The following is a 100522-nucleotide window of genomic DNA, read 5'->3' on the forward strand; positions in this document are numbered from 1 at the left end:
TGATTGCCCCGGCGTCTGGGTGAATTGCGCGTTCTCGCCGAATCGCCCTACCGAAGTCGTGCCGAGCCACTGGATGCCGCGGCCCGCATTCCCGGGCACCGAACGCAGGAGCAGCAATGTATAACGCATCGACGACCAGCTTCTTAGCCTACGTGTCCGTGCGCGACGACGGAACTGTCGCCAACCAGCAGGCGAGGATCGTCGCCCTGCTCCGCACGATCCCGGCCACCGCGTTATCGCGGCTCGACATCGCCAACCTGACCGGAATCCGCCTGTCGTCGGTGTGTGCGCGCGTCGCCGAGCTGCGCGACGAGGGCCTCGTCTTCGAGCCCGGCACGCGACCGTGTCCGCACACCGGCAAGACCGTGAAGGTCGTGCAGGCGACGCCCGACCTGCTCACTCCCGCCGTCCACTGACAAGGAACCCGAATGCATACGGAAACGAAGGTTGTGCATGAAAGCCCGCTCGGACGGCTCACGCGGCGCAGTGCCGATCGCGACGATGCCGAAGCCGCGCGCGTGCCGATGTTCCGCGATATGGACGCCGCCCTGCTCTTTGCCTACACCTGGCGCGCTCGTCCCGGCGTGAAGATCGGGCAAGTCGGCGAGTACACGGGCCCCGACGGCTCCCCGCTGCTGCTGAGCATCCACGAGAAGAAAGCGCAGGCGCAGTTCATCCTCGACGTCGTCGAGTCGCATCTGTCACTCGACCAGCGCGCCGTGCTCGATGCGACATACGGCGGCGAGCGCGGCGAGCGGCCGGCGGCGATCGATCGTCTGCTGCCGCAGTTCGAGCACGTCAACCGGAATCGCTCGCTCGTGCGCTTTCTGCTCATGCGCGATTTCATCTATGGCGAAGGCTACTGCCCGAGCCAGCAGCAGATCGCGAAGGAAAGTGGGGTCAACCAGTCGACCGCCTCGCGCGCCGCCGCCCGGATCACGCCTGAAATCGCGAAGTTGCGGGAGTCGACGCACGCGAAATTGCGGCCGGCGTTCGAGCGCCGCGGCTGGATCGGGAGGCAGGTCGAAAAATAAGTGCAATTTCGCACTTGCATTTCGGATACCTTGTTGGTATCTTTTCAATCAACGAGGTATCCGATCTCGCAACACGAAGGGGAACGACGATGACGACCATCACGATCAACGGCTACGAACAGGACTGCAACTGCGAGCACTGTGGTCGCCCGCTGAAGCTGGGCGTGGTGACGGACGCGAAGGGAACGATCGGCGCGGATTGCTTCGTGAAGCTCATCGCACGCAATACGAAGCGCTATTCGGGCAACGGAAAGCCTGGCGCTGAGCGTGTTCGCGAATACGCCCTGATCGTCGCGCGCGGAACCGCGGATCGCCATGGCCTCTATGGCGCGTGGAACACGTTCGAACTGAAGGCATGAGAGGCCGCCATGAAGAAAGTCATCGATCTTCGCACAGCTCGCAAGGCGGCCGAACAGCGCAAGTACCGCGACACCGTGCTTGAGATCTACGACCGCATGGATCGCGCCGACGACCGGACGAAGCGCGAGCAGGCATCGGAAGTTCGCCGCAAGGCGCGCAACCAGTTCTAACAACCCATCCCGCTACAGGAGAACGACGATGCAAGTCCATGAAATGTTCGGACGCAACGGCTTCCGCATCGAATTGCACAAGTCAGGCGGTTACTCGATGTCGAGATTCGGCGGCGATATTCGCGGCTGGAACGGCGAACACTGCTGCCTGGTTGGTTTCAAGATTTCGGAGCATGAGCGCGCCCGGTTGATTGCCGACGCGCAACGCAGCGGAACGCTGATTTGCTCCACTTGGATTCCCGCCTGAACAACCGCGCCCGCTATAGGAGAGCGACGATGGAAACCGTCAAAGCAGAAGACCTTAAAGGGGGCGATTCGATCGTAGTTGCCGGATCGAACTATCGCGTCCAGAGCGTCGCCCACGGCGCAGTCGAAATCTTGGTGCGCACGACGCAGCGCGTCTGGGGGGAGGCATTCGACACTGTGACGCTCAGCTTTAAGCGGGGCGAGTACGTGTCCACTGACCAATTGTCGATGCCGCAAGAAAAAGACATCCGAAACACCGTGGAGCTGGTGAAGCAAGCACGCGAACTTGCCGATCGATTCGACGCCATGTCCGACACCTACGCCGCTTCAGACGACCGATTCGACGCGATGAAACTCTTGCGCTCGCTCGCCGAGATCGCTGAAAAGGCCGCCTGAACAACCGCGCCCGCCCAATAGGAGATGACGATGCAGATCGCAGGTTTCGGACAAAGCGCCAAGCGCACCGCCGACCAGCTTTACGTGTTGTGGATTCACCTCGGTGAAGACGAGTGCCGCGAGCAAATCGAGGCGCACATGGAATCTGACGGCTTCAGCCAAGACGCGATCGCCATCGAGATCGAGCGTCTCGAAGACGCCGGGAAGTTCTGAACAACCGCGCCCGCCCTGCGGGCAATCACACCACACCATCAGCGAGAAGAGACCGAAATGAATCGCAGACCGAATCCGCAGAAGGCTGTTGATGACTGGAATGCCCGTGTGCAAGTCGGCGCCACTATCCAGTATTCCGAGGTACGCGGCGATGCACCGAAGACCTTCACCACCCGCACCGCAGCTGAAGTCCTGAGCGGCCACACGGCAGTCGTTTGGCTGAACGGCAAGAGCGGTTGCGTGGCAATCAGCCATTGCACGCCGATCTGATCGGCACCGGCAATCACACCGCACCGACACCATGAACACGCGAGACGAAATCGCACGCATGCGCGCCGAAGCGAAGCACTACCGCCAGCTTGCCGCCATCAACCGCCGCGACGTGCGCGCCGCCAAGGCCATCGGCGACAGCGTCGGCGCCCTGAAGGCGAGCATCCGCGTCACCGAGCATGTCCGCAGCGCTCAGCAGCGTGACGCTCGAGCGAAGGAGCTGCGCGCAAGTCTTGCTGCGTGATTTTTCACGCCTGCCACGGATACCATGACGGCTACTCAGATACCGTCCAATGCCTGAAAACAACCGAAGGAAGGAAGCCATGACAACGGAAATCACCCTGCCCGATCGGGCCAAAAAAGCGCTGCGCACGGCCGATCACGAGCCGGCGCTGGTCGCGCTGGTCAAGAAGACAGCCGACATAACCGAGATCAAGAACGCGGACGGCCGCACGCAGTGCCACACCGCCTACATGACGCTCAAGACACGCCGCACCAGCATCCGGACCGCCGGAAAGGAAGCGCGCGACGACGCTACCAAGTTCGCAAACGCTGTCATCGCCGAAGAGAATCGGCTGGTCGCGCTGATCGAGCCCGAGGAACAGCGCCTGCAGAAGCTGCGCGACGCATGGGACGCGAAGGTCGAAGCCGAGCGCCGCGAGAAAGCGCAAGCCGAGCAGCGGCGCAAGGACGGCATCCGCACCAAGATCGACGAGATGCGCGTCGTTCCGCTTGGTCTGTTCGACGCGGCCGCGAGCAAGATCGCAACCGCGCTCGAGGATCTGGAAGCGTTCGAGGTGACGGCCGACGTGTTCGCCGAGTTCGCCGACGCTGCGCACGCCGCGCGCACCGAGGTCATCACCAGGCTGAAGACGATGCACGAGGCTGCAGTACTTCGTGAAGCTGAAGCCGCGCGGCTGGCGGCCGAGCGCGAGGAACTGGCAAAGCAACGCGCCGAGCAGGAGGAACGCGAGCGCCAGGCGGCCACCGCGCGCGCCGAGCAGGAACGCGTCGACCGCGAGCGCCGGGAAGCGGATGCAGCGCGGGCACGCGCCGAGCGCGAAGCCGAGCAGCGCAAGATCGACGAACAGAAGGCCGAGATCGCGCGCCAACAGGCCTCCATCGACGCAGAACGCCAGCGCATCGCCGACGAAGCGGCCGCCCGCCAGCGCGCCGAGGAAGAGGCGGCAGCCGCGCGGCGTCGTGCAGAGGAAGAAGCCGCGGCAGCCGAACGCCGCGCGCAAGCCGAGCGCGCGGCCGCCGAGCAGCGCGAACGGGATGCCGCGGCAGAGCGCGAGCGTGCAGCACAAGCGGCCCGTGAGCGCGCCGAGGCCGAGCGTCAGCGTGCTGAACAAGCGGCGCGCGAGGCCGCCGATACGGCCGTGCGCAACGCCGCGCCGGCGATGCTGGAACTGCTCAACGGGATCGTCTCGCTCTGCGAGCTGTCGGGCGAGCCCGTCGACGGTTTTGCATTCCGCGAGCGCGTTATCCGCGCACGCGGGCTCATCGCGACGCTGCGTCAACCTGAAGCGCAACGGGAGGCGGCATGAACGAAATCAAGAGAGGCGGTCCGGCATTCCCGATCGCGGATCCGTTTGCACTCAACCCGCGCGACCAGGCAGAAATGGAGCGCCTCGCATCCGGCATGACGCTGTGCGACTACTTCGCGACACACATCGACGTCCATCTCGAAGAATATTCGGTCGGATATGCCGAGACGATAGTCGGTCGCAAGATGCCAGATTACGCTACCGACCCGACTGAAAACGCGGCGTTTTGGGCCGAATTTCGCGCGACGATGCGCTATATCGAAGCCAGCGCCATGCTTCGCGCGCGAGATGACGCATGAACACGAAGATCGAACGCGTCGAGCATGCGAACCAGTTAATCCAGGTGATCGGCGCGCACGGACGCCGGTTCTTCTACAACACGCAACACGACCGCTACGCGCGCATTGAAGTCGACGCGCGCGGCAAAATCTGGTTCGTCGACGACTACACGCAGAAGCGCGTCTACACGCACAACAAGGGACGCTGGCGCGTCTTCTCGCACGGCGGCACGCTGCGCAGTTTGGTCGGGCGCATGCGCGACTACATTACGACCGGTTGGCAATTGCCACGCGGCGTGATCGCGCCGAGCTATATCGGGAATCGCAGCGACAACATTTGGGGCTACTCGCCCGAGGCTGCCGAAGCTGTGCGCGCCGCCGCGTTCGAACTTCCGATCGTAGCGACGGCGCCGTGGCCAAGCGATATGCCGCGCGACTACTACGTCATCAGCGTGCACCACACGCATCGCTGGCACAAGTTCATCACTTTGTGGCGCCCCGACGACAGCGGGTATTGCTTCAGGACACCGCGCGCCGGCAGGTACGAGAGCGAGAAGGTGCGCGCGAACCTTGGCTACTACAACAACGGCTGCGCAAACATCGCCGTACCTGTCGACGTCATCGACTCGCTGACAGTGATGACGACGCCCGCGGACCAACTCGACGGCACCGATGGCCCCGCGCTGCTCAACACGCGCGCCATCTGGAAGAAGCTGATCGCGAACGTTATCGCGCGCCCTGAGTACCAGATCGAACCCGAGTTTCCCGGAGCGCGGCGCAAGAAGGAGGCAGCATGAGCACACCGCTGAAGGCGTACATCGTCCACGACAACTATGAAGGTCACGGATGCGTCAGGTTCGCGACTAACTCGGCGACCGCACGCCGCGAAGGCGCTAACGAACTCGGGATCGAATGGGAAAGCGTCGAGTCGTGCCGACGTGCGCCCCATCTCGATGAGTTCTGCCCGGGCCCCGTGCCGCCGGGCGTTCTGATCGAGTCCGGATGGTGGTTCGAGTGCCACGCTTGCGGAGCGCACGTATCGAACGACTATCAGTACGACGACGATGGCAACGAAATCGAACCAGGCGGCTATGTCGTCCGCAAGCAGCAGGTGTTCTGCTGCCAGGAATGCCTCGCGCGCGACGATGCGCGCAAGCGCATGAACGTCGCCGCGCAGAATGCGCTGATCGAACTCGTCGAGGCGAAGTTCCCCGGATGCATCGTGAAGTCGGTGCACGTCTACGGCGACAAACTTGAGGCGTCCGAGCCGGGGCACGGCATCAAGTGTTCGGCACGGTTCACCTATCCCGGCGCCAAATACGACGCCACCTATCACTTTGGCGATGGCAATACCGCTTGGGTTCCGCGCATCGACGAAGAGACCTTCATCGCATTTTTTGGACGTCAGGAGGCACGATGAACGAAGCACTGAAGCCCTGTCCGTTCTGCGGAGGTAAAGCGATCTTGCTCGGCGGCGGCCGGCACATCAACTGCGGCAACGAGCATTGCTATATGACGTCGGTTTGGGCGAAGGCAGAGACGCGCGAGTTGGCCGCCGAATGCTGGAACACGCGCGCCGACGTGACGGCGCCGTGGATCAACGTCGCCGATCGGCAGCCGGCCGCGCCCGGCTGGTATCTCGTGATGCTCGCGCCCGACAACGAATGGGAGCTGATGAGCGACACGCCTCTGCAGGTCGAGTTCGACGCGTTCACGAGAATGCCGCAGGCGTTCACGTATAGCGACGGCTGGCACGACGGGCCGCAGGACATCAGCGACGCTGTAACGCACTGGATGCCGCTTCCGGCCGCGCCGAAGGTGGAAGCATGAAAGCGATCATCTCCGGCGCAGCATGCGCCGCCTTAGCCGTCGCAGCGCCGGATCTTCCGACCCCCGACGTCCGCATCGCATGCACCCTACTCGCCGCGGTCGCGTTCGCGGCGTTCATCTGCAACGTCGGCCGCCGGCCGGCCCGCAAACAACGGGAGCAAGCATGAAGCGAATCACGAAAGAGATGGTCGAGCGCGGCGGCTGGCGCTACTGCTGCGAGTGCCGCAAGACGGGCCCGCGCGTGAAAGCGCACTGGAGTCACGGCGGCCGCGACTACTGCGACGCGCACAAGCCGGATCCGGCGGCATCGCTGAACGATGACCGCCTTAGCGAAGCCGACTATCAGACCTGGATGCAGCTGTAGCCGAGCACACAAAAAACTTGGAATCGGCCCTTGCATATCCGATACCTTGTTGGTATCCTTTATTCATTGCAGCACCAACCACAACGAACGGAAGGAATCAACCATGAACGCAGCTCACGCAGCAAAGCACCTCACGTTATTACGCCCGGCAACCGTGTTCCATCCGCGGCAACGTCCCGCCGCGGAAAAAAATTTGCACATTACGGATACCATGATGGTTACTCATCGTGAAGTGAAGCAGATCCCCGCCCCGGTGATGCTACGCGAACTGGTTCAGGCCGGGCAAGAGCACGTAGCCGATGTAGTGATGCTGGCGGAGCTGGAGCGCCAGACGCGCATCGCGGAGAAATTCGCCGACGCATACGTGCTGCTGCGCGACCTGAGCGACGAGTGGGATCGCTTCGCAGCGCTCCATCCTGATGCGGCCGCCGATGGCTGGCTCGGGCTTCTCGTCAACCGCGCGCGCGTCCTGCGTGCAGAGATCGACGGCATTGCCGATGCGAACCGCGCTTGAGTGGGTGGTCGCGCTGGTCGTGTGCCTCGGCTACGGCGCATGGGCAGCAGCGCAGAACCTAGGAGCGATTCCATGAACGAAGACGACTCTGCATTTTGGCAACAGGTCATGGAGCAAGAACAGCAGCAGTTCGAGGAGGAAAACGGGAATGGAAACAAATCTGAAGGTGTACGGCGCGATAGCCGCCGTCATGCAGGAAATGTCACAGGTCGGGATCTCGAAAGATCGCCGCAACCAGCAGCAGGGCTACAACTTTCGCGGGATTGACGACGCATACGCAGCGCTGTCGCCGATCCTCTCGAAGCACAAGCTCCTGATGCTGCCGCGCGTCACGAAGCGCGAGCAGGTCGAGCGCGTTACGGCGAAGGGTGGCGCGATCTTCTACACGACCGTCACCGTCGAATTCGACCTGATCAGTGCAGAGGACGGGTCGAAGCACACGATCGTTACGGTCGGCGAGGCGATGGACAGCGCCGACAAGAGCAGCAACAAGGCGATGTCCGCAGCGTACAAGTACGCAGCCTTTCAGGCGTTCTGCATCCCGACCGAAGGCGACAACGATGCAGACGGCACATCGCACGATGTCGCCGCGAGGAATGGCTCGTCGGGCCAACACGAAACGACCTCCGCCGCACTTGCGATTGAGGAGCAGATGCGCGGGGCCCGGACGGTTCCCGATCTCGTCGAGATCATGAACAGCCTGACAAAGGAACAGAAGGCTGCAGCGAACGCAGTGTTCAATCAGCGTATGAAAGAACTGAAGAAGGCGGCATAAATGGCATCCGTGAACAAAGTCATCCTCGTCGGCAATCTCGGCGCCGATCCTGAAGTCCGTTACTTGCCGAGCGGCGATGCGGTTGCGAACATCCGCCTCGCGACGACCGATCGCTACAAGGACAAGGCCAGCGGCGATTACAAGGAAGTGACCGAGTGGCATCGCGTCAACTTCTTCGGCCGCCTCGCGGAGATCGTCAGCGAGTACCTGAAGAAGGGTTCGTCGGTCTACATCGAAGGCCGCATCCGCACGCGCAAGTGGCAGGACCAGGCCGGCCAAGATCGCTACTCGACCGAGATCGTCGCCGACCAGATGCAGATGCTCGGAGGCCGCGGCGGCTCGGGCGCTGGCGAAGAAAGCGGCTACGGCGGCAGCCAGCGTGGCAACGGCCGCGCCAGCAGCGCGACGCGTGGGGGTGCATCCGGCGCGCAGAGTCGCTCCAGCGTGCCGGCTGGTGGCGGCTTCGATGAAATGGATGACGACATTCCGTTCTAGGAGGAACGTTGTCGCGCGACAAAATCATTAGGATACCGATATGCAGCTCACGCACTGGTTCGACAAGAGCATCACCCCGCTGCACATCGGCGTCTACGAAGTGCGGCGGAAGCCGAACGGCAAGCAGCTTGTCCGCTGGTTCGCGTTCTGGACCGGGAAGCACTGGGCATGCACGGCACCGACGGTCGACGAGGCATACGCCGCGCGCGAGTCTCCGAGCTACGAAGCGCCGCGCGTTGGTGGCTTCGAGTGGCGCGGCATCAGGCGCAAAAAAATTTCTTCCAGACGGATACCGTCATAGTTACCGCGATACCACAAAGGAGAAGCAAATGGACATCACCCTCGACATCGAAACCATCCCGAGCCAAAACCCGGACGTGCTCGACGCGATCCGTAAGAGCGTCGCGGAGAACTTCAAGGCCCCGTCGACGCTGACGAAGGAACAAGCCGCGATCGACCTCGGCATGACCGACAAGGACGAGATCAAGTTCACGAGCAAGGACGCAATGCTCGCGCGCTGGGTCGAACGCTTCCGCGGCGAGAAGACGGAGGAAGTCGCACAGGAGCAATGGCGCAAGACGTCGTTCGACGGCGCGACCGGCCAGATCGCAGTGATCGGCCTCGCGCTCGGCGCCGAAGAGCCCGAGACGTTCCACTCGGAAGACTGGGCCAATAAGGAGGCGAGCGTGCTGCGCGCCGCGTTCGAGCGCATCGCTGACGCGTACACGCCGAGTTCCGATCGGCGCCCGGTGTTCATCGGCCACTACATCACCGGCTTCGACTTGCGGTTCCTGTTCCAGCGCGCAGTCGTGCTCGGCATCAAGCCGCCGTCGATCATCCCCTTCCACGCGCGCCCGTGGGATGACCACGTGTTCGACACGATGACGCGCTGGGCCGGCCACAACGGCTCGATCAAGCTCGACGGCCTGTGCCAGGCGCTCGGCATCCCGAGCCCGAAGAATGGCATCGACGGAAGCATGGTCTGGGACTACGTGCGCGACGGCCGTATCGCAGAGGTCGCGGCGTACTGCGCCGGCGACATCCGCGCCACGCGCGAGGCACATCGCCGCATGACGTTCGCGCAGCAGCCGGCCGCAATCGAGCGGATCGCGGCCTAACTCGAGCGAGCCATGCGCACCGCGATCATCCCGCACTTATCCGACTACACCGAATACGGCTGCGTCGACGGTGGTGCGTGGTTTCAGCGGCGCGTCGTCAGCTTCGCGGAAATCGTGTGGTGCTGACGGCCGCCGAGTGCTTGGCGCGATTCAAGGCCGCGGTGCGCGACGGGCGCCGCGGCCAGTACGGTGCGGCGACCGAGATCGTGGAGCGCGTGCGGCAGAAGGCCGGCGACGAGGCGGCCGAGTGCGCAAAGCGCGAATTGTGGAACTACATCAGATCGAATAGCCGCGCGTGAGCGGCGCAAACTCAAACGGAGCAAAAATTGAAATTATCCGCAAAGGCAGTTCGTCTGGCATATTCATTCGCAGCGAAGGAAGATATTCGCTACTACATGAACGGCGTGAACATCGAGCCGGCTGATGGCGGGGGAGCCCTCATCACCGCGACGAACGGCCACCGTCTCACGCAGGTTCTCGATCGCGATGCGACCAACGTCGAGCCGATGATCATGTCGCTCGACAAGGCGAGCCAAGCCACCCTGAAGCGTGGCGCATGGGTGTCGACCGAGTTCGACGAAAAGCGCGTGGCGATCCTCGATTCCGATTCTCTTCCGATCCACCTCCAGATCGAGAGCTACCGCGTCGAGGCCAACTATCCCGACTGGCGAAAAATTCTCGGGAATCGCGAGCAATGGATTCGCGGAATCGGCGGGAGCTTCAACATTTCTCTGCTGTTCGACGTAATTCGCCTCGTCGACCAGTGCGTCGACAAGCCCGGCCGCTTTGACGCGCCAGCCGTCACCTTCTACAGCAAAGCCGACGCGGAAGGCAACCAGAGTGCGGCCGATGCCCTGCTCTTCGTCATCGACAGCCATGTAAAGGCGTGGGGCCTCGTCATGCCGATGCGCGATCGAAACGGCGACGATCCGCTGTCTGTCGCGTTCGGGAAGGCGGCATGAAAGAGTGGATTAACAACTGCCACTTCGGCGATTGCCGCGATACGTTGCGCGAGATGGCCGCTGACGGTATCAAAGCACAGACGTGCGTGACGTCGCCGCCCTACTACGGGCTGCGCGACTACGGACACGCGGGCCAGCTTGGGCTAGAAGAAACGCCAGACCTGTACATCGCCGCGATGGTCGGCGTGTTCCGCGCCGTGCGCGATGTGCTCGCCGACGACGGCACGCTCTGGCTAAACATCGGTGATAGCTACGCGGGGTCGTGGGGCTCGCAGGGGCGCCAGGGTAATACCGGGCAAATGGCCGGGAGGTCCGTCGCTGACGTTCGCGCACGGTCGAAAATCCAGGCCGCGCGTATCGAAGCCGGCGCCTATCCGTCGAAGATGACGCGGACCGGCACGATCCCGGAGGACTCCGGCCTCAAGCCGAAAGACCTGATCGGCATCCCCTGGATGCTTGCCTTCGCGCTGCGCGCAGATGGCTGGTATCTGCGCTCCGACATCATCTGGTCGAAAGGCAACCCCATGCCAGAAAGCGTGACCGACCGTCCCACTAAGAGCCACGAGTACCTATTCCTGCTCGCGAAGTCCGAGCGCTACTACTACGACCATGAGGCCATCAAGGAGCTTGCCGTAAGCGATCACGCATCCGGCAACGGATTCAAGCGCGATGCGCGCCTTTCATACAGGGACGAAAACGGCGCGCGCGGCAACGACGAGCAGTGGACCGACGTCGGCGGAAAGCGCAATCGCCGCACGGTATGGGACATCAACACGCAGCCGTACAAGGGAGCGCACTTCGCAGTGTTCCCGCCCGCCCTTGTCGAGCCCTGCGTGCAGGCAGGCAGCCGACCAGGCGACATCGTGCTCGATCCGTTTTTCGGGAGCGGCACGACCGGCCAGGTCGCGTATGCACTCGGCCGATATTACGTCGGCTGCGAATTGAATCCCGACTATGCGCCGCTTCAGCGCGAGCGCATTCAGCAACCGGGCCTAATGCTGGAGATTGCATGAGCGACAAGCAGTTATTCCGACTCGTCCACCCCACCGCACGCCAGCTCGCAAGCCGCGCGTGCATCCAAGCCCCCGACGGCTTCATCGTCGAGATCAAGCCGCCCCCGAAGTCGCGCGACCAGGAGGCTCGCTACCACGCGATGATCGGCGACATCGCCGGCCAGGTGCAGCTGCTCGGCCGCCGATGGGATCGCGAGGACATGAAGCGCCTTCTGGTCGACCAGTTCGTGCGCGACATGAAGTCCGCCGGCACGCCGCTGCACAACAGCGGATCCGTCGTCCCGAGCATCGACGGCACCGGCATCGTGCAGCTCGGCGTGCAAACGCGCGGCTTCCGGAAGGCCGAGGCAAGCGCGTTCATCGAATGGTTATTCGCGTTCGGCGCCGAGAACAACGTCACCTGGTCGGAGACGGCCGCGCACGGGTACGAGGAATTGGCGCGGGAGTTCGCCGCATGAATCGCGCCCTGAAGCCGAAGAAATGCCCACAGTGCCGCGAGGTCTTCACGCCAGCGCGCTCGATGCAGAAGGTTTGCGGGCCCCTCTGTGCCGTATCGCACGCCAAGAAACTCGCCGACCAGAAGGCCACGCGCGCGCAGCGCGACGAGCGCAAGTCGATGCGCGAGAAGCTGGAGAAGGCGAAGACGCGTGGCACGCACCTTCGCGAACTGCAGGCAGCGTTCAACGCATGGATCCGCGCGCGCGACGCCGGGCACTCCTGCATCTCGTGCGGCCGCTTTCACCAAGGCCAGTGGCACGCAGGCCATTACCGGTCGGTCGGGTCTGAACCGGCGCTGCGATTCGAGCCGGACAACGTCCACCTGCAATGCGCGCCCTGCAACACCCACTTATCCGGAAACCTCATTCCGTACCGCGCCAATCTGATCAAGAAGATCGGGCTCGAGCGCGTCGAGTGGTTGGAGGGCCCTCATGTCCCGCAAAAGCTCACCATTCAGCAGATCCAGGAACTGAAGACGTTCTATCGCGCCGAGGTGAGGCGGCTCAACAAGGCGGCAGCGTGAGCCTCAAGATCGTGCCCATCAGCCTCGACGAGGCGAACGCGTTCGTTGCGCAGCATCACCGGCACCACAAGCCTGTCGTCGGCCACAAATTCAGCATCGCTGCAGCTGATGCCGAGGCTATCCACGGCGTCGCGATCGTGGGGCGTCCCGTCGCGCGTGGAAACGATGATGGGTGGACGCTGGAGGTCAACCGCTGTTGCACCGACGGTTCGCGCAACGCCTGCTCAATGCTATACGGCGCCGCGTGGCGTGCGGCCAAAGCGCTCGGCTATCGGCGCCTCATCACGTACACGTTGCCATCTGAAGGCGGCGCAAGCATGCGCGCGGCCGGCTGGAAACTGATCGGCGAGCGCGGCGGCGGAAACTGGAACGTGCCGTCGCGCCCACGAATTGATACCGATGCCGCCCTTCGCGGCCAAAAACTTCTCTGGGAAGCCATATGAAGAACATCCCCGTCAGCCGTTCGCGCCAACCCGAGACCGTGGCTCCTCAGGATCTCATCGACGCGATGCTGCCCGGCCGCGCGTACACGCAAGAGGAAATCGTCAACCTGCTGCCGGACCGGCCACGAACGGCCGCGCGCGAGACGCTGAACGCGCTCGTCAACAAGGGGATCGTCTGGCGAGACGCGAGTGATGCGCGAGCGACTGGCGTGCGCTATTCGCTACCCGACGGCGACGCGTTACGTGCCGCCATCGAGCGCAAAGCAGCACCTCCCCAGCAATCGTTCGGTGCACCGCTCAGCGGCTACGACGAATCCATCCGGAAATTTCGCGAGCTGTGCATGACCACGCGCTTTTAGTTGTTGCCGATCGGATACCATGATGGTATCTTTGATCCTGTAGAAGATAACAACGATTCAGGGAGGAATCGAACATGACCTACTTCACCGCGCAGTTATTACGCCGTCTGCTTGCATCGCGCTGCACGCGTCGTAACTCCATCTCAGGGGCCCGAAATGAAGCGTGACCGGTTCTCTTTGTCGCTCGACCTCGGCAACGAGCTGATCATCGACAACTTCGCCGGCGGAGGCGGAACGTCGACGGGCCTCGAGCGCGCGTTCGGCCGCCACGTCGACATCGCGATCAACCACGACCCTGAAGCGCTGGCAATGCACGCGCTTAACCATCCGTACACGAAGCATCTGTGCGAGTCCGTCTGGGACGTTGATCCGATCGCCGTGACGAACAACCGGCCCGTCGGCCTGGTCTGGCTCAGCCCCGATTGCAAGCACTTCAGCAAAGCAAAGGGAGCAACGCCGGTTTCGAAGAACATCCGCGGCCTGGCGTGGGTCGGCATACGCTGGATTGCGCTGACGAAGCCGCGCGTGCTCATGCTTGAGAACGTCGAGGAGTTCCAAGACTGGGGCCCGCTGATCATCGATGCCGACGGCAACGCGCGGCCGGACCCGAAGCGGAAGGGAAAGACGTTCGAGAGCTTTGTGCGCCAGTTGCGGCAGCACGGTTACAAGGTGGACTGGCGCGAGATGCGCGCGTGCGACAACGGCGCACCGACGCTGCGCAAGCGCTTGTTTCTGGTCGCGCGCCGTGATGGGCTCCCGCTGGCCTTCCCTACTCCGACGCACGCCGAGCCGACGTCGGCTCAAGTACTCAGAGGCATCCTCGCGCCGCACCGCACGGCAGCAGAGTGCATCGACTTCAGCATCACCGCGCCGAGCATCTTCGACCGGCAGAAAGAACTCGTGCGAAACACGCTGCGCCGCGTCGCCAAGGGAATGTGGCGCCACGTCCTCGCGAGCCCGACGCCGTTTATCGTTCCGTCCGCCGACGGCGTGTCGGCGCCCTTCGTCAATGAGCATGCGAACGCCAGCAATCAGCGCACGATGCGGGCCGATGAACCGCTGCGCACGATCTGCGCCCAAGTGAAAGGCGGCCATTTCTCCGTCGTCGCGCCGACGATGGTGAAACTGCGCGGGACGAGCGAGGCGCATCTCAGCGCCGAAAGCATCGAGCAGCCGCTGTCGACTGTGTCAGCTGGCGGCAACCACCATGCACTCGCGAGTGCGCACCTGATCACAATCGGCTACGGTGAGCGCGCCGGGCAGCGGCCGCGCACGCAGGAAATCACCGCCCCGCTCGGCACGGTCGTCGCCGGCGGCGTAAAGCAGGCGATCGTCGCCGCGCACATCACCAAGTTCCGCACCGGCAGCACCGGTGCATCGCTCGACGACCCGATGCCTACCGTCACGGCCAACAGCTTCGTGAAGCGTCCGGGCGGCTCGGCGCCGCTCGGAATCGTCTCGGCGCACCTGATGCACGTGACCCATCACGGCGATCGTGCAGGCAGCACGCCGGCGCATCCGCTGCCGACCGTCACCGGCGCGCATCGCGGCGAGCAGGCGCTGGCCGCTGCTTTCTTCGAGCAGGCGAACGGCGGATTCTGGGAAGACAACGACGGCCGGCCGGCGACGGCCCCGCTTTCGACGATCGCGTCGAAGGGAGCCAATCAGCGCCTCGTCACTGCCTACCTCGTGAAGTACTACAGCTCGGGCGGACAGTGGCAGGACATCGGCGCGCCCATGCACACGCTGCCGACCAAGGCTCGCATGGGGCTCGTGCAAGCGGTGAAGGTTCCGGCGGCATGCCTGTCTGAGGAGCATGCGGAGAAGGCACGAAAGTGCGCGGCGCTGCTGCGTGAGCATCTTCCGGAGGAATTCACCGAGGACGCCGACATGGTGATGATGCACCACGCCGGCGCCTGGTGGGTACTCGTCGACATCACGCTTCGCATGCTGAAGGCTCGGGAGCTGTACCGTGCCCAGGACTTCCCTGACAGCTACATCATCCACGAGATCCCCGATCCGAAATTGCTGTTCGTGGACGGCGTGCAGGTGCCAGGCGATCCGCGCGACATCCCGCGCATCCCGCTTTCGATCACCGCGCAGATCCGCATGTGCGGCAACAGTGTGTCGCCAGCGCAGGCTGAGGCACTCGGCCGCGTCAACTTCGCGCACGAAAAACAATTCGCGTTCGCCGCGGCGTAACCAAGGACCATACCATGACCACCGAAAATAGCCGCGCTGATGCGCTGACGGAAGCCGTAACGCGCACGATCGAGACGATCAAGCGACAACTCGATCTGATCGTCGAACGCGCGCCCGGAGATTTCCTCGACAAGCGGCCCGTCGTGCAGTCGCTCAGCGCGCACGTACGGCGCCTTGAGAAAGCGCTCGCCGCATCCCCTGTCGAGCAGCCCGCAGCAGCGGCGATCGACGATGAGCAGCGCATCGAGGCGGTGGCGCGCGCCACGATCATGGATGCCTGCCAGAGCATTTCGCGCAGCGCTGACGGCGTGAAAGCTGGATGCGCGATTGGCGATGAATGGCCTGATGCCGAGGACAAGGCGTTCTACGACGCTGAGTTGCGCCTGCTCGGCCGATTGACTGCCCTTCTCGCCGCCCATCCGGGCCAGCCGGCGCCGATCGACATGCTGCTGTTCTGTCCGAAGTGCGGTGTCCAGCACATCGATGCCGAAGAATGGCACGACGATCCCCATGACATCGAGCAGGGGCAAATTCGCGTATGGGATAACCCGCCACACCGCTCGCACCTCTGTCATGCGTGCGGCACGATCTGGCGACCGGCCGACGTGCCGACGAACGGCGTCGCAGCGATCCAGACGCGCGGGAAAGCGGATACGTCGGACGGGAAGCCGGAGCCGGCAAGCCGCAGCGTCATCGCTGCCGCGCGCGCCGTGATCAAAGCGGACCGCTCGCAGACGCTGACGACCGAGCACGTCGATGCGCTCGACAACGCGATCAGGATCCAGCGCGGCGAACTGAAGTTGCCGGAGCCGCGCGCCGAGGTGACAGACGCGATGATTGCCGCAGCTGCTAAAACGCTTTCTGATCGCAGCGCCGACGCGTGCAACATCAATCGCGACGACAACTGGATGATTTATGGCGAGCAGTTTCAACAAGACGCGATGGCAGCACTTGAAGCAGCAGAAGCCGCGCGCGCAGGAGATGCATCGTGAAGCACCCTGACTACATCGAAATTCGTGTCAAGCGGCCCGAAGATTACGACGACGTTTGCGCCGAACTGGTTGCGGAGGACTTTCTGGCCACGCATGGCGGCGGCAGTTGGCAATACGAAGTTGCCGATAGCGCTGACACGGGCTGGATCAGCGTCGACGACCAGTTGCCGCCGTACAACCGGAAGATTGGATCGCTTGGCGTTGAGGTGCTGATCTGGCCGGCGATGGAGAGCGGCGAGCGCACGGCGTTCTTCGGGCGGCGCGTCAGCCAGAAACCTTCGTTCTATCGCTACGGCGCACTTGTGCACGGCGTCACCCACTGGATGCCGTTGCCTGCAAATCCGGACGTCGCACACTCAGGAGAAAACCAATGAGCAAGTACAAAAAACGTCGATGCGCTGATCCTTGCCGCGATCGACGAAACGCCGAAGAAGTTCGCCGCCATCAATACCGGTACGGTGCGTCAGGAAAGCGAGCGCATCGCGCGCGAGGAATCGCGGCCGACAGCATTCGGCGAAGTCGTCGGCTGGCGCATTGTCGACCGTCGACTTCAGGCGGCGCGCAAGTCCGGGAAGATCCAGTCGACGACGAAAGGATGGGTGCGAGCATGAAAGCCCTGTCGATCCGCCAACCGTGGGCATGGCTCGTCGCCGCCGGCATCAAGGACATCGAGAACCGGACGTGGCGCACGTCGTATCGCGGGCCGCTGCTGATCCATGCGTCTGCCGGCATGACGCGGCAGGAATACGAGGACGCGTTCCAGTTCGCGCTGGAAGCCGGCGGCATCCAGATCGCGCACCGTATGCCGGGCGTGAATGAACTAGAGCGTGGTGGGATCGTCGGCGTCGTCGACCTGTTCGACGTCGTGCCGTCGTCGCTCCGCACGTCGCAATGGCAAGTGGAAGGATGCTACGGGCTCGCCGTGCGCAACGCGCGCCCGCTGCCGTTCATCCAGTACAAGGGCCAGCTCGGCATCTTCGACATGCCGGATAGCCTTCTGCGGGCGGCAGCATGAAGAAGCCTACCAAAGCGCAGATCGCGCAAGAGAACGTGAGGCGGCTCGTGTCGATCGGCATCGCCGCGCTGGAATACGACCATGCACGGACCGAGGCGAATGCCGAGCGCAAATACCTGATCGCCGCCCGCAAGCTCTGGAGCGAAGACCCTGAGCGCAGCGACGACACGCCGGCCGAGTGCGAGACGCAGTATGCCCTTTCGGCCAAGAAGCGCACACATGCCCGCGCGCGTCTGCTGCGACAGATCGCTCGCTACTGCGAATGGACCATCGAAGTGAACGGGAAATGAACATGCAGGACGCAGCACACGACGTTATCGATACCACACGCAAGCACTGGGGGCTCTGACAATGGCGGGAACGAAGAAGAAGCCGCGCGGCAAGTACGATCCGCGCCGCGCCTTATCGGCGGCCTTGCGCCTCGACGCGCGTGCGCACGGCCGCCGGCAGTTGCAGGAATCGCAGTTGCGAGACATGGGAATCGCGTATCGGATCTCCTTCGACCGGATGCGGGCAGGCCGCGGCGACGTGTCGACCTGGGCGACGATCAACTGCATGACGCACATCGCGATCGCTATGGCCGAGCGATGGATCGGACAAGAGCACGCTGCCGCACTCGCCCGTGCGCTGGCGGCGCTTGAGCGGGCCGAGCAGCACGGACTGGCGACGGACCGCTGGCTGCTCGACGGCGACGCGTTGTCGGCCGTCGGCCTTGCGCTCGACATCCACGACGCGCAGCTCGATGCGGCCACGGTCGGCGACGCCCGGGCAGCGATCAGCGAGGCCGAGCGCCGGATCGGCCTTAAGGTTGGCGCACAACCGGCCAACGACAGCGCGGCGATGCACATGGAGGCGGCGTGAGCGACTATCTTTCAGCAGATGAGCTGGCCGACTTAGTCGGATGCCGCTCTAACCAGCGAGCAGCTATGGTGCAGTGGCTCGAAAGTAATCGCTGGCGCTTCGTAGTCGACAAAAATGGACTGCCGAAAGTCGCGCTCGCTTACCGCGACATGAAGCTAGGATTAGTTAGCGACACCAAGGCAACGAGATATGATGAAGGACCGAACCTCCAAGCGTTCGCGCGTACTTGAAACCAACGAGCCGACCGGCATCGATCGACTCTACAAGCGCACCGGCGTGCGCAAGGTTTCGTTTTGGTACAAATACCCGGATGGCCGCAGCGAGACATTCGAAACTGCCCAGCGCGGCGACCGCGCGGCGATCTTGGAAGCTGAGCGGCGCGCGAAGCGGCGCGCAGTCGACGTTCAAGCCGGGCACATCATTTCAGGCTCGGTTGCCGACGCGATCGATCGATTCAAAACCGAAGTGGATCCGAAGCACTTCCGCGATCAGTCCCGCGATGGGAAGTACGTGCGCGACTCGTATTACGAGAAGCTGACGCGCTTCTTCGGGCGGATGGCGCCGACCAAGCTCGAGACTCACCACGGCTATCAGTACCTCGACGCGCGCGCCGCCGCCGGTGCGCCTATCGGCGCGAACAAGGAAATGGCGCTGATGCAGACGATGTGCAATTACTGGATCCGCTGGGGCATCATCAAGACAAACCCGTTTGTCGGAATGATGCTCAACCAGGCAGACCGGGATGTGCGCACTGTCGAGCGGCAACAGATCGTGCGCTTCTATCTGTGGTCCGTCCGACAGGAGCAAGCCTATCGCACGATGGGCACCGCGGCGATGTTCTGCTACCTGACTGGCTTCCGCGCCGCCGAGGTGCGTCCTTTCCACCTGTCAGGCATAACAGATGCCGGCGTGCGAGTGGTCGGTGCGAAGCGCAAGCGCGGCGAGGCCGCGACCATGAAGCTACGGGAATGGTCGCAGCGGCTGCACGTCGTCGTCGAGCGCGCAAAGCGCGGCCGGAAGGTCGATAGCCTATTCCTGTTTCCGAATCGTCGCGGACAGCCGTATTCGAAGAGCGGGTGGGCGTCAGTGTGGCAGGACGCGATGTATGCGTACATCGGCAGATTTGATTCTCGCATCGCGCGAGAATGCGAGGCAAAGCGCGCACGCGAAGCTGCACAGCGAAAAGGATTCGCCGTCGAGGGGGAGTTGAAGCTGACGCTCGTCGATCATCCCGCGTACTTCTCAATGCTCGATGTGCGGCCGGCCGCGATTACCACGAAACTCGCGAATCGCGATGCAGATGCGTATGATTTCGCCGCGCACGCGAACCCGAGCACGACTCACAAACATTATGATCGACGGAAAGTGAAGGTTGCAAAAGCAACCGAGTGAATTCCGAAAATGATATTTCAGTTCCGAAATTCACATATTGGAAAGCAAAACAGGCACCTAAGTGCCTGTTTTGTTTGGGAATTTTGGGGTGGCTGATGGGACTCGAACCCACGACGACAGGAATCACAATCCTGGACTCTACCAACTGAGCTACAGCCACCACTGATACCGCTTTGTTTCTCCGCTGTTTTTGTTTCAGCAGCGAAGAAGCAAGATTATACGAAGTCTTTTGAATCTTGCAAAGCCTTTTTTTCAAAAAATTCTTCGGCTTCGTTCAGATGCGCGCGCGCCTCGTCGAACACGGCCAGATCGCCGCGCGCGAGCTTCTTGTTGTCGGACAGCACACGACGCCAGCCGCGTGCACCCGGCATGCCGCGATACAGTCCGAGCGCGTGCCGCACGATCGCGCCGAGGTAGGTCCCGCGCTTCAGTTCGGCCGCACAATATTCGATCAGTTGAGCCTCGGCCTCTTCGCGCGTCGGCGCCGCTGCGGTCGACCCATAGAAGCGCGTATCGACATCCGCAAGCACGTACGGGTTGTGATACGCCTCGCGGCCGAGCATCACGCCATCGACATGCTCGAGATGCTGCGCGACCTCGTCGAGCGTCTTGATGCCGCCGTTGATGACGATCTCCAGCGACGGAAAATCGCGCTTCAACTGATACGCATAGTCGTACTTGAGCGGCGGGATCTCGCGATTCTCCTTCGGCGACAGCCCCTTCAGGATCGCGTTGCGGGCATGCACGACGAACGTTTCGCAACCGGCCTCGGCCACCGTGCCGACGAAGTCGCGCACGAACGCATAGTCCTCGACCGCATCGACACCGATGCGGTGCTTGACCGTGACCGGCACCGATACCGCATCGCGCATCGCCTTCACGCAGTCGGCAACGAGCTGCGGCTCGTTCATCAGGCACGCACCGAATGCACCGCGCTGCACGCGCTCGGACGGACACCCGCAATTCAGGTTGATTTCGTCGTAGCCCCACTGCTCGCCGAGCTTCGCGGCGCGCGCGAGATCGTCACGCTCGCTGCCGCCCAGTTGCAGCGCGACCGGCGATTCGTTCGGCGTGAACGCGAGATGCCGCTGGGCATCGCCGAACAGCAGCGCGCCCGTCGTGATCATCTCCGTATATAGCCAGGTGTCGCGCGTCAGCGTACGGTGGAACGACCGGCAATGGCGATCGGTCCAGTCGAGCATGGGCGCGACGGATACGCGGCGGGGAGGAAGCGAGGACGGAACAGACATGGAATTCGGGCAACAGGCCAGGCGGCGCGGACACAACCTGCTATTTTACCGCAACACGGGCCGTGCCGGCCCGACACCCGCTCTACCCCTCACCCAGTTCCGCATCGACCGCCCGCCGCGCCTCTTCCAGCACGCGCTCGATCACCCGCCGTTCGGTCAGCAGCACGCCGTCGACCTTGACGAGCCGCCAGTCGATCCGCACGGCATCGCCCTGCAGCACGCGGTAGTGGGCATGCTCGCCGTCCCAGACCTGCTCGGTCTTCACCTCGATCTCGAAGCCGCGGTACGGCTCGCTGAAATCGCCGAGGTCGCTGCCTCTCGGTTCCATCGCACGCTCCGTGGCAACACGGCGCCGGCCGCCCTTGCAACCGGCGCCGCGCGCTCAATCGTATTCGTCAGACAAAAAGGATTTACCATCCGCGGTCAGGTCGACCCTGTCGGCCGTCGCCTGATAGATCAGCCCCTCGTTCAGCAACGCATAAACGACGTCGTCGAACGCGGCGGGAACCGGCCGGCTTTCGCCGAACTGGTCGATCCATTTCAGCGCCTCGATGGCTTCCGGGGAAAGGATGGGGGTCATGCGTTGGCCTCCGGCGTAGGTGTCGTTCCATCCTAGCACTTCGTCCGGACGCCGAATATCGAGGCAAACGCGCTGCGGGAATCCCGCGCGGCGCGCGCCGACGGGCAAGGCTGCCCGCCGGCACCACACCGGCGCGGGAAACACGCGCTCAGAGACGCGCGATCGATACTTCGGTCGACTTCACGAGCGCGACGACTTCCGCGCCGACCTTCAGTTCAAGCTCGTCGACCGACCGGGTCGTGATCACCGACGTGACGATGCCGAACGGCGTCTCGACGTCGACCTCGGACACCACCGGCCCGCGAATGATCTCCTTCACCTTGCCTTTGAACTGGTTACGCACGTTGATTGCAGTGATGCTCATCGGGTTGATCGCTCCGAAGAAAAAAGTCTCAGAACGGACGGCCGAAGCCGCCCGGAATTAAACGGCCCAGCGGATCTGCCCGACCGGTCGAACGTTGTCTGCTTCATGCACCGTGCCCTGATCCGCCGCGCCGGGCCCGCCGGCGAGCACGCGTTTCAGCACGCGGTCTTCCAGCGCCGCAAACGCCGCCGATGCGCGGGCGCGCGGCCGGTCGAGCGGTACGGGTTGATCCAGCGCCACACGCCCCTGCTCGATGAGCAGGATGCGGTCGCCGAGGGCGACGGCCTCCTGCACGTCGTGCGTGACGAGCAGCGCGGTGAACCGATGCTCGCGCCACAGGCGCTCGATCAGCGCATGCATCTCGATGCGGGTCAGCGCGTCGAGCGCGCCGAGCGGCTCGTCGAGCAACAGCAACTGCGGCCGGTGCACGAGCGCGCGCGCCAATGACACACGCTGCCGCTGGCCGCCCGACAGTTGCGCGGGCCAGTCGTTCGCCCGCTCCAGCAGGCCGACTTCGTCGAGCACCGCGCGTGCGTCGTCGCGCGCACCGCGCCCGAGGCCGAGCATCACGTTCTGCAGCACGGTTTTCCAAGGCAGCAGGCGCGCATCCTGGAACATGATCCGCGTATCGAGCACGCCGCCGCCCTCGCCGCGCGTCACGAGCGCACCGCTGCTCGGCTGCTCGAGTCCCGCGACGAGACGCAGCAGCGTCGATTTCCCGCAGCCGCTGCGACCGACGATCGCGACGAAGCTGCCGCGTGCGATGCCGAGCTCGACGTTGTCGAGCACGGTGCGCGCGCCATAACGCTTGCTGACGCCCGACAGCGTCACCGCATCGTCGGGTGCCGGGCTTCCCGCTCGCCGCCGCGCGAGCGGAACGACCGATGCGCTGCCGTCGCGATCGAGGATCGCCGCGTCGCGCGCATCGCCGTCCGTGACACGCGCCTGCGCAAGCTCGGCCTCGAGGTCTGCGCCGGCGAGCAGGCCATAAGCGGCCGCCGAAGTCGTCGCATTCATGCCTTTGCTCCTGATTGGTAAGCGGGGTGCCAGCGCAACGTCACGCGTTCGAGCCATTTCGCCAGCACGTCGGCCAGCTTGCCGAGCACCGCGTACAGCAGGATGCCGACCACCACCACGTCGGTTTGCAGGAATTCGCGCGCGTTCATCGTCATGTAGCCGATGCCCGACTGTGCGGAAATCGTTTCCGCGACGATCAGCATCACCCACATCAGCCCGAGCGCGAAACGCACGCCGACGAGGATCGACGGCAACGCACCGGGGAGGATCACGTCGCGGTACAGCGCAAAGCCGCGCACGCCATAACTCTTCGCCATCTCGATCAGGTTCGCGTCGACCGAGCGGATCCCGTGATACGTGTTGATGTAGACCGGAAAGAACACGCCGAGCGCGACGAGGAACAGCTTCGCCTTCTCGTCGATGCCGAACCACAGGATCACGAGCGGAATCATCGCGAGCGCCGGGATGTTGCGGATCATCTGGATCGTCGAATCGAGCGCGACCTCGGCCGCCTTCGACAGGCCGGTCGCGAGACCCAGCGCGAGGCCGACGCCGCCGCCGATCGCGAAGCCGAACAGCGCACGCCATGTACTGACCTTCACATTCGCCCACATTTCGCCCGACGTCACGAGCGACCAGGCCGCGCGCACGACCGCCACGGGCTCGGGCAGCACGCGGGTCGACAGCCAGCCGACGCGCGCGCCGACCTCCCATGCGACCAGCAGCGCGAGCGGCACCAGCCACGGCGCGACGGCGCGCCATGCGCGGGCGGCCACGACGGCACCCGTCGTCGATGTTTTCGTTGTCATCGCAGGCCTCTCCTCGCTCAGCTCTGGCTCGCCTTCGGCAGATAGCTGTTGCCGACGATCTCGCCGAACGGCCCCGACAGCGGACCGGTCGCCTTTTCCGCGCCCTTGCCCTTGATCAGCGGGAACACGAGCTCGGCGAAGCGATACGACTCCTCGAGGTGCGGGTAGCCGGACAGGATGAATGTCTCGATGCCGAGGTCCGCGTATTCGCGCATGCGTTCCGCGACCTGCTCGGGATTGCCGACGAGCGCCGTGCCCGCACCGCCGCGCACGAGACCGACGCCGGCCCACAGGTTCGGATACACCTCGAGCGCATCGCGGCCGCCGCGCTTGCCGCCGTGCAGCGCGGCCATGCGGCGCTGGCCTTCCGAATCCATGTTCGCGAACGCCTGCTGTGCACGCGCGATCGTGTCGTCGTCGAGGCGGCTGATCAGCCGGTCGGCGTCACGCCATGCTTCGTCCTCGGTCTCACGCACGATCACGTGCAGGCGGATGCCGAACTTGATCTTGCGGCCGCGCGCTTCGGCGCGGGCCCGGATGTCCGCGATCTTCTTCGCGACGGCCTCGGGCGGCTCGCCCCAGGTCAGATAGGTATCGATGTGATCGGCGGCGATCGCGTGCGCGGCCGGCGACGAACCGCCGAACCACAGCGGCGGATGCGGACGCTGCACGGGCGGATAAAGCGCCTTGCCGCCCTTCGACTGCAGGTGCTTGCCGATGTAGTCGAAACCGCCGTTGTCGTGCGACGCGGCAAGCAGCCCGCGCCAGATGTTCAGGAAATCGTCGGTAATCTCGTAGCGCGTATCGTGATCGGCAAACAGGCCATCACCTTCGAGCTCGGCGGCATCGCCGCCCGTCACCACGTTGATCAGCAGGCGGCCGCCCGACAGGCGGTCGAACGTCGCGGCCATCCGCGCCGCCAGTCCCGGCGAAGCGATGCCGGGACGCACGGCGACCAGGAACTTCAGACGCTGCGTCGCCGGAATGAGGCTCGACGCGACGACCCACGCATCCTCGCAGGAACGGCCCGTCGGCAGCAGCACGCCGTCGTAGCCGAGCGTGTCGGCCGCCACGGCAACCTGCTTGAAATAGTCGTAATCCGCGGCGCGCGCGCCCTCGGCCGTACCGAGATAACGACTGTCGCCATGCGTGGGGATAAACCAGAACACATTCATCTGCTGCTCCTGCTTGACTGTCCTTGCCGGAATTTGGAAAAAACACCGCCCTGCTCGCGTCGCGGATGAGCGACGCATGCATGGTGTGCGTTCGAATCGGGATGGCTCGCCGGTCAGGCCGTGCAGCGGGCGAGGACGCGATTGCACGGCTGTTTCTGGGAAATCAGTCTAGGGATCGGTACAGGGCTTTGGAACGATTTTTTTGAGCTTAGGTTTTCCGCTTTCGTGATTAGCACGACGCTGGAGCGAATATCGCGGCGGCCGGGCCCTATAATGACGCACCTTTCCGAATAACTCCGCGCGGACGGCCCCGGCCGTGCGCGCCTGCGGTGCGCTCATCGATGCAGAAAGTCATCCTGCCATTCCTGTCCGGCTTCCTGGCCGCCCTGTTCTTCCGCGAGGCCACGCTCGCACTCCTTCACACGGCCGACCTGATCGCCGCAACCGGCTTCTCCACGCAGCCGTTCGCGCCGCTCGGCATTCCTGAATTTGTCGCGAATGCGTTGATCAGTGCGTGCTGCGCGATTCCGATGGCGTGGTTGCTGCGCGTCTCGCCGGAACGCGAGGCATCGTGGATCGGCGCGCTCGTGTTCGGCGGCATCGTGCTGACGGCCGCCCGCGTGTTCGCGATCGATCCGCTGCGCGGCATCTGGCCGTCGGGCAACATGATGCCCGTGCTCGCGGCCGGCTTCGCGGCGAACGCGGTGTGGGGCTTCGGTGCGCTCGTGTTCATGCGCGCCTTCATGTCGGACGACGCGCGCGACGAGTAACGCGAGCCCGATCGCCGCGTCCTTCGACCGCGGACGAATCGACATCCATCAACGAAAAGGCCGCCTGCATGTGCAGGCGGCCTTTTCATTTCGATACCGCGCCTGACCCGGCCCGGCTCGCGTCAGTCGCGCAGATTGCGCAGCGGATGCGTATCGGGCGTCCACGGGCTGTCGAACATCGCGAGCACGTCTGCGCGATCGATGTCGGCGGCCGACTTGAAGCGCCAGGCCGGCTGGTGATCCTTGTCGACGATCAGTGCGCGCACGCCTTCGATCACGTCCCCGCGCGCGAACGTCGAGCGCGTGAGATCGAGATCGCGCCGCAGGCAATCGCCCATCGTCGCGCCGCGTGCGCGTTCGACGACTTCTAGCGACACGGCCATCGACAGCGGCGACAGTTGGCTGCGCATCGCGTGGGTCGCCTTCTCGACCCATCCGTCGACCGCCGCGCAATCCTGCTCGGCGTCGAGTGACGCGAGGATCGCGCCGATATCCGGCTGCGCGAAATGCCGGTCGATCCCGGCGTGCGCATCGGCCAGTGCCGACGTATGGGGCGTCGGCACGACCTTGTGTTCTGCCGCCGCGTCGGCCACGCACGCGACGGCCTGCGCACCGCTGTCGATGCGCGCGCTGCGCAGCGTGTCGAGCAGCGCCGGCAGCGCGGCATCGGGCAGATAGACGTCGGCGAGCTGCGCGTACAGTGCGCCGGCCGCGTCGAGCGGCGCGCCGGTCACGGCGAGATAACGGCCGATCGCGCCGGGCGTGCGTGCGAGAAACCAGCTCATCCCGACGTCCGGGAACAGGCCGATGCGCGTTTCGGGCATCGCCATCTTCGTCGAGTCGGTCACGACGCGCAGGCCGCCCGTATGCCGCGCCGCCTGCGAAATGCCCATGCCGCCACCCATCACGACGCCGTGCATCAGCGCGATGTACGGCTTCGGATACGTGAAGATCGTGTGGTTGAGCGTGTATTCCTCGATGAAGAACGTGTCGACCGCATCACGGTCGCCGCGCTGCCACGCGTCGTGGAAGAAGCGCACGTCGCCGCCCGCGCAGAAGGCGCGCGGATGCGGACTGTGCACGGCGACCGCGACGACTTCGGGATCGTCGCGCCACGCGTCGAGCGCCTGCTGCATCAGCCGGATCATGCCGACCGACAGCGCGTTCAGCGCCTTCGGCCGGTTCAGTTCGAGAAAGCCGATGCGGTTCGCGACATACGCGAGCACGTCGGGCTGGGCGGATTCGGCAGAAACGGCAGCGGAAGTGGAATCGGTCATGAGGGCCATCCGGCAAACGGCAGTCGCACGTTCAGTGCGCCTGCATCTTCGAGAACAGGTTCAGCACCACGACGCCCGCGATGATCAGCCCGAGACCGATCACCGCCGGCACGTCCGGCACCTGACGATAGAGCAGCATCGCGACGAGCGTGATCAGCACGATGCCGGCGCCCGACCAGACTGCATAGATGATGCCGACGGGCATCGTGCGCAACGTGAGCGACAGGCAGTAAAACGCGATGCCGTAACCGACGACGACGAGCGCCGACGGCCAGAAGCGCGTGAAGCCGTCCGCCGCGCGCAGCGCCGACGTGCCGATCACTTCCGCGACGATCGCGATCGCGAGCCATGCGTATCCCGGGATCTGCATCGCTCAACTCCTCGCGAGGGCCAGCACGGCGTAGTCCTGGCCGAGCTCGGCACACAGCGCCTCGACGACGAATTCGTGGTCCGCGCGCTGCGGCAGCCCCGACGCGGTGATCGAGCCGATCACGCCGGCGCCCGCGACGGTCAGCGGAAACGCGCCGCCGTGCGGCGAATATTCGCCGATCGGCAGCCCGTGCTTGTCCGCCAGCGTCGCGCCGGCCTGCTGCATGCGCAGGCCGATTGCATACGAGCTGCGCCGGAAATGCGCGACGACGTTGCGCTTGCGGCGCACCCAGTCGGCGTTGTCGGGCGTCGCGCCGGCGAGCGCCGCGTAGAACAGCGGCTGGCCGAACGTGACGATGTCGATCGCGATCGCATGGCCGCGCGATGTCGCGAGGGCATGCATCCGGTTGCCGAGCGCCCACGCGCGGGCCGGGTCGAAATGGGGAAACACGAGCGCCTGTTCCTGCGCGCCGATCGATTGCAGATCGTGAGCGATGTCCATGAATCCGTCGATGCCGTAATGAGAATCGCAACGGCGCCGATGCGATCGCGCAAGGCGCCGTTGCCGAAGAGACGAAACAAACCGTTCGATTCTAGCGCACGCGCCCACCGTCCCGTCCCCACAAGACGCGACACGCGATTGTCAGAAAGTGCTTGCACGCGTTCGGGTAACTCCTTATAATTCATTTCTTCGACGGACGCGGGGTGGAGCAGTCTGGCAGCTCGTCGGGCTCATAACCCGAAGGTCGTAGGTTCAAATCCTACCCCCGCAACCAAACGTCCAGAATTACGCAAAAAGCCCGGCTCCGCGCCGGGCTTTTTGTTTTTCCGCACACGATTCTCTCCCCCTCTTCACGCACGTGCGTCCTGCGCTTCGCGCGGCACGCCGCCCGCATGCGCAGGCGTTCGAGAATGCCACGCCCCGGTGATACACTCGCATTCACCTCGTCCCTTCCACTCGACATGAAATTCTGCTCCGTCTGCGGTCACGAAGTCATCGCGCGCATTCCTCCGGGCGACAACCGTGAGCGCTTCGTCTGCGATCACTGCGGCACGATCCACTACCAGAATCCGCGCAACGTCGTCGGCACGGTCCCGGTCTGGGGCGATCAGATCCTGCTGTGCCGCCGCGCGATCGAACCGCGCTACGGGTTCTGGACGCTGCCCGCGGGCTTCATGGAAATGGGCGAGACGACGGCGGAAGCCGCCGCGCGCGAAACGCTCGAGGAAGCCGGCGCGCGCGTCGAGGTGCAGAACCTGTTCACGCTGCTCAACGTGCCGCACGTGCACCAGGTTCACCTGTTCTATCTCGCGCGGCTCACCGATCCCGCCTTCGAAGCCGGCGAGGAAAGCCTCGAGGTGAAGCTGTTCGACGAAGCCGACATTCCGTGGGACGAGATCGCGTTCCCGACCGTCAGCCAGACCCTGCGATTCTTCTTCGCCGATCGCGCCGCGGGCGACTACGGCGTGCACACCGGCGATATCTTCCGCTCGCTGCGCAACGGCTGAGCCCGCGACCCATGGTCCCCTGGCTCGGCCCGGACGATCCGTTTCCGTCCATCGAACGCGCGCTCGGTCCCGCGACCGGCGCGCCCGGGCTGCTCGCCGCGAGCGCCGACCTGCTGCCGTCCCGCCTGATCGACGCGTACCGGCGCGGCATCTTCCCGTGGTACTCCGACGGCCAGCCCGTGCTGTGGTGGAGCCCCGACCCGCGCATGATCCTCGTGCCGGCCGAATTCAAGGTGTCGCCGTCGCTGCGCAAGACGCTGAAGCGCGTGCTGCGCGGGCCCGAATGGGAAGTGCGCGTCGATCACGATTTTCCGGGCGTGATGCGCGCCTGCGCGCAGGCGCCGCGCCGCGGGCAGCGCGGCACGTGGATCACCGCCGAGATCATCGACGCGTACACGTCGCTCTATCGCTCCGGCAACGCGCACAGCATCGAGACGTGGCATGACGGGCGCCGTGTCGGCGGCCTGTACGGCGTGTCGTTCGGGCGGATGTTTTTCGGCGAATCGATGTACGCGGATGCCACCGACGCATCGAAGATCGCGCTGGCCGCGCTCGTCGCCCACCTTCGCGAGCAGGGGCTGGAGATGATAGACTGCCAGCAGAATACGTCGCATCTAGCGTCGCTCGGCGGCCGCGAGATCGCACGCAAGGCCTTTGTCGCTCACGTGCGCAGCGCGGTAGCCGAACCGCCGATTCCGTGGCAGTTCGACAAGCGCGTGCTCGCCGCGCTGACGGGCCCCGCCGAAACGGCGGCGCCCTCCGGGATCGAGCGCTAGCGCGGCACTCCTTCCCTGCATCGAGAGCTGCCCATGACTCACCCGACTGAGCTGCCGCTTTCACCGCTTTCGGCGCTGCAATTCTATGCAACGGCGCCCTATCCGTGCAGCTATCTGGACGGCCGCATCGCGCGCTCGCAAGTCGCGACGCCGAGCCACCTGATCAACTCCGACATCTACACCGAACTCGTGAAGGCCGGCTTCCGCCGCTCGGGCGTCTTCACGTATCGCCCGTACTGCGACGGCTGCCGCGCGTGCGTGCCGGTGCGCGTGCCGGTCGACGCGTTCGTGCCGGCGCGCACGCAGCGCCGGATGTGGAAGCGGCACCGCGCGCTCGTCGCGACGGTTTCGCCGCTGCACTACGACGAAGAGCACTACGCGCTCTACATGCGCTACCAGTCCGCGCGCCACGCGGGCGGCGGCATGGATCGCGACAGCCGCGACCAGTACGAGCAGTTCCTGCTGCAGAGCCGGATCAATTCCCGCCTCGTCGAATTCCGCGACCTCGACGCGCCGGGCGGCGAGCCCGGCAAGCTGCGCATGGTCAGCATGATCGACATCCTTGGCGACGGGCTGTCGTCGGTCTACACGTTCTTCGAGCCCGACGACCGGCACACGAGCTACGGCACCTACAACATCCTGTGGCAGATCGAGCAGGCGAAAAGCCTCGGCCTGCCGTACGTGTACCTCGGCTACTGGATCCGCGAGAGCCCGAAGATGGCCTACAAGGCGAACTTCCACCCGCTCGAGGGGCTGATCGACGGCCGCTGGAAGACACTCGATCCGGAACGGATCGACCTGCCGCCCGTCGACGCGGCACTGGCCCGCGCGCCGTTGCCGGGCGGGCATTCCGGCTCGGGCTGACGCGCGCCGCCGGGGGCGACGAAGCGAAGCGCGCCCCTGCCGCGCAACTCCCGGTAAAATAGCGGGTTGTCATTCATTCCGGCCGTCCGCCCAATTCCCGTGTTCAGTTCCCTCTATCCGCTGGCCCGCGCATCCCTGTTCAAAATGGATGCGGAAGACGCTCACCACCTTACGCTGCGCGCGCTCGGCGCGGCCGGCCGCACGGGCCTCGCCTGCGCGCTGTCGGCCCGCGTGCCCGACGCGCCGCGCACCGTGATGGGGCTCACGTTCCGCAACCCGGTCGGCCTCGCGGCCGGCCTCGACAAGGACGGCGCGGCCATCGACGGCCTCGCGGCGCTCGGCTTCGGCTTCATCGAAGTCGGCACGGTCACACCACGCCCGCAGCCCGGCAACCCGCGCCCGCGGATGTTCCGCCTGCCGCAGGCCGACGCGCTGATCAACCGGATGGGCTTCAACAACCACGGCGTCGACCAGTTCGTGAAGAACGTCCAGGCCGCCCGCTACCGCGGCATCCTCGGCCTGAACATCGGCAAGAACGCCGATACGCCGATCGAACGCGCCGCCGAGGACTACCTGTACTGCCTCGAGCGCGTGTACCCGTTCGCGAGCTACGTGACGATCAACATCTCGTCGCCGAACACGAAGAACCTGCGCCAGCTGCAGGGCGCGGGCGAGCTCGACGCGCTGCTCGCCGCGCTGAAGGACAAGCAGCAGCGCCTCGCCGACCTGCACGGCAAGCTCGTGCCGCTCGCGCTGAAGATCGCACCCGATCTCGACGACGAACAGGTCAAGGAAATCGGCGACACGCTGCTGCGCCACAAGATCGAAGCGGTCATCGCCACCAACACGACGCTGTCGCGCGCGGCCGTCCAGGGCCTGCCGCATGCGGACGAAGCCGGCGGCCTGTCGGGCCGCCCGGTGTTCGACGCGTCGAACGAGGTGATCCGCAAGCTGCACGCCGAAGTGGGCAGCGAAGTGCCGATCATCGGCGTGGGCGGCATTTTCTCGGGCGAGGACGCCCGTGCAAAGCTCGCGGCCGGCGCGGCGCTCGTCCAGCTCTATACGGGCTTCATCTACCGCGGCCCCGCGCTCGTCGCCGAATGCGTGAAAGCCGTCGCCCGCGAGCATGCCGCATAAGTAATATAGGCATAAACAAACGATATTTATCGATCGATTGCGTTTTTGCTATCATCGATCGCACTATCAGAACAGAAGCCCCCACCGGGGCAAGGAAGCTCACACGATGAAATTTTCGCTGCTGAAGAAGCTGCTGGTTGCCGGCGTGATCGGCACGTCGTTCGCCGCCGCCACCGCGCATGCGGCCGACCTCCTCGACCAGGTAAAACAACGCGGCACGCTGCGAATCGGCCTCGAAGGCACGTTCCCGCCGTTCAACTCGAAGAACCCGCAAGGCGAACTCGTCGGCTTCGACGTCGACATCGCGAAGGCCGTGGCCGCGAAGCTCGGCGTGAAGGCCGAATTCGTGACGACCGAATGGAGCGGCATCATCGCCGGCCTGCAGGCCGGCAAGTTCGACGTGATCGCCAACCAGGTCGGCATCACCGACAAGCGCAAGGAAACGCTCGACTTCTCGCCGGCGTACACGTATTCGTCCGCGCAGCTGATCCAGCGCAAGGACGACACGCGCCAGTTCAAGTCGCTGGACGACCTGAAAGGCAAGAAGCTCGGCGTCGCGCTCGGCACGAACTACATGGACATGGCGAAGTCGGTGCCCGGCATCGACGTGAAGACGTACCCGGGCGCGCCCGAGTACCTGCGCGATCTCGCGGCCGGCCGCCTCGACGCAGCGCTCAACGATCGCCTGATGCTCGCCTACCTGACGAAGAATTCGCAGCTGCCGCTGCGCCCGGGCGCGAACGTCGGCTCGGCGAACCCGTCGGGCATCCCGTTCAAGAAGGGCAACCCGCAGTTCCAGAAGGCGATCGACGACGCGATGGCGCAACTCGAGGCCGACGGCACGTTCACGAAGATCTCGGACAAGTGGTTCGGCATCGACGTGACGAAACCGATCAAGTAAGCACGCCTGCATTTCCCGCCTGACGGCGGGCCGAACAGGGCGGCATCAGCAACGATGCCGCCCTTTGTTTTATTCGTCCGGTTTATGATTGCGCTTCCGCGCAAGCATTCGATTCGTATTCCATGTCGACAACGTCCCTGCTCGTCCAATCGCTGCCGGTGCTCGCCCAGGGCGCCGTACTGACCGTCAAGTTCGCCGTACTGTCGATGGTGTTCGGCCTGCTCGGCGCCGTCATGCTCGCGATGATGGGCATTCGCCAGAGCGAACCGCTCGAAGGCTTCGAACGCATCTGGGTCAACGCGCTCGCGTGGCTGGCGCGCGCGTACGTGAGCCTGATGCGCGGCACGCCGCTGCTCGTGCAGATCTTCGTCATCTACTACGGGCTGCCGAGCCTCGGCATCTCGCTCGACCCGACGCCGGCGGGCGTCATTGCGCTGTCCGCGAACGTCGCGGCTTACATGTCCGAAAGCATGCGCGGCGCGATCAACGGGATCGCGCGCGGCCAATGGCTGGCCGCGTACAGCCTCGGGCTGTCGTGGGGGCAGACGCTGCGTTACGTGATCGGCCCGCAGGCGCTGCGCATCGCGGTGCCGAGCCTGTCGAACAGCCTGATCAGCCTGATCAAGGACACGTCGCTCGTGTCCGTGATCACCGTGACCGAACTGCTGCGCAGCGCGCAGGAAGTGATCGCGGCGACCTACCAGCCGCTGCCGCTCTATCTCGCCGCCGCGGCCGTGTACTGGATCCTGTGCCAGATCCTCGAGTGGGTGCAACGCTGGTACGAAAAACGCCTGTCGCTGCCGTCGCGGCACTGAGCGCACGCCATCCGCCGGGCACGCGTGCCCGGCGCCCCGCCTTCTCCGCTTACTCGCCCGAATAGCGCACGCCGAGCGCGGCGCGCGCCGCATCGGTCATCGCGATCATCTGCCGCGAATGGTCGTGCGTCATGATCGGGCTCTCGGTTGCGCCCGCGCGCAGCAGGTCGCAGAAATGCGCGGTCTCGTAGTTCAACCCGCCGCCGTCGACCGGCGCGTCGAGTTCGACCGACCGCCCGTCCGCGTAGCGGATCGTCGCGCGTGCGGGGTTCCACCACTTCTCGTGGATCGTCACGTGGCCGCCGGCCGCGGCGATCAGTGCGTCACCGCGTCCCATCACGTCGAGCCCGCAAAAAAGCTGCGCGATCCCGCCGTTCGCATGCACGCTGTTCAGGCTCGCGAACATGTCGACACCCGTCGCACCGACGCGGCCGAGCGTCTGCACGTCGAGCGCCGCGCCGAGCCAGTCGACCGCGAGAAATGCCTCGTAGATCCCGATATCGAGCAGCGCGCCGCCCGCGCGATCGAGGCGATAGACGGGATGGTCGTCCGGTACCGACGACGACGCGCAGCCCGCCCGCACGAGCCGGATCTCGCCGATCGGATCGTCCCGCAGGTGCGCGCGCAGCTGACGGTACAACGGAAAGAACGGCGGCTTCATCGCTTCCATGAAAAGCCGCCCGGCGTCGCGTGCCGCACGCAGCACGGTGTCGAGTTGCGCCGCGTTCAGCGTCGCGGGTTTTTCGCACAGCACGGCCTTGCCGGCGGCAAGTGCGGCCAGCGTGTACTGCGCGTGACTGTCATGGAGTGTCGCGATATAAACCGCGTCGATATCGCTCGCGAGGAGCGCCTCAAGGCTCGTGGCAGGCGTGCCGCCGCACGTCCCGCAAAAGGCTGCCGCTGCGTCGGCGCGGCGGGCCCAGGCACCGGCGAGCATGGCACCCGGCACGTGTGCGAGGCTTTGCGCGAAGCGGCGCGCAATGCTGCCCGCACCGACGATGCCGAAGCGCACCGGGCGTTGGTCGTTGTCGTTCATCCTGATCTTCCGTGTCGGTCGTATGACGGTGACCGGCACGCTGCCGGTCGGCCGTCATGATAAACGGCTCGCCAGCACTCGGATGAGCGACACGAACAACGTCAGGCACGCACCGGCACGTCGACAGAGAAATCGCGCGAGATCTCGTCGGCGCTGAAATCGATCAGCGCCAGCGAAGCCGCTTCGGCCTCGCGCGGATCGCGCCGCTCGATCGCGTCGACGACACGCGCATGCGCCTTCACGGCAATCTCGTGCGCCCCCTCCTTCTGCACGACGCGCGGATTCACGAGACGCACCGCACCGCGCACGATCGCCGCCATCTGCTGGAAGAACTGATTGCCGCTCGCCTGCACGATCCGCGTGTGCAGCAACTCGTCGGCCGTGTCGTAGCCCGTGTCGCCGGGCTGCAGCACCTTGAACGCATCGAACGCCTCGCGGATACCCGCGATGTCAGCCGCCGTCGCACGCACCGCCGCCTGCGCGGTCGCACGTGGTTCGATCAGCATCCGGAATTCGATGACGTCGCGCATGAACTGTGGATCGGGTTTTGCCCGAAACCGCCAGCTCACCACGTCTTCGTCGATCATGCGCCAGTCACGCATCGGCCGCACGCGCGTGCCGACTTTCGGCCGAACGTCCAGCATGTCGCGCGCAAGCAACATCGACAACGCTTCCCGCATCACGGTGCGACTCACATCGAACTCTTTCGACAACACATCTTGCGGCGGCAAGATGCCGCCGTACTTGTCTTCGACGATACCCGAGACAAGCCCATCCATCACTTTGGCGACCAGTGACCGGTCTTTGCCCTGCTCCATAACACCTCCCCGTGCGTCGATTTGCGAACACCTGCTCCGCAGTTCCGCCGGCCCTGGTTACTACTGTTCTTATGATCTATAAGTTGATGAGTTCGGGGATATTTCGCTATCTGGTAAACACCTGACAGGGTTATCCCTCTTTTTGACGGGGTGATTTATAAGGCTTCAAAAAAGGCCCGGGAAGCGCACTGCGCCTGCCGGGCCCCGGTTTCCACAAGATTTAAACATTCAATCCATTACGGATGTAACACGCCGTTACGGACTGCTTTTCATTTCTTTCAATTGGCCGAATAAACGATCGTTTCAACGCCGTTTTCCGTGCCGAGCAAGCACAGATTCGCACCGCGCTCGGCGAACAAACCGACCGTCACGACGCCCGGCCATGCATTCACCTGTGCTTCGAAACCGCGCGGATCGGCGATCTGCAGCCCCTTCACGTCGATGATCTCGTTGCCGTTGTCGGTGATGTAGGGTGCACCGTCCTTCGTCACGCGCAGCACCGGCACACCGCCGAGCGCGGTCACGCGCCGGCCGATCGCCGTGCGTGCCATCGGCACGACCTCGATCGGCAGCGGGAACGCGCCGAGCACCGGCACGCGCTTGCTGGCGTCCGCGATGCAGACGAACGTGTCGGCGACCGACGCGACGATCTTCTCGCGCGTCAGCGCGCCGCCGCCGCCCTTGATCATCGCGCCGCTCGCATCGATCTCGTCGGCGCCGTCGACGTACACCTGCAGCGAATCGACCTCGTTCAGGTCGAACACCTTGATGCCGTGCGATTTCAGGCGCTCGGTCGTTGCGACGGAGCTCGACACGGCGCCGCGGTAGCGCGACTTGACGACGGCGAGCGCGTCGATGAAGCAGTTGGCGGTCGAGCCGGTGCCGACGCCGATCACGGCGCCTTCCGGCACGTTCTGGATCACGTAGTCGGCGGCGGCCTGGCCGACGAGGCGTTTGAGTTCGTCTTGAGTCATGGAGTGGTCATGCTGCGGGATTGCGGAAAACCGCCAGTTTACCGGACTCGGATGACAGCCCGCGTTTTTCGGCGCGCGGTGCGCCACGGGTTCAGGGCGCGCCCGCCGCGGGCGCGTTGTCCGCCGGTTGCGAGCCGGGGAAGTATTTGTCGAGCAACGCCTGCGCGATCGCATCGCTTTCGGCGTCCGGATTGCCCGCGTAGTCGGACGGCCGGAAATGCATCTGGAACGCCGCGAACACGCGTCGCGTGCGGGCGTCGAGCACGCCGTCGGTCGGCACGTCGTAGCCATAGCGCGCGAGCTTGAGCTGCAGTTCGCGCACATCGACCGGCGCGTGCGGATCGCGGCCGCCGAGCCGCGCGGCAACCGTTGCATCGTCCGGCCATGCGCCGACGCCGGCCTGGGCCAGCGCGTGCCACGGAAACAGCGGCCCCGGATCGATCTTGCGTTGCGGCGCGATGTCGCTGTGCCCGACCACGCGCGTCGGCGGAATCGCGTAGCGCGCGACGATGTCCTTCGACAGGCGGATCAGCGCCTCGACCTGTTCGGGTGGATACGGCTGCCAGGTGCGATTCTGCGGATCGAGCGGGCCGCGGTTCACGTTCTCGATGCCGATCGACGCCGCGTTCAGCTCGGTCGTGCCCTGCCACTCGCTGACGCCCGCGTGCCATGCGCGTTGCGATTCCGGCACGAGCTGGTAGACGACGGGCATCCCGCGTTCGATACGCGGCTGCGGCGGCACGACGTAATGCACGCTGACCGAATCGCCCGTCAGCGTGCGCAACGATTTCGCTTCGTCGCTTTCGGTGTAATGCATCACGAGAAAACGGATCCGCGAATCGGCACCGCGCGCGTGTTGGCTCGTGTCGGCGTAGTAGGTGCCGCGTTCGACGAGCGACGGCGACGTGCAGGCTGCCAGCACGCACAACACGGCGCAGGATGCGCCAACACGAAGCAGGGTCATCGGTCGCGAATTCCGGGGAGCCGCGGGGCGCGTCGTATCGCGGCACGCGTCGTTCGGGTCAGGCCCGCGCGCATCGCGCGAGACGGGCTGTGTCAGCCCTTCACGCGCCGCTGGCGCACGGCTTCGTACAGGCACACGCCGCTTGCGACCGACACGTTCAGGCTTTCCACGCTGCCGGCCATCGGGATGCTCATCACGTCGTCGCAGGTATCGCGCGTGAGCCGGCGCATGCCTTCGCCTTCCGCGCCCATCACGAGCGCGACGGGGCCGTCGAGCTTCGTGTCGTAGAGCGTCGACGACGCCTCGTCCGACGTGCCGATGATCCACACGCCGGCTTCCTTCAGCTCGCGCAGCGCGCGGGCGAGGTTCGTCACCGTGATGTACGGCACCGTATCGGCCGCGCCGCTCGCCACCTTGGCCGCGGTCGCGTTCAGGCCGACCGCACGGTCACGCGGCGCGATGACCGCGTGCGCACCCGCCGAATCGGCGACACGCAGGCACGCGCCGAGGTTGTGCGGATCGGTGACACCGTCGAGCACGAGCAGCAGCGCCGGGCCCTGGATGCCGTCGAGCAGCTCGGACAGGTTTTGCGCGAGCGGGACGTCCTCGACGCGCGCGACGACACCCTGGTGACGCTCGGTATGGGCGAGGCCCCACAGGCGCGTTTCGTCGGCCGCGATCAGCCGCACGCCCGCTTCCTTCGCGGTGTGCAGGAAGTCCTGCATGCGGCGGTCGCGGCGCGTCTGGTCGTACAGCACCTCCGCAACCGTCGATGCATCGTGCCGCAAACGTGCGGTCACCGCATGAAAACCGTAAAGAACCTTCAGACGTGACATGACTGGAACAACCTTCGATCAAACGTGCAGCCGCGCGACGCGCGCGGCCGCGATCCATGGAAAAGGAAAGCGCCGCGTTGCCGGCCGATGACCGGTGACGCGGCGTCTCTCGATACTGCAGGGCGTGCGCTTGCGCCGCCCCGAACGCTCAATACTTCTTGCGGGCGCGTGTCTTCTTCGCGGTCGGCTTTGCCGCCGCACCGCCACCACCACCGCTACCGCCATTACCGCCCTTCTTCTTCGCGGCGGTACGCGCGGCGCGCGCTTCCTGTACCGCGACGCTCGGTGCGCTCGCGGCCTTCTTGCGACGCGGTGCGGAGTCCTCCGCCGGCGGCAGCGCACGCACGCGCGGGCCGTTGCCGTTGCGATCGACGCCTGCGGCAGCCGGCGCGGGCGACGGACGCGGCGCCTTCACCGGCGTATCGCGCACGAGACGGAAATCGATCTTGCGCGCGTCGAGATCGACACGGCTGACCTGCACGCGCACGCGGTCCGACAGGCGATAGCGGATGCCCGTCCGTTCGCCGCGCAGCTCGTTCTTGATCTCGTCGTACTGGAAGTAGTCCGAGCCGAGTTCCGTGACGTGCACGAGCCCTTCGATGAAGAGCGTGTCGAGCTGCACGAAGATGCCGAACGACGTCACGCCGTTCACCATCCCGCCGTACTCCTCGCCGAGCTTGTCGCGCATGAAGTAGCACTTGAGCCATGCCTCGACGTCGCGCGATGCTTCGTCCGCACGCCGCTCGTTCGCCGAGCAGTGCAGGCCGAGCTCTTCCCAGATCGCCGTGTTCGGGCGCGAGCGGCCGCGCGTTTCGTCGTCGGCCTGCTGCATCGCGCGGGCGCGCGGCGACAGCGCGGTGTTCAGCTCGAAGCCGTCCGGCGCCTTCGGCACGTACTTCTTGCCGGACAGGATCGCGTAGATCGCGCGGTGCGTGAGCAGGTCGGGATAACGGCGGATCGGGCTCGTGAAGTGCGCATACGCCTCGTACGCGAGACCGAAGTGACCGATGTTGTCCGGGCTGTAGACGGCCTGCTGCATCGAGCGCAGCAGCATCGGCTGCAGCATCTGCGCGTCGGGCCGGTCGCGAATCTGCGCCATCAGCGCCGCGTAGTCGCTCGCATGCGGCTTGTCGCCGCCGCCGAGCGACAGGCCCATGCCGCGCAGGAACGCGCGCAGGTTCTCGAGCTTCTCCGGCGTCGGCCCCGCGTGCACGCGGTACAGGCCCGGATGCTTGTTGCGCTTCAGGAAATCGGCCGCGCAGACGTTCGCGGCCAGCATGCATTCCTCGATCAGCTTGTGCGCATCGTTGCGCTGGCGCGGCACGATCTGCTCGATCTTGCCCTGCGAGTTGCAGACGATGTAGGTCTCGGTCGTGTCGAAGTCGATCGCGCCGCGCTTCTGCCGTGCGGCGAACAGCGACTTGTAGACGCCGTACAGGTCCTGCAGGTGCGGCAGCAGGTCCGCGCGACGCGCGGCCTCCGGCCCCTTCGTGTTCGACAGCACGGCCGCGACTTCGGTGTACGTGAGGCGTGCAGCCGAATGGATAACGGCCGGATAGAACTGATACGCCTTGATCTCGCCACGCGCGGTGATCACCATGTCGCACGCGAGCACGCAGCGGTCGACCTGCGGATTCAGCGAGCACAGGCCGTTCGACAGTTTTTCCGGCAGCATCGGAATCACGCGGCGCGGGAAATAGACCGACGTGCTGCGTTCGAGCGCGTCGGCATCGAGCCCGCCGCCCGGCTGTACGTAGTGCGACACGTCCGCGATCGCGACGATCAGACGATAGCCGTCGCCGCGACCGACCTTGACCGGCTCGCAGTAGACGGCGTCGTCGAAGTCGCGGGCGTCCTCGCCGTCGATCGTCACGAGCGGCACGTCGCGCAGGTCGACGCGGAATCGCAGGTCGGTCGGCCGCACCTTGTCGGGCAGCGCGGCGGCCTCGTCGAGCGCCGGCTGGCTGAATTCATGCGGCACACCGTACTTGCGCACCGCGATTTCGATTTCCATGCCCGGATCGTCGATATCGCCGAGCACTTCGACGACACGGCCGAGCGGCTGCGAATGACGGCTCGGGAAATCGGTCAGCTCGACGACCACGACCTGCCCAACCTTCGCCTTCTTCACGTTCTGCGTGATCAGGATGTCGTGGCCGATGCGCTTGTCTTCCGGCGCGACGATCAGCGCACCGTTCTCGTTGAGCAGGCGGCCGATCACGCGCTTGTTCGCGCGATCGGTGACTTCGACGACATGCCCTTCCGGGCGGCCGCGGCGATCGTAGCCGACGATCCGCGCGAGCACGCGATCGTTGTGCATCACCTTCTGCATTTCGCCGTTCGGCAAGAACAGGTCGTCCTGGCCGTCGTCGCGGATCACGAACCCGTAGCCGTCGCGATGCCCTTGCACGCGTCCGGCGACGAAGTTCGACGGATGGGTCAGCTGGTAGTGGCCACGCTTGTCGAGGCGGATCTGGCCGTCGCGTTCCATCGCGGCGACACGCCGGAAGAACCCCTCGCGCTCCTGACGCTTGATCGACAATGCTTCGGCGATGTCGTTGGCGGCCAGCGGCGCGTCGCTCGTACGCAGCACGCCGAGAATCTCTTCACGGCTCGGAATGGGGTACGGATATTTGCTCAAGGGTTTGTCGATGATTGTTCTCGTTGCGTTGACCGATGGTGCACGGCATCAACATAGAGGTGTCCGTCAGACAGTTCTATATTGACGGCGGCGGACCATTCTATCATCCGCCTGTGTCACCAAATAACGGGGAATGCCGCGGGCAGGCGCGACGGCGGCCGGTTTGCGATGCGTCGCAAAAAAGTGTTGACACGAATAATTGGGGCGCTATAATTTCGCTTCTTTGCAGCAAGCAGCTACTGCAAAACGTGCCCAGGTGGCGGAATTGGTAGACGCACTAGGTTCAGGTCCTAGCGGTGGCAACATCGTGGAGGTTCGAGTCCTCTCCTGGGCACCATCTGTTTTTAAAAAGGTCGGCTTCTAGCCGGCCTTTTTCTTTTTCAAGCCCCGGAAAGCAAAATACCCGGGCGCCTTGCACGCCCGGGCTGACATCTGCCCCCTATTCTCCGAAAACGCATCGCTTCCGGTACGACGGAAGCTGCATCACAGCATCCGCTTCAGCACGTCGTTCTTCGACACGAAATGATGCTTGAGCGCCGCGCCCGCATGTGCCGCCACCAGCAAGGCCAGCGTATAGCAGCCGATCCGGTGGAGTACGAACCAGTGTTCGGTCACCGGCCCCGCGCTGAACGGCGTCTTCACGTAAACGATCCCGAACAGCCAGTAACCGTCCGGCACCATCACGAACCCGCTGAACAGGACGAACGCGACGAGCACGTAAATCAACGAGTGCACCAGATGCGCGATCGCGCGCTGACCCTGCGGGACCGACTCGACGTCGGGAGGCGTCCGGCGGAAGAACGACCATACGTACCGCAGCGGAAACAATACGATCAGGCAGCTCGCGAGCGACATGTTGAGCGTCGACACGAAGCGCCAGAGCCCCGGATCGGTGATGAAGTGCAGCGCGAAGCCGGCCGCCATCGTGTACAGGATCACGACCGCGAAGATCCAGTGCAGCGCGCGAGAGAAGCGATCGTATCGGCCGTTGGCAGATAGCGTTCGCTGCGTTTGTATCGGGTAAGCCACCTGCATGATTCATCCTTTATCGATTGTCGGTTCATGGTTGCCATGGATAAGTGGATGAAATTATCGAGGTCGAATCCGCTGCCGATAATCAATCTCAAGGATTTCAAAATATCCGGCGCGACAACGCTCCGCCCTGCCGGCCGCCATCAGCGCATCTCGATCAGGAATGTCATCACGCTGTCGCCGGAGCCCGCCGTTACGCGTTCGCCGTACTGGTAGTACTGCGCGATGAACGGCAACCTGGTCGCCCCGACCTTCGCGTCGCCGAGGCTGTGCCACGCGTTCAGCATCACGGGCACATCGTCCTTCAGCACGCGAATCCCGACACCTTGTGCCGCGTCGTCGCCTTGCAGCTTCAATATGTCCGTGGTGCCCGGCACGGTCTCGCCGAGCAACTGGATCGACAGCGGCGTCGGCCGCGGATCGCCGTACGGGCTGCACGTCAGGTCGATCGCGAATTCGCGCGACGCACGGGCCGCGCCCGGACCGTCGAACGCGGTCGCGGGCACGGCCCCGAGCGGAACGACGAGATGCTTCGAGTCGGTATTGACCGTGCATGCGACGCCGCGCACGTAGCTGCTCGTGACGTGCTTGCGCACGACGTTGTGGTCGGGATCGCCGATCGCAGCCGACGCGTCGATGCTCAGCGCCTGGCCCTGCAGGAAGCCGGGCGTCACTGGCCCGGTCTTGACGAGTTCCATGTCGATCACGTACTCGCGCGCGCTGCCGTCGCCCGGGTGCACGCCGAGCAGGCCGTCGGTGTTGCCGCCGAGATTTTCGCCATCGCGCGTCACGCGCAGCGCAAGTCCTGGCAGGTTGGTTGCCCACAGGTTCATGCCCGGCAGCGCGCCAAACTCGCTCGAATACCGCAGATTGCGCGGCTCGGCATCGTTCTGGCCGTTCAGCGAGCAGGTGACGGTCAGCGTGAACCGGGTCGACTCGACGACACCGCCGACCTCGACGAGGTCGGCGGCCATCGGGCCGAATTCGATCGGATTGAAATCCTCGGGCGCGCTCAGGCAGGTGGCGAATGCAGGCGCCGCGCCGAACGTCAGCGCGGCAAGCGCGGCCCAGCGACACAGGCGCGTGGCAAATCGGGAAGTCACGGGTTTCATGATCGGGATGATGGCGAGGAAGAAGCGTCGGCCCGGAGCGCGGGATGCGTGCGCGAGCAGACGACGTCGAGTTCGGGGAAATGGCGAGGCGCGATCGATGCGCCCATGTCGTACGACAGCCCGCAACGCTCGTCCGGACGCGCGCCCCAGCGCACGAGCAGATCGCCGGCGCGCTCGACGCCGGTGACGAAACCCTGGCCGTTCGGGCCGACCATGCCGACTTCCTTGCCGTCCGTTGTCAGCACGGCGGCGCCGAACGGCACCGGCTTGCCGGTGTCGTCGGCCACGTCGAGCATCAGGCGCCCCGCCTCGACTTCGAACGGCGCCAGCACGACCGCCCCGCGTGTCGGCACGACGTGCACGATCGCGTTGCGAATCTCGAGCTGGCGATCGAGTTCAGCCGTGCGCAGTGCGACGCGATTCTGTCGGTACGGCACGACATGCGGCACGACCGCATAACCCGCACGGTCGGTGCGTACACCGGCGTGCGCGATCACACCCACGTTGGCCGCACCCTCGCTGCGCACGAGCGCGACGGTTTCGCCGAGCGGCTGCGACAGCGTGACGCCGCCGCCATGCACGAGCACGCCGCCCGCCGCGCTGACCGACGTCTGCGAACCGCTGCGCGCCTGGTTGTGAGTGGCCGCGAACTGGCCGGCCGACGCGCGATAGTTCAGGTTCACCGCACCGCCCACGCCGTTCGCCGAACGATCGGCGTCGACGCCGTAACTCAGGCGATCGTCGGCCAGCAGCGTGCCGAACACGCCCACGCGCTGCTCGGTGCCGGCCGTACCGGCGATCAGCGTCGCACTGCCGTACGCCCGCGCCGCCGCACGCGCGCCGCCCATCGGAATCGAGAGGTTCAGCGACACCTGCCGGCTGCTCGCACCACGCGCGCGCGATTCGTTGCTCAGGTTCACGTTGTACGACACGCGCGAAACGCTGCCCGCGTAGCCGAGCTGCACCAGCCGGTCCTGCCCCGCGCCGTCGCGGTACGTACGCCGGCTCGCGCTGACGTACAGCGAACCCGCCCGCCCGAGGTTCTGCGATACGCTCAGATCGCCGCGGCTGCGCTTGCCGGCGCGATATGCCCAGTTGTCGACCGACGCCGCGTAACGCACCGCAATGTCGGACAGGCTGCGATAGCCGGCCGAATAATAATGGTGCGCGGCGCGCAGTTCCGTGCCGGTCGACGCGAACGCCTTCGCGAACATCACGCGCGCCGCGCTGCCGGCCCCCGCCCGCCCCTTGTGGTCACGGTGGCGCGCATGCACAAGATCGACTGAAACCGCGCCGACCCGCGGCATGTTGCGCGCCACGCCGGCCGCCAGTGCGGCATACCCGCTCGCGAACGTCGCGCCGCCGTAGACCGTGATCTCGCCCGGCAAGCCGTAGGCGGCACTCGCCGACGTAAACCATTGCGGCCGGTCGGAATCGGCGCGCAGGCGCCCTGCGGCCGCGCGATACGACCACGCGTTCTGGCGCAGCAGCGTCGGAATGCTCGCCGACGACTGGATGAAGCTGCGCGCTTGTCCGTCCGCCTCGACGATCGTCACGTCGAGATCCGCGTTCGATGCGACCGCGTACAGGTCGTCGATCTCGAACGGGCCCGGCGGCACGTAATTGCTGTAGATGAGATAGCCGTTCTGGCGGATCTCGACCTTCGCATGACTTTGCGCGATGCCGCGCACGACGGGCGCATAACCGCGCTGGCTGTCCGGCTGCATCGTGTCGTCGGACGCGAGTTGCACGCCCTGGAACGCCACGCTGTCGAACACGATATCGGACGTGAAGCTGTCGCCGAGCGTCACGCGGCTGCGCCACGCGGGAATGTCTCGCTCCAGATAGGTATTCGTCAACTGCGTCTGCAACCCCGACGCGTTGCGGTTCACCATCGCGCTGCCGCGCAGCCGCCATGCGCCGAGGTTCAGCCCCGCGCGCACGCTGCCGTAAGCTTCGGTCGCCTGGCCGGACGGCAAATCGCCGTAACGACGCTGCGCGGCGTTGACGCGGTAATCGAAACGCATCGCGTCGATGCCTTCGTCCCATCGCGACGGATCAACCGAGCCGCGCGGCACGCGCTTCATTTTCGCCTGCGGCACCGTCAGCGACAGCGTCTGGCGATCCGGGTCCACCGCGACGGTCGCGTCCGGCATCGCGTTGCGCGGGTCGACGCACATCGCTGCGCGGTCGTTTGCGCCAGCTTCGGCAAGCAGCTGAAACGCCGCCACGTTCACGCCGAACGCATCCAGTTGCGCGGTGCTCACGCAGGGCCGTACCGACTCGTCGCGGGCATCGCGCTCGAAACGGACGTCATGCGGACCGTACGATTCACCATTCACCGTCACCTCGACCGGATGCACGCCGGGCAGCAGCACGTTCGCTTCGGAGAATGCGTCGAGATCCACATCCGCCTGCGTGTTGCCGAACGCGAGGAATGCGGGATTGAATGCCGTCTGCGCGTGCGCGGACCCACCGCCCGCGATCGGCAAGCCGAGCGCGGCGGTCGAGGCGAGCGCGAGCACGCATCGGCGCAGCAGGTGAAGGCGTCGTGTCATGAACGAAGGCGCGGCCGCGCCGGACGAGCGCGGGCCACGTGTATGAAGTCGGGGTAATCGAATGGGTCGGAAACCGCGGCGTGCTAAGCGGCCGTCGGCACGCTTCGCACGCCACGTCGCATCAGGCGTCGTCGGCCGGCATCGTCACCGTGACGGGTGGCGTCACGGCGCCGTAGTCGTTGATCGTGCTGAACGTCAGCGCACCCGGCTGCGTCGCCATCGCCCGGATCGTGCGCAGCGGGTAGGTTGTCGTTTGCAGCGGCGGCGCCATTTCGAGATCGACGTCCTCGGAGGCACCGGCGTCCACGCCGATCTTCGCGAACGTGACGTGATAAGGCGTCGGATTGTGCACCGACAGCAGCGCGCCGTCGCCCGACGGCACGATGCGCCACGTCAGCGCCGCAGGCGCGTCGGCGGCCGAGCCGGTCAACCCCTGCGGCCGGTAGAACGCCTTGAGGCGCGTCTGGATCGCGATCTGCAGCACATTCTCCTGCTTCGGCGCAGCCGGGATTTCCTTCACGTTCAGCCACAGCATCGATTCGCGGTCGGCCGGCAGCGCATGCTTGACGCGCATCACGCGCAACAGGTTTTCCTTGCCGGGGTCGAGCCGCGACAGCGGCGGCGTGACGAAGAACGGCGCCTTCGCGCTGCCTTCCCCCTGCCCGCCATCGATCCATGCCTGCACGACATACGGCTGGCCGTCCGTGTTCTTCACGGGCACGACGGCCTCGCGCCTGTCCTCGTGCAGGATCACGCGCGTCGCGCCCACCACGATGCCCGCGAGCGCGCCGTGGGTCACGCACAGGCCGAACACGCACGCGAGCATACGGTGCACGAATCGAGTCGTCATCGGTCGATCCCCTGCGCTCAACGGTAGTGCAGCGTGAACGACGCCGTGCCGTTCGCCTCGCCCGCCTCGGTCTGGTCGGAAGTCGAGACGTAGTTCGCGGCGAAGTTCAGCACGTTGCTGCCCGGCGTCAGCTGGAGCGTGTCGGTCTCGCTGTTGATGCCGATCGGCTCGCCGTCGTCGTGCATCAACTGGATGCCGACGCCTTTCGCGTCGTCCGTGCCGCCGCTGCCGATCGCGAGCAGCGTCGGATCGTCGCCGTGCGCCATGCCTTCGAACTGCGCACGCACGCCGTTCAACTGGTCGTCGCACGCGCTCAGCGCGATCTGGAACGGCACGCGACGGCTCTCCTGGCCCGCCGCGGCAAGCTGGTCGACACCGATCGCACCGAGCGGCACCTGGATATTGCTGTTGTCGATCTGGCAGGTCGTCGCGACGATCTTGCCGTGGAAGTTGATCGTGCCGTCCGCGGCCAGCGCGGACGTCGAACCGAATGCCGCCATCAGCGCGGCAAACACGAGATGCTTTTGGTACTGTTTCATCGAATGCCTGAGAAGAAAGGTGAGGATGTCCGTTGCCAGTCCGTGACAGCGGAACAGCGAACCCGTCGAGTTCGCAGGCATTATTCCGGCCGCGCCGTGGCGGCCAAACAAATCTGGAAGAATCCTCAATGCGCGATCGCGATCGCGCGCAGGCAAGCCGAACACGCCGCTCGAACCGGCGGCGGCAATCGATGAGCGGGAAGAGCCGAATGACCGGCTCGCGGAATATCGACGCCGGCGGCCCTACCCGCCGGCCCGGCTCAGGTCCGCTCCAGCCGATACCCGTAGTTGTAGACCGTCGTGATCGCGAGCCCGTTCTTCGGCCGCAGCCCGAGGCTCGACCGCAACTTGCTGACATAGGTGGCCAGCGTCGCGTCGTACTTCCGGTCGACGCCGCCCCAGATGCGCTTGATCATCATGTCTTTCGACACGATCTGCCCCACGCTCTCGAACAGCATCAGCGCGAGATCGAACTCGCGCTGCGACAGTTCGACCGGCACGCCGTCGACGGTCGCCGCATGCGCGCTCACGTCGAGCGCGAACTTGCCGACCTCGACGATCTTCGCGCGCTGCGTCTGCGGATAGTATTTGCGCACCTGCGCATTCACGCGCGCAATCAGCTCGCGCTCCCGCAGCGGCTTGATCAGATAGTCGTCGGCGCCGCTGTTCAGGCCGAACACGATGTCGTTCTCGCCGTCGTGCTGCGTCATCATGATGATCGGCAGTGCGTCGGCGAACGATTCGCGCGCCCAGCGCATCACGTCGATCCCCGACTTGCCGGGCACGTCCCAGTCGAGCAGCAGCACGTCGACGCGCTGCGAGCGCACCAGCTCGACGAAGCTGTCGCCGTCGTGCCGCACTTCCGTGTCGTAGCCCGCCTTGTTGAGCCAGCCGGCCACGACGCCCGCCTGGGTCACGATGTCTTCGAGTATTGCGACGATCATGTTCGTTCCGATCTCAGTGTGCCGCACCGTCCGCAGGCGCCGCTGCGTCGGCCGGGGCGGGCGGCAAGTAAACAAAAGCCCATTCGCCATACGCATCGCTGTCGCCGAACGCGTCGTAGCGCGCGGGGAAACCCTGGCGCTTCAGCGGCTGCCCTGGCGCCTCGCTGAACACGCCCATGATGCCGCCGTCCGGCGCTTTCACGAGCCCCCACTGCGTCGATCCGGTCAGCGGATCGGCGTACAGGCGCCGCAGGTGACGCAGCGTCGGCAGGCCGCGGCGATCCTCGAGCAGCGCGTCGAGCGACGCCGGGTAGCGGCTGCCTCCCGAAGCATTGTAGTAGCCGGCGATCGCCGCGCGATACTGGTCGCCGACGAACAGCAGTTGCGCCTCGCGCTCGCGTTGCTGCACCGTCGCCCAGACCCGCGCGGCCTGCGTCATGCCGAGCCCCAGCGCCGCGACGAGCATCAGCACGCCGAGATACGCGATGCCGCGCTGCCTGCGTCGCCTGCAGCCGCGCGGCCGGTTACCAGGACGCATAGTCGCTCCCGTCGAGCGCGCGCCCTTTCGCGCCGCTCTTCACGTCCGCGATGCCGCCCGTCTCGCCGGCCTGCGGCTGCCACGAGCCGCGCTTGCCGGTGAGTGGATCGAGCGGCAGCTCGCGCAGGTAGCGCCGCTCGACCAGTGCATCGAGCGTGTCGGGATCGCGGCCGTGATCGGCCCGGTAGTCGTCGATCGACTGGCGCAGCGTGTTCAGATTGTGACGCAGCACCGTCTCCTTCGCGCGGTCGCTCTGCTTCAGGTAGCCGGGCGCGACGAACGCGGTCAGCGCCGCGATGATCGCCATCACGACGAGCAGTTCGATCAGCGTGAAGCCGGCGGCGCGGCGCGCACGTCTACCACTGGTGGTACGGGACGCCATTGAGGCCCTCCTTGCGATTGGTCGAGCGGATGTCGAACACGTCGTCGCCCGACGAAAACGCGTCGGGGTCGCTCGCGTAGCTGCGCGTCTCCCACGTGTCCTCGGGCGCCCTGCCGTCGCATTCGCACATCGGATCGGCGGGAAGCCTGCGCAGGAAGTACAGCCGCGCGCCGTCCGGCGACTGCTTGTCCTCGACGCCGTCGACGAGTGCGCGCAGGGCGGGCGGATAACCGCTCGCGTCGACGCTGCGCTCGATCCGCCCGTCGACCGCCGCGTCCTTGTACGCGTCGAGCGCCGAGCGGATCACCACCAGCGCACGGCGCAGTTCGGCCTCGTCCGCGCGACGCTTGACCAGATCGGTCAATGGCAGTGCGACGGTCGCGAGCAACGCGAGCAGCGACAGCGCGACCATCAGCTCGATCAGCGTGAAGCCGCGCGCACGGACGCGCCGACGGACGCTCATGCGAAGCTCCGCGCGCGCGACGGCAGTACCGGCGCATCGGCATACAACGGCCGTGCCGCCTCGCGCCCGCCCGCGAAGCGATCGACGAACGCCTGCAATGTGCCGATCAGCGAGCGCACCGCGGCCGTGATGCGATTCTCGCCGCGTGCCGGCAGAGCTGCGGCCGGCGCACGTGCCGGCGTCGCCCCGGCCGCCGGCACCGGTGCCGCGGCACGCGCGATCGCGGCCGGTTGCTCAGACTGCGGCGGCGCGCCGGCTTCACCCGCGCGATCCAGTTCGTTGCGCGCGGCAGCGATGGTCGAACGCAGGCCGGCAGCCTTCGGCGAGGACGCGACCGCCGGCGTCGCCTTCCCGCGCGGCGGTGCCGGCCCGGTGCCGGCCGGCACCGCCTGCGCGACCTTGATCGCCGCAACCGGCGGCCGCCCCGCATTCGCCACCGTACGCATCATCCCCGCGCCGCGCGCGCCGGGCTCGGCAGCCGGGCGCTTCGCGTCGTGCTCGTCCGCCTCCACGGACGCCTCCGGCTCCGCCTCGACGGCCTCGGCCGTATCGGACACCGTGGCCGCGCGGTCGACCGCGGACTTCGCCGGCTCGAGCGGCGCATCCAGATCCGGGCCGACCGACGACGACAGCCGCGCCGGCGCGGCCTGCGCGGATTCGAGCGTCAGCGCTTCGGTGGTCACGCGCGACTCGGTGCCCGACAGGAAGGTCGTCACCGCCGACGTCGGCAGGTCGAGATTGCGTTCGATGTGCGGCGTGATCAGCAGCACGATCTCCGTGCGCTCGTTGCTGCGGCCGTTCGACCCGAACAGCCGGCCAATCACCGGCAGGCCCGATGCGCCCGGCAGCCCGGCAATGCTGTCGGTTTCATTGCGCTTGACGAGGCCCGCAAGGATCTGCGTTTCCCCGTTCTTCGCGGTCATCAGCGTCTCCGCATTGCGCGTGCCGAGCGCATACGCGACGAGTCCGGTCTTCGTGGTTTCCTTCGACAGGATGCTGCTGACTTCCATGTTCACCTTGACGCTCACCTCCTCGTTCAGGCTGATGCGCGGCTCGACCTTCAGCATCAGGCCCACGTCCTGGTAGCTGACCGATTCCGTGACGACGCCGTTCGCATTGGTGGTCGTGACGATCGGCACGCGCTCGCCGATCTTGATGTTGGCCTTCTCCATGTTGCGCACGCGGATCTTCGGATTCGCGAGCGTTCTGGTCTTGCCTTGTTTCTGCAGCAGGTCGATCGCGAGCGCGAGCCCGCCCGCTTCACTCGATACGCCGACGCGGTCGCGATTCAGGCGCAACAGATCGCCGAGTGTAAGCGCGCCGCTTTCCGCGGCACCAAGCGCGCTGAATTGAATCTTGCCCGGATACTGGACACCCAGATCGAGACTGTCGTTCATGTTGACCTCGAGCACCTGCACGTCGAGCGTCACTTCGGACTGCGGTATGTCGAGGCCCATCACGACGCGCTCCGCGACCTGGATCGTCTCCGGCGTGTCGCGCATGACGACCGCGTTCACGCGCTCGTCCACGTAGACGTCCTTCGGCTTGATCATCTGCCGCAGCGCGGCCATCACCGATTTCGCGTCCGCGTGCGACAGGAAGAACGTGCGGATCGCGAACTCCGTATAGTTGCGTGCTTTTTCGGGCTGCGACGGGTAGACGAGCAGCGTGTGCGGGTCAAGCACCTTCTTTTCGAGCTGGTTGGTACGCAGCAGCAGGTTGATCGCGGCCTCGGCGGTCGTGCGCTCGGCGAACAGCGTCGCAGCCTGGCTGGTATCCACGTCGCGGTCGAACACGAAGTTCACGCCGGACACGCGCGAGATCACGTCGAAGATGTTGGCGAGCGGCTGCTGTTTGAAGTTGAGCGACACCGGCTTGCGCAGCGCGTCGGACAGTTGCGGGCGCGCCGCGCGGCCGGCCTGCGACTGGCGCAGCAGCGTGTCGCGCAGGCGTTTCGCGTCCGCGTGGTTCGGCTGCTCGGCGAGGATGCGCCGGGCGATCTCGAGCGCTTCCTGCGGCTTCTCGCCGCCAATGCGCTGCGCACGCGCGAGGTCGACCGCCATCGGCCGGTGGCGCTTGACCTGCTCGAGCGCCTGGCTGGCCTTCAGGTTGCCCGGATCCTCGGCCAGCACGTTGCCGAGGTGATCGATCGCCGCCGCATGGTTACCCTGTGCGACCTCGCGATCGGCCTCCTTCAGCTCCGCACGCACGTAGTCCTGCCGGCTGAATTCGACGGCGGTCGTCAGCGCGATGTCGTCCGGGGCGGCCTCCTTCTGCTGCTGCAGCGTGCCGAGTCGTTCGGCGGGCGTCGCGGCGGCGTCGGGCGCGGCGTTGAACGGGGTGCTTGCGCATCCTGTCAGCGCAAGCGCCGAGATCAGGAGCAAAAGACTGACTTGTCGTTTCATGATGGGTTTCGGCACATGTTGAATTTGGGGGTCATCGCATCGGGACGGGCGGCGACAGCTCGACTTCGGTGCTGTCCCGGGCCACGATCACCGTGCCCTGTTCGCCCAGTTTCTTCAGCCGGTAGCCGTCGGCGATCTCGCCGCCCGGCAGCACGGCGTCGCGCACGCCGCAGCGCGATTCGCACAGCAGGAACGTCCTGCCCGCGCCTTCCAGCACGACGATGCGCTGGTCGTGCTCGCGCCATTCGCCGGCAATCTCGAACGGCGGAGTCGCAGCCGGCTGCGGCGGCGCGTCGATCGGATCGTCGAGCGCCGGCGGTACGGGTTCGGGCGCCGCGACAGGCGGCGGCTCGTCACGCGCCGGCTCCGCGCCGAGCGACGCCCAGCTCTGCGCCGGAAAGACATCGACGATCGGCGCCTGGCCGGCGCCCTCCTGCGCGACACTGCCGCCCGCGACGCAGACGGCGGACAGCGCGAGCGCGGCCGCGAACGGAATCAGGGGCGCGCGCATCATGTGTCAGGCCCCAGCAGGCTGACCCGCAGGTCGGCGCTTACGTTGGCACTGTCGATCCGGTCGCGTTCGATCGACACGCCCTCGACACGCACCATCGGCTGGTCCGCGATCTCGCGCATCGCTTCGCGCAGCCCGACGTAGCTGCCGCTCATCGCGATGCTGATCGTGAGCCGGCGCAGCTTGCCCTTCACCTCGACTTCGCGGCGATAAGTCGCGTGCTTGCGGTCCATGCCGCGCTGCGCCAGGATCTGGAAAATCGAGTACGCCTGCTCGCTGCTGCGCAACTGCTGCACCTGCTGAAGCGTCAGGCCGCCATCGCCGGCTTTTTGCCCCGGCTTCGGCAGCGCAGCCAGCGCCGTCGTGCGCGCGTCGCGCTCGGCCTCGAGATGCTCGCCGTCCGGCTGCAGGTAGAACGCGTGCGCGCCGACCAGCGCCACGACCAGTCCGCCCGCCAGCAGCCCCGGCACGCCGAGCTTGCGGGCCGCCGCGTAAGCGGCCCAGCGCAGCCGCGCGGCGAGCGCCGCGGTGTCGATTGCTTTCAGGTTCGTCATGGGTGTTCGATACTCAGGCTGAAATGAAAGATGTTCTTGCCGTCCTCCGCTTTCGTGCGGTGCTGCAAGAGGCCGATCTTGCGATCCGGGTGACGGTCGTTCAGGCGGTCGACGAAGATGTAGATGTGCGACAGTTCCGCCGCGCCGCCTTCGATGCGTGCCTCGCGGCCGGCCTTGTCGACCGTCAGCGACTTCAGCGCGATCTGCGGTGTCCACGCGTGCTCGATCCAGTCGACCACCGACAGCCCCGAGCCCTTTGCACTCGTCTTTTGCTCGGCGAGCACGCGTTCGATGCGGCGCTGCTCCGGCGTCATGCTCTTCTGCCGGCGCTGCTCGCGTTCGATCGCACGCTTGCGCTGGTCGATGCGGCTTTCGATTGCGTCGACCTCGTCTTGCAACTGATCGACGCGCGACCACTCGCTCGCGGCGAACGCACCGGTCAGCAATGCGCCGCACAGTACGACGGCCGCCCACCGCGTAATGCGCGCGCGCGGCGCCGCGAAATCCAGTTCGCTCGGACGTGTCATGCCGGTTCTCCCGGCTCGCGCACGGGCACGTCATCCATGCCGCCGTCGAGCAGCGTGACGCCGTCCGCGGCCGGCAGCGCGCCATCGAGCGCACTCGCGAAGGCCGCGCCGGCAAGTGGCTGCCCGGCCATCAGCGCCGCGGCGGCAAACCAGTCGTCGAGACGCCGGCCGCCCGCGCGCGGCAGCGTGACCACGTCGGCCCACTCGCCCGCACGGCGAAACACGCACGTGACGACGCGCGGCTGCAGCAGCGCGTAGCGATAGTCGTCGCCGCCCAGGCGACCCGCATGCAGGTCGAGCGAAGCCGACAGCGCATCGCGCAGGCTGACGAGCCGCCAGCCGGCCGCGCGGCTCACTTCCGCGAGCGAGGCGAGCAACGTATCGCAGGCCGCCACCGCCAGGCGCGCGCGGCCGCGCCGCCCGGCTTCGATGCGGATCCGCAGCGCACCGCGCTGTGCGCGAGCCGCGAACAGCGCGCGCGCATAACCATCCCACGCGGCGTCCGACACCAGCCCGTCCTGCCAGGGCAGCACGACGCCATGCGTCCACGGATGCCCGGCGACGACATGCACGCGGTTCTGCAGTGGCAAGCGCGACTTGCGCAGCCCGCCGAGCACCTGCGCCAGCGCCTCGGCGGGCCGGCCCTCGTGTGCGACGGCGGCGTGCGGCGGGCCCGTGCGCCGCGCGCGCCAGCCGTGGCCCGTCCACACGCGCAGCGTGTCGGCGTCGAGCACCGCGACGACGTCATTCCACGGCGATCGCACGCTGCACCTCCTGGAACGTCGTCAGCCGCGCGCGAATCGCCGCGAACCCCGCGTCGCGCATCGACTGATAGTCGGCGTGATCCGCGAGCGCCTGCGCACGCTTCTCGATCGAGCGCTCGAGCAACGCGGCCTTCATCGCCGCGTCGAGCGTCAGCACTTCCGCGAGCCCGATCCGGCCGTGATAACCGGTGCCGCGGCACGTGTCGCAGCCCGGGCCGGGCGTGACCGCATGCTTCAGGTCGTCAAGCGCCACGTCGCGCAGGTCGGCGCCATCCGTTGCCGCTCCGCCGCAATGCGCGCAGATCCGCCGCACCAGCCGCTGCGACACGACGCCGTTCAGCGCTTCGAGAAACGTCGACGGCTCGACACCCATGTAGATGAAGCGGTCGATCACGCTGAAGCCGTCGTTCGCGTGCACGGTCGACAGCACGCGGTGGCCGGTGAGCGCCGATTGCACGGCGATCGACGCGGTTTCCTCGTCGCGAATCTCGCCGACCATCACCGTGTCCGGATCGTGTCGCAGGATCGAGCGCAGCCCGCGCGCGAACGTGAGCCCCTTGCGCTCGTTGACCGGAATCTGCAGCACGCCCTTCAGCTCGTATTCGACCGGGTCCTCGATCGTGATGATCTTGTCGTCGCCGGTGTTGACTTCGGACAGCACCGCGTACAGCGTCGTCGACTTGCCGCTGCCGGTCGGCCCCGTCACGAGCATCAGCCCGTACGGCCGATGCGCGAGTGCACGCACCCGCCGCGCCGTCTGCGCGTCGAAGCCGAGCACGTCGAGGCTCACGCTGTCACCGCGCTGCGACTTGTCGAGCACGCGCATTACCGCGTTCTCGCCGTAGGTGCCGGGAATGATCGACACGCGGAAATCGATCTCGCGGCCCTGCATCACGACCTTGAAACGGCCGTCCTGCGGCACGCGCTTTTCCGCAATGTCGAGCGTGGCCAGCACCTTGAGACGCGACAGCGTCTGCGCGGCCGCCTCGAGCCCCGGAATGTGACGGATCGACTGCAGCACACCGTCGATCCGGTAGCGGATCGACAGGCCGTCCGGCACTGCTTCGAGATGAATATCGCTGGCGCGGCTCTGCAGCGCGTCGTAGAGCGTCGTGTTGACGAGCCGGATGATCGGGCTTTCGTCCTTCGCGATGCTCGCCAGCGAGATCGACTCGATCGCCTGCGCGAGCGAGTCACCCTGCGTATCGATCGTCACGTCGTCCATCGGCCGCTCGCTCGACTCGATGTCGCCGAGCAACCGCTCGACCTCGCCCGGCGCGCTCATGGCCAGTTCGACCGGCCGCGCGCCGAAGCGCGCGAGCAGTTCGTCGCGCACGTGGCGCGCGAACGGATCGGCAACGACCATGCACGGCGCGCCGTCGAGTTCGACCGGCAGCACGCGCCAGGTCAGCGCGTCGTGCAGCGGCAGCAGGTCGAAACGCGTCGGCGCCGCGCGCAGCGCATCCGCGTCGAGCGCACCGACGCCGAGGCAGGCCGCCACTTCCGCGAGCCGCGTCGCATCCGCGCCGAGCAGGCCGTCGACGTACTGCGCGAAACCGATGCCCGATGCTTCCCATTCCGACTGCCAGCGTTGAACGATGTGTTCCGTTTTCATTGAGTTTTCTCCTGTTGGACAGCGGGATCGCGAACGCCTTGCCGGCCGGGTTCGCTATCCGACGCTGCCGGCCAATTCGAAGATCGGCATGTAGAGCAGCAGGACCACCGCGCCGACTGTCGCGCCCACCGCAAGCATCAGCACCGGTTCGAACACCTTGCTGAGCATCTCGATCGCGCGATCGAGCGCGCCGTCGTGAAACTGCGCGATGTGCTCGCACATCCCGCCGAGGTCGCCGCTCTGTTCGCCGACCCGCAACAGCCGCTCGGCGACCGACGTGGTCAGTTCGTGCGCGGCCAGCACGGCCGCGACCGGCCGCCCTGCGCGCATGTCGGTCAGCGCCGCCGCGAGGCGCGCGCGAAAATGCTCGGGCAGCACCTTGCCGGACAGCTCGAGCGCGACGATCGCCGGCGTACCACCCGCGATCAGTAGTCCGACGGTCCGGTAGAACCGCGTGAGCGCGAACAGCGCGCAGATGTCGCGCACTTTCGGCGCGCGCCACGTCAGGCGCTGCGCGGCACGCTTGACGGCCGCCGAGCGGATCGCCAGCACCGCGCCGGCGAACGACGCCGCGACTGCGACCCCGACCGCCATCCCGTTCTCGCGCAGCAGGGTTGCCCACCAGAGCATGGCCTGGGCCGTCGCCGGCAGCGTCGCGAGCGATTCGAACACCACCGCGAAGCGTGGAATGACGAAAAACGCCATGAACAGCAGAATCGCGACGCCGACGCCGATCACGACGGCCGGATAGATCAGCGCGCCGGTGACGCGCTTGCGAACCTGTTCGATCCGCACTTCGTACTGCTGATAGCGCTTCAGGACGACCGGCAACTGGCCGCTGCCCTCCGACGATTCGATCGTCGCGACGAGCAGCGGCGGAAAAATGGCCGGCTGCTGCGCGAGCGCCTTCGACAACGGCTGCCCCTCGACCATCACCGCGAGAATCCGGTCGATCACGTGTTTCGCGTCCTTGCCCGAATCCGCCTTGTCACGCAACGCTTCGAGCGCCTCCATCAACACGAGGCCCGCGTCGAGCAACGTCGACAGTTCCTGCAGGAACAGCGTCAGCGCGAACTTCGATGCGCGCCGGCGGCGTCCGATGCGGGTATCGCGCCGTACCTCGAGCACGACCCCACCTTGCTCCGCGATGCGCGCGCGCACTTCCGTCTCGCTCGCGGCCTCGACCGTCTGCTGCGTGACCTTGCCGCCGGCGAGCACGCTTACCCGAAATACGTCCATCGCTACCTCCGCCATTCGTCGAGCATCGCGAGGCTTGCGTCGCGATCGCTCGTCAGCTCGTGGTACTCGCGCCACACCTTGGTCGCATACGCCTTGCGGGCGGGTTCGCGCTTCGGCGAGGATCCGGCGTTGTATGCGCCGACCGCGTTCCACGTGTAGCCGTGCCGCTCGATGAATCCGGCGAGAATCGATGCGCCGGTGTCGATCGACGTGCACGGCTCGTCGATCAGCCGCTTGCGCGTCACGCCGACCTTCACGAGACGCGGCAGATGCGAGCTGTTGATCTGCATCAGCCCGATGTCGTAGGTGCCGTTGCTGTTCCAGTTCATCGCGCGCGGATTCAGCGCGGATTCCACCGTCGCGATCGCGGCGAGCAACAGCGGATCGATGCCGTGCCGCTCCCCCGCTTTCGTGAAGCAATCCTTGGCCGCGGCGCCGGATGCGCAGGTGGCGAACAACGCCACCGCCGCGATCCAGCGACGCACGCCCTTACATGCCGTATACGAGGTCCGCATCGATGCCGCTCCCGCCGACACGACCATCCCGCCCGAGCGACACGATCTCAGCCTCGCCATCGCGGCCCGGCACGTTCCATTGGTACGCACGGCCCCAGCCGTCCTTCGGTACGGCCTTCGCGAGATACGGGCCGTTCCAGCCGTCGGTGCCTTGCGGCTGCGCGACCAGTGCGTCGAGCCCTTCGTCGGCCGTCGGATAACGGCCCGTGTCGAGCCGGTATTGCGTGGCTGCGTCGCCCAGCGTCTTCATCTGCGCTTCCGTCGACTTGACCTTGGCCTTGTCGACCTGCGAGAACAGCTTCGGACCGACATAGCCGGCCAGCAGCGCGATGATCAGCAGCACGACCAGCAGCTCCAGCAGCGTGAAGCCCTGCTGGCCGCGTCGCTTCGTCCGGCTCCCATTGTTCGGTTTCATGTCGTTTGCCCTCTGTAGAAATCCCGGCGCGACGTCGCGGCCGGGGGCCGTCGTGTTGCAGACGGCGGGTGAGCCAGGCGCTTTCGGGAATACGAGTTCGATTGATGGAAAGCGCCGATCGATGAAGTCATTTTCCCGGTGGCAGGAACATGGCTCCATCTTCATCAAGGAAGTCTCAAAGACCAGTTCAATCCGCCTGTTCGCATCCGTGGCAAATGAAAGAGCCGCGCGCATCGCTGCGCGCGGCTCGCTTCATCTCCTCGTCAGGTCGTTACTTGCTGCAGGCGCCCAGGTCCTTCCACACCTTGCCGGTGTGGTCGGCGCCGGTCGATGCCGGATTGCCCGGAACCTCGTCCTGGGTCCACCAGCGCGCTTCGTACGTGCGGCCGTTGTGCTGCACCTTCGCGCCGCCCGTGTAGGCCGTGCCCTGCTTCCATTCGGCCTGGCACTGCGCGCCTTCGCCGCCGCCCGATTCGCCGGTCAGCTTGAACGTGGTGGTTTCCTGCTTCAGCGTGCCGCCTTCGATCTGCGACGTCGCCACGGCGGTGTGATTGCCCGCCTTCGCGTTCGCGATATCGACGTTCACGTCGCCCTGCATGCGCATCGTCGCGGACTTCGAGCCGACCAGCGAGTTCGACGCGTCGTACACCTTGACGGTGACGTTCGTGTCCTTCGCGTGGTTGAACTTCAGGAAGAACTTCGCGGTCGCCTTGCCGTTCTGGATCTTGAACTCGCCGTTGTTCGAAATGCTGAAGCCTTCGTCGATGCCACCTTCCGGCTGGTGATCGATGGTCGTCTCGGTGCGCACGATGCCGCTGGTGTTCTTCGAGAACACGTCGTTCTTGCCGAGTGCCGGCTCGACACGGCCGTCGCGCTCGACGCCGGCGATCAAGTTCGCCGCCTGCGTGCGGTTGATTTCCTTCGCGAGCAGCATCGGCCACATGTTGCGCTCGCCCTGCTGCGCGGAGCCGATCGTCACCGTGGTCTTCATCGACGGCACTTCGCCGCCCGACTTGAACACGCGATTCATGACCTTGTCGCCGACCTTCAGGTCCATCGTCGGCGCGATGCTGCCGACGTTCGACCAGTTCGGCTTGCCCGGATCGGTGCCGCCGTCGTCACCGGTAATGTTGAGGTCGGCCACGTTGTAGAACATGCCGGCCGTGTCGCCGACGTGCCAGGTCGTCAGCATCACATGATGGCCCTTCTTGTCCGACGGAATCGTGCAGTTGTGCGGGCCGATCTCGTCGGCTTTCTTCATCCCGCCGTCGACCGTGCAGAACGGCGTCAGGTCGAACTGCTCGCGCGTGAGCTTCGCGTTCGGGTTCCAGCCCTGCTTCGTCAGGTAGTACTTGAATTCCTTCGTCACGTGCGGCGCGGTGAAGGTCCACTTGAACTGCTGCGCGCCCGGCTTGATGTCGTTGATCTTCCAGCGATCGACGGCCTGCTCGTTAAGCTCGCTGAACTGCGTCACGCCGCCGCTTGCGATCTCGCCATCCGGCGCGCCGGCTGCCGGGAAGCCCTGCTTGCCTTCGACGCTTTGCGGTTCATAGGTCACCGAACCACAGTTGAAGTTTTCGATCTTGCCCGACTTCGAGCTGCACAGCAGGTTGCGCGACGGCGGCTCCGACAGGTAGCCGTGCGCGAATGCGGCTTGCGCGAAAAACATCGATGCGCAGGCAACGAGCGGCGACAGGGTGAAAAGCGTCTTTTTCGCTGTTCGAGTTCTCATCTGATTCCGTTGGTTGAAAGTTGAGTGGAAGTTGCTTCGATCGACGAATCGCGAACGATCGCCGGACAGTGCGTGACGCGTGCTTGACTGACGAAACGCGGAGTGCAGTATCGACAGGCACGGTGCATCGGCGAATCTTCCTGAACGATCTCTCAACGATGCGTCGCGCGCCGCGCCTGCCACCCGCTTTCCTGAGCGCGGCTCGCATTGAGATTGCATTCAGATTCGTTGCCGTCGTCCGGCTCATGAAAAAGAATGGCCTCGCTTTTCCGGCACTCTTCTTCAACACAAGGATGGATGGCTATCAAATTGAAATCGAATAAACGGACTCCCGGCATCTTGGTTCGACGCCGCTCGCTGCATCGCGCGCACTTCGCCTATGCAGCGCTCGCGGCAGCCAGCGCACTGAGCTTCGCGAACGCCGCGTTCGCGGCGCCCGGCACACCGAGCCTGAAGCAGTACGAAATTACGTCGCAACCGCACGGCTTCGTCGAGATCGACATGCAGAAGGCCGGTGTCGCGCCGTACAAGGACATCGTCAAGCTGAACAAGAAGGTCGACGTGCCGCTGCCGTTCGACATCTGGAGCAACGGCACCGCCGTGAAGGCAGTCGCGGTGGTGGACGGCGTCGTCGATCCCGCTTCCGAGGTCCGGATGACGCCCGGCGGCACGCAAAGCGGCCAGGTGGTCGCGAACGTGAAGACACCCGGTGTGAAGAAGATGCAGGTACGCGTCATCGACGCCAACGGCGCGGCGACCGACAGCGCGCCGCTCGACGTGGTGGTGTTCGATACGATTCCCGAGCTCGCGGACGACCTGCCGAACAACGCGAGCAAGAACCACAAGCCGTATGCGAATACGTCCGGCTCGGTGGTCGGCACGTACTTCGCGACCTGGTCGATCTACGACCGCAAGTTCAACGTCGACAACGTGCCGGTCGAGAACCTCACGCACATGCTGTACGGCTTCATTCCGATCTGCGGCGGCGCGGACGTGAACGCATCGCTCGCGAAGGACCTGCCGGGTTCGTTCAACACGCTGCTGCAGAGTTGCAAGGGCCTGCCCGACTACAGCGTCGCGATCCACGACACCTATGGCGAGATGGCCAAGGCATTGCCGGGCCAGACGGCGAACTCCAAGCTCAAGGGCGTGCTCGGCCAGATGATGGCCGCGAAGAAGCGCAATCCCGACCTGAAGATCCTGCCGTCGATCGGCGGCTGGACGCTGTCCGACCCGTTCTTCCAGATGCACGATCCGGCCAAGCGCAAGGTGTTCGTCGATTCGACCGAGCAGCTGCTGCGCACGTGGAAGTTCTTCGACGGTGTCGACATCGACTGGGAATTCCCCGGCGGCAAGGGCGTGAACCCGTCCCTCGGCGATCCGGTGAAGGACGGCCCGCTGTACGTGACGCTGATGAAGGAACTGCGGCAGATGCTCGACAAGCTGTCGCGGGAAACCGGCCGGACCTACGAGCTGACGTCGGCGATCGGCGCCGGCAAGGACAAGATCGACGTGGTGAACTACAAGGAAGCCACGAAGTACATGGACTACATCTTCGACATGACGTACGACTACTACGGTGCGTTCAGTCTGACGGAGCTGGGTCATCAGACCGCACTGCACGCGCCGGACTGGAAACCGGACACCGCGTATACGACGGACAACTCGATCCGGGCGCTGCTCGCGCAGGGCGTCGATCCGAAGAAGCTGGTCGTCGGCGCGGCGGCCTATGCGCGCGGCTGGAACGGCGTGCACGGTTATGCCGACGGCAACCCGTTCACCGGCACCGCGACGGGACCGCACAAGGGCCAGTGGGAACCGGGCATCCTCGACTACAAGAAGCTCAAGGCCGAGATGATCGGGCCGAACAACGCCGGCATCAACGGCTACGAGTATCACTACGACCAGACGGCCGAAGCGCCCTACGTATTCAACAAGAGCACCGGCGAACTCCTCACCTTCGACGACGAACGTTCGGTCCTCGCGAAGGGCGACTATGTGCGCGCGCATCAGCTGGGCGGCCTGTTCTCGTGGGAAATCGATGCGGACGACGGCGACATCCTGAACGCGATGCACAAGGGCCTCGGCCACGGCGACGAAGGCGGCGGCGGTGCCGAAAACCATCCGCCGGTCGCGAGCGCCGGCGCCGACATGACGGTCACCGGGCCGCAGACGGTCACGCTCGACGCGTCGAAGTCGCGCGATCCGGACGGCGACAAACTGAGCTTCAAGTGGGAACAGGTCGGCGGCGATCCGCTGAAGCTCGCCGATACGACGAGCGCGAAGGCACGCGTCGACGTTCCGTCCGTCAAGCACGACACGAAGTACACGTTCCGCGTGACGGTCACCGATCCGGCGGGCCTGAAGGATACGGCGCAAGTCGTCGTGACCGCGCAGGCCGATGCCACGGTCGAACCGCCGCCCGAGGAAAATCGACCGCCGGTCGCGCAGCTCGGCGGCCCGGCAACGGCGGAAGCCGGTCAGGCCGTGACGCTGTCGGCCGAGAAGTCGACGGACCCGGACGGCGACACGCTGACCTACAAGTGGAGCGTGCCGAGCGGCATCGATGCGAAGCCGGCCGGTGCGACGCTGAGCTTCACCGCGCCCGAACTCGCCAAGGACCAGTCGTTCGTTTTCTCGGTCACGGTGAGCGACGGCAAGCTGTCGAGTACCGCCCGGCACACCGTCCTCGTGAAGGCGAAGGATACGGGCGGCGGTGAAGGCGGCGGTGGCGGCCAGTACCCGGCGTACAAGGCCGGAACGCAATACAACGCCGGTGACGTCGTGTCGAACCTCAGCAAGCTGTACCAGTGCAAGCCGTTCCCGTACAGCGGCTGGTGCTCCGGCGCGCCGAGCGCGTACGAACCGGGCAAGGGCTTCGCGTGGAACGATGCGTGGACGCTCTACGGTGATGACGAAGGCGGCAACGGCGGCGGCGAAGGTGGCAACGGCGGTGGCGGTGAAGGCGGTGGCGAAGGCGGCGGCGATCACCCGCAGTACAAGGAAGGGACGAAGTACAACGATGGCGACATCGTCTCCAACCACGGCAAGCTGTACCGCTGCAAGCCGTTCCCGTACACCAACTGGTGCTCGATGGCGGCGTGGGCATACGAGCCGGGCAAGGGCTCCGCGTGGGATCAGGCCTGGGAGGAATACAAACAGTAAGCAACGGCACAGGCCAGGTCCGGCCGACGGCGCCATCGCGGCGCCGCGGCCGACGTGAAACCCGCGTCTCGTGGCGCCCAACGGCTGATGCCGGTCTCGCCCTCGCCTCGTGCGAGGGCGTTTTCGTTTCCGGTGCCGACCCGGGATGGAAGCTCGAATTCCGCGCGTCATCGGATTCCACGCGCCGCAGCCGACCTCGGACCGGCATCAGCGCGATCGCTCGCGGCAACGACAGCGACACGGCGCAACCGCTTTGCGCCGCGCGCCTTGCGACGAACGATCCGGCTTCGGCGTCCATCGGGACGTGGCATGCGTGACACACGAATGCAAAAAAGGCCGGCCCGGTGCGACACCGGATCCGGCCTTTCATCCGCCTCGCCTCAACATCGGTCGACGATCGCGCATCGCGATGCCGCTACGCCGTTCAGGCCGCTGCCTGTCACGCGTCGTCGAGCATTTCCGCCACGGTTCTCGGCAGACGCACGGTGAAACGGCTGCCCTGCCCCGGCGTCGACTCGACGTCGACCGATCCGCCGTGGCGCTCGATCACCGCCTTGACGAACGGCAACCCGAGACCGACTCCGCGGCTCGCGTCGCGATACGTGCCGTCGACCTGGAAAAAAGGTTCGAACAACCGGCGCAGCGCGCCGGCCGGGATGCCGATCCCCTGGTCCTGCACCGCCACCGAAACCTGCCGGTCGTCGGCGTCGATCCATACGTCGACGACCGTATCCTCGGCCGAGTACTTGATCGCGTTGTCGAGCAGATTGGTCAACGCGCGCAACAGCATGTCGCGGTTGCCGAGCACGAACACGTCGGCGCCGTCGTAATGCGGACCCTCGACACGGATGCGCTTCGCGTTCGCACTGTGCCAGAGCTGGTCGACCGCTTCTGTCGCCAGATCGTTCGCCGACACCGGCACGTATGCGGCCGTATCGAGGTGCTCGGCGCGCGACAACTGCGTAAAATCCTGCGCGACGCGCAAGCTGTAGTCGACGAGCTTGTGCAGGTCGGCGAGGAAATCCTCGTCGGTCGCGCCGTCGGCCTGGTTTCGCTCTTCGAGCAGCGACAGTACCGTCGAGAGCGGGTTGCGCAGGTCGTGCGCCATGTGTCTCAGCGTCAGCCGGTCACTTTCGACCGCGGCCTTGATGTTGTGGATATCGACGAGGCAGATCATGCTCGCCGTCGAACTGTGCTGGTCGCCATCGCCGAACGGCGTCACCATCATCATCTGCGTGCGCCCGTTCAGTGCCAGCTCGGCCGAGTGAATCTTGCCGGTCGCCTTCGCGGCGAGCACTTCGTTATGGGCGATCGCCAGCACGCGCTGCGCGGCCGCGTCGCCGTCCGCGTCGAACGTCTCCAGCATCGCGCGGCCGCGCGCATTGCACATCAGCAGCCGGCCGTGCCGTTCGACGAAGACCGGATACGGCAGCGTCTCGATCATGTCGACATAGGCCGTCTGCCACTCGCGAATGCGCTGCATCGCGATCTCGACCTCGTCCTTGGTCGGCGTCGCGACATCGGCGCCTGCCGCATGCGGCGAGCCGACGAACGCGTGCTTGCCGGCCAGCCCGCGCAGCATCCCGTATTCGTTCAGCAGGAACGCACGCAGGCTGCCGGCGCGCCGCCAGCCGCTCACCGCGAAGATCAATACGCACACGGCGAACAACGGGCCGAGCGGCGTCCAGCACGACCAATGCAAAAGCAGCGCCAGTTCGGCGGCAACGAACGTGGCCAGCCACCCGATCGCGAATGCATACATACGCCAGCCCGGCACCAGCATGCAGATCAGCAGCATGCCCGTCGCGACCGCGATGCTGACGGCGACCCGGATCGCCATCGGCTCGCGCCACAGGATGTGGCCGTCGACCAGCGCCTGCGTCACCAGCGCATCGACCTCGACGCGTCGCAACCGCCCATCTTCCGACGTCGACAGGTCGTACGCACCGGACAGATCCGACATCGCGTCGCCGATGAAGACGATCCGGCCGCGCCATGCCGACTCGGGGATGCGCCCTTTCAGCACGTCGACATACGAATAGCGATCGAGATCGAAACGGGCCGGCAGGAACAGCGCGAGCGAACGCGCTTCGACGCGCCCGAGCTTCGCCACGTGATCCTGCACGAGCTCGCGCACGTCGCCGGCAGGCAGCGACGCACCGGCCAGGCGGATCGCCTGCAGTGCGATATGCGGCAGCTCGTCGGCCGCATCGTCCATCCGGACGTACGGCACGATGCCCTGCACCAGATGGTCGCTGCCGAGCACGACGTTGCGCTGGCCGACGGCCGCCGCCGCGCGGCGCAGCTGCGCCGCGGGCAACAACACGGTGTCGGCACGCGTGCGATCGCGTGCAAGGTGGGCGGGCAGGACGACGCGCCCTTGCCGCGCAATTGCGGCCGCGAGCGCATCGTCGCCGCGCGCGGGACCGAACATCGTCATGTCGAGCACGACGCTCGATGCACTGCCAAGACGATCGAGCACCTGCGCATGTGACGCCCGCGCATAACTCTCGCCGCCGCCCAGTTCGTCGATCGTCTTCCTGTCGATCGCGATGACGACGACGTCGTCGCGTTCGCCGTGATCAGCGCCGGTCGCGACCAGATTCCAGTACAGGCGGTCGAGCGGCGACAGCAGCGTTTCGGCGGTCGGCGTACAGCTGAGCGCCGCCAGCAGCGCAACGCCGGCCGTGAGCGGCCATGCGGATGTCGCGATTTTCCAGACTCGAATGAGCCAGTCAGGCATGGAGTGGCATTCCTCGTTATTGTTTTATTCGCCCGAGTTCACCGCGTTCGCGTGCTTCCTGAATGCTTGCGGCGGTCGGCCGCTTGCTTCGTCGCACGCGTGATCCCGCCACGCTGCAGTCGTTCAGTCAGGCTCGGGCCCGTTGCAACCGCAATTGCGCCGCATGCGGGCGCAGGTTGCCAAGCCGGCATGTTGCCCGAACGGCCTTGATTTTTATTTGGTAACGGATTCATTTCCCCCTTGTCCCATAAGAATTCGAGGTTTTCCGTACTTGTCCTATACGCCCTTCCCGGCAACGGGGCGCGACACCGGGATTTCGCGGCAAACGGGCGAGTGCTGTCGCGGTGCGCGCGACCGGAGAACGAGGGACAAAGTTTTTTCATCGCCTTCGATGAAATTATGTTGACAGTCCCTTTGAACACGCTAAAATAGCGGTCTTCGCATCGCAGCAAGCGAAACGTGCCCAGGTGGCGGAATTGGTAGACGCACTAGGTTCAGGTCCTAGCGGTGGCAACATCGTGGAGGTTCGAGTCCTCTCCTGGGCACCACTTATTTAAAAAGGTCGGCTTCTAGCCGGCCTTTTTCTTTTTCAGGCCCAGGAAGCAAAGCGCCTGCGCGCTTTGCTCGCGGTCCCACTCATCCACCAGCCGGACGACCATCGACACACGGCCGCCCGGCCACCGCCCTCAGGCGCCGTTCCAGCGCTTCGCGGCAATCGCGACACGCTCACCCAGCACTTCGGCCGTCTTTCGGTCGCTCTCGAGAATCGCGTCACCCCCCTCGTCCGCATTTGCCTGCGCCATCGCACCGAGGAACGACCCGAGCCGATTCAGATCGTTGACCGAACCCTTGCTGTTGTTGTTGCCGGGCATCAGACCGAGGCTGACCCACAGCATCTGATGCTGGGCAGCAAAGATAGCCAGCTGCTGCAGTGTCGCCAGCTTGTCGCCGCTTTGCGAAGCCGACACCGTAAAGCCGGCCGCGAGCTTGTCGCGCCACTTGCCCCAATGCTTCGACGATGCGTCCATGAAGCCCTTGAACTGCGCGGACGCACTGCCCATGTAGGTCGGCGAACCGAAGACGATTGCCTTCGCATCGCGCTCCAGGTACTCCCAGTGTTCGTCGATCGCGTCGACAGGAATCAACTTGACCGACACGCCATCGACCTTCTCGACACCACGAGCGACTGCGTCCGCAATGACGGCCGCATGGCCGTAGCCGCTATGAAAAACCACTGCGATTTCAGACATGAGGATCTCCTTGGTGCGGACCATTCCGCATAAACGTAACTGCGATAGTAACATAAATGATCGCGATGCAAACAACTGCGCTTGCGTGCGTGTCGCGCTCCGTTGCGATCGACGACAATCCCCCCGCACCGGGATCGACCCGGCAGCGATATCCGGACACGACGCATCCGGCACGCGCTTCCTTTTCGCCCCGCTTCAAAGACCGCACAAAATTTGTTGACAAGCCCCTCGGCCACGCTATAATTGCGGTCTTTCGCGATGCAGCAAAGCGAAACGTGCCCAGGTGGCGGAATTGGTAGACGCACTAGGTTCAGGTCCTAGCGGTGGCAACATCGTGGAGGTTCGAGTCCTCTCCTGGGCACCATCTGTTTTTAAAAAGGTCGGCTTCTAGCCGGCCTTTTTTCATTTCCGGCCCCGCACAGTCACACCGCGCCGTTGATCTATACGGCGTGACAAACCCCTTCCCTAGCCGTCTTCAGGACGGACAAACCGTCGTCGTCCGCGCGACGTGCGCGCCCCTGCCACCCGAATTCCAAAGTTTTCGCTCCCCTGTTCCGCCCCCCATCCCCGTTTCCCCAACCACCCCTCATCCACGACAAAACCGGGATTTCCCTAGGCTGACATGCCGCCGCTCACGCGGTTAAATAAATCAACGTGATTTATTTAATGCGTCGCCGAGCGGCGCAACATGGAAGGAGACGCCATGAGAAGCCCGCACTTCGGCCAGGGAAGCAATTCGGCCAACGTGCGCCGTTACAACGAGCGCCTGTTGCTGAAGACGCTGCGCCGTGCGGGCAGCGCGTCGAAGGCCGACCTCGCCCGCCTCGCGAGCATGACGGGCACGGCGGTCGGCAGCATCATCGCGTCGCTTGCCGACGCGAAGCTGATCGAATCCGCGGGCCGCACCGAAGGCCAGCGTGGCCAGCCGGCCTCGCTGATCCGTCTCGACCCGCGCGGCGCGTTCGGCATCGGCGTCCATCTCGACCGGATGCGCATCGAGACGGCGCTCGTCAACTTCGCGGGTGACGTGCTCGGCCGCCGCTCGCACGACACGCTGCTGCCTCCGCCCGCCGACGTGCTCGAAATCGTGCGTCACGACATCGACGCGATGCAGGCCCTGCTCCCCGACCACGAGCGCGCCCGCCTGACCGGCATCGGCGTTGCGCAGCCTTACAACCTCGGCGCGTGGATGCGCGAACTCGGGCTCGCACCCGACACGTTCCGCGCGTGGGAAGACGTCGATTTCGCCAGCGACCTCGGCCGCATGCAGTCGCTGCCGGTGTTCGGCGAAAACGACGGCAATGCAGCCGCGATCGCCGAGCTGTTCTACGGATACGGCCGGCAGTGCGACGACTTCGTCTACCTGTTCATCGGGCCGGCGATCGGCGGCGGCATCGCGATCGACGGCGACTGTCTGCGCGGCGTGACCGGCAATGCGGGCGACATCGCCGTGATTCCGGTGCCGCCGAGCCGGCTGGCATCCGCGCCACCGCCGCGCGGCCCGTGGGACATCCTGCTCGCGCGCGCGTCGCTGCATGCGCTCGTGCGCCATCTGCGCCATCACGGCGAGACGGTCGAGAACCGCGCCGATCTCGAAGCGTGCATCGCCCGCGGGCTGCCGGCCGTCGACGAATGGATCGACGACTGCGTCGACGCGCTGGCGCCGGCGTTGCGCGCGGTGCTGTGCGTGGTCGATGCGCCGGTGGTCGTGCTCGACGCCGATACCGACGCGGGCCTCCTCGACGCGGTAACGACCCGCCTGCGCGCGGCGCTCGTGGCCACCGCGCCCGAAGCGCGCGGCACGCCGGTGCTCGTGCGCGGCACATTCGGCGCCGACGCCGGCGCGATCGGCGCCGCGACGCTGCCGATGTTCTTCAATTTCTCCCCGCGGGCCGGCATCCTCAAGGGCGCCCGCACCGACTCGCAGGAGGTCAACCATGTCGCGATCTGAGTCGCCCCGCCCGCTGCTCGAAATGCGCCGGATCAGCAAGACGTTCCCGGCCGTGCGCGCGCTCGACAACGTCAGCCTGACCGTCTATCCAGGCGAGATCCATTCGCTGATGGGCGAAAACGGCGCGGGCAAATCGACGCTGATGAAGATCCTGTCGGGTGCGTACCGCGCCGACGCCGGCGGCGAAATCCTGATCGACGGCGCACGCATCGACATCGACAGCCCGCTCGCCGCGCGCGATGCGGGCGTCGCGGTGATCTACCAGGAGCTGTGTCTGTCGCCGAACCTGAGCGTCGCGGAAAACATCTACATCGGCCGCGAACTGCGCCGCGGCAACCGGCGCTGGGGCACGATCGACCGCGCGGCGATGGCGCGCGGCTGCCAGGACGTGCTCGCGCGCCTCGGCGCATCGTTCGGGCCCGACACGCTCGTCGACACGCTGTCGATCGCCGAGCAGCAGCTCGTCGAGATCGCGCGCGCCGTGCACACCCGCGCACGCATCCTCGTGATGGACGAGCCGACGACGCCGCTGTCGTCGCGTGAAACCGAGCACCTGTTCCGCCTGATCCGCCAATTGCGCGAGGAAGGTCTCGCGATCATCTACATCAGCCACCGGATGGCGGAGATCTACGAACTGTCCGACCGCGTGTCGGTGCTGCGCGACGGCGCGTACGTCGGCACGCTCGAACGCGAATCGCTGTCGGCCGAGCGTCTCGTCGCGATGATGGTCGGCCGCGACATCTCCGGCTTCTACAAGAAGGAACACGCGCCGTACGATCCCGGCCACCTGCTGCTGTCGGTACGCGACATCGCCGACGGCGCGCGCGTGCGCGGCTGCAGCCTCGACCTGCATGCCGGCGAGGTGCTCGGCATCGCGGGGCTCGTCGGTGCCGGCCGCACCGAACTCGCGCGGCTGATCTTCGGCGCGGAACCGCGCGTGCGCGGCGACGTGCAGCTGGACGGCCGCACATTCGGCGCGCATTCGCCGCGCGACGCGATCGATGCGGGCCTCGTCTACCTGACCGAGGACCGCAAGCGCCAGGGCCTGTTCCTCGACATGAGCGTGCGCGACAACATCAACATCTCGGTCTGCAATCGCGATGCACGGCTCGGCGCGCTCGACCTCGCACGCGGCGCCGAACGCGCACGCGACGCGATCACGTCGCTGTCGATCCGCGTCCCCAACGCGAACGTCAACGTCGGCGCGCTGTCGGGCGGCAACCAGCAGAAAGTGCTGCTGTCGCGCCTGCTCGAGACGAAGCCGCGCGTGCTGATCCTCGACGAACCGACGCGCGGCGTCGACATCGGCGCGAAATCCGAGATCTACCGGATCATCAACGAGCTGGCCCGGGCCGGCGTGGGCGTGATCGTGATCTCGAGCGAGTTGCCGGAGATCATCGGCGTCGCGGACCGCGTGCTCGTGATGCGCGAAGGCGAGATCGCGGGCGAACTCGGCGGCCACACGCCTACGCCCATCACGCAGGAAGCGATCATCGCGCTCGCCACCGGCTCGCAGGCCGAACTCGCCGACGCGCACTGAGCCGCGCTTTTCATTTTCCTCTTACATTCAGGTTACCGAAATGATCAACCCGACCAAGCAGCGGAACCTCGCTTCCGCGACGGCCCATCCGGTGGGCGATCGTACTCCCCAGTTGCGCGTCGCCGATCATCGCGCACGCATGCAGTCGCTGATCCGCACCGCCGGCATGCTGCCGGTACTGCTGGTGCTGTGCATCGGCTTCGGCTTCCTGACCGACGGCTTCTTCACGCTGCAGAACCTGTCGATCGTCACGCAGCAGGCGTCGATCAACATCGTGCTCGCCGCCGGCATGACCTTCGTGATCCTGACGGGCGGCATCGACCTGTCGGTCGGCTCGGTACTTGCCGCCGCGGCCGTCGCCGCGCTGCTCGCGTCGACCATCCCCGGCTGGGGCTGGCTCGGCGTGCCGTTCGCGCTCATCGTCGGCCTCGTGTTCGGCGCGATCAACGGCGGCCTGATCTCGTTCCTGCGCCTGCCGCCGTTCATCGTCACGCTCGGTGCGATGACGGCCGTGCGCGGCGTCGCGCGGCTGATCGGCAACGACACGACCGTGTTCAATCCGCAATTGCCGTTCGCGTTCATCGGCAACGGCTCGATCCTCGGTGTGCCCTGGCTCGTCGTGATCGCGTGCGCGGTGATCGCGATCTCGTGGTTCATCCTGCGCCGCACGGTGCTGGGGATGCGGATCTATTCGGTCGGCGGCAATCCGGAAGCCGCCCGCCTGTCGGGCATCAACGTGCGGGCGATCCAGCTGTTCGTGTATGCGGCGTCCGGCCTGCTCGCGGGCCTCGGCGCGGTGATGTCGGCCGCGCGGCTCTATGCGGCCAACGGCCTGCAGCTCGGCCAGTCGTACGAACTCGACGCGATCGCCGCGGTGATCCTCGGCGGCACGAGTTTCGTCGGCGGCGTCGGCTCGATCGTCGGCACGCTGATCGGCGCGCTGATCATCGCGGTACTGACGAACGGCCTCGTGCTGCTCGGCGTCTCCGACATCTGGCAGTACATCATCAAGGGGCTCGTGATCATCGGCGCCGTCGCGCTCGACCGCTATCGCCAGCGCGATTCGGCGCGCACCTGAGCCCTTCCCGTCCATTCAACCTTGCGGCGCAGGCAGGTCCTCCTGCGCCCGTCAGCCAACCGACCTCACGGAGACACAACGACATGTTCAAGCACAAAGCCGCCCTGACCGCCGTCGCCTGCGCGCTCGCCTTCGGCGCTTCCGCCGCCCACGCGGCCGACAAGCCGCTCAAATCGATCGGCGTCACGGTCGGGTCGCTCGGCAACCCGTACTTCGTCACGATCGTCAAGGGCGCTGAAGCGCGCGCGAAGCAGATCAACCCGAACGCGAAGGTCACGGCCGTGTCGGCCGACTACGACCTGAACAAGCAGTTCACGCAGATCGACAACTTCATTTCCGCGCATGTCGACATGATCCTGCTCAACGCCACCGACCCGAAGGCGATCGAACCGGCGGTGAAGAAGGCGCAGGCGGCCGGCATCACGGTCGTCGCGGTCGACGTCGCGGCGGCCGGCGCGAACGCGACCGTGCAGACCAACAACGTGAAGGCCGGCGAGCTGGCGTGCGACTACATCGCGAAGAAACTCAACGGCAAGGGCAACGTGATCATCGAAAACGGCCCGCAGGTGTCGGCCGTGATCGACCGCGTCAACGGCTGCAAGACCGTGCTCGCGAAAAACGCGGGTATCAAGGTGCTGTCGAGCGACCAGGACGGCAAGGGCTCGCGCGAAGGCGGGATGAACGCGATGCAGGGCTACCTGACGCGCTTTCCGAAGCTCGATGCGGTGTTCACGATCAACGACCCGCAGGCGATCGGCAGCGATCTCGCCGCGAAACAGCTCAACCGCCCGGGCATCGTGATCACGTCGGTCGACGGCGCGCCCGATATCGAGGTGGCACTCAAGTCCAATACGCTCGTGCAGGCATCGTCGAGCCAGGACCCGTGGTCGATGGCGCAGCAGGCCGTCAACGTCGGCTACGGCATCATGAACGGCCAGAAGCCGGCCAATCCGATGATCCTGATCGAGCCGACGCTCATCACGCGCGACAACGTGAAGACCTACAAGGGCTGGAGCACCCCGCGCTGATCGCGCCGCCCATCCGCGAAACCGGGCAGTGCCCGGCCGTGTCGCCGCGCGCGACGGCCGGCGCTGCCCGTCCGCTCACTTCAACCGCCGCACGGCTGCGCGCAATGGTGCGGCACAAGGTTTTCACATGACGACGACGTTTCCCCGCCTGATCGTATTCGGCGAAGCGCTGACCGATTTCATCCGCGACGACGCGCAGCACTGGCACAGCATCGCCGGCGGCTCGTGCTGGAACGTCGCGCGCGTCGGCGCGCGGCTCGGCGTGCCGACGGCCTTCGCCGGCACGGTCAGCCGCGACATCTTCGGCGACGAACTGATGCGCAAGAGCGCCGACGCCGGGCTCGACATGCGCTTCATCAGGCAGGTCGACCGCGCGCCGCTGCTCGCGATGGTCGTGTCGAAGCAGCCGCCCCATTATTTCTTCATTGGCGAGAACAGCGCGGATCTCGCGTTCGATCCGGCAGACCTGCCCGCCGGCGCGCTCGACGCGGCCGAGATCGTGCACGTCGGCTCGCTCGGCGTCGTGCGCGAGCCGCTCGCGTCGCGCCTGATCGAGGTTGCGCAGGCCGCGCGCGCGGCCGGCAAGCGAATCTCGTTCGACCCGAACTTCCGTGCACCGATGGCCGCGCCGTCGTATCGCGACACGCTGCGTCGGCTGGCCACGCTCGCCGACTGGATCAAGGTATCCGACGAGGATCTGCGCGGACTGTTTCCCGAACTCGACGAAGCGGCCGCGCTTGCGCAACTGCGCGAGTGGGCGCCCGACGCGACGCTGCTCGTCACGCGCGGCGCAGCCGGCATGCAGCTCCTGCATCGCGACACCGAGTTGTTCCAGCCTGCGTTCCCGACCGAGGTCGCCGACACGGTCGGCTGCGGCGATGCGAGCATCGGCGGCTGGCTCGCAAGCCAGCTTGCACGGCCCGGGGTATCGGCGGCCGAGCATCTGCGCTACGCGGCCGCATGCGCTGCGGTCGCCTGTGAGCATGCAGGTGCCTATGCACCGACGGCTGCCGAAGTGGCCGACATGACCAACCGCCCTGCCGCCGCAGCGCTGTCGCGATAGACGACGCCCACGCGCCGCCGTGTCACGCGGCGGTCGTTCCGTCGCCGCCGCCCGGCTGCTTGCCGGCCTGCAGCAGTTGCAGGCTTTCGTCGACGCTCAGCTCGGACATCGCGTCGTCGTGCAGCGTATCGTCCGCCGCACGGCGCAACGCATGCAGCGCGTGCACCTTGAGCCGCACGAGCGCGAGCCGCAGCCCGCGCGCCGTGCATTCGGCCGCGAACGTGCGCAACGATTCGATCGTCGTGCCGTCGACATCCGGCGTTTCCTCGAGGCTCAGCAACACGGTATGCGTGTCCGGCGCGGCCTTTATCAGCGCACGCACGCGATTCAGCATCCGGTCCGCGTTCGCGAAGAACAGCTGCGCCTCGGGCCGCACGATCAGCACGCCCGGCACCGGCTTCGCGTCGGCATGGCTCGCGACGTCGACGAAATCGTGGCTGTCGCGCAGCCGGCCGAGCACGCTGACGTTCGGTTCCGACAGCTTGCGCAGCGTCAGCAGCAGGCTCACGCCGATGGCCGCGAGCAGCCCGTGCAGCACGCCGAGCACGAGCACCGCGAGCAGCGCGGCGATCACGACGAGCCGGTCGCGATGCCAGGCCCAGTACGGCCGGAATACGGACGGATGCAGCGAGTGGCTGACCGCGAAGATCACGATCGCCGCGAGCACGGGCTCCGGCGTGCGCGCGAGCTGCGGCAGCAGCAGCCAGACGATCAGCGCGACCACGCCCGCCGCCCACAGGCCGGCAAAGCGCGACTGCGCGCCGGCCGCTTCGTTCGCCGAGGTCGCCGAATAACCAGCGCCGACCGGCATCCCGTGCAGCAGGCCCGACACGAGGTTCGCGCACCCGAGCGCGACGAGGTCGCGGTTCGGCGACACGCTGTCGCCGTGCTTCAGCGCGAAGTTGCGGATCGATCCATACGACTCCGCGTACAGGATCAGCATCAGCGCGAACGCGAGTTCGACCGTCTGCATCCATGCGTTGCGGTCGAGGTTCGGCAGGCCGAATTCGAGGTGCCGGAAGTCGATATGGCCGACGATCGCGATCCCGTACCGCTGCCAGTCGACCGCATAACCGACCGCGATCGACAGCACGATCACGACGAGCGTCGCGGGCACGCGCGAGCGGCGCCCGAGCGCGAACAGCAACGCCAGCGCGATCGCACCGAGCACGACACTCGCGAGATTCGCATGCGGCGCGCCGGTGATCAGGTCGAGCGCGACACGCGGCGCATCGCTGTGCTGCACGGAAATCGCGAGGATCTTCGGCAACTGCTTGATGACGATCGTCAGTGCGAGGCCGAACGTGAAGCCGCGCAGCACGGGCCGCGCGACGAAATCCGACATGCCGCCGAGTCGCGCGGCACCGGCCAGGATGAACAGCACGCCCGTCATCGCGACGAGCGCCGCCGCGAGCGCGAGCTGCGCGGCAAGCGCCATCCCCGATTCCGCGAGCACGGTTGCCGCGAGCACGGCGGCCGACGATGACGTCGACGACACGATCGCAAAACGGCTGCTGCCCGTGAGCGCATAGACGACGAGCCCCGACAGCAGCGCGATGAGACCGGCCTGAGGCGGCAGGTTGGCCAGCCCCGCATACGCGACCGCCTCGGGTATCAGCAGGCCGGCGATCGACAGGCCGGCCAGCGCATCGAGCCCGATGCGCCGCGTGCGCGGTGGCGGAGGCGCATCGAGCGCGGAGAAATGGTCGGCATGCTGCGGGCCGGCGTCGGGGCGGATCGGGGTCGTCGTCATGAGGCGGTCGGTGCCGTGCGCCGGTCAGGGTTTGACGGCGATGACGCCCGACCAGCCGGGCAGGTAACGCGCATCCTGATCGTGGGCGCGGTGCAGTGCGACGTCGAGCGCCTTCGTGAAGTTCTTGCGAATCTGGTCGAGCGACACATGCTGGCGCAGGTAATCGGCCCACAGGAATTCGCTGAACGGCGTCGCGTCCTTCGCATAACCGCCCGCCGTGCGCAGCTCGCCGGCGAGGCTGCGGTAAGGGTCGTCCTCGAGTCCGGTCAGCGCCTTCGGCAAATGCGCATAGTCGCGGCGCGACCCGTCCGCGCCGAACGGATGCACCCACTGGTTGTGTTCCATGATCCGCCAGAAGATCGTGTTGTCGAGCCACGACAGATCCTTCAGCAACATCGCGTTCACGCGCGACTCGCCTTCCTCGATCAGCGCGAGGCCGAGATGGTGGTGATCGGTGATGTAGTGCAGCCCGTCCGGGCCGAGGACGGCCGGAAACCAGTGCGATTCGATCGCGGCCTTGCGCGCGCGCTTGTCGAGCGCCTTCCAGTGCTTGCGCTTCGCCTTGACTTCACGATAGCCAACCGTCATCTGCGTCGGACGCAGCGCGTCGAGCCTGACGGGAATGAGATGAACGTCGTTGCCGAGTGCCATGGTCGTACCCCATGTTGCGAAATTCCGGCAACGATACTCCTGATCGGGCGAGCCGTTAATACGTCATGACCTCGATACGCATCCGATTGACGATCTCTGACAACCGGCCGCGCCTGCGCACGACGCTGCGCTACGCGCGCAGATCGTTGCGCTCGAGACGATGACGTATGTAAGGAATGCCATCGTGCACCACGCTCACGCGACGCATCCCGAGCTTGCGCGCGACATTCAGCGAGCCGGTGTTGGCCTCCGCGATATCGGCGATCACGCGCGGCAGCCGCACGGTGTCGAACGCGTGACGCACGACGGCCGCCGCGGCCTCGCTCGCGAAACCGCGCCCCCATGTCGTGCGCACCAGCCGCCAGCCGATCTCGACGTCGCGCGCACCGTCCGCATAGTCGGGAATCAGCAGGACCCAGCCGATGAACGCATCGGGCGCGGCCTTCTCGAAGATCGACCAGTAGCCGAGGCCCGGCGGATAGTCGCGCGTGATCCGGTGCGTGACGAAGCGGCGATGCTCGACGGGATCGTGCCACGGGCCCGCAATGTGCCGCGTGACCTCGGGATCGCGATCCATCGCGATGCACGCATCGAGATCGGCCAGCACGCGCGGACGCAGCCACAGCCTGGCGGTTTCGAGCACGGGCAGCGCGGCGGCGGAACCTTCGGTCATCGGGACTCCTGATTCGGTGATGATGCGCGTCGAGCGCATTACGGAATGGATACAAACAGCCTTCCGGAATGATACAGATGCCTGTCGCTTGTCTCGCGCGGCGCCGTTTCCGTTTTCGAAACAGTTCATTTCGTAGGGATTATTCCCGATTCGACGTTATCGCGCCCCACATCGCGCGGCGCGGCGGCCTACACTCGATCAATGCCCCCGCACCGCGCGCAAGCCGGGCCGGCATCCGCATGCACATCGTGAGCGCGCAAGCCAACGAGGAGACCTCGGACATGAGCTGGACCCGCGAACAACGCAACGTCACGATCGCCGCCTACCTGGGCTGGACGCTCGACGCGTTCGATTTTTTCCTGATGGTTTTCGTGCTGAAGGACATCGCCGCGGAATTCTCGTCGACGATCCCAGCCGTCGCGTTCGCGCTCACGCTGACGCTCGCGATGCGCCCGATCGGCGCGCTGATCTTCGGCCGGCTCGCCGATCGCTTCGGCCGACGCCCGACGCTGATGGTCAACATCGCGTGCTATTCGCTGCTCGAACTCGCGTCGGGTTTCGCGCCGAGCCTGACCGCGCTGCTCGTGCTGCGCGCGCTGTTCGGCATCGCGATGGGCGGCGAATGGGGCGTCGGCTCCGCGCTGACGATGGAGACCGTGCCGACCCATGCGCGTGGCCTCGTGTCGGGCCTGCTGCAGGCCGGCTATCCGAGCGGATACCTGCTCGCGTCCGTCGTGTTCGGCCTCTTCTACCAGTACATCGGCTGGCGCGGCATGTTCATGGTCGGCGTGCTGCCCGCGCTGCTCGTGCTGTACGTGCGTTCGCACGTGCCCGAATCGCCGGCGTGGAAGCAGATGGAGAAGCGCCCGCGCCCGAGCCTCGGGGCCACGCTGAAGCAGAACTGGAAGCTCACGATCTACGCGATCGTGCTGATGACCGCGTTCAACTTCTTCTCGCACGGCACGCAGGATCTTTATCCGACGTTCCTGCGCGAACAGCATCACTTCGATCCGCATACCGTGTCGTGGATCACGATCGTGCTGAACATCGGTGCGATCGTCGGCGGCCTGTCGTTCGGCGCGATCTCGGAGCGGATCGGCCGGCGTCGCGCGATCTTCATCGCCGCGCTGATCGCGCTGCCCGTGCTGCCGCTGTGGGCGTTCTCGAGCGGCCCGATTGCCCTCGCCGCCGGTGCGTTCCTGATGCAGATCTCGGTACAGGGTGCGTGGGGCGTGATTCCGGTTCACCTGAACGAGATCTCGCCCGACGAAATCCGGGCGACCTTCCCCGGCGTCGTCTACCAGCTCGGCAACCTGCTCGCGTCAGGCAACGCGACGATGCAGGCATCGCTCGCCGTTTCGCACGGCAACAATTACAGCCTGGCACTCGCGCTCGTGGCCGGCATCGTCGCCGTCGTGATCGCCGTGCTTATCCTGTTCAGCCGCGAGCGGCGCGGCATCGACATGACGCAATCGGTCAATACGCGTAGCGCCGTCAGCTAGATCCGCGCATTGCCGCACCGCACCATCGCGCGTGCCCCGCCCCGCCGGGGCCGCGCTCAATACTTTCCGCATTCGCACATCGAACTAGAGGAATTTGTCCAGATTCCCCGCTTGCCCGCTCGGCCCGCGATTTTTTATCTTAATAAAAACGACTGTTTGAATCAGATAATCAAATCACCTGTTCGCGGCCGGGCAACCGGCATGGGAGGCGGAACATGGCAGTAAGTCAGGAGGGGCGACCGTCCGTTGGACGACCGTCCGGGGCGCGGTCATCCGGCGCTCGGCAGACGGGAGGGACGAAGGCACGCATCCTCGATGCGGCCGAGGATCTGTTCATCGAACACGGCTTCGAGGCGATGTCGATGCGGCAGATCACGTCGCGCGCGGCGGTCAACCTCGCCGCGGTCAACTATCACTTCGGCAGCAAGGAAGCGCTGATCCACGCGATGCTGTCGCGCAGGCTCGACCAGCTCAACCAGGAGCGCCTCGGCATCCTCGACCGCTTCGATGCGCAACTCGGCACGCACATCACCTGCGAGCACGTACTCGGCGCGATGTTCATTCCCGCGCTGAAGGCATCACGCAATCCCGACCGCGGCGGGCCCGGGTTCCTCCGGCTGATCGGCCGCGCGTACACCGATCCCTCGCCGTTCGTGCGCAACTTCCTGACCGCGCACTACGCGAGCGTCGCGGGCCGCTTCTTCGATGCGTTCCAGCGCGCGTTGCCGCATCTGCCGCGCACCGAGCTCGGCTGGCGGCTGCACTTCGCGATCGGCGCGCTGTCCGGCGCGCTCGCGGGTGCCGAAACGGAAAGCCTGATCGACGAGTTCTCGCAAGGCCGCACGATGAACGACGTGCAGATGATCGCGCGGCTGTCGTCGCTGATCGTCGCCGCGCTGAAGGCACCGATGCCCGACAGCGCGCAGTTGTCGATCTTCGCGGCGGTACTCGACGACGCGGGGGCGAGCGAAGCATTCGGGCTGCTGCCGGGTGCGGCGGCTGCCGATACGGCGACGCTGCATTCCACGAACTGAACGCGCGGGGCCACGCGCGGCTTCCTGTTCACGATTTTTCATACGCGCGGTCACGCGGGGCGCCGAGGCGCCCGTGCTGATCGACCGCGAAGCATCACGTACCGGCAGGTGATAACGCGCCTGCCGGTGCCGAAAGCAAAGACCGGAGATACGTCATGTCAGCTTCCGCAGCATCCGCAGCGGCCCAGGTTCCGCCGAACACCGACGGCATCTGGTACGCGTCGTACCCGCCCGGCGTACCGCACGAAATCGACGTCACGCAATACGCGTCGCTCGTGCAGTTCTTCGACGAATGCACGACCCGCTTCGCCGACCGCGTCGCGTACGTGAGCGCAGGCGCATCGATGACCTATCGCACGCTCGCCGGGAAAGTCGACGCATTCGCATCGTATCTGCAAAGCATCGGCGTGAAGCCCGGCGACCGCGTCGCGATCATGCTGCCGAACACGTTCCAGTACCCGGTCGCGCTGTTCGGCACGCTGAAGGCCGGCGCGATCGTCGTCAACGTCAATCCGCTCTACACCGCACGCGAGCTTACGCACCAGCTGAAGGACAGCGGCGCGCAGACGATCGTCGTGTTCGAGAACTTCGCGAGCACGCTGCAGGACGCGCTGCCGGACACGCAGGTGAAGAACATCGTCGTCACCGCGCTCGGCGACCTGCTCGCCGACGGCTTCAATGCGAAAGGACGCCTGATCAATTTCGTGTTGAAGCACGTCAAGAAGCTGGTGCCGGCCTACCACCTGCCGCAGGCAACCCGGCTGCGCTCCGCACTCGCGCTCGGCGCGCGCGGCAAACCGCAGCCGGTGCAGACGACGCGCGACGATCTTGCGTTCCTGCAATACACGGGCGGCACGACGGGCGTCGCGAAAGGCGCGATGCTCACGCACGGCAACCTGATCGCGAATCTGCTGCAGGCAAAGTCATGGATCGCCGACCAGGTCTCGGGTGACGTCGAAACCGTGCTCACGCCGCTACCGCTCTATCACATCTATTCGCTGACGGTGAATGCGTTCATCTTCATGGGGCTCGGCGGGCGCAACATCCTGATCGCGAACCCGCGCGACATGAAGATGGTGATGAAGATCATCCGCAACGAAACGTTCACGGGGATCACCGGCATCAACACGCTGTACAACGCGTTCCTCGACAACGAGGAATTCCGCCAGCGCGACTTTTCGAAACTCAAGCTCGCGATGGCGGGCGGCATGGCGATGCAGCGCGCGGTCGCGGAGCGCTTCCAGCAGGTGACGGGCCGGCCGGTCGTCGAAGGCTACGGCCTGACCGAATGCTCGCCGATCGTCACGATGAATCCCGTGGACCTGAACGACATGGCCGCGTTCAGCGGCTCGGTCGGCCTTCCCGCGCCGTCCACCGTCGTGCGCTTTCGCCGCGAGGACGGCACCTGGGCCGCCATCGGCGAGCCCGGCGAGCTGTGCGTGCACGGTCCGCAGGTGATGCGCGGCTACTGGCAGCGCCCCGACGAAACGGCAAAGGTGATCGACGCCGACGGCTGGCTGGGCACCGGCGACATCGGCGTGATGGACGAACGCGGTTTCATCCGCCTCATCGACCGCAAGAAGGACATGATCCTCGTGTCGGGCTTCAACGTGTATCCGAACGAGATCGAGGAAGTGCTCGTGATGCACCCGGGCATCAGCGAAGCCGCGGCGATCGGCATTCCGGACGACGTGCAGGGCGAACGGATCAAGGTGTTCGTCGTGCGCCGCGACCCGTCGCTCACCGTCGACGACGTGCTCGCGCACTGCCGCAAGAACCTGACCGGCTACAAGATGCCGAAATTCGTCGAATTCCGCGACGCGTTGCCGCAGACGAACGTCGGCAAGATCCTGCGCCGCGCGCTGCGCGACGAGGAACTCGCCAAAATCAAGGCCGCGAAGCAAGGCTGAACGATCCATCGCTCCGGGAGACGCTGTCGATGAACGAAGGAATGAAGTACCGCGCGCGGCTTGGCGCCACCGCGGCAGTTGCGTGCATGCTGTCGTTCGCGCAGGCCGGCCTGCATGCGCAGGAAACGGCCGACGCCGCGAGCGCGGCGCAGGGCATCGCGCTGCCGGCGGACCTGGCGAAGGTCACGCACGAGCCGGTTGCACAGCAGGCGCGCTGGCTGCGCGCGGCCGCGCAGCGCGGCACGCTCGCGCAACTCGACGACGCGACGCTCACGGCGCTCTTCAAGGCACTCGATCCGCTCGCCGTGCCGCTCTATATCCGTAACGGTCCTAACGGTTATCCGTCGTACCAGTTCACGATGGTGCGCCAGGAGCGCATCAGCGGGAAATGGTCCGACACGCCCGACCGCATGCTCGTGAAGACCACCCGCGAGCCGCTGCGGGTGTATGCAAAATGGCTGCCGGGCGGTGCGCATGCCGGACAGGAGACCATCTACGACACGACGCAGCGCAAGGACGAGATGTACGGCCATCTCGGCGGCCTGCTCGGCAAGATTCCGCTGTGGACGGCACTCGACGGCGCACTCGCGCGCGCCCAGTCGAATCACCAGGTGAAGGATCTCGGCACCGAGTTCATCACGAACCTGTACCTGACCGAAGGGAAGAAATACGAGGAAGCCGGCGTGCAGCGACCGACCCAGGTGGAAGCGAAGACGATCGGCGGCGTGCGCGTCGTCGCGCTCACGTACGAAACGCCGACCGGCCGGCCGCAGTTCTACGCAAAGAAGGAAACCCTCGGGCTCGACCTGCATGCGCCCTATTTCCGGACCGTCGAGTCCTATGACAACGACGGCAGGATCTTCGAGCGGATCGTCATCGAGAAAATCGCGCCGGCGACGCTCGACGACACGGCATTCGACCCGAAAAACCCCGACTACGCGTTCTGATGCGCGCCGACGGGGTCGAACTTCGGATCAATCGTCGTCATCGTCGCCGTGGTGCTTGCGCCAATGCTTGTCATAGTGCCGGTGCCACTTCCGGTAGCGATCGTCGTCCTCGTCGCCGTAGTAGCCGTATCCGTAGCCCGGATAAGCGACCACGGCCGGCTGCGGCGCTACATAGACCGGCGCCGGCTCGACATAGACCGGTGCGACCGGTACGCCGATGCCGACCGACAGATCGACATGCCCCGCCATTGCACTGCCGGAGGCCAGCAACGCCACGCCCCCGACCCACCCTGCCCATCGCCTCTTGTTCATGTTCTGGATCCCTGATATACCGGCCCGCCCGGCTCGCGACGCCAATGTAAGCGCCGCGCGCACACCAAGGTGATACGGTGCTGCGAGAGTCGTAACGCGACGTAACGAAACGGCTTTGGCCATTCGGCCTAATCGCGAAAATGCGCTGCAACGTCTATAGTGGGTTACGGTTCGACACAATCACGGCTGCGCGCTTCCCGATCGAACAGGGTAGAATTCCGCCAAACGGCTTGTGGACGAACACGCCACACACACGCACAACATATTCTCTGACGCAGGCTCCTGCCGCACCTCAATGGCCAATCCCGCAGAATCCCATCCGCAAAACGACTTCATCAATTCGGCGCGCAAGGAACGTAAGCGCGTTGAAATCTATCTCGTCAACGGCATTCGTCTGACGGGGTGTATCGAGTCGTTCGACCAGTACCTGGTGATGCTGCGCACCCCCGTGGGTCTGCAAGGCATCTACAAGCGCGCGATTTCCACGATCCAGCTCGACACGGGCGGCTCGCGCCCGGGCGGCGGCGGCCCCCGCGGTCCGCGCACCGGCGGTCGCCCCGGCGGCCGTGAAGGCGGCGGTCACAGCCCGTACGGTTCGCACGGCGGCTCGCGCGAATCGCGCGGCGACGGCGGCTACGGCTCCCGCGAGCCGCGCGAGGGTTACGGCTCGCGTGAGCCGCGCGAAGGCTACGGCGCGCCGCGCGAACCCCGCGAAGGCTACAGTGCACCGCGCGAACCGCGTGAAAGCTACGGCGCGCCGCGCGACACCGGCGACGCGTCCGGCAACACGTCGCCGTCGGATTCACGCGGCGGCAACGGGCCGGTGATCGTCACGCGCCGTCGGCGAATCGTGCCGGACGGCCAGTAAAACAAAAGGGCAAGCCAACCGGCTTGCCCTTTTTCCTTGTGCGGCCGGCGCGGCATGTCGCCGCACCGCCGCCGCCGAGTTCAGCGTGCCGTCGTCGGCAGGCCCGCGTCGGCCTCGCGCTGCAGCGAACGCACCTGCTGCTGCAATGCACGCAATTGCGACTGGAGTTCGGCCTGCTGGGCCTGCAACGCCGTCGTCTCGCTGCGGACGCTCTTCTGGCGATCCGCGACCGCCGCCTGCTGCTGGCGCGCGATCGAGATATCAGCCTGCAGACGCCGCGCACGGTCCTGCGTGACTTCGATCTGCTTGTCCATTTGCGCCTTCTGCGATTCCAGCTTCGCCGCGCGCAGTTCGTTGACGGCCAGCCGCTCCGCCTGGCGCGAGAAATCGCGATAGATCGCTTCCGCACGCGTTTCGTCGAAGGTCTTGATCACGCGCCAGAACGCCTTCTGCTGGAACAGCGCGACGAAGTACGCACCGTCCTTCACGTTGAACAGCAGGCTCGCACCGTAGCTGCCGTTGTAGCTCGTGCGCATTTCCGTCAGCGTGTGCGCCTGGATCTGGCGCTGCAGGTCGTCGACCGTGCTCGGCCCCGTCGATTCGCCCGCCTGCGGCTGCACCGACGTCTGGACCTGCTGATCGATCACCGGAATCGCGGCCACCGGCGCCGACGCCTGCTGCACCGCCGGCGAAGTGCTGTCTGCCAACCCCTGCGCGTAAGCGCCCTGAATGCCTCCCACCATGGCGAGCAACACGCACGCCCGCCCCAACCCCGTCATATGGCTCATGAAGTTTTATTCCCGCCCGTGTCGTTGTAATTCAGCGCGATTTTATCTCATTAATTACTCGCTTTCGCGTGTCTCGGGCTCTTCGTCGAAGATCTGATATTTGCGCATTTTTTCCCACAGTACCTTGCGGCTGATGCCGAGCTGCTGCGCCGTGTCCTGGCGCCGCCAGCCATTTGCGTCGAGCGCCGCGATGACGCGATTGCGCTCGTTCATGTCCCACTTGCTGCGATCGACGAAGACCTCGGCCGCGCTCTCCGCCGGCACCGGCTGGGCCGAGTTGCGCGCGTGCGCGATCAGCCGCTGCAGCCGTGCGGCATCCCACCCGCCGGTCTGCCGCACCGTCACGCCGACCCGCTCGGCGAGGTTGCGCAGTTCGCGCACGTTGCCGGGGAAATAGCTGTCCGCCACCGAATCCGTCAGCCAGTACGGCAGATCGGACAACTCGGCGAGCCGCTCCTCGCCCACGACCTGTGCGACGAACGACTTGAACAGCGCGATCTTGTCGACTGCGCCGCGCTCTTCCAGCGACGGAATGCTCAACTCGATCACCGCGAGCCGGTAGTAGAGATCCGCGCGGAACAGCCCGTCCTTCACGAGCTGCGGCAGCTTCTTGTTGCTCGCCGCGACCAGGCGGAAATCGACCTTGATCGGCGCCGTCGCGCCGACGCGCAGCACCGCGCCGTCCTCGAGCACGCGCAGCAGCTTGACCTGCTGGTACAGCGGCAGATCGCCGACTTCGTCGAGGAACAGCGTGCCGCCTCCCGCCTGTTCGAAATAGCCTTTATGCGCAACAACCGCGCCCGTGAACGACCCTTTCGCATGGCCGAAGAACAGCGATTCGAACAGGCCGTCGGGAATCGCGCCGCAGTTCACCGGCACGAATTCGCCGTGCCGGTAGCGCGAATGCTTTTCGTGCAGCAACTGCGCGATGCGCTCCTTGCCGACACCGGTTTCGCCGTGCAGCAGCACGTTGGTGTCGCAGTCGGCGAACGTGTCGACTTCGTGCAGCAGTGCCTGCATCGATTCCGAGTGCGCGACGAGTTCGGACGGCTGAGACGTTTCGGCCGCGTGCGCACGCAGTTGCGTGACGAGCTTGCCGATCATTCCGCGCAGTTCGGCGCAGGTGAAGTCGAGCGGCAGGATATGCGAATACTCGGGCGGATACTGCGACGAATCGTGGTCGCGCGCCGCGCCGACCCAGACGACCGGCATGCCGATGTTGGCCTGCCAGTCGCGCAGGAACGCTGCGCCGATTTCGATCATCGTCACGCTGATGATCGCCAGCGACGGCCGCAATGCGGCGCGTTCGGGCGAGATCTCCGCGTTGTCCGCGCGGATCACTTCGACGTCGAAGCTCGCCATGCATCGGGCGACGCGGTCGACAATGTCCGCCTTGCCTTCCCAGACGTACAGGTCGAGCTCTTCGATTGCGGGCGTGGTTCTCATCGGATCTGCTTATTCAGTAAACCGTTTGGGCGACCCCGCAGTTGAGCGAGATCTGGTGGACCGTCGCCGCGCCGACCTGGACGCCAAGCAGATTCAGCAACGGTACGAGGACTGCATCGAGGCTCGAAAGGAGCGGGCCGAGCAGGCCGGTCAAAAATGTGAGCAACGTGGAGACGAAATTCCCCGGGACCGACAGAACGTTGGCGCCGAACACACCGAGGTTGACGTTGATATTCGCGGCCGCGAGTTGCGTCAGCGCCGAACTGAGCGCCGAGCCGAGCGCATTCGAGTTCACCGTCCAGTAGTCCGCATCGATTCCCGGTACGCCATTGAAGGTATGCGATTGGGAAGCGCCTTGTACCTGAACCGATACATTGGACAAGGTCGCCGTCAGCTGCGCAATCCCCAGCACATTCGCGTTGATGATCTGCCCGGGCGACTTGCAACTGTAAGTCGACGACAGGCTGATCTTGCCGGACGAATCGAGCGGCGGCTGGCCGATGCACAGATTGGCCACGCCCGGTTGCGCGGTAATGACGACGGTGCTCGCCGCCTGCGTGGCGGCACATTGTGTCGAGTTCAACGTCGCGGTGCCGGTACCCACTTGCAGATAGATCGGCAGATTGACATCGACTTTCACGCTGAGCAAAGCCAGCAACGCGCCCAGCAGCGGCAACTGCGCCGTGCCAAGATCGACATTGAGATACACCCCCACCGCGGCAGTCGAAGCGGTCGTCCGCCACGTTCCCGTCGACGGATCGATCCCGCCCTCGCCGATGCCGATCGACGGCGGGCTGATGATCTGCACCTGCAACTGCGTCCCCGTCAGCCCGCCGAGATTCAGCGACGGCACGTTGACCGTGACCGCCGGCTGGCCCGTTGCAGCGATCTCGGCGCCGACGAGCAGCAGGTCGAGCAGATCCACCTGCGCGTTGAGCGCTGCCTGCGTATCCGCAAGCGCAACGTTGAGCAATCCGCCCGCCCCGCCGAGGCCGATCGACGTCCCCGGAACGTTGGCGCTCAGAATCGTCTGCAGCGTGGCGAGGCCCGCCTGCAGATTTGCGTTCGCGACGGACGTTTGCGTTGCCGCGTTCACCATCAGTTGAATCAGTTGCGGCAACGTGAGCTTCAGCGCGAGCAACTGATCGACCGTGCCGACGCCCGCGGCCACGACGAGGTCGCCGACCTTCACGTTCGTGCAGGCGAGCGCTTGATACGACCCGATGTTCAGATTCAGGCTGGCGCCAAGCAGCCCGCCGATCAGTCCGTTGACGAGCCCCGGATTACCGGACGTCGGTGCGGATCCTCCGGCGCAACCGACGCCGCCGAGTGCGGCAAGGGTTGCACCGACCGAGAACGTATCGATGTTCGTCGAGCGTGCGGTCGATACCGCGGACACCGGCTGCGGTGGCCCGACGAAGAAGAACGGCACCTGACGCGTAACGATCACCTTGGCCGCGTTCAACTGCGTGGTCCCGGGGGTCGCGGCCACGTAGTAGCTGGGTTTCGGGTTGACCGCCGTATCCCAGCGACCGCATTCGACACTGATCGTGTCGCCATTCGACGTATTGAGCCCGTTCGACTGCGCATTGCTGGTCGCGGTGGCGGTCGGCTGCCCGCATGCGTCATCCATGCGCTGCACGGCCGCGAGCGCGGCCATGTCGGCAATCCGTTGCACGTCCCGACGCTGGTAAAAGAGATTACCGACGCCGATCGCGCCGAGCGTCGTGATGGCGATCAGCGTCGCGATGATCGCCATCACCGAGAACGCCCCCCGCTGTCGTGACGCGAGGCGGAATGCGCCGCCGCTGTGTCGGGTCTTCACCGTTTCGCTCCGTCAGTGCGCGAGGTCGCTACCGGACACTCCGCCGCTGCCGCTGCCTCCACTGCTGCCGCCGCCCGACGCCGACATCGTGCCGAACCACTGCGGAATCGGCGTCTTGAACGAGTCGAGATAGCGCTGATAGGCGTATGTGCCGGCCGCACCGTCGATAGGCTGAGGTGCGGCCGCCGCACGATTCGAGCGCTGCAGGTCGAGCAGCGCATTCGTTGCATGATCGATTTCGGACGCCGGCGGGTTGCCTTGCGCATGGGCGACACCCGCGCAAAGCGTGCACGCGAATGCGATGCACGCGGCCCGCCCGCGGATTGAGGAAAGGTGAAACATGATGGCCTCCGTGAATATCGTCGTTATCGCGCGAAACGCTGCAGCAGCGGGACGGCAAGATCGATGTTGTCGCTGCTCGCAACCGACGGCACGGACGCACTGCCTGGCGTGTGTGCGATTGCACGTTGCTTCGCGCGTATCGCGGCCGTGACCTTCGTCTCGTCGTCGCGAATCTCGCCGCGCACCGCCGGCGAAAGTTTCTGCTGATCCATCAGCCGCCGCGCGTCCTTCGCGTGACCGCTCACGAGCAGATAAAGCACAAAGTTGCTGAGGATTTTCGGGTTCTTCTGTTCGAGTTCAGCCGCCTTCAGCAGCGGCACGCGAGCCCCCGCCAGATCGCCTTCGCGCATCCTCGAATACGCGAGATCGGACAGCGTCGCCGCATCGGTCGGCGCAAGCACGGTCGCCTGTTCGAGTTGCTGCCCGGCAAGCGCAAAATCACCGCGTGCGCCGGCGGTCAGGCCCAACCCGCGATAGCCGCGCGCGGCGAGCGGCGTCGTCAGCAGCTTCGTATAGGCGGCCACGCCGGCGTCGTACTGGCCGGTCGCGCGCAATGCGTCGGCGCGAAGCAGGATCGTGTCCGGTGATGCGCCATATTGTTTTTCGTACTGGTCGATGTGCGCCAGCGACGCAAAATACAATCCCTGCCCCTGCATCCGCTCGATCAGGCCCAGGTACATGCCCGGCGTATCGGGCGGCGCACTCTTGTCGGCAGCGGCCTGCATCAGCGCGCCGCGTTCGGCCTGCGCACCGATCCCGTATCCGGATTCCTTGAACAGCGAGCACCCGCTGGCGAGCAACGTGAACGCCGTCGCGCCTGCGATCGTGCGGATCCAACCAAATCGATTCATCTTGTGTCGCTCCTTCCCCTCATGCCGCATCAGCGTTGAATCGCGGCAAGCGCGGACAGCACGGTCATGATCCCGGGCCCCGCGGTAACGATCAACAGTGCAGGCAACAGCGTGATGATCATCACGCCAGTCATCTTCACCGTCAGTCGACCGATCTGCTCGCGCAGCGTCGCACGACGCCCTTCACGCAGGCGGTCGCCGAACTGCTTCAGCGGCTCCTGCACCGCGCCGCCGTGCTTGTCCACTTGAATCAGCAATCGCACGATCGCGCGCAGATCCTCGTTGTCGAAACTGTTGGTGAGGCGTTGCAGCGATTGTTCGCGCGTGCGTCCGGCCGCGAACTGCCGTTGCGCCACGCCAAGCTCCCACGACAGCACGGGCAGCATGGTCTCAAAATCGTGCGTGACGACCTGGATGCTCTGGTCGAGCGACAGGCCGACGCCCTGCAGCAGCCGCAACATGTCGACGAGCAGCGGCAACTCGGCCGCAATGCTCTGCCGGCGCGCGGTGGCCCGCCGGCGCACGTAGATTTTCGGCAGCATGTATCCGGTCACGAGCGCGACGGAGATCCAGAGCAGCCAGCGCGTCTCGTGCCCGCGACTGACCAGTACCAGCACGGTAAGCGCCGGCAGCAGGATCGCGGAGGCAATGCGCGCGCTGACGAACAGCGCTCTTGCGCGGACGTCGACGAAACCGCACTGTTCCAGCAGCTGACGATCCTCGTCGGCAATCAGATAACGGCTGAAGCCGGTCTCGAGCCATCGCATCCCGACATTTTCGAAACGCGTGCGCAGCCCCGCGAAACGTGCGCGCGGCGCAGCGGGTGCGGCGGCATCGCGCGCAGGTTCGGCGGAACCGGCTCGCACGGCGGCCGCTTCGATCGCCGCGGTGCGGCGGTCGAGCGCATTCACCAGTGCACGTTCGGCACGCTGCACGAGCATGACGCGAACGATCGCGAGCGCGGCAAGCAGCAGCACGCCGATCGATCCGAGCACCAGCGCAAGCGCGCCTAAACGGTTTGCATCCATCGATTCACCTCAACCGCGCGAGCCGGTACAGCCAGAAGCCGCCCATCGCCTGCAGCACGAATGCCAGATAGATCAGCTGACGCCCGGCATCGTCGTTCCACATCACCGTGAAGTAGCGTGGGCTCGTGGCGATGACGAAGCTGCCGACCGCGATCGGCAACAGCGCCAGCACCCAGGCGGACAACCGGGTCTCGGCCGACATCGCGGACAGCTCGCGTTCCGCCTGCTCGAGATCGCGCATGAATGTCGACATCCGGTCGAGCATCACGTCCGCCCGCCCGCCGTAGCGGACCGACAGACGCAGCACCGCGCCGACCAGTTCGAATTCGCGGATGCGATACCTGTGCGCGATCTGCAGCATCGCGCGATCGATCTCGACGCCGGAGCGCAGCATCTGCGACACGTCGTCGAGGCAGCGGCGCAGCGGCATCTCGGCCGTCTGGAGCGCCGACTGGAACGCCGCCGGCACGCTGTTTCCCAGGGTAACCAGCCGCACGATTCCGTCGAGAAACGACGGCAACTGACGAACGATCTTCAGGCGGCGCCGGCTGATTCGCGACGTGATCCAAAGCACGACGAGCACGCCGCCCGCAACGAGCGCGGCCGCCGCCGCGAGCACCCCGCCGGCCGCGCCGGCCCACAGTGCGAGCAGCGCGATGATCGCAAGCGCCAGCACGAGGCCGGCGCGAATCTCGTCGAGACCCGCGCGGTCGGACAATACCGTCCATGCATCGAACACCGACGTGCGCCAGCGCGCGAACCCTTGTTCCGGCTCCTGCGCGTTCACCGTACCGGCCGCCGCGGCACGCGCGGTGCGCGCGTCACCCGCCGACGCTGCGGCGCGCGCACCCTGTCCCACCCGGCTGTCGAAGAACCGTTGCGTGTGTGCACGCCCTTCCCGTACCTGGCTTCCGCGCCACAACAGCAACCCGGCTGCCGCGCAGATCAGCGCGAACATCAGCGCGAGCAAGCTGACGCTAGACATTGAAGCCTCCGCCTCGCCCGAAGTTGCCGCCGAATCCGCCGCCGCTCGCCACAAGCGTGTTGCGGAAGCGCGCAAGCTTCGGCGAATGCGGATGAATGCCGAGCGACTCCCAATGATCGATCTCGTCGCCCTCCGCCGTGACGCGCGCCTCGTAGCGATACAGTTCCTGGGTCGATACGATGTTGTCCGACATGCCGGTGACTTCGGTGATCGACAGGATGCGCCGACGGCCGTTGGACAGTCGACCGATCTGCACGATGAAATCGATCGCGTTGGCGATCTGCCGGCGCAGACTGGCCTCGGTGCCTTGAAAGCCGGCGAAGCCGGCAAGCATCTCGAGCCGGTACAGACACTCGCGCGGCGAACTCGCGTGCACGGTGCCCATCGATCCGTCGTGGCCCGTATTCATCGCCTGCAGCATTTCGAGCACTTCGCCGCCACGCACTTCGCCGACGATGATCCGGTCCGGCCGCATCCGCAACGTGTTTCGCAGCAAGTCGCGAATCGACACGACGCCGCTCCCGTCGAAGCCGCCCGGGCGGCTCTCGAGCCGTACGACGTGCGGGTGATTCAGCGACAGTTCGGCCGTATCCTCGATCGTCACGACGCGTTCCGCCATCGGAATGTGGAACGCGAGCGCATTCAGCAGCGACGTCTTGCCCGAACTGGTGCCACCCGACACGAGGACATTGCAGCGCGCCTCGACCGCAGCCTCGAGCAGCCGGCCGATTTCCTCGTTGTAGGTGCCGTTGCCGAGCAGGTCCTCGGGTTTCAGCGGATCCTTGCGGAACTTCCGGATCGACACGACCGGGCCGTCGATCGACAGCGGTTCGATCACCACGTTGACACGCCCGCCGTCGGGCAGCCGCGCATCGACCATCGGATTCGATTCGTCGAGCCGCCGGCCGACCGGCGCGAGAATCCGTCGCACGATCCGCAGCAGATGGGCGTTATCGGTGAAACGGATCGGCAGCTTCGACAGAATCCCGTGCCGCGACACATAGATGTCGTTGTAGCCGTTGATCAGGATGTCTTCGACGTGCGGATCCGCCAGCAGGTCCTCGATCGGCCCGAAGCCGGCGAGCTCCTTCGTCAGCGCCTCGGCAATCGCACGCACCTCGCTCTCGTTGAGCGGGATCCGCCGCAGCCGCACGAAGCTGTCGATTTCGAGATCGACGAACTGGTTGATCGCCTGCCGCGACCAACGGCCGAATTCGGCGCCCAGTTCCTCGATCCGCGTGAGCAGATGCTCGTGTGCGGCATTCTTGATGTCGTGGAACTGTTGCGATTGCGAAAACGGCGCTGCGCCGTCGGCAAATTGAATGTCCTGTGCCATCGCTTACGACCGCTTCGTAGAGGATTGAATGATTCGCCTGAGTGCCGACAGGCCGCCCGACGCACGCTGTGCCGCTCCCGGCGACGGCGTACCCGCAAGGTGCTCGACCAGCGACCCGAGCGCACGCACGTACGGATCGCGCTCCGCGACCTCGGCAATCAGCTTGCCCTGGTTCGCGGCATGTCCGATCGATACGCGCCGCGACGGCAGCGTCGCGACCAGCGACAGCCCCAGCCGTTCGGCGATCTGCGCGGGCATCAGCCCGAGCTCGGCGTCGAACTGGTTGACGACGAGCCGGATCCGTTCGGTCGCGGCACCCACCTCGCGCAACCCGTCCAGCATCTCGACTGCCGATACGACCGATGCCACGCCCTGGTCGCAAACGAGCCATGCCTCGTCCGCAAGATTCACGACCTGCGCAATGAATTCGCGATTCGGGAAACCGCCGAGATCGACGATCTGGTGATCGAAGAACGCCCGCAGCCGGTTCAGCAACGCCGCGCACGACGCGGTTGCCACTTCACGCAGATCGGCGAGGTTCGGTGGCAGCGTCGTCAGCGCGGCGCCGCTCGAATGGCGCGCGAGCGCGGTCGTCACGAACGTGCGGTCGATCCGGCGCAGGTTGCGCACCGCCTCGACGAAATGGAATTCGCAGCGCGTGTTCAGGAACAGCGCGCCGTCACCAGCCGGCAACCCGAGATCGAGGAGCGCGGCTGCGTGCGCGGGATCGGCGGCTCGCCGCTGCATCAGTATCGACAGGTTCGCGGCGAGCGTGCTCACCCCCATCCCGGCGCGCGCGCCGAGCAACGCAGTGACCTTGCCGTGGCGATGCGCCGGCTCGCCGGCGTTGTCGAGCAACACACGCGTGATGCGCAGCGCCTCGTCGGCCGGTGCGGAAAAATCGACGAAGTCGCGTACCCCCGCGCGCAGCGCGGCGAGTGCGCCCTCGGGTTGCGCGAGCGAGCCCAGCGCAACGACCGGCACACCCGGATGCGACACGCGCACCGCAGCCACAACCGTACTCGCCGCCGCGCAATCCCCCGAGAAATCGATGAATACCAGTGCCGGATTCAATACGCCGATTCGCTGCGACAGCGCCGCACCGTCGAGCGGCGCCCCCTCGACCGCGCCGGCCGAGACCAGCGACCGAGACAGCCATTGCACGCGCTCCGCATGCGAGGATGCGCAGACGAAGTGGTCGGTGACGGCGGGCTCAGCCAAAGAATAGGTTCTCGCATTCATCTTGGATACTCCCAATGAAGCAAGGCATCGCGTCGTGCGCGACGGCCTGCGCTGTCCCGTAACAATTCGGCGCGCTCATTTCGAGAACCCCGGCCCTGCGTCCGGCGATGCCATGCCGCCCAGATACGAACGCCACACGGGACCGTCGCGCTGCTCTGACAGCTCGCCCGGGGTCGCCGGCAGCGGTGCACCCTGCGCGATCGGCGCGACGAGATGCGGCGTAACGATGATCACGAGTTCCTTGTCGGCTTGCTGGTAGCTCAGATTCTTGAAAAACGCGCCGATGATGGGCAGATCCCCCAGGAACGGCACCTTGTTGACGTTGGACGTGGTCTCGCGGTCGATCAAACCGCCGATTACGAAGCTTTCGCCATCGCCGAGCTCGACGGTCGTATCCGCGCGCCGCGTCGTCAGCGCCGGCACCTGGACGCCGTTGATCGTGATCGAGTGCACAAAGTCGAGCTGGCTCGACTCGGGCGCGACCTTCAGCGCGATCCGGCGCGGGTTCAGCACGGTCGGCGTGACGGTCAGCCCGACACCATAGGGCTTCCATTCGATCGAGATCGTGCCGAGCGATTGCGGGACCGGCACCGGAATCTCACCACCCGCGAGGAAGTTCGCGCTCTGGCCGGACAACGCGACGAGCGTGGGCTGCGCGAGCACGCGGGCGAGATTGTTCGCCTCGAGAATCGACAGGTCGGCGAACAACCCGCGCGACATCGAATTGACGACGAGATTGAACGCCGACGAAATCGGCACGTTCGTGTTGTACGTGAGCGAGCCACCCGGCGTCCCGGTAATCGATGTCAGCCCCGTCGGCGCGAATGCGCCGAACGAAAAGCCGTTGCTCTGCTTGAAGAAGTTGAGACCCGCCTGCTTCAGCACCGTACGGCTGAATTCGACGACGCGCACGTCGACCTGCACGACGTTCTTGCCGGAGATCGTCGACGCATCGATGGTCGTCCCGTCCTTGCCGCTGACCGACTTCGCCGCATGAACCGCCCGCTGATGCCCGTCGAGCGTCCCGGACGCACCGCCGATCACCGTCGTACCGCCGTACGTATTCACGCTCGGCGATGCGCCGTCGAGCAGTGCACGTGCCGCGCCGCTTGTGACATTCACGTTGTAGACGGTCGGCTCGTCGCGACCGCGCTCCCAGATCATCACGTTCGTCGCCCCGGCGTTCTTCGCGACGAGCAGCACGCCGCCATGCCCGCCCTTCACGACGAGCACGTCGGCAACCGACGGATCGCCGACCGCAACCCGCTGCAGCGCATGCCCCGTCGCGATCTGCCGTTGCGCGCCGACCGCCAGGCTGATCGTCCCGCTCGTGTCGGCCGCGTCCGACAGCGGCGGCATGGCCAGCGCGCTCAATGCAATAGCTAATCCAATCAGTTTCTTTTTCATTGTTTTGGAGGCATCGAACCGCCCCCCTTCTCTGGTTGTCGTCTTCGTGCCGCTCAGTAGGCGACCGTTTCGGTCCGCCCACCCCGAATCACTTCGATGCTGCCGCCGCTCGTATGCCGCGTGACCAGCCGCGGCGCCGCACGCGGGGCCGGCGCTGTCGTCGCACTCTTCGACAACTCTCCGAGCACCACGCCAGAAGCAGCAAGCGCCGACGGGCTCTTGTCGTCACCCACGCGAACCGCGACGGTCTGCGCCGCGACATCGTCGTCGCGCGGGTTGCGAAGGGCGAGCACGAGCCGGCCGCTCTGCTCGGCGAGCGTCAGTGCGTCAACCTGCGCGGTCGGCACGGCAAGCACCGCGGTCCGCATGCCGACCACGGAGCCGTTCGAACTGTCGCGCTCGGTCGTTGCGTCGCCAAACGACAGCACGCGGATCTTCGACATCAGCAGCCGTGCCTGCGTATTCACGATCTCGGCCGTCGACGTCCCGCCTATCGCCACGCCAGTCCCGTCGCGTTTCAGGTTCAGGAACACGTCGACATAGTTGCCGGGCCGCACACGGTTACCGACCGCGTTGGTTTCGTCGACCTTGATCGCGACGGCCCGCTCTCCCGGCTCGATCTGCTCGGCAAGGCCGGACGACAGTGCGCTTGCGACGATGGCCGCCTGCGCCGGAATGTCGGCAGCCGGGATGCGGCCGACCAGCTGCAGCGGATCGGCGAACGCGCCCTGCGGCGCGGCGGTCGACTGCTGAACCTTCAGTGCATCGGCCGGAATCGGCTGGCCGGCTTGCAATGGCCGTGTTGCCACGACGACAGGCACGCTTTGCGTCGCGACCGTCGACGCAACCGGCGTGACGTCCGCGGGCTTGCGTCCGAGCATCCACGCATAGACGCCGAGCAGGACCGCGATCGCGATCAGCAAGCCCGCAATGATCTTCGTCAGATTGTTGGCCATGATGTTGTTATGTTTCCCCGCTACTCACGATTGAATTCTCCGCGCAACGTTGACGACCGGGCGCCCTCGACCCGGCACGACACCATCGCTGTCGTCTAAATGATGTTGACCGGGCTGATCTGCACCATCGCCGTTCCGGTGAGCGTCGACGGCACCGGCAACAGCGAACCGAGCAGCGGGAACGACGGGATCAGTGGGTTCTGCGAGTACGGATAGGTCAGCGTGATCTGCACGCATAACATCGTCGCATCGTACGAACAGCTGCCTTGTTGTGTCTGCGCGCACGTCGCCCCCTTCAGCCACGTGGTCAGATTCGTTGCGGCCGTGCAGGCGGCCTGGGCCCGCGCCGCGAGCGCGGCTTGCTGCGCTGCCTGCACCGACGCAGCCGCTCCGACCTGCTGATAGTTCAACGCGGCGCGTGCGCCTTCCGTCGCCGCAAGCGTCAGGTTTTGCTGCGCGGCGAAGATCATTCCGTACGTGATGATCGCGTACAGGATCAGAAAGAACACCGGCAGCATCAGTGCGAATTCGACCGCCGTCGAACCCCGCTCGCGACGCCGCATTCCGGGGACAGAATGAATCATCGTCATTGCATCCCCCCGGTCGCAATCCGGTACCCGCACCACAGCACCGCCGGAATCACGAGAAACGCGGCATACGGCGATGCCCGGAAACCGGCGATCTCCAGTGTCGGCGAGCGCCGCTGCCACAACGCGGATACGGGCGTACGGGTTGCGAAGACCAGCGCGCCGGCATGGGCGAACGCGAGCAGGCTCGCCACGATCCAGAGCCAAAACAACGCATGGGGGCCGCACCACGCGCCAAGCACCGCGAATACCTTGACATCCGCGGCACCCATTATGCGCAGTACGAAAAATGGGAAAAGACTGACAATGCCGATCAATGCGCCAATCAGCGCCTGATTCACGGATATGCCAAATGGATTATGTCCGGAGAGTACAAATGCAGACACGAATCCACCGATCACCAGTGAATTCGGTATACGCCTATGACGGATGTCCTCGAGCGCGACGAGCACCGCCCACGCGAGGAAAACCCCGACGCCAGTTAGCAGGATCATTTACGCCCCGAGCGGCAAAACTTACCTACGCGGATTGCCGAAGCAATCCGCGCCCCTAACAACAGGGAGATGAGCAAAAGCTCGCTCGTTACGCCTTCGGCAACTGGTTGGCGATGTAGGTAAACGCCCCCGAGATGCCACCCGTCAATGTGCCGACGGCAGTGACAAGAGCGACGGCGACCAGTCCGGCGATGAGTCCGTACTCGACTGCGGTAACCCCGTCTTCTTCCTTAAGGAAGCGAATCATCATTGCTTTCATTTTATTCCTCGTGCCTGTATTTACGTTCTTTGGCCTTTTATACGTATACATCCCCGCATATCTGGCCCTTGCCCCGCGTCGTTCGCCACATCTGCGTTAGCGTCAACCGGGTGCGCTTTCTTTATAGGTCGCCCCGAGGGGCATGTCTCACGATTTGATGCAAGTTAACATTCGCGATAGTGACCCTCCTCGAACGTTGTGTACCGAACCGTACATTTGCTTACATCTGCTCCGGATTCTATATCCGATCCTATTTAACTTCCAACCTCTTTTAACGACATGGATCGAAAAAAATGACCGTGAGCACAACGTATTTGTACGGCGTTTCGGTACGTCTTACACATAGGATTTACGATAGGTTAGATGTGCACACCTAATCCACCAGTAAAACAATTGCCCTGTCCACCAAGCCCGTAGGGGCCCCACGTTACGTCGCACGCGTAACGCCAATGTTGTGACGTTACGTTACGAAACGGCCGAAACCGTTCTCATTCGTCTGCACTTAAACAGATTCAACAATCTTTCAATTTCCATAACTTCCTTTTCCGACAAGGAATTGCCTCGTTTAAAACCTGTCGTCGAACCGTCGGCCATCGAAATGGCACGACAGTTGCAGAGTAGTCCTCGCACCACTCAACACAACGAAGTTCACAAGACATTTTTAATGCGAGGATGAAATGGACATCAAGGTTATCCCCCATGGCGTGTTCCGGACGACTCTGATCGCGGCCACCGTTGCAGCCATGCTTTCCCTCTCCGCGTGCGGCGGCTCCGGTTCCATCAGCCAAGGCCTCGGCGGCGGCTCCAGCTCGGGCACCGGCGATGCGATCTCCACGTCGGGCGGCGGCGGCTCGGGCACGAGCGGCACCTCCGGCACCAGTGGTACGTCGGGCACGAGCGGAACCTCCGGCACCAGCGGCACCGGCACCTCGGGAACGAGCGGCACGTCCGGCACCAGCGGCACCTCGGGAACAAGCGGCACCTCCGGCACCTCGGGTGTGTCGTCGAACGCAGTGGGAACTGTCCTCGCAAGCGGCAGCAATATCGTCACGGGTGTCGGCGGGACCGTCTCGGGTCTCGGCACCGTCATCTCCGGCCAGTCACTGCCGGGCGTCAACCCGGCCACCACGCAAGCCGCGGGCGGCATCGTGCAAAGCGTAGGCGGCGCCGTTACCGCACTCGGCAACGGCCTCGGCAACGGTCTCGGCCAACTCGGCGCGACGAAGGATCCGATCGGCACCACGGTCGCCAGCACGGGCGGCGTGGTCAATCAGCTCGGCGGCGCAGTCACGCAGACGGGCAACCTGGTCACGAGCCTCGGCAGCGGCCCGCTGTCGCCGCTCGCACCGGTCACGGGCGCCGTCGGCGGCCTCGTGTCGACGCTCGGCGGCGCCGTATCGAACGGCGGCAACACGCTCACCAACGTGCTGTCGACCGGCCCGATCCAGCAAGTCACGCAGACGGTCAGCTCGGCCATCACGCCGATCACGACGATGGTCGGCCAGACCACCCAGACGATCGGCACGGCGACCGGCCTCGGCGCGCCCGTCAACACGCTGCTCGGCACGATCGGCAATGGCCTGAACCAGGCCGGTGCGCTGCTCGCGTCGACGGGCGGCAACCCGGTCACGACGGGCCTCGGCAACACCGTCTCGTCGACCGGCAACACCGTGAAGGCCGTCGGCGGCCTGCTTACGGGCGGCACCGGTGGCGTGACCAACCCGCTCGCACCGCTCACGGGCCTCGTCTCGACCGTCACCGGCGCACTGGGTGGTGCAACGGGTGGCGGCAGCGGCCCGCTCGCTCCGGTCACCGGTCTCGTCTCCACCGTCACCGGCGCACTCGGCGGCGCAACGGGTGGCAGCGGCGGCCCGCTCGCTCCGGTCACCGGCCTCGTCTCTACCGTCACCGGCGCACTGGGTGGCGCAGCAGGCGGCAGCGGCGGCCCGCTCGCTCCGGTCACCGGCCTCGTCTCCACTGTCACCGGCGCACTGGGTGGCGCAGCAGGCGGCAGCGGCGGTCCGCTCGCCCCGGTCACCGGTCTCGTCTCGACGGTCACCGGCGCACTGGGTGGCGCAGCAGGCGGCAGCGGCGGTCCGCTCGCCCCGGTCACCGGTCTCGTCTCGACGGTCACCGGCGCACTGGGTGGCGCAGCAGGCGGCAGCGGCGGTCCGCTCGCCCCGGTCACCGGCCTCGTCTCGACGGTCACCGGCGCACTCGGCGGTGCAACGGGCGGTACGAGCGGCGGCCCGCTCGCGCCGGTCACGGGTCTCCTCGGCGCAGTCACGGGCGCACTCGGCGGCGCGACGGGCGGCTCGGGCGGCAGCAGCCCGCTCGCTCCGGTGACGAACGTGGTGTCCACGGTCACCAGCGCGGTCGGCGCACCGGCATTGACCGGCGGTACGGGTGCAGTCACGAACTCGGGCTCGTCGTCGAATCCGCTCGCACCCGTCACGTCGCTGATCGGCGGCCTGCTCGGCGGCACGCACGGCAAGTAAACCAATATCCATTCATCGAAAAGACAGCGAGGAGTCCTTCATGTCCCAGCAACGTTCCCTCACGACGGCAGCCCTGCGCCAGTGGCGCGTACCCCTCACCGCCTTCGCCGCAGCCTGCCTGCTGGCCGCCTGCGGCGGCGGCGGCGTCAGCTCGCCGCCGACCAGCAGCAACAACGGCCAGAGCAGCACGAGCGGCACGCCCAGCACAAGTGGCACCAGCGGCACGTCCACCGGCACGAAGGGTGTCGTCAGCACGGTCGGCCAGACGGCCACCGATCTCGGCAGCACGGTTGGCAACATCAGCCTGCCGGGCCTCGGCGACGGCGTGACGAAGGGCGTCGGCAGCACGCTCTCCAGCACCGGCACGATCGTCGGTGCAGCCGCCGATGCCGTAAGCAACGGGCTGGGACAGATCGGCTCGACGAAGGATCCGGTCGGCACGACGGTCGCCGGTCTCGGCAATGTCGTCGGCGCGACAAGCAACACGGTTTCCGGCCTGAGTTCGACGGTCAAGGCACTCGGCACGGGCCCGCTCGCGCCGCTCGCGCCGGTCACGACTCCGGTCGGCACCGTGCTCGACACGGTCGCCAACGGCCTGACGGCCGCCGGCACGACAATCGGTTCGACACTGTCGTCGGGTGCCGTGCAGCAGGTTACGCAGCCGCTCAGCTCGGCGATCACGCCGCTCGTGATCACCGCCGGCCAGGTCACGCAACAGGTCGGCACGACGACGGGCCTCGGTCAACCCGTCTCTGGCCTGCTCGGCCAGGTCGGCGGCGCGATCAGCTCGGCCGGCAAGCAGGTCGGCGGCACGTCGAGCCAGCCGCTCGTCGGCGACGTCGGTCAGCTCGTGACCGCGGTCGGCAACACCGTGACCAACGCGGGCGGCCTCGTCAACCCGAACGGTCCGAACGGCGCGGCACCGATCCCCGGCCTGATCACGAGCCTCGTCGGCGGCTCGACGGCTAACGTCCAGAACGGCACGTCGTCGGGTTCCAGCTCGACGAACCCGCTCGGCGGCCTGCTGTCGGGTCTCGGCTCGACGCCGCTCGGCTCGCTCACGGGCGCACTTGGCGGTGCAGCGGGCGGCTCGGGCAGCGGCCCGCTCGCACCGGTCACCGGCCTCGTCTCCACGGTTACCGGCGCACTGAGCGGCGCGGCCGGCGGCAGCGGCGGCCCGCTCGCCCCCGTCACGAATCTCGTGTCGACGGTCACGGGCACGCTCGGCGGCGCAACGGGCGGCGCAGGCAGTGCAAACCCTCTCGCGCCGGTCACCGGTTTGCTGAATACTGTCACGGGAGCAGTGGGCGGTGCAGCAGGATCCGGGGGTTCGAGCCCGCTCGCGCCGGTCACGTCGCTGATCGGCAGCGTCTCGGGTACGGCATCGTCGGGCGGCGGCTCGACAGGTCTGCTTGCGCCGGTAACGGGGTTGCTGGGCACGCTGGGTAGCGTTGGCAAGTAAGGAGGACGGTCGCGCCTCCGCAGCCGGAGCGGATGGCGCGGCCGTACCAATACATCCGGCATGGCGGCACGCGGCGCGCGACACCCTGGTGTCGCGCG

General features: G+C 65.8%; 113 protein-coding genes and 5 tRNA genes (1 of these 118 only partly in view). 62 read left to right on the forward strand and 56 right to left on the reverse strand.

What is annotated here, in order from left to right; translation table 11 throughout:
• The 37 genes from ACTRWB_RS20065 to ACTRWB_RS20245 all read left to right on the forward strand — a co-directional run.
• A protein-coding gene (locus tag ACTRWB_RS20065; RefSeq protein WP_446903023.1) for a hypothetical protein crosses the window boundary here: on the forward strand, positions 1-124 show its 3' end. It extends 371 nt beyond the left edge of the window; the window shows 124 of its 495 coding nt (coding positions 372-495); its start codon lies off the left edge, out of view; it ends in the stop codon at positions 122-124.
• Positions 117-416: a hypothetical protein gene (locus tag ACTRWB_RS20070; protein WP_446903024.1), complete on the forward strand. Its 300-nt coding sequence runs from the start codon at positions 117-119 to the stop codon at positions 414-416. The genes ACTRWB_RS20065 and ACTRWB_RS20070 overlap by 8 nt, the downstream gene beginning before the upstream one ends.
• A 102-nt stretch (positions 417-518) precedes the next feature.
• Positions 519-1034, forward strand: coding sequence for a hypothetical protein (locus tag ACTRWB_RS20075; RefSeq protein WP_446903025.1), 516 nt, complete (start codon positions 519-521; stop codon positions 1032-1034).
• 89 nt (positions 1035-1123) lie between these two features.
• Positions 1124-1393, forward strand: coding sequence for a hypothetical protein (locus ACTRWB_RS20080; protein ID WP_054316253.1), 270 nt, complete (start codon positions 1124-1126; stop codon positions 1391-1393).
• Between the two features lie 9 nt (positions 1394-1402).
• On the forward strand, positions 1403-1564 hold the full coding sequence (locus ACTRWB_RS20085) for a hypothetical protein (protein WP_446903026.1): 162 nt from the start codon (positions 1403-1405) through the stop codon (positions 1562-1564).
• A gap of 28 nt (positions 1565-1592) precedes the next feature.
• Positions 1593-1811, forward strand: coding sequence for a hypothetical protein (locus ACTRWB_RS20090; protein ID WP_446903027.1), 219 nt, complete (start codon positions 1593-1595; stop codon positions 1809-1811).
• A 29-nt stretch (positions 1812-1840) separates the two neighbouring features.
• Positions 1841-2206, forward strand: a complete 366-nt coding sequence (locus ACTRWB_RS20095; protein ID WP_446903028.1) for a hypothetical protein — start codon at positions 1841-1843, stop codon at positions 2204-2206.
• Between the two features lie 30 nt (positions 2207-2236).
• Positions 2237-2419: a hypothetical protein gene (locus tag ACTRWB_RS20100; protein WP_446903029.1), complete on the forward strand. Its 183-nt coding sequence runs from the start codon at positions 2237-2239 to the stop codon at positions 2417-2419.
• Between the two features lie 57 nt (positions 2420-2476).
• Positions 2477-2689: a hypothetical protein gene (locus ACTRWB_RS20105; protein ID WP_446903030.1), complete on the forward strand. Its 213-nt coding sequence runs from the start codon at positions 2477-2479 to the stop codon at positions 2687-2689.
• Positions 2690-2720: 31 nt separating this feature from the next.
• A complete protein-coding gene (locus ACTRWB_RS20110) occupies positions 2721-2933 on the forward strand; it encodes a hypothetical protein (protein WP_446903031.1) in 213 nt (70 codons plus the stop codon).
• Positions 2934-3012: 79 nt separating this feature from the next.
• Positions 3013-4239 (forward strand): hypothetical protein, encoded by a 1227-nt coding sequence (locus tag ACTRWB_RS20115; protein WP_446903032.1) that lies wholly within the window; start codon positions 3013-3015, stop codon positions 4237-4239.
• The gene (locus tag ACTRWB_RS20120; protein WP_446903033.1) at positions 4236-4538 is read left to right on the forward strand and encodes a hypothetical protein; all 303 of its coding nucleotides are present in this window, start codon (positions 4236-4238) and stop codon (positions 4536-4538) included. The genes ACTRWB_RS20115 and ACTRWB_RS20120 overlap by 4 nt, the downstream gene beginning before the upstream one ends.
• Positions 4535-5314 (forward strand): hypothetical protein, encoded by a 780-nt coding sequence (locus ACTRWB_RS20125; protein ID WP_446903034.1) that lies wholly within the window; start codon positions 4535-4537, stop codon positions 5312-5314. The genes ACTRWB_RS20120 and ACTRWB_RS20125 overlap by 4 nt, the downstream gene beginning before the upstream one ends.
• A complete protein-coding gene (locus ACTRWB_RS20130; RefSeq protein ID WP_446903035.1) occupies positions 5311-5937 on the forward strand; it encodes a hypothetical protein in 627 nt (208 codons plus the stop codon). Before ACTRWB_RS20125 ends, ACTRWB_RS20130 begins: the two co-directional genes overlap by 4 nt.
• Positions 5934-6347 carry a DUF551 domain-containing protein gene (locus ACTRWB_RS20135; protein WP_446903036.1) on the forward strand — a complete coding sequence of 138 codons (414 nt, stop codon included), beginning with the start codon at positions 5934-5936 and terminating at the stop codon, positions 6345-6347. The genes ACTRWB_RS20130 and ACTRWB_RS20135 overlap by 4 nt, the downstream gene beginning before the upstream one ends.
• Positions 6344-6514, forward strand: a complete 171-nt coding sequence (locus ACTRWB_RS20140) for a hypothetical protein (protein ID WP_446903037.1) — start codon at positions 6344-6346, stop codon at positions 6512-6514. The genes ACTRWB_RS20135 and ACTRWB_RS20140 overlap by 4 nt, the downstream gene beginning before the upstream one ends.
• Complete coding sequence (locus ACTRWB_RS20145) at positions 6511-6711, forward strand: hypothetical protein (RefSeq protein ID WP_446903038.1); 201 nt, start codon at positions 6511-6513, stop codon at positions 6709-6711. Before ACTRWB_RS20140 ends, ACTRWB_RS20145 begins: the two co-directional genes overlap by 4 nt.
• Before the next feature lie 103 nt (positions 6712-6814).
• Positions 6815-7225, forward strand: coding sequence for a hypothetical protein (locus ACTRWB_RS20150; RefSeq protein ID WP_446903039.1), 411 nt, complete (start codon positions 6815-6817; stop codon positions 7223-7225).
• Positions 7226-7373: 148 nt separating this feature from the next.
• Positions 7374-8000 (forward strand): ERF family protein, encoded by a 627-nt coding sequence (locus ACTRWB_RS20155; RefSeq protein ID WP_446903040.1) that lies wholly within the window; start codon positions 7374-7376, stop codon positions 7998-8000.
• Positions 8001-8495 carry a single-stranded DNA-binding protein gene (locus ACTRWB_RS20160; RefSeq protein ID WP_446903041.1) on the forward strand — a complete coding sequence of 165 codons (495 nt, stop codon included), beginning with the start codon at positions 8001-8003 and terminating at the stop codon, positions 8493-8495.
• A gap of 40 nt (positions 8496-8535) precedes the next feature.
• The gene (locus ACTRWB_RS20165) at positions 8536-8796 is read left to right on the forward strand and encodes a hypothetical protein (RefSeq protein ID WP_446903042.1); all 261 of its coding nucleotides are present in this window, start codon (positions 8536-8538) and stop codon (positions 8794-8796) included.
• A gap of 28 nt (positions 8797-8824) precedes the next feature.
• Positions 8825-9613 (forward strand): hypothetical protein, encoded by a 789-nt coding sequence (locus ACTRWB_RS20170; RefSeq protein WP_446903043.1) that lies wholly within the window; start codon positions 8825-8827, stop codon positions 9611-9613.
• A 119-nt stretch (positions 9614-9732) separates the two neighbouring features.
• Positions 9733-9912 (forward strand): hypothetical protein, encoded by a 180-nt coding sequence (locus ACTRWB_RS20175; RefSeq protein WP_446903044.1) that lies wholly within the window; start codon positions 9733-9735, stop codon positions 9910-9912.
• Between the two features lie 27 nt (positions 9913-9939).
• Complete coding sequence (locus tag ACTRWB_RS20180) at positions 9940-10575, forward strand: hypothetical protein (protein WP_446903045.1); 636 nt, start codon at positions 9940-9942, stop codon at positions 10573-10575.
• Positions 10572-11588: a DNA-methyltransferase gene (locus ACTRWB_RS20185; protein WP_446903046.1), complete on the forward strand. Its 1017-nt coding sequence runs from the start codon at positions 10572-10574 to the stop codon at positions 11586-11588. Before ACTRWB_RS20180 ends, ACTRWB_RS20185 begins: the two co-directional genes overlap by 4 nt.
• A complete protein-coding gene (locus tag ACTRWB_RS20190) occupies positions 11585-12046 on the forward strand; it encodes a recombination protein NinB (RefSeq protein WP_446903047.1) in 462 nt (153 codons plus the stop codon). The genes ACTRWB_RS20185 and ACTRWB_RS20190 overlap by 4 nt, the downstream gene beginning before the upstream one ends.
• The gene (locus tag ACTRWB_RS20195) at positions 12043-12609 is read left to right on the forward strand and encodes a recombination protein NinG (protein ID WP_446903048.1); all 567 of its coding nucleotides are present in this window, start codon (positions 12043-12045) and stop codon (positions 12607-12609) included. Before ACTRWB_RS20190 ends, ACTRWB_RS20195 begins: the two co-directional genes overlap by 4 nt.
• Positions 12606-13052, forward strand: coding sequence for an XF1762 family protein (locus ACTRWB_RS20200; RefSeq protein ID WP_446903049.1), 447 nt, complete (start codon positions 12606-12608; stop codon positions 13050-13052). The genes ACTRWB_RS20195 and ACTRWB_RS20200 overlap by 4 nt, the downstream gene beginning before the upstream one ends.
• Positions 13049-13411 (forward strand): hypothetical protein, encoded by a 363-nt coding sequence (locus ACTRWB_RS20205; protein ID WP_446903050.1) that lies wholly within the window; start codon positions 13049-13051, stop codon positions 13409-13411. The genes ACTRWB_RS20200 and ACTRWB_RS20205 overlap by 4 nt, the downstream gene beginning before the upstream one ends.
• Positions 13412-13567: 156 nt before the next feature.
• Positions 13568-15613 (forward strand): DNA cytosine methyltransferase, encoded by a 2046-nt coding sequence (locus tag ACTRWB_RS20210; protein WP_446903051.1) that lies wholly within the window; start codon positions 13568-13570, stop codon positions 15611-15613.
• A gap of 14 nt (positions 15614-15627) precedes the next feature.
• Positions 15628-16605: a hypothetical protein gene (locus ACTRWB_RS20215; protein ID WP_446903052.1), complete on the forward strand. Its 978-nt coding sequence runs from the start codon at positions 15628-15630 to the stop codon at positions 16603-16605.
• Positions 16602-16979 carry a DUF551 domain-containing protein gene (locus ACTRWB_RS20220; protein WP_446903053.1) on the forward strand — a complete coding sequence of 126 codons (378 nt, stop codon included), beginning with the start codon at positions 16602-16604 and terminating at the stop codon, positions 16977-16979. The genes ACTRWB_RS20215 and ACTRWB_RS20220 overlap by 4 nt, the downstream gene beginning before the upstream one ends.
• Complete coding sequence (locus tag ACTRWB_RS20225) at positions 16976-17620, forward strand: ASCH domain-containing protein (protein ID WP_446903054.1); 645 nt, start codon at positions 16976-16978, stop codon at positions 17618-17620. Before ACTRWB_RS20220 ends, ACTRWB_RS20225 begins: the two co-directional genes overlap by 4 nt.
• A complete protein-coding gene (locus ACTRWB_RS20230; protein WP_446903055.1) occupies positions 17617-17910 on the forward strand; it encodes a hypothetical protein in 294 nt (97 codons plus the stop codon). The genes ACTRWB_RS20225 and ACTRWB_RS20230 overlap by 4 nt, the downstream gene beginning before the upstream one ends.
• A 124-nt stretch (positions 17911-18034) precedes the next feature.
• Positions 18035-18481, forward strand: a complete 447-nt coding sequence (locus ACTRWB_RS20235) for a hypothetical protein (RefSeq protein ID WP_446903056.1) — start codon at positions 18035-18037, stop codon at positions 18479-18481.
• Positions 18478-18711, forward strand: a complete 234-nt coding sequence (locus ACTRWB_RS20240; RefSeq protein ID WP_446903057.1) for a DUF4224 domain-containing protein — start codon at positions 18478-18480, stop codon at positions 18709-18711. Before ACTRWB_RS20235 ends, ACTRWB_RS20240 begins: the two co-directional genes overlap by 4 nt.
• Positions 18674-19873: a site-specific integrase gene (locus tag ACTRWB_RS20245; RefSeq protein ID WP_446903058.1), complete on the forward strand. Its 1200-nt coding sequence runs from the start codon at positions 18674-18676 to the stop codon at positions 19871-19873. Before ACTRWB_RS20240 ends, ACTRWB_RS20245 begins: the two co-directional genes overlap by 38 nt.
• Before the next feature lie 84 nt (positions 19874-19957).
• On the opposite strand, the gene ACTRWB_RS20250 is transcribed toward ACTRWB_RS20245, so the two are convergent.
• From ACTRWB_RS20250 to ssuD, 8 genes are all read right to left on the reverse strand, one after another.
• Positions 19958-20033: transfer RNA gene (locus ACTRWB_RS20250), tRNA-His, on the reverse strand.
• A 55-nt stretch (positions 20034-20088) separates the two neighbouring features.
• Complete coding sequence (gene dusA / locus ACTRWB_RS20255) at positions 20089-21075, reverse strand: tRNA dihydrouridine(20/20a) synthase DusA (protein ID WP_446903059.1); 987 nt, start codon at positions 21073-21075, stop codon at positions 20089-20091.
• A 130-nt stretch (positions 21076-21205) separates the two neighbouring features.
• Positions 21206-21451, reverse strand: a complete 246-nt coding sequence (locus tag ACTRWB_RS20260) for a hypothetical protein (RefSeq protein ID WP_419687215.1) — start codon at positions 21449-21451, stop codon at positions 21206-21208.
• Between the two features lie 54 nt (positions 21452-21505).
• Positions 21506-21703 carry a hypothetical protein gene (locus ACTRWB_RS20265; RefSeq protein ID WP_048243884.1) on the reverse strand — a complete coding sequence of 66 codons (198 nt, stop codon included), beginning with the start codon at positions 21701-21703 and terminating at the stop codon, positions 21506-21508.
• A gap of 148 nt (positions 21704-21851) precedes the next feature.
• On the reverse strand, positions 21852-22067 hold the full coding sequence (locus tag ACTRWB_RS20270; protein WP_006400187.1) for a TOBE domain-containing protein: 216 nt from the start codon (positions 22065-22067) through the stop codon (positions 21852-21854).
• 57 nt (positions 22068-22124) lie between these two features.
• A complete protein-coding gene (locus ACTRWB_RS20275) occupies positions 22125-23084 on the reverse strand; it encodes an ATP-binding cassette domain-containing protein (RefSeq protein WP_446903060.1) in 960 nt (319 codons plus the stop codon).
• Positions 23081-23893, reverse strand: a complete 813-nt coding sequence (gene ssuC / locus ACTRWB_RS20280; protein ID WP_048243887.1) for an aliphatic sulfonate ABC transporter permease SsuC — start codon at positions 23891-23893, stop codon at positions 23081-23083. Before ssuC ends, ACTRWB_RS20275 begins: the two co-directional genes overlap by 4 nt.
• A gap of 17 nt (positions 23894-23910) precedes the next feature.
• Complete coding sequence (ssuD, locus tag ACTRWB_RS20285) at positions 23911-25068, reverse strand: FMNH2-dependent alkanesulfonate monooxygenase (protein WP_048243889.1); 1158 nt, start codon at positions 25066-25068, stop codon at positions 23911-23913.
• Positions 25069-25409: 341 nt separating this feature from the next.
• Between ssuD and ACTRWB_RS20290 the strand changes: the two genes are divergently transcribed.
• Positions 25410-25838, forward strand: coding sequence for a hypothetical protein (locus ACTRWB_RS20290; RefSeq protein WP_048243891.1), 429 nt, complete (start codon positions 25410-25412; stop codon positions 25836-25838).
• Between the two features lie 122 nt (positions 25839-25960).
• Here the strand turns inward: ACTRWB_RS20290 and ACTRWB_RS20295 are convergent, their stop codons facing one another.
• The 3 genes from ACTRWB_RS20295 to ACTRWB_RS20305 are packed head-to-tail and all read right to left on the reverse strand — an operon-like array spanning position 25961 to position 27986.
• Positions 25961-27115, reverse strand: coding sequence for an enoyl-CoA hydratase/isomerase family protein (locus ACTRWB_RS20295; protein WP_446903061.1), 1155 nt, complete (start codon positions 27113-27115; stop codon positions 25961-25963).
• Between the two features lie 31 nt (positions 27116-27146).
• The gene (locus tag ACTRWB_RS20300; protein WP_419687206.1) at positions 27147-27485 is read right to left on the reverse strand and encodes a DMT family transporter; all 339 of its coding nucleotides are present in this window, start codon (positions 27483-27485) and stop codon (positions 27147-27149) included.
• A gap of 3 nt (positions 27486-27488) precedes the next feature.
• Positions 27489-27986 carry a heme-degrading domain-containing protein gene (locus tag ACTRWB_RS20305; protein ID WP_129514465.1) on the reverse strand — a complete coding sequence of 166 codons (498 nt, stop codon included), beginning with the start codon at positions 27984-27986 and terminating at the stop codon, positions 27489-27491.
• Between the two features lie 197 nt (positions 27987-28183).
• Between ACTRWB_RS20305 and ACTRWB_RS20310 the strand changes: the two genes are divergently transcribed.
• The 7 genes from ACTRWB_RS20310 to ACTRWB_RS20340 all read left to right on the forward strand — a co-directional run bounded on the left by ACTRWB_RS20310 (position 28184) and on the right by ACTRWB_RS20340 (position 33486).
• Positions 28184-28260, forward strand: a tRNA-Met gene (locus tag ACTRWB_RS20310).
• 187 nt (positions 28261-28447) lie between these two features.
• Positions 28448-28993, forward strand: a complete 546-nt coding sequence (locus tag ACTRWB_RS20315; RefSeq protein WP_011351855.1) for an NUDIX hydrolase — start codon at positions 28448-28450, stop codon at positions 28991-28993.
• Between the two features lie 11 nt (positions 28994-29004).
• The gene (aat, locus tag ACTRWB_RS20320) at positions 29005-29769 is read left to right on the forward strand and encodes a leucyl/phenylalanyl-tRNA--protein transferase (protein WP_048243898.1); all 765 of its coding nucleotides are present in this window, start codon (positions 29005-29007) and stop codon (positions 29767-29769) included.
• A 33-nt stretch (positions 29770-29802) separates the two neighbouring features.
• Positions 29803-30633 carry an arginyltransferase gene (locus ACTRWB_RS20325; protein WP_446903062.1) on the forward strand — a complete coding sequence of 277 codons (831 nt, stop codon included), beginning with the start codon at positions 29803-29805 and terminating at the stop codon, positions 30631-30633.
• Positions 30634-30732: 99 nt separating this feature from the next.
• The gene (locus ACTRWB_RS20330; protein ID WP_446903063.1) at positions 30733-31770 is read left to right on the forward strand and encodes a quinone-dependent dihydroorotate dehydrogenase; all 1038 of its coding nucleotides are present in this window, start codon (positions 30733-30735) and stop codon (positions 31768-31770) included.
• 106 nt (positions 31771-31876) lie between these two features.
• A complete protein-coding gene (locus ACTRWB_RS20335) occupies positions 31877-32671 on the forward strand; it encodes a cystine ABC transporter substrate-binding protein (protein WP_129514463.1) in 795 nt (264 codons plus the stop codon).
• Positions 32672-32793: 122 nt separating this feature from the next.
• Positions 32794-33486 carry an amino acid ABC transporter permease gene (locus ACTRWB_RS20340; protein ID WP_048243905.1) on the forward strand — a complete coding sequence of 231 codons (693 nt, stop codon included), beginning with the start codon at positions 32794-32796 and terminating at the stop codon, positions 33484-33486.
• A 49-nt stretch (positions 33487-33535) separates the two neighbouring features.
• Here ACTRWB_RS20340 and ACTRWB_RS20345 read toward each other — a convergent pair whose 3' ends face one another.
• The 6 genes from ACTRWB_RS20345 to rnr form a co-directional block, all read right to left on the reverse strand.
• Entirely contained in the window at positions 33536-34522 is a 987-nt protein-coding gene (locus ACTRWB_RS20345; protein ID WP_446903064.1) for a Gfo/Idh/MocA family protein, read from the reverse strand.
• Between the two features lie 101 nt (positions 34523-34623).
• Complete coding sequence (locus ACTRWB_RS20350) at positions 34624-35340, reverse strand: FadR/GntR family transcriptional regulator (RefSeq protein ID WP_048243909.1); 717 nt, start codon at positions 35338-35340, stop codon at positions 34624-34626.
• A gap of 278 nt (positions 35341-35618) precedes the next feature.
• Entirely contained in the window at positions 35619-36314 is a 696-nt protein-coding gene (gene rpiA / locus ACTRWB_RS20355; RefSeq protein ID WP_096470822.1) for a ribose-5-phosphate isomerase RpiA, read from the reverse strand.
• Between the two features lie 91 nt (positions 36315-36405).
• A complete protein-coding gene (locus ACTRWB_RS20360) occupies positions 36406-37278 on the reverse strand; it encodes an N-acetylmuramoyl-L-alanine amidase (RefSeq protein ID WP_446903065.1) in 873 nt (290 codons plus the stop codon).
• A 92-nt stretch (positions 37279-37370) separates the two neighbouring features.
• Positions 37371-38114: a 23S rRNA (guanosine(2251)-2'-O)-methyltransferase RlmB gene (gene rlmB, locus ACTRWB_RS20365; RefSeq protein WP_048243915.1), complete on the reverse strand. Its 744-nt coding sequence runs from the start codon at positions 38112-38114 to the stop codon at positions 37371-37373.
• Positions 38115-38262: 148 nt separating this feature from the next.
• Positions 38263-40755 carry a ribonuclease R gene (rnr, locus tag ACTRWB_RS20370; protein ID WP_446903066.1) on the reverse strand — a complete coding sequence of 831 codons (2493 nt, stop codon included), beginning with the start codon at positions 40753-40755 and terminating at the stop codon, positions 38263-38265.
• A 250-nt stretch (positions 40756-41005) separates the two neighbouring features.
• Between rnr and ACTRWB_RS20375 the strand changes: the two genes are divergently transcribed.
• Positions 41006-41092: transfer RNA gene (locus tag ACTRWB_RS20375), tRNA-Leu, on the forward strand.
• Between the two features lie 146 nt (positions 41093-41238).
• Here the strand turns inward: ACTRWB_RS20375 and ACTRWB_RS20380 are convergent.
• The 19 genes from ACTRWB_RS20380 to gbpA form a co-directional block, all read right to left on the reverse strand.
• Entirely contained in the window at positions 41239-41790 is a 552-nt protein-coding gene (locus tag ACTRWB_RS20380; RefSeq protein WP_446903067.1) for a cytochrome b, read from the reverse strand.
• A 140-nt stretch (positions 41791-41930) separates the two neighbouring features.
• Positions 41931-42890: a fimbrial protein gene (locus ACTRWB_RS20385; protein ID WP_446903068.1), complete on the reverse strand. Its 960-nt coding sequence runs from the start codon at positions 42888-42890 to the stop codon at positions 41931-41933.
• A 5-nt stretch (positions 42891-42895) separates the two neighbouring features.
• Complete coding sequence (locus ACTRWB_RS20390; RefSeq protein ID WP_446903069.1) at positions 42896-45457, reverse strand: fimbria/pilus outer membrane usher protein; 2562 nt, start codon at positions 45455-45457, stop codon at positions 42896-42898.
• Positions 45458-45578: 121 nt separating this feature from the next.
• Positions 45579-46307 carry a fimbrial biogenesis chaperone gene (locus ACTRWB_RS20395; RefSeq protein ID WP_129514455.1) on the reverse strand — a complete coding sequence of 243 codons (729 nt, stop codon included), beginning with the start codon at positions 46305-46307 and terminating at the stop codon, positions 45579-45581.
• A gap of 17 nt (positions 46308-46324) precedes the next feature.
• Entirely contained in the window at positions 46325-46846 is a 522-nt protein-coding gene (locus ACTRWB_RS20400; protein ID WP_048243925.1) for a fimbrial protein, read from the reverse strand.
• Between the two features lie 260 nt (positions 46847-47106).
• A complete protein-coding gene (locus ACTRWB_RS20405) occupies positions 47107-47790 on the reverse strand; it encodes a response regulator transcription factor (protein ID WP_129514453.1) in 684 nt (227 codons plus the stop codon).
• 13 nt (positions 47791-47803) lie between these two features.
• Positions 47804-48328 carry a hypothetical protein gene (locus ACTRWB_RS20410; RefSeq protein ID WP_048243928.1) on the reverse strand — a complete coding sequence of 175 codons (525 nt, stop codon included), beginning with the start codon at positions 48326-48328 and terminating at the stop codon, positions 47804-47806.
• Complete coding sequence (locus tag ACTRWB_RS20415; RefSeq protein WP_129514452.1) at positions 48315-48710, reverse strand: type II secretion system protein; 396 nt, start codon at positions 48708-48710, stop codon at positions 48315-48317. Before ACTRWB_RS20415 ends, ACTRWB_RS20410 begins: the two co-directional genes overlap by 14 nt.
• Positions 48685-49173, reverse strand: a complete 489-nt coding sequence (locus ACTRWB_RS20420; protein ID WP_446903070.1) for a prepilin-type N-terminal cleavage/methylation domain-containing protein — start codon at positions 49171-49173, stop codon at positions 48685-48687. Before ACTRWB_RS20420 ends, ACTRWB_RS20415 begins: the two co-directional genes overlap by 26 nt.
• Complete coding sequence (locus ACTRWB_RS20425) at positions 49170-51578, reverse strand: secretin N-terminal domain-containing protein (RefSeq protein WP_446903071.1); 2409 nt, start codon at positions 51576-51578, stop codon at positions 49170-49172. The genes ACTRWB_RS20420 and ACTRWB_RS20425 overlap by 4 nt, the downstream gene beginning before the upstream one ends.
• 31 nt (positions 51579-51609) lie before the next feature.
• Positions 51610-52092, reverse strand: a complete 483-nt coding sequence (locus tag ACTRWB_RS20430) for a hypothetical protein (RefSeq protein ID WP_446903072.1) — start codon at positions 52090-52092, stop codon at positions 51610-51612.
• Positions 52089-52643, reverse strand: coding sequence for a hypothetical protein (locus ACTRWB_RS20435; protein ID WP_446903073.1), 555 nt, complete (start codon positions 52641-52643; stop codon positions 52089-52091). Before ACTRWB_RS20435 ends, ACTRWB_RS20430 begins: the two co-directional genes overlap by 4 nt.
• Entirely contained in the window at positions 52640-53170 is a 531-nt protein-coding gene (locus tag ACTRWB_RS20440; RefSeq protein ID WP_446903074.1) for a hypothetical protein, read from the reverse strand. The genes ACTRWB_RS20435 and ACTRWB_RS20440 overlap by 4 nt, the downstream gene beginning before the upstream one ends.
• Positions 53167-53934 carry a hypothetical protein gene (locus ACTRWB_RS20445; RefSeq protein ID WP_446903075.1) on the reverse strand — a complete coding sequence of 256 codons (768 nt, stop codon included), beginning with the start codon at positions 53932-53934 and terminating at the stop codon, positions 53167-53169. The genes ACTRWB_RS20440 and ACTRWB_RS20445 overlap by 4 nt, the downstream gene beginning before the upstream one ends.
• Positions 53915-55549, reverse strand: coding sequence for a GspE/PulE family protein (locus ACTRWB_RS20450; RefSeq protein ID WP_446903076.1), 1635 nt, complete (start codon positions 55547-55549; stop codon positions 53915-53917). Before ACTRWB_RS20450 ends, ACTRWB_RS20445 begins: the two co-directional genes overlap by 20 nt.
• Before the next feature lie 54 nt (positions 55550-55603).
• Positions 55604-56788 carry a type II secretion system F family protein gene (locus tag ACTRWB_RS20455; RefSeq protein ID WP_446903077.1) on the reverse strand — a complete coding sequence of 395 codons (1185 nt, stop codon included), beginning with the start codon at positions 56786-56788 and terminating at the stop codon, positions 55604-55606.
• Positions 56789-56790: 2 nt separating this feature from the next.
• Complete coding sequence (locus ACTRWB_RS20460; RefSeq protein ID WP_129514444.1) at positions 56791-57303, reverse strand: lytic transglycosylase domain-containing protein; 513 nt, start codon at positions 57301-57303, stop codon at positions 56791-56793.
• The gene (gspG, locus tag ACTRWB_RS20465) at positions 57278-57718 is read right to left on the reverse strand and encodes a type II secretion system major pseudopilin GspG (RefSeq protein ID WP_343491462.1); all 441 of its coding nucleotides are present in this window, start codon (positions 57716-57718) and stop codon (positions 57278-57280) included. Before gspG ends, ACTRWB_RS20460 begins: the two co-directional genes overlap by 26 nt.
• A 271-nt stretch (positions 57719-57989) precedes the next feature.
• Positions 57990-59450: an N-acetylglucosamine-binding protein GbpA gene (gbpA, locus tag ACTRWB_RS20470; RefSeq protein WP_129514442.1), complete on the reverse strand. Its 1461-nt coding sequence runs from the start codon at positions 59448-59450 to the stop codon at positions 57990-57992.
• Positions 59451-59533: 83 nt separating this feature from the next.
• Here gbpA and ACTRWB_RS20475 point away from each other — a divergent pair, with 83 nt between their 5' ends.
• Positions 59534-59773: a hypothetical protein gene (locus ACTRWB_RS20475; protein WP_446903078.1), complete on the forward strand. Its 240-nt coding sequence runs from the start codon at positions 59534-59536 to the stop codon at positions 59771-59773.
• Positions 59774-59789: 16 nt separating this feature from the next.
• A complete protein-coding gene (locus ACTRWB_RS20480) occupies positions 59790-62615 on the forward strand; it encodes a glycosyl hydrolase family 18 protein (protein ID WP_446903079.1) in 2826 nt (941 codons plus the stop codon).
• A gap of 439 nt (positions 62616-63054) precedes the next feature.
• Here the strand turns inward: ACTRWB_RS20480 and ACTRWB_RS20485 are convergent, their stop codons facing one another.
• The gene (locus tag ACTRWB_RS20485) at positions 63055-65358 is read right to left on the reverse strand and encodes an ATP-binding protein (protein WP_446903080.1); all 2304 of its coding nucleotides are present in this window, start codon (positions 65356-65358) and stop codon (positions 63055-63057) included.
• Positions 65359-65819: 461 nt separating this feature from the next.
• On the opposite strand from ACTRWB_RS20485, the gene ACTRWB_RS20490 reads away from it, so the two are divergent.
• Positions 65820-65906: transfer RNA gene (locus ACTRWB_RS20490), tRNA-Leu, on the forward strand.
• A gap of 138 nt (positions 65907-66044) precedes the next feature.
• On the opposite strand, the gene ACTRWB_RS20495 is transcribed toward ACTRWB_RS20490, so the two are convergent.
• Positions 66045-66608: a flavodoxin family protein gene (locus ACTRWB_RS20495; protein ID WP_343491740.1), complete on the reverse strand. Its 564-nt coding sequence runs from the start codon at positions 66606-66608 to the stop codon at positions 66045-66047.
• 277 nt (positions 66609-66885) lie between these two features.
• On the opposite strand from ACTRWB_RS20495, the gene ACTRWB_RS20500 reads away from it, so the two are divergent.
• The 6 genes from ACTRWB_RS20500 to ACTRWB_RS20525 all read left to right on the forward strand — a co-directional run bounded on the left by ACTRWB_RS20500 (position 66886) and on the right by ACTRWB_RS20525 (position 73268).
• A tRNA-Leu gene (locus ACTRWB_RS20500) sits at positions 66886-66972 on the forward strand.
• Between the two features lie 339 nt (positions 66973-67311).
• Positions 67312-68559, forward strand: a complete 1248-nt coding sequence (locus ACTRWB_RS20505; RefSeq protein ID WP_129514438.1) for an ROK family protein — start codon at positions 67312-67314, stop codon at positions 68557-68559.
• On the forward strand, positions 68546-70099 hold the full coding sequence (locus ACTRWB_RS20510) for a sugar ABC transporter ATP-binding protein (RefSeq protein ID WP_446903081.1): 1554 nt from the start codon (positions 68546-68548) through the stop codon (positions 70097-70099). Before ACTRWB_RS20505 ends, ACTRWB_RS20510 begins: the two co-directional genes overlap by 14 nt.
• 40 nt (positions 70100-70139) lie before the next feature.
• Positions 70140-71177, forward strand: coding sequence for an ABC transporter permease subunit (locus ACTRWB_RS20515; RefSeq protein WP_446903082.1), 1038 nt, complete (start codon positions 70140-70142; stop codon positions 71175-71177).
• Positions 71178-71260: 83 nt separating this feature from the next.
• A complete protein-coding gene (locus ACTRWB_RS20520; protein WP_419687166.1) occupies positions 71261-72205 on the forward strand; it encodes an ABC transporter substrate-binding protein in 945 nt (314 codons plus the stop codon).
• A 127-nt stretch (positions 72206-72332) separates the two neighbouring features.
• The gene (locus ACTRWB_RS20525; protein ID WP_446903083.1) at positions 72333-73268 is read left to right on the forward strand and encodes a carbohydrate kinase family protein; all 936 of its coding nucleotides are present in this window, start codon (positions 72333-72335) and stop codon (positions 73266-73268) included.
• A gap of 22 nt (positions 73269-73290) precedes the next feature.
• Here ACTRWB_RS20525 and ACTRWB_RS20530 read toward each other — a convergent pair whose 3' ends face one another.
• The 3 genes from ACTRWB_RS20530 to ACTRWB_RS20540 form a co-directional block, all read right to left on the reverse strand.
• Positions 73291-75021 (reverse strand): SulP family inorganic anion transporter, encoded by a 1731-nt coding sequence (locus ACTRWB_RS20530; RefSeq protein WP_446903084.1) that lies wholly within the window; start codon positions 75019-75021, stop codon positions 73291-73293.
• A 24-nt stretch (positions 75022-75045) separates the two neighbouring features.
• Complete coding sequence (locus ACTRWB_RS20535; protein WP_129514432.1) at positions 75046-75672, reverse strand: ParB-like protein; 627 nt, start codon at positions 75670-75672, stop codon at positions 75046-75048.
• A gap of 130 nt (positions 75673-75802) precedes the next feature.
• Positions 75803-76345, reverse strand: coding sequence for a GNAT family N-acetyltransferase (locus tag ACTRWB_RS20540; RefSeq protein WP_048243966.1), 543 nt, complete (start codon positions 76343-76345; stop codon positions 75803-75805).
• Positions 76346-76626: 281 nt separating this feature from the next.
• Between ACTRWB_RS20540 and ACTRWB_RS20545 the strand changes: the two genes are divergently transcribed.
• The 4 genes from ACTRWB_RS20545 (at position 76627) to ACTRWB_RS20560 (ending at position 81738) form a co-directional block, all read left to right on the forward strand.
• Positions 76627-77847, forward strand: a complete 1221-nt coding sequence (locus ACTRWB_RS20545; protein WP_129514430.1) for an MFS transporter — start codon at positions 76627-76629, stop codon at positions 77845-77847.
• Between the two features lie 215 nt (positions 77848-78062).
• Complete coding sequence (locus ACTRWB_RS20550) at positions 78063-78881, forward strand: TetR/AcrR family transcriptional regulator (RefSeq protein WP_446903085.1); 819 nt, start codon at positions 78063-78065, stop codon at positions 78879-78881.
• Between the two features lie 155 nt (positions 78882-79036).
• Positions 79037-80791 carry an AMP-binding protein gene (locus ACTRWB_RS20555; RefSeq protein ID WP_446903086.1) on the forward strand — a complete coding sequence of 585 codons (1755 nt, stop codon included), beginning with the start codon at positions 79037-79039 and terminating at the stop codon, positions 80789-80791.
• Positions 80792-80820: 29 nt separating this feature from the next.
• Positions 80821-81738, forward strand: a complete 918-nt coding sequence (locus ACTRWB_RS20560) for a DUF1571 domain-containing protein (RefSeq protein WP_446903087.1) — start codon at positions 80821-80823, stop codon at positions 81736-81738.
• A gap of 27 nt (positions 81739-81765) precedes the next feature.
• Here ACTRWB_RS20560 and ACTRWB_RS20565 read toward each other — a convergent pair whose 3' ends face one another.
• Positions 81766-82050 carry a PXPV repeat protein gene (locus tag ACTRWB_RS20565; protein WP_129514427.1) on the reverse strand — a complete coding sequence of 95 codons (285 nt, stop codon included), beginning with the start codon at positions 82048-82050 and terminating at the stop codon, positions 81766-81768.
• Between the two features lie 295 nt (positions 82051-82345).
• Between ACTRWB_RS20565 and hfq the strand changes: the two genes are divergently transcribed.
• Complete coding sequence (gene hfq / locus ACTRWB_RS20570; protein ID WP_412023397.1) at positions 82346-82918, forward strand: RNA chaperone Hfq; 573 nt, start codon at positions 82346-82348, stop codon at positions 82916-82918.
• Between the two features lie 80 nt (positions 82919-82998).
• Here the strand turns inward: hfq and ACTRWB_RS20575 are convergent, their stop codons facing one another.
• The 14 genes from ACTRWB_RS20575 to ACTRWB_RS20640 form a co-directional block, all read right to left on the reverse strand.
• Positions 82999-83706 (reverse strand): DUF2968 domain-containing protein, encoded by a 708-nt coding sequence (locus ACTRWB_RS20575; protein WP_048243978.1) that lies wholly within the window; start codon positions 83704-83706, stop codon positions 82999-83001.
• 54 nt (positions 83707-83760) lie between these two features.
• Positions 83761-85152, reverse strand: coding sequence for a sigma 54-interacting transcriptional regulator (locus ACTRWB_RS20580; protein ID WP_446903088.1), 1392 nt, complete (start codon positions 85150-85152; stop codon positions 83761-83763).
• Positions 85153-85165: 13 nt separating this feature from the next.
• Positions 85166-86977 (reverse strand): TadG family pilus assembly protein, encoded by a 1812-nt coding sequence (locus ACTRWB_RS20585; RefSeq protein ID WP_446903089.1) that lies wholly within the window; start codon positions 86975-86977, stop codon positions 85166-85168.
• 12 nt (positions 86978-86989) lie between these two features.
• Entirely contained in the window at positions 86990-87319 is a 330-nt protein-coding gene (locus ACTRWB_RS20590) for a DUF3613 domain-containing protein (RefSeq protein ID WP_419687158.1), read from the reverse strand.
• Between the two features lie 23 nt (positions 87320-87342).
• The gene (locus tag ACTRWB_RS20595; protein WP_129514423.1) at positions 87343-88170 is read right to left on the reverse strand and encodes a pilus assembly protein; all 828 of its coding nucleotides are present in this window, start codon (positions 88168-88170) and stop codon (positions 87343-87345) included.
• 29 nt (positions 88171-88199) lie between these two features.
• Positions 88200-89198, reverse strand: coding sequence for a type II secretion system F family protein (locus ACTRWB_RS20600; protein ID WP_419687156.1), 999 nt, complete (start codon positions 89196-89198; stop codon positions 88200-88202).
• A gap of 4 nt (positions 89199-89202) precedes the next feature.
• Positions 89203-90183, reverse strand: a complete 981-nt coding sequence (locus tag ACTRWB_RS20605; RefSeq protein ID WP_446903090.1) for a type II secretion system F family protein — start codon at positions 90181-90183, stop codon at positions 89203-89205.
• Complete coding sequence (locus tag ACTRWB_RS20610) at positions 90176-91519, reverse strand: CpaF family protein (protein WP_446903091.1); 1344 nt, start codon at positions 91517-91519, stop codon at positions 90176-90178. The genes ACTRWB_RS20605 and ACTRWB_RS20610 overlap by 8 nt, the downstream gene beginning before the upstream one ends.
• Before the next feature lie 3 nt (positions 91520-91522).
• Positions 91523-92761, reverse strand: coding sequence for a fimbrial protein (locus ACTRWB_RS20615; RefSeq protein ID WP_446903092.1), 1239 nt, complete (start codon positions 92759-92761; stop codon positions 91523-91525).
• A gap of 75 nt (positions 92762-92836) precedes the next feature.
• On the reverse strand, positions 92837-94168 hold the full coding sequence (locus ACTRWB_RS20620; protein ID WP_419687152.1) for a type II and III secretion system protein family protein: 1332 nt from the start codon (positions 94166-94168) through the stop codon (positions 92837-92839).
• A 53-nt stretch (positions 94169-94221) separates the two neighbouring features.
• Complete coding sequence (cpaB, locus tag ACTRWB_RS20625; protein ID WP_446903093.1) at positions 94222-95124, reverse strand: Flp pilus assembly protein CpaB; 903 nt, start codon at positions 95122-95124, stop codon at positions 94222-94224.
• A gap of 95 nt (positions 95125-95219) precedes the next feature.
• Positions 95220-95708 (reverse strand): TadE/TadG family type IV pilus assembly protein, encoded by a 489-nt coding sequence (locus tag ACTRWB_RS20630; protein WP_446903094.1) that lies wholly within the window; start codon positions 95706-95708, stop codon positions 95220-95222.
• A 2-nt stretch (positions 95709-95710) separates the two neighbouring features.
• Positions 95711-96205, reverse strand: coding sequence for an A24 family peptidase (locus tag ACTRWB_RS20635; protein ID WP_419687147.1), 495 nt, complete (start codon positions 96203-96205; stop codon positions 95711-95713).
• Between the two features lie 88 nt (positions 96206-96293).
• Positions 96294-96464, reverse strand: a complete 171-nt coding sequence (locus tag ACTRWB_RS20640) for a Flp family type IVb pilin (RefSeq protein ID WP_129514414.1) — start codon at positions 96462-96464, stop codon at positions 96294-96296.
• 677 nt (positions 96465-97141) lie between these two features.
• On the opposite strand from ACTRWB_RS20640, the gene ACTRWB_RS20645 reads away from it, so the two are divergent.
• Both ACTRWB_RS20645 and ACTRWB_RS20650 read left to right on the forward strand, forming a co-directional pair.
• Positions 97142-98962, forward strand: a complete 1821-nt coding sequence (locus ACTRWB_RS20645; RefSeq protein WP_446903095.1) for a collagen-like triple helix repeat-containing protein — start codon at positions 97142-97144, stop codon at positions 98960-98962.
• Between the two features lie 40 nt (positions 98963-99002).
• Entirely contained in the window at positions 99003-100424 is a 1422-nt protein-coding gene (locus ACTRWB_RS20650) for a collagen-like triple helix repeat-containing protein (RefSeq protein WP_446903096.1), read from the forward strand.
• The last annotated feature ends 98 nt before the right edge of the window (positions 100425-100522 follow it).

It is taken from the genome of Burkholderia sp. YIM B11467 (genome assembly GCF_052952715.1).

What these genes read in the sequence shown, in the direction of transcription:
- ACTRWB_RS20350 (WP_048243909.1), bottom strand. Translation starts at nt 35,340, where the DNA reads ATGGAGCAGGGCAAAGACCGGTCACTGGTCGCCAAAGTGATGGATGGG.
- ACTRWB_RS20545 (WP_129514430.1), top strand. Translation starts at nt 76,627, where the DNA reads ATGAGCTGGACCCGCGAACAACGCAACGTCACGATCGCCGCCTACCTG.
- ACTRWB_RS20325 (WP_446903062.1), top strand. Translation starts at nt 29,803, where the DNA reads ATGACTCACCCGACTGAGCTGCCGCTTTCACCGCTTTCGGCGCTGCAA.
- ACTRWB_RS20435 (WP_446903073.1), bottom strand. Translation starts at nt 52,643, where the DNA reads ATGACGAACCTGAAAGCAATCGACACCGCGGCGCTCGCCGCGCGGCTG.
- ACTRWB_RS20615 (WP_446903092.1), bottom strand. Translation starts at nt 92,761, where the DNA reads ATGAATGCGAGAACCTATTCTTTGGCTGAGCCCGCCGTCACCGACCAC.
- ACTRWB_RS20080 (WP_054316253.1), top strand. Translation starts at nt 1,124, where the DNA reads ATGACGACCATCACGATCAACGGCTACGAACAGGACTGCAACTGCGAG.
- ACTRWB_RS20420 (WP_446903070.1), bottom strand. Translation starts at nt 49,173, where the DNA reads ATGAGCGTCCGTCGGCGCGTCCGTGCGCGCGGCTTCACGCTGATCGAG.
- ACTRWB_RS20525 (WP_446903083.1), top strand. Translation starts at nt 72,333, where the DNA reads ATGACGACGACGTTTCCCCGCCTGATCGTATTCGGCGAAGCGCTGACC.
- ACTRWB_RS20205 (WP_446903050.1), top strand. Translation starts at nt 13,049, where the DNA reads ATGAAGAACATCCCCGTCAGCCGTTCGCGCCAACCCGAGACCGTGGCT.
- ACTRWB_RS20170 (WP_446903043.1), top strand. Translation starts at nt 8,825, where the DNA reads ATGGACATCACCCTCGACATCGAAACCATCCCGAGCCAAAACCCGGAC.
- ACTRWB_RS20230 (WP_446903055.1), top strand. Translation starts at nt 17,617, where the DNA reads ATGAAGAAGCCTACCAAAGCGCAGATCGCGCAAGAGAACGTGAGGCGG.
- ACTRWB_RS20560 (WP_446903087.1), top strand. Translation starts at nt 80,821, where the DNA reads ATGAACGAAGGAATGAAGTACCGCGCGCGGCTTGGCGCCACCGCGGCA.
- ACTRWB_RS20390 (WP_446903069.1), bottom strand. Translation starts at nt 45,457, where the DNA reads ATGACACGACGCCTTCACCTGCTGCGCCGATGCGTGCTCGCGCTCGCC.
- ACTRWB_RS20165 (WP_446903042.1), top strand. Translation starts at nt 8,536, where the DNA reads ATGCAGCTCACGCACTGGTTCGACAAGAGCATCACCCCGCTGCACATC.
- ACTRWB_RS20215 (WP_446903052.1), top strand. Translation starts at nt 15,628, where the DNA reads ATGACCACCGAAAATAGCCGCGCTGATGCGCTGACGGAAGCCGTAACG.
- ACTRWB_RS20300 (WP_419687206.1), bottom strand. Translation starts at nt 27,485, where the DNA reads ATGCAGATCCCGGGATACGCATGGCTCGCGATCGCGATCGTCGCGGAA.
- ACTRWB_RS20160 (WP_446903041.1), top strand. Translation starts at nt 8,001, where the DNA reads ATGGCATCCGTGAACAAAGTCATCCTCGTCGGCAATCTCGGCGCCGAT.
- cpaB (WP_446903093.1), bottom strand. Translation starts at nt 95,124, where the DNA reads ATGGCCAACAATCTGACGAAGATCATTGCGGGCTTGCTGATCGCGATC.
- ACTRWB_RS20155 (WP_446903040.1), top strand. Translation starts at nt 7,374, where the DNA reads ATGGAAACAAATCTGAAGGTGTACGGCGCGATAGCCGCCGTCATGCAG.
- ACTRWB_RS20245 (WP_446903058.1), top strand. Translation starts at nt 18,674, where the DNA reads ATGAAGGACCGAACCTCCAAGCGTTCGCGCGTACTTGAAACCAACGAG.
- ACTRWB_RS20115 (WP_446903032.1), top strand. Translation starts at nt 3,013, where the DNA reads ATGACAACGGAAATCACCCTGCCCGATCGGGCCAAAAAAGCGCTGCGC.
- ACTRWB_RS20425 (WP_446903071.1), bottom strand. Translation starts at nt 51,578, where the DNA reads ATGAAACGACAAGTCAGTCTTTTGCTCCTGATCTCGGCGCTTGCGCTG.
- ACTRWB_RS20140 (WP_446903037.1), top strand. Translation starts at nt 6,344, where the DNA reads ATGAAAGCGATCATCTCCGGCGCAGCATGCGCCGCCTTAGCCGTCGCA.
- ACTRWB_RS20535 (WP_129514432.1), bottom strand. Translation starts at nt 75,672, where the DNA reads ATGGCACTCGGCAACGACGTTCATCTCATTCCCGTCAGGCTCGACGCG.
- ACTRWB_RS20630 (WP_446903094.1), bottom strand. Translation starts at nt 95,708, where the DNA reads ATGATTCATTCTGTCCCCGGAATGCGGCGTCGCGAGCGGGGTTCGACG.
- ACTRWB_RS20345 (WP_446903064.1), bottom strand. Translation starts at nt 34,522, where the DNA reads ATGAACGACAACGACCAACGCCCGGTGCGCTTCGGCATCGTCGGTGCG.
- ACTRWB_RS20125 (WP_446903034.1), top strand. Translation starts at nt 4,535, where the DNA reads ATGAACACGAAGATCGAACGCGTCGAGCATGCGAACCAGTTAATCCAG.
- ACTRWB_RS20640 (WP_129514414.1), bottom strand. Translation starts at nt 96,464, where the DNA reads ATGAAAGCAATGATGATTCGCTTCCTTAAGGAAGAAGACGGGGTTACC.
- ssuD (WP_048243889.1), bottom strand. Translation starts at nt 25,068, where the DNA reads ATGAATGTGTTCTGGTTTATCCCCACGCATGGCGACAGTCGTTATCTC.
- ACTRWB_RS20400 (WP_048243925.1), bottom strand. Translation starts at nt 46,846, where the DNA reads ATGAAACAGTACCAAAAGCATCTCGTGTTTGCCGCGCTGATGGCGGCA.
- ACTRWB_RS20190 (WP_446903047.1), top strand. Translation starts at nt 11,585, where the DNA reads ATGAGCGACAAGCAGTTATTCCGACTCGTCCACCCCACCGCACGCCAG.
- ACTRWB_RS20145 (WP_446903038.1), top strand. Translation starts at nt 6,511, where the DNA reads ATGAAGCGAATCACGAAAGAGATGGTCGAGCGCGGCGGCTGGCGCTAC.
- ACTRWB_RS20520 (WP_419687166.1), top strand. Translation starts at nt 71,261, where the DNA reads ATGTTCAAGCACAAAGCCGCCCTGACCGCCGTCGCCTGCGCGCTCGCC.
- ACTRWB_RS20195 (WP_446903048.1), top strand. Translation starts at nt 12,043, where the DNA reads ATGAATCGCGCCCTGAAGCCGAAGAAATGCCCACAGTGCCGCGAGGTC.
- ACTRWB_RS20610 (WP_446903091.1), bottom strand. Translation starts at nt 91,519, where the DNA reads ATGGCACAGGACATTCAATTTGCCGACGGCGCAGCGCCGTTTTCGCAA.
- ACTRWB_RS20070 (WP_446903024.1), top strand. Translation starts at nt 117, where the DNA reads ATGTATAACGCATCGACGACCAGCTTCTTAGCCTACGTGTCCGTGCGC.
- ACTRWB_RS20580 (WP_446903088.1), bottom strand. Translation starts at nt 85,152, where the DNA reads ATGAGAACCACGCCCGCAATCGAAGAGCTCGACCTGTACGTCTGGGAA.
- ACTRWB_RS20565 (WP_129514427.1), bottom strand. Translation starts at nt 82,050, where the DNA reads ATGAACAAGAGGCGATGGGCAGGGTGGGTCGGGGGCGTGGCGTTGCTG.
- ACTRWB_RS20650 (WP_446903096.1), top strand. Translation starts at nt 99,003, where the DNA reads ATGTCCCAGCAACGTTCCCTCACGACGGCAGCCCTGCGCCAGTGGCGC.
- ACTRWB_RS20575 (WP_048243978.1), bottom strand. Translation starts at nt 83,706, where the DNA reads ATGAGCCATATGACGGGGTTGGGGCGGGCGTGCGTGTTGCTCGCCATG.
- ACTRWB_RS20150 (WP_446903039.1), top strand. Translation starts at nt 6,815, where the DNA reads ATGAACGCAGCTCACGCAGCAAAGCACCTCACGTTATTACGCCCGGCA.
- ACTRWB_RS20550 (WP_446903085.1), top strand. Translation starts at nt 78,063, where the DNA reads ATGGCAGTAAGTCAGGAGGGGCGACCGTCCGTTGGACGACCGTCCGGG.
- ACTRWB_RS20430 (WP_446903072.1), bottom strand. Translation starts at nt 52,092, where the DNA reads ATGATGCGCGCGCCCCTGATTCCGTTCGCGGCCGCGCTCGCGCTGTCC.
- ACTRWB_RS20085 (WP_446903026.1), top strand. Translation starts at nt 1,403, where the DNA reads ATGAAGAAAGTCATCGATCTTCGCACAGCTCGCAAGGCGGCCGAACAG.
- ACTRWB_RS20090 (WP_446903027.1), top strand. Translation starts at nt 1,593, where the DNA reads ATGCAAGTCCATGAAATGTTCGGACGCAACGGCTTCCGCATCGAATTG.
- ACTRWB_RS20290 (WP_048243891.1), top strand. Translation starts at nt 25,410, where the DNA reads ATGCAGAAAGTCATCCTGCCATTCCTGTCCGGCTTCCTGGCCGCCCTG.
- ACTRWB_RS20495 (WP_343491740.1), bottom strand. Translation starts at nt 66,608, where the DNA reads ATGTCTGAAATCGCAGTGGTTTTTCATAGCGGCTACGGCCATGCGGCC.
- ACTRWB_RS20605 (WP_446903090.1), bottom strand. Translation starts at nt 90,183, where the DNA reads ATGTCTAGCGTCAGCTTGCTCGCGCTGATGTTCGCGCTGATCTGCGCG.
- ACTRWB_RS20335 (WP_129514463.1), top strand. Translation starts at nt 31,877, where the DNA reads ATGAAATTTTCGCTGCTGAAGAAGCTGCTGGTTGCCGGCGTGATCGGC.
- ACTRWB_RS20540 (WP_048243966.1), bottom strand. Translation starts at nt 76,345, where the DNA reads ATGACCGAAGGTTCCGCCGCCGCGCTGCCCGTGCTCGAAACCGCCAGG.
- ACTRWB_RS20450 (WP_446903076.1), bottom strand. Translation starts at nt 55,549, where the DNA reads ATGAAAACGGAACACATCGTTCAACGCTGGCAGTCGGAATGGGAAGCA.
- ACTRWB_RS20130 (WP_446903035.1), top strand. Translation starts at nt 5,311, where the DNA reads ATGAGCACACCGCTGAAGGCGTACATCGTCCACGACAACTATGAAGGT.
- aat (WP_048243898.1), top strand. Translation starts at nt 29,005, where the DNA reads ATGGTCCCCTGGCTCGGCCCGGACGATCCGTTTCCGTCCATCGAACGC.
- ACTRWB_RS20590 (WP_419687158.1), bottom strand. Translation starts at nt 87,319, where the DNA reads ATGTTTCACCTTTCCTCAATCCGCGGGCGGGCCGCGTGCATCGCATTC.
- rlmB (WP_048243915.1), bottom strand. Translation starts at nt 38,114, where the DNA reads ATGTCACGTCTGAAGGTTCTTTACGGTTTTCATGCGGTGACCGCACGT.
- ACTRWB_RS20405 (WP_129514453.1), bottom strand. Translation starts at nt 47,790, where the DNA reads ATGATCGTCGCAATACTCGAAGACATCGTGACCCAGGCGGGCGTCGTG.
- ACTRWB_RS20530 (WP_446903084.1), bottom strand. Translation starts at nt 75,021, where the DNA reads ATGACGACGACCCCGATCCGCCCCGACGCCGGCCCGCAGCATGCCGAC.
- ACTRWB_RS20440 (WP_446903074.1), bottom strand. Translation starts at nt 53,170, where the DNA reads ATGACACGTCCGAGCGAACTGGATTTCGCGGCGCCGCGCGCGCGCATT.
- ACTRWB_RS20600 (WP_419687156.1), bottom strand. Translation starts at nt 89,198, where the DNA reads ATGGATGCAAACCGTTTAGGCGCGCTTGCGCTGGTGCTCGGATCGATC.
- gspG (WP_343491462.1), bottom strand. Translation starts at nt 57,718, where the DNA reads ATGAAACCGAACAATGGGAGCCGGACGAAGCGACGCGGCCAGCAGGGC.
- ACTRWB_RS20265 (WP_048243884.1), bottom strand. Translation starts at nt 21,703, where the DNA reads ATGACCCCCATCCTTTCCCCGGAAGCCATCGAGGCGCTGAAATGGATC.
- ACTRWB_RS20315 (WP_011351855.1), top strand. Translation starts at nt 28,448, where the DNA reads ATGAAATTCTGCTCCGTCTGCGGTCACGAAGTCATCGCGCGCATTCCT.
- ACTRWB_RS20110 (WP_446903031.1), top strand. Translation starts at nt 2,721, where the DNA reads ATGAACACGCGAGACGAAATCGCACGCATGCGCGCCGAAGCGAAGCAC.
- ACTRWB_RS20295 (WP_446903061.1), bottom strand. Translation starts at nt 27,115, where the DNA reads ATGACCGATTCCACTTCCGCTGCCGTTTCTGCCGAATCCGCCCAGCCC.
- ACTRWB_RS20505 (WP_129514438.1), top strand. Translation starts at nt 67,312, where the DNA reads ATGAGAAGCCCGCACTTCGGCCAGGGAAGCAATTCGGCCAACGTGCGC.
- rpiA (WP_096470822.1), bottom strand. Translation starts at nt 36,314, where the DNA reads ATGACTCAAGACGAACTCAAACGCCTCGTCGGCCAGGCCGCCGCCGAC.
- ACTRWB_RS20635 (WP_419687147.1), bottom strand. Translation starts at nt 96,205, where the DNA reads ATGATCCTGCTAACTGGCGTCGGGGTTTTCCTCGCGTGGGCGGTGCTC.
- ACTRWB_RS20455 (WP_446903077.1), bottom strand. Translation starts at nt 56,788, where the DNA reads ATGGACGTATTTCGGGTAAGCGTGCTCGCCGGCGGCAAGGTCACGCAG.
- hfq (WP_412023397.1), top strand. Translation starts at nt 82,346, where the DNA reads ATGGCCAATCCCGCAGAATCCCATCCGCAAAACGACTTCATCAATTCG.
- ACTRWB_RS20105 (WP_446903030.1), top strand. Translation starts at nt 2,477, where the DNA reads ATGAATCGCAGACCGAATCCGCAGAAGGCTGTTGATGACTGGAATGCC.
- ACTRWB_RS20340 (WP_048243905.1), top strand. Translation starts at nt 32,794, where the DNA reads ATGTCGACAACGTCCCTGCTCGTCCAATCGCTGCCGGTGCTCGCCCAG.
- ACTRWB_RS20510 (WP_446903081.1), top strand. Translation starts at nt 68,546, where the DNA reads ATGTCGCGATCTGAGTCGCCCCGCCCGCTGCTCGAAATGCGCCGGATC.
- ACTRWB_RS20620 (WP_419687152.1), bottom strand. Translation starts at nt 94,168, where the DNA reads ATGAAAAAGAAACTGATTGGATTAGCTATTGCATTGAGCGCGCTGGCC.
- ACTRWB_RS20210 (WP_446903051.1), top strand. Translation starts at nt 13,568, where the DNA reads ATGAAGCGTGACCGGTTCTCTTTGTCGCTCGACCTCGGCAACGAGCTG.
- ACTRWB_RS20410 (WP_048243928.1), bottom strand. Translation starts at nt 48,328, where the DNA reads ATGCGTCCTGGTAACCGGCCGCGCGGCTGCAGGCGACGCAGGCAGCGC.
- ACTRWB_RS20645 (WP_446903095.1), top strand. Translation starts at nt 97,142, where the DNA reads ATGGACATCAAGGTTATCCCCCATGGCGTGTTCCGGACGACTCTGATC.
- ACTRWB_RS20380 (WP_446903067.1), bottom strand. Translation starts at nt 41,790, where the DNA reads ATGCAGGTGGCTTACCCGATACAAACGCAGCGAACGCTATCTGCCAAC.
- ACTRWB_RS20360 (WP_446903065.1), bottom strand. Translation starts at nt 37,278, where the DNA reads ATGACCCTGCTTCGTGTTGGCGCATCCTGCGCCGTGTTGTGCGTGCTG.
- ACTRWB_RS20275 (WP_446903060.1), bottom strand. Translation starts at nt 23,084, where the DNA reads ATGAATGCGACGACTTCGGCGGCCGCTTATGGCCTGCTCGCCGGCGCA.
- ACTRWB_RS20415 (WP_129514452.1), bottom strand. Translation starts at nt 48,710, where the DNA reads ATGGCGTCCCGTACCACCAGTGGTAGACGTGCGCGCCGCGCCGCCGGC.
- ACTRWB_RS20485 (WP_446903080.1), bottom strand. Translation starts at nt 65,358, where the DNA reads ATGCCTGACTGGCTCATTCGAGTCTGGAAAATCGCGACATCCGCATGG.
- ssuC (WP_048243887.1), bottom strand. Translation starts at nt 23,893, where the DNA reads ATGACAACGAAAACATCGACGACGGGTGCCGTCGTGGCCGCCCGCGCA.
- gbpA (WP_129514442.1), bottom strand. Translation starts at nt 59,450, where the DNA reads ATGAGAACTCGAACAGCGAAAAAGACGCTTTTCACCCTGTCGCCGCTC.
- ACTRWB_RS20185 (WP_446903046.1), top strand. Translation starts at nt 10,572, where the DNA reads ATGAAAGAGTGGATTAACAACTGCCACTTCGGCGATTGCCGCGATACG.
- ACTRWB_RS20515 (WP_446903082.1), top strand. Translation starts at nt 70,140, where the DNA reads ATGATCAACCCGACCAAGCAGCGGAACCTCGCTTCCGCGACGGCCCAT.
- ACTRWB_RS20395 (WP_129514455.1), bottom strand. Translation starts at nt 46,307, where the DNA reads ATGACGACTCGATTCGTGCACCGTATGCTCGCGTGCGTGTTCGGCCTG.
- ACTRWB_RS20260 (WP_419687215.1), bottom strand. Translation starts at nt 21,451, where the DNA reads ATGGAACCGAGAGGCAGCGACCTCGGCGATTTCAGCGAGCCGTACCGC.
- ACTRWB_RS20555 (WP_446903086.1), top strand. Translation starts at nt 79,037, where the DNA reads ATGTCAGCTTCCGCAGCATCCGCAGCGGCCCAGGTTCCGCCGAACACC.
- ACTRWB_RS20135 (WP_446903036.1), top strand. Translation starts at nt 5,934, where the DNA reads ATGAACGAAGCACTGAAGCCCTGTCCGTTCTGCGGAGGTAAAGCGATC.
- ACTRWB_RS20305 (WP_129514465.1), bottom strand. Translation starts at nt 27,986, where the DNA reads ATGGACATCGCTCACGATCTGCAATCGATCGGCGCGCAGGAACAGGCG.
- dusA (WP_446903059.1), bottom strand. Translation starts at nt 21,075, where the DNA reads ATGCTCGACTGGACCGATCGCCATTGCCGGTCGTTCCACCGTACGCTG.
- ACTRWB_RS20120 (WP_446903033.1), top strand. Translation starts at nt 4,236, where the DNA reads ATGAACGAAATCAAGAGAGGCGGTCCGGCATTCCCGATCGCGGATCCG.
- ACTRWB_RS20100 (WP_446903029.1), top strand. Translation starts at nt 2,237, where the DNA reads ATGCAGATCGCAGGTTTCGGACAAAGCGCCAAGCGCACCGCCGACCAG.
- ACTRWB_RS20460 (WP_129514444.1), bottom strand. Translation starts at nt 57,303, where the DNA reads ATGCGGACCTCGTATACGGCATGTAAGGGCGTGCGTCGCTGGATCGCG.
- ACTRWB_RS20225 (WP_446903054.1), top strand. Translation starts at nt 16,976, where the DNA reads ATGAGCAAGTACAAAAAACGTCGATGCGCTGATCCTTGCCGCGATCGA.
- ACTRWB_RS20595 (WP_129514423.1), bottom strand. Translation starts at nt 88,170, where the DNA reads ATGAATCGATTTGGTTGGATCCGCACGATCGCAGGCGCGACGGCGTTC.
- ACTRWB_RS20270 (WP_006400187.1), bottom strand. Translation starts at nt 22,067, where the DNA reads ATGAGCATCACTGCAATCAACGTGCGTAACCAGTTCAAAGGCAAGGTG.
- ACTRWB_RS20095 (WP_446903028.1), top strand. Translation starts at nt 1,841, where the DNA reads ATGGAAACCGTCAAAGCAGAAGACCTTAAAGGGGGCGATTCGATCGTA.